The sequence below is a fragment of the Alloyangia pacifica genome, assembly GCF_003111685.1.
In the GTDB taxonomy this organism is placed as follows: domain Bacteria; phylum Pseudomonadota; class Alphaproteobacteria; order Rhodobacterales; family Rhodobacteraceae; genus Salipiger; species Salipiger pacificus_A.
The window spans coordinates 1,447,421-1,560,913 of the sequence record NZ_CP022189.1; the positions used below are offsets into that span (position 1 = coordinate 1,447,421).

101 protein-coding genes (1 of these 101 running past the window's edge) are annotated in these 113,493 nt (G+C 66.0%); 52 read left to right on the forward strand and 49 right to left on the reverse strand.

The genetic code is table 11. From position 1 onward, the window contains the following. Positions 1–69: 69 nt before the first annotated feature. Together CEW88_RS06950 and CEW88_RS06955 are read right to left on the reverse strand one after the other, a co-directional pair. On the reverse strand, positions 70–513 hold the full coding sequence (locus CEW88_RS06950; protein WP_108965377.1) for a GNAT family N-acetyltransferase: 444 nt from the start codon (positions 511–513) through the stop codon (positions 70–72). Beyond that, a complete protein-coding gene (locus tag CEW88_RS06955) occupies positions 510–1,445 on the reverse strand; it encodes a nucleoside hydrolase (RefSeq protein WP_108965378.1) in 936 nt (311 codons plus the stop codon). Before CEW88_RS06955 ends, CEW88_RS06950 begins: the two co-directional genes overlap by 4 nt. A 254-nt stretch (positions 1,446–1,699) precedes the next feature. On the opposite strand from CEW88_RS06955, the gene zwf reads away from it, so the two are divergent. The 4 genes from zwf to CEW88_RS06975 all read left to right on the forward strand — a co-directional run bounded on the left by zwf (position 1,700) and on the right by CEW88_RS06975 (position 6,204). Further along, complete coding sequence (zwf, locus tag CEW88_RS06960) at positions 1,700–3,157, forward strand: glucose-6-phosphate dehydrogenase (protein ID WP_108965380.1); 1,458 nt, start codon at positions 1,700–1,702, stop codon at positions 3,155–3,157. Continuing rightward, positions 3,154–3,831, forward strand: coding sequence for a 6-phosphogluconolactonase (gene pgl, locus CEW88_RS06965; RefSeq protein ID WP_108965382.1), 678 nt, complete (start codon positions 3,154–3,156; stop codon positions 3,829–3,831). Before zwf ends, pgl begins: the two co-directional genes overlap by 4 nt. 39 nt (positions 3,832–3,870) lie before the next feature. Further along, positions 3,871–5,451: a glucose-6-phosphate isomerase gene (gene pgi / locus CEW88_RS06970; RefSeq protein ID WP_108965384.1), complete on the forward strand. Its 1,581-nt coding sequence runs from the start codon at positions 3,871–3,873 to the stop codon at positions 5,449–5,451. A gap of 111 nt (positions 5,452–5,562) precedes the next feature. Beyond that, positions 5,563–6,204: a PRC-barrel domain-containing protein gene (locus CEW88_RS06975; RefSeq protein WP_108965386.1), complete on the forward strand. Its 642-nt coding sequence runs from the start codon at positions 5,563–5,565 to the stop codon at positions 6,202–6,204. Positions 6,205–6,258: 54 nt separating this feature from the next. On the opposite strand, the gene CEW88_RS06980 is transcribed toward CEW88_RS06975, so the two are convergent. Beyond that, positions 6,259–6,681: a cupin domain-containing protein gene (locus tag CEW88_RS06980; RefSeq protein ID WP_108965388.1), complete on the reverse strand. Its 423-nt coding sequence runs from the start codon at positions 6,679–6,681 to the stop codon at positions 6,259–6,261. Between the two features lie 104 nt (positions 6,682–6,785). Here CEW88_RS06980 and CEW88_RS06985 point away from each other — a divergent pair, with 104 nt between their 5' ends. Next, the gene (locus tag CEW88_RS06985) at positions 6,786–7,406 is read left to right on the forward strand and encodes a holin-associated N-acetylmuramidase (RefSeq protein ID WP_108965390.1); all 621 of its coding nucleotides are present in this window, start codon (positions 6,786–6,788) and stop codon (positions 7,404–7,406) included. After that, positions 7,397–7,912, forward strand: coding sequence for a holin family protein (locus CEW88_RS06990; RefSeq protein WP_108965392.1), 516 nt, complete (start codon positions 7,397–7,399; stop codon positions 7,910–7,912). Before CEW88_RS06985 ends, CEW88_RS06990 begins: the two co-directional genes overlap by 10 nt. A gap of 110 nt (positions 7,913–8,022) precedes the next feature. Here the strand turns inward: CEW88_RS06990 and CEW88_RS06995 are convergent, their stop codons facing one another. Continuing rightward, positions 8,023–8,592: a YcbK family protein gene (locus CEW88_RS06995; protein WP_108965394.1), complete on the reverse strand. Its 570-nt coding sequence runs from the start codon at positions 8,590–8,592 to the stop codon at positions 8,023–8,025. A 336-nt stretch (positions 8,593–8,928) separates the two neighbouring features. On the opposite strand from CEW88_RS06995, the gene CEW88_RS07000 reads away from it, so the two are divergent. The 4 genes from CEW88_RS07000 to CEW88_RS07015 are packed head-to-tail and all read left to right on the forward strand — an operon-like array spanning position 8,929 to position 13,256. Beyond that, positions 8,929–10,602, forward strand: coding sequence for a L,D-transpeptidase family protein (locus tag CEW88_RS07000; protein WP_108965397.1), 1,674 nt, complete (start codon positions 8,929–8,931; stop codon positions 10,600–10,602). Between the two features lie 30 nt (positions 10,603–10,632). Further along, positions 10,633–11,745 carry a UDP-3-O-(3-hydroxymyristoyl)glucosamine N-acyltransferase gene (locus CEW88_RS07005; RefSeq protein WP_108965399.1) on the forward strand — a complete coding sequence of 371 codons (1,113 nt, stop codon included), beginning with the start codon at positions 10,633–10,635 and terminating at the stop codon, positions 11,743–11,745. Between the two features lie 45 nt (positions 11,746–11,790). Beyond that, positions 11,791–12,051 (forward strand): acyl carrier protein, encoded by a 261-nt coding sequence (locus tag CEW88_RS07010; RefSeq protein WP_108965401.1) that lies wholly within the window; start codon positions 11,791–11,793, stop codon positions 12,049–12,051. Beyond that, positions 12,048–13,256 (forward strand): beta-ketoacyl-[acyl-carrier-protein] synthase family protein, encoded by a 1,209-nt coding sequence (locus CEW88_RS07015; protein ID WP_108965403.1) that lies wholly within the window; start codon positions 12,048–12,050, stop codon positions 13,254–13,256. The genes CEW88_RS07010 and CEW88_RS07015 overlap by 4 nt, the downstream gene beginning before the upstream one ends. 110 nt (positions 13,257–13,366) lie before the next feature. Here the strand turns inward: CEW88_RS07015 and gap are convergent, their stop codons facing one another. Further along, on the reverse strand, positions 13,367–14,368 hold the full coding sequence (gene gap / locus CEW88_RS07020; RefSeq protein ID WP_108965405.1) for a type I glyceraldehyde-3-phosphate dehydrogenase: 1,002 nt from the start codon (positions 14,366–14,368) through the stop codon (positions 13,367–13,369). 244 nt (positions 14,369–14,612) lie between these two features. Between gap and CEW88_RS07025 the strand changes: the two genes are divergently transcribed. Further along, the gene (locus tag CEW88_RS07025; protein WP_108967608.1) at positions 14,613–15,581 is read left to right on the forward strand and encodes a DUF808 domain-containing protein; all 969 of its coding nucleotides are present in this window, start codon (positions 14,613–14,615) and stop codon (positions 15,579–15,581) included. Positions 15,582–15,718: 137 nt separating this feature from the next. Here the strand turns inward: CEW88_RS07025 and tkt are convergent, their stop codons facing one another. After that, positions 15,719–17,737, reverse strand: coding sequence for a transketolase (gene tkt, locus CEW88_RS07030; RefSeq protein WP_108965407.1), 2,019 nt, complete (start codon positions 17,735–17,737; stop codon positions 15,719–15,721). A 318-nt stretch (positions 17,738–18,055) separates the two neighbouring features. Here tkt and CEW88_RS07035 point away from each other — a divergent pair, with 318 nt between their 5' ends. Next, entirely contained in the window at positions 18,056–18,565 is a 510-nt protein-coding gene (locus CEW88_RS07035; protein WP_108965409.1) for a hypothetical protein, read from the forward strand. After that, positions 18,565–18,987 carry a cell division protein ZapA gene (locus CEW88_RS07040; RefSeq protein ID WP_108965410.1) on the forward strand — a complete coding sequence of 141 codons (423 nt, stop codon included), beginning with the start codon at positions 18,565–18,567 and terminating at the stop codon, positions 18,985–18,987. Before CEW88_RS07035 ends, CEW88_RS07040 begins: the two co-directional genes overlap by 1 nt. Positions 18,988–19,173: 186 nt before the next feature. On the opposite strand, the gene eno is transcribed toward CEW88_RS07040, so the two are convergent. Further along, positions 19,174–20,451: a phosphopyruvate hydratase gene (gene eno / locus CEW88_RS07045; RefSeq protein ID WP_108965412.1), complete on the reverse strand. Its 1,278-nt coding sequence runs from the start codon at positions 20,449–20,451 to the stop codon at positions 19,174–19,176. 249 nt (positions 20,452–20,700) lie between these two features. Between eno and CEW88_RS07050 the strand changes: the two genes are divergently transcribed. Continuing rightward, positions 20,701–21,888, forward strand: coding sequence for a mechanosensitive ion channel family protein (locus CEW88_RS07050; RefSeq protein ID WP_108965414.1), 1,188 nt, complete (start codon positions 20,701–20,703; stop codon positions 21,886–21,888). Positions 21,889–21,904: 16 nt separating this feature from the next. Here CEW88_RS07050 and CEW88_RS07055 read toward each other — a convergent pair whose 3' ends face one another. From CEW88_RS07055 to CEW88_RS07105, 11 genes are all read right to left on the reverse strand, one after another. Continuing rightward, positions 21,905–22,795: a DMT family transporter gene (locus CEW88_RS07055; protein ID WP_108965416.1), complete on the reverse strand. Its 891-nt coding sequence runs from the start codon at positions 22,793–22,795 to the stop codon at positions 21,905–21,907. Positions 22,796–22,810: 15 nt separating this feature from the next. After that, complete coding sequence (locus tag CEW88_RS07060) at positions 22,811–24,445, reverse strand: alpha-D-glucose phosphate-specific phosphoglucomutase (RefSeq protein ID WP_108965417.1); 1,635 nt, start codon at positions 24,443–24,445, stop codon at positions 22,811–22,813. Then, positions 24,442–26,310: a 4-alpha-glucanotransferase gene (gene malQ, locus CEW88_RS07065; protein ID WP_108965419.1), complete on the reverse strand. Its 1,869-nt coding sequence runs from the start codon at positions 26,308–26,310 to the stop codon at positions 24,442–24,444. Before malQ ends, CEW88_RS07060 begins: the two co-directional genes overlap by 4 nt. Continuing rightward, positions 26,310–28,364: a glycogen debranching protein GlgX gene (gene glgX, locus CEW88_RS07070; RefSeq protein WP_108965420.1), complete on the reverse strand. Its 2,055-nt coding sequence runs from the start codon at positions 28,362–28,364 to the stop codon at positions 26,310–26,312. Before glgX ends, malQ begins: the two co-directional genes overlap by 1 nt. 7 nt (positions 28,365–28,371) lie before the next feature. Further along, complete coding sequence (gene glgA, locus CEW88_RS07075) at positions 28,372–29,793, reverse strand: glycogen synthase GlgA (RefSeq protein WP_108965422.1); 1,422 nt, start codon at positions 29,791–29,793, stop codon at positions 28,372–28,374. After that, entirely contained in the window at positions 29,790–31,016 is a 1,227-nt protein-coding gene (glgC, locus tag CEW88_RS07080) for a glucose-1-phosphate adenylyltransferase (RefSeq protein WP_254694460.1), read from the reverse strand. Before glgC ends, glgA begins: the two co-directional genes overlap by 4 nt. Positions 31,017–31,114: 98 nt before the next feature. Beyond that, complete coding sequence (gene glgB / locus CEW88_RS07085) at positions 31,115–33,313, reverse strand: 1,4-alpha-glucan branching protein GlgB (RefSeq protein ID WP_108965426.1); 2,199 nt, start codon at positions 33,311–33,313, stop codon at positions 31,115–31,117. A 72-nt stretch (positions 33,314–33,385) separates the two neighbouring features. Continuing rightward, positions 33,386–35,761 (reverse strand): glycogen/starch/alpha-glucan phosphorylase, encoded by a 2,376-nt coding sequence (locus CEW88_RS07090; protein WP_108965428.1) that lies wholly within the window; start codon positions 35,759–35,761, stop codon positions 33,386–33,388. Positions 35,762–35,881: 120 nt separating this feature from the next. Next, positions 35,882–36,841: an ROK family protein gene (locus CEW88_RS07095; protein ID WP_108965430.1), complete on the reverse strand. Its 960-nt coding sequence runs from the start codon at positions 36,839–36,841 to the stop codon at positions 35,882–35,884. Between the two features lie 6 nt (positions 36,842–36,847). Next, positions 36,848–38,170 carry a GH1 family beta-glucosidase gene (locus CEW88_RS07100; protein WP_108965432.1) on the reverse strand — a complete coding sequence of 441 codons (1,323 nt, stop codon included), beginning with the start codon at positions 38,168–38,170 and terminating at the stop codon, positions 36,848–36,850. Positions 38,171–38,227: 57 nt separating this feature from the next. Then, positions 38,228–39,262, reverse strand: a complete 1,035-nt coding sequence (locus tag CEW88_RS07105; protein ID WP_108965434.1) for a LacI family DNA-binding transcriptional regulator — start codon at positions 39,260–39,262, stop codon at positions 38,228–38,230. Between the two features lie 272 nt (positions 39,263–39,534). Here CEW88_RS07105 and CEW88_RS07110 point away from each other — a divergent pair, with 272 nt between their 5' ends. The 6 genes from CEW88_RS07110 (at position 39,535) to uvrA (ending at position 48,998) form a co-directional block, all read left to right on the forward strand. Continuing rightward, positions 39,535–40,908, forward strand: a complete 1,374-nt coding sequence (locus tag CEW88_RS07110; RefSeq protein ID WP_108965436.1) for an ABC transporter substrate-binding protein — start codon at positions 39,535–39,537, stop codon at positions 40,906–40,908. An 83-nt stretch (positions 40,909–40,991) separates the two neighbouring features. After that, positions 40,992–41,990, forward strand: a complete 999-nt coding sequence (locus tag CEW88_RS07115) for a carbohydrate ABC transporter permease (RefSeq protein ID WP_108965438.1) — start codon at positions 40,992–40,994, stop codon at positions 41,988–41,990. A gap of 12 nt (positions 41,991–42,002) precedes the next feature. Further along, entirely contained in the window at positions 42,003–43,142 is a 1,140-nt protein-coding gene (locus CEW88_RS07120) for a carbohydrate ABC transporter permease (RefSeq protein WP_108965440.1), read from the forward strand. 16 nt (positions 43,143–43,158) lie between these two features. Continuing rightward, a complete protein-coding gene (locus CEW88_RS07125; protein ID WP_108965442.1) occupies positions 43,159–44,802 on the forward strand; it encodes an alpha-glucosidase in 1,644 nt (547 codons plus the stop codon). A gap of 35 nt (positions 44,803–44,837) precedes the next feature. Further along, positions 44,838–45,929 (forward strand): ABC transporter ATP-binding protein, encoded by a 1,092-nt coding sequence (locus tag CEW88_RS07130; RefSeq protein WP_108965444.1) that lies wholly within the window; start codon positions 44,838–44,840, stop codon positions 45,927–45,929. Between the two features lie 186 nt (positions 45,930–46,115). After that, the gene (gene uvrA / locus CEW88_RS07135) at positions 46,116–48,998 is read left to right on the forward strand and encodes an excinuclease ABC subunit UvrA (RefSeq protein WP_108965446.1); all 2,883 of its coding nucleotides are present in this window, start codon (positions 46,116–46,118) and stop codon (positions 48,996–48,998) included. 137 nt (positions 48,999–49,135) lie between these two features. Here the strand turns inward: uvrA and CEW88_RS07140 are convergent, their stop codons facing one another. Together CEW88_RS07140 and CEW88_RS07145 are read right to left on the reverse strand one after the other, a co-directional pair. Then, positions 49,136–49,507, reverse strand: coding sequence for an excinuclease ABC subunit A (locus tag CEW88_RS07140; protein WP_108965448.1), 372 nt, complete (start codon positions 49,505–49,507; stop codon positions 49,136–49,138). A gap of 103 nt (positions 49,508–49,610) precedes the next feature. Continuing rightward, on the reverse strand, positions 49,611–50,396 hold the full coding sequence (locus CEW88_RS07145; protein WP_108965450.1) for an enoyl-CoA hydratase: 786 nt from the start codon (positions 50,394–50,396) through the stop codon (positions 49,611–49,613). 69 nt (positions 50,397–50,465) lie between these two features. Here CEW88_RS07145 and CEW88_RS07150 point away from each other — a divergent pair, with 69 nt between their 5' ends. Continuing rightward, positions 50,466–50,888, forward strand: coding sequence for a PaaI family thioesterase (locus CEW88_RS07150; RefSeq protein WP_108965452.1), 423 nt, complete (start codon positions 50,466–50,468; stop codon positions 50,886–50,888). 6 nt (positions 50,889–50,894) lie between these two features. On the opposite strand, the gene CEW88_RS07155 is transcribed toward CEW88_RS07150, so the two are convergent. Beyond that, a complete protein-coding gene (locus tag CEW88_RS07155) occupies positions 50,895–51,947 on the reverse strand; it encodes an Ldh family oxidoreductase (RefSeq protein ID WP_108965454.1) in 1,053 nt (350 codons plus the stop codon). 256 nt (positions 51,948–52,203) lie between these two features. Here CEW88_RS07155 and CEW88_RS07160 point away from each other — a divergent pair, with 256 nt between their 5' ends. The 4 genes from CEW88_RS07160 (at position 52,204) to CEW88_RS07175 (ending at position 56,724) form a co-directional block, all read left to right on the forward strand. Next, positions 52,204–52,734, forward strand: a complete 531-nt coding sequence (locus tag CEW88_RS07160) for a CoxG family protein (protein WP_108965455.1) — start codon at positions 52,204–52,206, stop codon at positions 52,732–52,734. Positions 52,735–52,792: 58 nt separating this feature from the next. Beyond that, complete coding sequence (locus CEW88_RS07165) at positions 52,793–53,278, forward strand: (2Fe-2S)-binding protein (RefSeq protein ID WP_108965457.1); 486 nt, start codon at positions 52,793–52,795, stop codon at positions 53,276–53,278. A gap of 183 nt (positions 53,279–53,461) precedes the next feature. Then, positions 53,462–55,822 carry a xanthine dehydrogenase family protein molybdopterin-binding subunit gene (locus tag CEW88_RS07170; protein ID WP_108965459.1) on the forward strand — a complete coding sequence of 787 codons (2,361 nt, stop codon included), beginning with the start codon at positions 53,462–53,464 and terminating at the stop codon, positions 55,820–55,822. Between the two features lie 116 nt (positions 55,823–55,938). Beyond that, positions 55,939–56,724 carry an FAD binding domain-containing protein gene (locus tag CEW88_RS07175; protein ID WP_108965461.1) on the forward strand — a complete coding sequence of 262 codons (786 nt, stop codon included), beginning with the start codon at positions 55,939–55,941 and terminating at the stop codon, positions 56,722–56,724. 76 nt (positions 56,725–56,800) lie between these two features. On the opposite strand, the gene CEW88_RS07180 is transcribed toward CEW88_RS07175, so the two are convergent. The 12 genes from CEW88_RS07180 to CEW88_RS07235 all read right to left on the reverse strand — a co-directional run bounded on the left by CEW88_RS07180 (position 56,801) and on the right by CEW88_RS07235 (position 70,943). Then, positions 56,801–58,246: a cobyric acid synthase gene (locus CEW88_RS07180; protein WP_108965464.1), complete on the reverse strand. Its 1,446-nt coding sequence runs from the start codon at positions 58,244–58,246 to the stop codon at positions 56,801–56,803. Between the two features lie 111 nt (positions 58,247–58,357). Then, positions 58,358–58,975, reverse strand: a complete 618-nt coding sequence (locus CEW88_RS07185; protein WP_108965466.1) for a YitT family protein — start codon at positions 58,973–58,975, stop codon at positions 58,358–58,360. A gap of 150 nt (positions 58,976–59,125) precedes the next feature. Further along, positions 59,126–60,343 (reverse strand): NADP-dependent isocitrate dehydrogenase, encoded by a 1,218-nt coding sequence (locus CEW88_RS07190; RefSeq protein WP_108965468.1) that lies wholly within the window; start codon positions 60,341–60,343, stop codon positions 59,126–59,128. Positions 60,344–60,712: 369 nt separating this feature from the next. Then, a complete protein-coding gene (locus CEW88_RS07195; RefSeq protein ID WP_108965470.1) occupies positions 60,713–61,954 on the reverse strand; it encodes a multidrug effflux MFS transporter in 1,242 nt (413 codons plus the stop codon). Between the two features lie 208 nt (positions 61,955–62,162). Continuing rightward, positions 62,163–62,795, reverse strand: a complete 633-nt coding sequence (locus CEW88_RS07200; protein ID WP_108965472.1) for a DsbA family oxidoreductase — start codon at positions 62,793–62,795, stop codon at positions 62,163–62,165. Between the two features lie 213 nt (positions 62,796–63,008). Continuing rightward, positions 63,009–63,881 carry a 3-hydroxyisobutyrate dehydrogenase gene (gene mmsB / locus CEW88_RS07205; protein WP_108965474.1) on the reverse strand — a complete coding sequence of 291 codons (873 nt, stop codon included), beginning with the start codon at positions 63,879–63,881 and terminating at the stop codon, positions 63,009–63,011. A 41-nt stretch (positions 63,882–63,922) separates the two neighbouring features. Next, on the reverse strand, positions 63,923–64,954 hold the full coding sequence (locus tag CEW88_RS07210; protein ID WP_108965476.1) for an enoyl-CoA hydratase/isomerase family protein: 1,032 nt from the start codon (positions 64,952–64,954) through the stop codon (positions 63,923–63,925). Continuing rightward, positions 64,951–66,093, reverse strand: a complete 1,143-nt coding sequence (locus CEW88_RS07215; protein ID WP_108965478.1) for an acyl-CoA dehydrogenase family protein — start codon at positions 66,091–66,093, stop codon at positions 64,951–64,953. Before CEW88_RS07215 ends, CEW88_RS07210 begins: the two co-directional genes overlap by 4 nt. Positions 66,094–66,271: 178 nt before the next feature. Beyond that, complete coding sequence (locus CEW88_RS07220; RefSeq protein ID WP_108965480.1) at positions 66,272–67,429, reverse strand: glycosyltransferase; 1,158 nt, start codon at positions 67,427–67,429, stop codon at positions 66,272–66,274. A gap of 88 nt (positions 67,430–67,517) precedes the next feature. Continuing rightward, positions 67,518–68,960, reverse strand: a complete 1,443-nt coding sequence (locus CEW88_RS07225; RefSeq protein WP_108965482.1) for a TRAP transporter large permease — start codon at positions 68,958–68,960, stop codon at positions 67,518–67,520. A gap of 1 nt (position 68,961) precedes the next feature. Continuing rightward, a complete protein-coding gene (locus tag CEW88_RS07230; RefSeq protein ID WP_108965484.1) occupies positions 68,962–69,750 on the reverse strand; it encodes a TRAP transporter small permease subunit in 789 nt (262 codons plus the stop codon). 143 nt (positions 69,751–69,893) lie between these two features. Continuing rightward, on the reverse strand, positions 69,894–70,943 hold the full coding sequence (locus CEW88_RS07235; RefSeq protein WP_193989018.1) for a TRAP transporter substrate-binding protein: 1,050 nt from the start codon (positions 70,941–70,943) through the stop codon (positions 69,894–69,896). A gap of 316 nt (positions 70,944–71,259) precedes the next feature. Between CEW88_RS07235 and purM the strand changes: the two genes are divergently transcribed. Both purM and purN read left to right on the forward strand, forming a co-directional pair. Next, positions 71,260–72,306, forward strand: coding sequence for a phosphoribosylformylglycinamidine cyclo-ligase (gene purM, locus CEW88_RS07240; RefSeq protein ID WP_108965486.1), 1,047 nt, complete (start codon positions 71,260–71,262; stop codon positions 72,304–72,306). Continuing rightward, a complete protein-coding gene (gene purN / locus CEW88_RS07245; protein ID WP_108965488.1) occupies positions 72,303–72,893 on the forward strand; it encodes a phosphoribosylglycinamide formyltransferase in 591 nt (196 codons plus the stop codon). The genes purM and purN overlap by 4 nt, the downstream gene beginning before the upstream one ends. Here purN and CEW88_RS07250 read toward each other — a convergent pair. Continuing rightward, positions 72,890–73,075 (reverse strand): hypothetical protein, encoded by a 186-nt coding sequence (locus CEW88_RS07250; RefSeq protein ID WP_108965490.1) that lies wholly within the window; start codon positions 73,073–73,075, stop codon positions 72,890–72,892. The two genes, purN and CEW88_RS07250, sit on opposite strands and share 4 nt — an antisense overlap. Before the next feature lie 286 nt (positions 73,076–73,361). Here CEW88_RS07250 and rnd point away from each other — a divergent pair, with 286 nt between their 5' ends. Beyond that, complete coding sequence (gene rnd / locus CEW88_RS07255; RefSeq protein WP_108965492.1) at positions 73,362–74,519, forward strand: ribonuclease D; 1,158 nt, start codon at positions 73,362–73,364, stop codon at positions 74,517–74,519. A 111-nt stretch (positions 74,520–74,630) separates the two neighbouring features. Here rnd and CEW88_RS07260 read toward each other — a convergent pair whose 3' ends face one another. After that, the gene (locus CEW88_RS07260) at positions 74,631–75,104 is read right to left on the reverse strand and encodes a hypothetical protein (RefSeq protein WP_159099569.1); all 474 of its coding nucleotides are present in this window, start codon (positions 75,102–75,104) and stop codon (positions 74,631–74,633) included. Positions 75,105–75,275: 171 nt separating this feature from the next. On the opposite strand from CEW88_RS07260, the gene CEW88_RS07265 reads away from it, so the two are divergent. The 13 genes from CEW88_RS07265 (at position 75,276) to lpxB (ending at position 87,148) form a co-directional block, all read left to right on the forward strand. Beyond that, complete coding sequence (locus CEW88_RS07265) at positions 75,276–75,686, forward strand: SufE family protein (RefSeq protein ID WP_108965496.1); 411 nt, start codon at positions 75,276–75,278, stop codon at positions 75,684–75,686. Between the two features lie 101 nt (positions 75,687–75,787). Then, on the forward strand, positions 75,788–76,351 hold the full coding sequence (gene frr, locus CEW88_RS07270; RefSeq protein WP_108965498.1) for a ribosome recycling factor: 564 nt from the start codon (positions 75,788–75,790) through the stop codon (positions 76,349–76,351). Positions 76,352–76,379: 28 nt separating this feature from the next. Then, entirely contained in the window at positions 76,380–77,105 is a 726-nt protein-coding gene (locus CEW88_RS07275) for an isoprenyl transferase (RefSeq protein ID WP_108965500.1), read from the forward strand. After that, on the forward strand, positions 77,102–77,893 hold the full coding sequence (locus CEW88_RS07280) for a phosphatidate cytidylyltransferase (protein WP_108965502.1): 792 nt from the start codon (positions 77,102–77,104) through the stop codon (positions 77,891–77,893). Before CEW88_RS07275 ends, CEW88_RS07280 begins: the two co-directional genes overlap by 4 nt. Positions 77,894–77,903: 10 nt before the next feature. After that, positions 77,904–79,073, forward strand: a complete 1,170-nt coding sequence (gene dxr / locus CEW88_RS07285) for a 1-deoxy-D-xylulose-5-phosphate reductoisomerase (protein WP_108965504.1) — start codon at positions 77,904–77,906, stop codon at positions 79,071–79,073. A 71-nt stretch (positions 79,074–79,144) separates the two neighbouring features. Beyond that, positions 79,145–80,491: an RIP metalloprotease RseP gene (rseP, locus tag CEW88_RS07290; protein WP_108965506.1), complete on the forward strand. Its 1,347-nt coding sequence runs from the start codon at positions 79,145–79,147 to the stop codon at positions 80,489–80,491. Between the two features lie 150 nt (positions 80,492–80,641). Then, positions 80,642–80,767, forward strand: coding sequence for a hypothetical protein (locus tag CEW88_RS25100; RefSeq protein ID WP_255455560.1), 126 nt, complete (start codon positions 80,642–80,644; stop codon positions 80,765–80,767). A gap of 84 nt (positions 80,768–80,851) precedes the next feature. Further along, positions 80,852–83,218 (forward strand): outer membrane protein assembly factor BamA, encoded by a 2,367-nt coding sequence (gene bamA, locus CEW88_RS07295; protein WP_193989019.1) that lies wholly within the window; start codon positions 80,852–80,854, stop codon positions 83,216–83,218. A 16-nt stretch (positions 83,219–83,234) separates the two neighbouring features. Then, on the forward strand, positions 83,235–83,837 hold the full coding sequence (locus CEW88_RS07300) for an OmpH family outer membrane protein (RefSeq protein WP_235939751.1): 603 nt from the start codon (positions 83,235–83,237) through the stop codon (positions 83,835–83,837). A gap of 119 nt (positions 83,838–83,956) precedes the next feature. After that, the gene (gene fabZ, locus CEW88_RS07305) at positions 83,957–84,418 is read left to right on the forward strand and encodes a 3-hydroxyacyl-ACP dehydratase FabZ (RefSeq protein ID WP_108965510.1); all 462 of its coding nucleotides are present in this window, start codon (positions 83,957–83,959) and stop codon (positions 84,416–84,418) included. Then, positions 84,415–85,203 (forward strand): acyl-ACP--UDP-N-acetylglucosamine O-acyltransferase, encoded by a 789-nt coding sequence (gene lpxA, locus CEW88_RS07310; protein WP_108965512.1) that lies wholly within the window; start codon positions 84,415–84,417, stop codon positions 85,201–85,203. Before fabZ ends, lpxA begins: the two co-directional genes overlap by 4 nt. Positions 85,204–85,208: 5 nt before the next feature. Beyond that, the gene (locus CEW88_RS07315) at positions 85,209–85,994 is read left to right on the forward strand and encodes an LpxI family protein (RefSeq protein WP_108965514.1); all 786 of its coding nucleotides are present in this window, start codon (positions 85,209–85,211) and stop codon (positions 85,992–85,994) included. Further along, positions 85,991–87,148: a lipid-A-disaccharide synthase gene (lpxB, locus tag CEW88_RS07320; RefSeq protein ID WP_108965516.1), complete on the forward strand. Its 1,158-nt coding sequence runs from the start codon at positions 85,991–85,993 to the stop codon at positions 87,146–87,148. Before CEW88_RS07315 ends, lpxB begins: the two co-directional genes overlap by 4 nt. Before the next feature lie 87 nt (positions 87,149–87,235). Here the strand turns inward: lpxB and CEW88_RS07325 are convergent, their stop codons facing one another. Continuing rightward, positions 87,236–87,889, reverse strand: a complete 654-nt coding sequence (locus tag CEW88_RS07325) for an invasion associated locus B family protein (RefSeq protein ID WP_108965518.1) — start codon at positions 87,887–87,889, stop codon at positions 87,236–87,238. A gap of 408 nt (positions 87,890–88,297) precedes the next feature. On the opposite strand from CEW88_RS07325, the gene CEW88_RS07330 reads away from it, so the two are divergent. Together CEW88_RS07330 and CEW88_RS07335 are read left to right on the forward strand one after the other, a co-directional pair. Next, the gene (locus tag CEW88_RS07330; protein ID WP_108965520.1) at positions 88,298–89,863 is read left to right on the forward strand and encodes a helicase HerA-like domain-containing protein; all 1,566 of its coding nucleotides are present in this window, start codon (positions 88,298–88,300) and stop codon (positions 89,861–89,863) included. A gap of 11 nt (positions 89,864–89,874) precedes the next feature. Continuing rightward, positions 89,875–90,312, forward strand: coding sequence for a potassium channel family protein (locus CEW88_RS07335; RefSeq protein WP_108965522.1), 438 nt, complete (start codon positions 89,875–89,877; stop codon positions 90,310–90,312). 123 nt (positions 90,313–90,435) lie between these two features. Here CEW88_RS07335 and CEW88_RS07340 read toward each other — a convergent pair whose 3' ends face one another. Together CEW88_RS07340 and CEW88_RS07345 are read right to left on the reverse strand one after the other, a co-directional pair. Then, entirely contained in the window at positions 90,436–90,552 is a 117-nt protein-coding gene (locus CEW88_RS07340) for an entericidin EcnA/B family protein (protein ID WP_095882411.1), read from the reverse strand. A gap of 57 nt (positions 90,553–90,609) precedes the next feature. Continuing rightward, entirely contained in the window at positions 90,610–92,433 is a 1,824-nt protein-coding gene (locus tag CEW88_RS07345; RefSeq protein ID WP_108965524.1) for an extracellular solute-binding protein, read from the reverse strand. Between the two features lie 548 nt (positions 92,434–92,981). Here CEW88_RS07345 and CEW88_RS07350 point away from each other — a divergent pair. The 3 genes from CEW88_RS07350 (at position 92,982) to CEW88_RS07360 (ending at position 96,534) form a co-directional block, all read left to right on the forward strand. Further along, positions 92,982–93,755 (forward strand): 3-hydroxybutyrate dehydrogenase, encoded by a 774-nt coding sequence (locus CEW88_RS07350; protein ID WP_108965526.1) that lies wholly within the window; start codon positions 92,982–92,984, stop codon positions 93,753–93,755. Between the two features lie 101 nt (positions 93,756–93,856). Then, a complete protein-coding gene (locus CEW88_RS07355) occupies positions 93,857–95,092 on the forward strand; it encodes a putative DNA modification/repair radical SAM protein (protein ID WP_108965528.1) in 1,236 nt (411 codons plus the stop codon). Beyond that, the gene (locus CEW88_RS07360; protein ID WP_108965530.1) at positions 95,092–96,534 is read left to right on the forward strand and encodes a UdgX family uracil-DNA binding protein; all 1,443 of its coding nucleotides are present in this window, start codon (positions 95,092–95,094) and stop codon (positions 96,532–96,534) included. The genes CEW88_RS07355 and CEW88_RS07360 overlap by 1 nt, the downstream gene beginning before the upstream one ends. A gap of 1 nt (position 96,535) precedes the next feature. Here CEW88_RS07360 and CEW88_RS07365 read toward each other — a convergent pair whose 3' ends face one another. The 3 genes from CEW88_RS07365 to CEW88_RS07375 form a co-directional block, all read right to left on the reverse strand. After that, positions 96,536–97,231: a DUF502 domain-containing protein gene (locus tag CEW88_RS07365; protein WP_108965531.1), complete on the reverse strand. Its 696-nt coding sequence runs from the start codon at positions 97,229–97,231 to the stop codon at positions 96,536–96,538. Positions 97,232–97,323: 92 nt separating this feature from the next. Then, complete coding sequence (locus tag CEW88_RS07370; RefSeq protein ID WP_108965533.1) at positions 97,324–98,241, reverse strand: pseudouridine-5'-phosphate glycosidase; 918 nt, start codon at positions 98,239–98,241, stop codon at positions 97,324–97,326. Then, positions 98,238–99,131, reverse strand: coding sequence for a PfkB family carbohydrate kinase (locus CEW88_RS07375; RefSeq protein WP_108965535.1), 894 nt, complete (start codon positions 99,129–99,131; stop codon positions 98,238–98,240). The genes CEW88_RS07370 and CEW88_RS07375 overlap by 4 nt, the downstream gene beginning before the upstream one ends. A gap of 530 nt (positions 99,132–99,661) precedes the next feature. Here CEW88_RS07375 and CEW88_RS07380 point away from each other — a divergent pair. The 3 genes from CEW88_RS07380 to aroQ all read left to right on the forward strand — a co-directional run bounded on the left by CEW88_RS07380 (position 99,662) and on the right by aroQ (position 101,097). Then, positions 99,662–99,994: a hypothetical protein gene (locus CEW88_RS07380; RefSeq protein WP_108965537.1), complete on the forward strand. Its 333-nt coding sequence runs from the start codon at positions 99,662–99,664 to the stop codon at positions 99,992–99,994. Further along, positions 99,991–100,593, forward strand: coding sequence for a DedA family protein (locus CEW88_RS07385; protein WP_108965539.1), 603 nt, complete (start codon positions 99,991–99,993; stop codon positions 100,591–100,593). The genes CEW88_RS07380 and CEW88_RS07385 overlap by 4 nt, the downstream gene beginning before the upstream one ends. Before the next feature lie 66 nt (positions 100,594–100,659). After that, positions 100,660–101,097: a type II 3-dehydroquinate dehydratase gene (gene aroQ / locus CEW88_RS07390; RefSeq protein WP_108965541.1), complete on the forward strand. Its 438-nt coding sequence runs from the start codon at positions 100,660–100,662 to the stop codon at positions 101,095–101,097. Positions 101,098–101,898: 801 nt separating this feature from the next. Here aroQ and tsf read toward each other — a convergent pair. Next, positions 101,899–102,774, reverse strand: a complete 876-nt coding sequence (gene tsf / locus CEW88_RS07395; RefSeq protein ID WP_108965543.1) for a translation elongation factor Ts — start codon at positions 102,772–102,774, stop codon at positions 101,899–101,901. A gap of 177 nt (positions 102,775–102,951) precedes the next feature. Beyond that, positions 102,952–103,722 carry a 30S ribosomal protein S2 gene (gene rpsB, locus CEW88_RS07400; protein ID WP_108965545.1) on the reverse strand — a complete coding sequence of 257 codons (771 nt, stop codon included), beginning with the start codon at positions 103,720–103,722 and terminating at the stop codon, positions 102,952–102,954. Positions 103,723–104,135: 413 nt separating this feature from the next. Here rpsB and CEW88_RS07410 point away from each other — a divergent pair, with 413 nt between their 5' ends. From CEW88_RS07410 to CEW88_RS07420, 3 genes are read left to right on the forward strand one after another with little or no spacing between them, the layout of a single operon-like run. Further along, positions 104,136–104,573, forward strand: a complete 438-nt coding sequence (locus CEW88_RS07410; RefSeq protein ID WP_108965550.1) for a MarR family winged helix-turn-helix transcriptional regulator — start codon at positions 104,136–104,138, stop codon at positions 104,571–104,573. Further along, positions 104,570–106,213, forward strand: a complete 1,644-nt coding sequence (locus tag CEW88_RS07415) for an MFS transporter (RefSeq protein ID WP_108965552.1) — start codon at positions 104,570–104,572, stop codon at positions 106,211–106,213. The genes CEW88_RS07410 and CEW88_RS07415 overlap by 4 nt, the downstream gene beginning before the upstream one ends. An 18-nt stretch (positions 106,214–106,231) precedes the next feature. Then, positions 106,232–107,269 carry an HlyD family secretion protein gene (locus CEW88_RS07420; protein ID WP_108965554.1) on the forward strand — a complete coding sequence of 346 codons (1,038 nt, stop codon included), beginning with the start codon at positions 106,232–106,234 and terminating at the stop codon, positions 107,267–107,269. Between the two features lie 132 nt (positions 107,270–107,401). On the opposite strand, the gene phoB is transcribed toward CEW88_RS07420, so the two are convergent. The 6 genes from phoB to CEW88_RS07450 all read right to left on the reverse strand — a co-directional run. Further along, complete coding sequence (gene phoB, locus CEW88_RS07425; RefSeq protein ID WP_108965556.1) at positions 107,402–108,091, reverse strand: phosphate regulon transcriptional regulator PhoB; 690 nt, start codon at positions 108,089–108,091, stop codon at positions 107,402–107,404. Between the two features lie 3 nt (positions 108,092–108,094). Then, on the reverse strand, positions 108,095–108,832 hold the full coding sequence (gene phoU / locus CEW88_RS07430) for a phosphate signaling complex protein PhoU (RefSeq protein WP_108965558.1): 738 nt from the start codon (positions 108,830–108,832) through the stop codon (positions 108,095–108,097). 3 nt (positions 108,833–108,835) lie between these two features. Beyond that, the gene (gene pstB / locus CEW88_RS07435) at positions 108,836–109,633 is read right to left on the reverse strand and encodes a phosphate ABC transporter ATP-binding protein PstB (protein WP_095883750.1); all 798 of its coding nucleotides are present in this window, start codon (positions 109,631–109,633) and stop codon (positions 108,836–108,838) included. A gap of 18 nt (positions 109,634–109,651) precedes the next feature. Next, entirely contained in the window at positions 109,652–111,004 is a 1,353-nt protein-coding gene (pstA, locus tag CEW88_RS07440) for a phosphate ABC transporter permease PstA (protein ID WP_108965561.1), read from the reverse strand. Beyond that, on the reverse strand, positions 111,004–112,467 hold the full coding sequence (gene pstC, locus CEW88_RS07445) for a phosphate ABC transporter permease subunit PstC (protein WP_108965562.1): 1,464 nt from the start codon (positions 112,465–112,467) through the stop codon (positions 111,004–111,006). Before pstC ends, pstA begins: the two co-directional genes overlap by 1 nt. A gap of 91 nt (positions 112,468–112,558) precedes the next feature. Next, positions 112,559–113,493, reverse strand: the 3' portion of a protein-coding gene (locus CEW88_RS07450; RefSeq protein ID WP_108965564.1) for a substrate-binding domain-containing protein. The gene runs 106 nt beyond the window's last position; the window shows 935 of its 1,041 coding nt (coding positions 107–1,041); the start codon falls outside the window, past its right edge; it ends in the stop codon at positions 112,559–112,561.

Consider the following 113,493-nt stretch of genomic DNA (forward strand, 5'->3'; position numbering starts at 1 on the left):
CCAGATAGGCAGAGCTGGCGCTCCGCGAAAGGGGGCTTGCGAGAGAGAGCGGCGGTTCGGGCGCGGCTCTCAGAGCGCGCAGCGCATCAGCGCGGCGCCGCGGTCCTGCAGGCGGGCCCGGCGGCAGAAGCGCTGCAGGTGTTCGTCCTCGCGGTCGACCTCCATCTGGAGGGCGGTGATGCCGCCCTGCCGCAGCGCCTGGGTGAGCTGGAACAGCGCCTCGCTGCCCATGCCGCGGCTGCGCACCGCGGGGCGGATGTAGAGCTGGTCGATCGTGCCGGTCATGCCGCCGCTTTCCACCGACCAGCCAAAGCTGACCACCACGTATCCGACCGGCGCCTTGCGCGGGCCGATGAGCCAGGCGGCGCCCTGCGGCGCGCCCTCGAGCAGCGGTGTCAGCGCTGCGGTGATCCGGGCCTCGTCAGGCTCGGTGCCGCGCTCTGCCTGGAAGCTGGCGACCATGGGCAGCAGCCGTTCGAGATCGTCGGAACCGGCGAGGTGCAGGGATTTCATAGCTTGGCCAGCCTTTCGGTGAGCAGGGTGAAGAAGGCGTCGGCATCCAGATCGCCGATGAAGGTGGCGTTGGGCGCGCGGCCCGAAACCCCCCACCAGTCGGCCACCGTCATGCCGAGGGTCAGCTCGGAAACGGTCTCGATTTCGACGTTGATGTGCCGACCCGAAAAGATCTCGGGAGCCAGAAGATAGGCGGTGACGCAGGGATCGTGCAGCGGCGCGCCTTCGGAGCCGTATTTCTCCAGATCGAAGCGCTCGAAGAAGTCGGTCATCTCGGCCACGGCCATGCCCACCGGCGTGCCGAGCGCGCGGATCGCGTCGTTGCGCGGCTTGGTCACCAGCGCCTTGTGAGTCACGTCGAGCGGCATGACCACCAGCGGGACGCCCGAGCCGAAGACCTCGGCGGCGGCCTCGGGATCGACGTAGATGTTGAACTCTGCGGCGGGGGTGTAGTTGCCGACCTCGAAATAGGCACCGCCCATCAGGACGATTTCCTGCACGCGGTCGACGATGTCGGGGGCGCGGCGGAAGGCGGTGGCAATATTGGTGAGCGGGCCGAGCGGGCAGAGCGTGACCGTGCCCGAGGGCTCGGCGCGCAGCGTGTCAATGAGGAAGTCGACCGCGTGGCGCTCCTGCAGCGGCATCACCGGCCCGGGCAGTTCCGGGCCATCGAGACCGGTCTTGCCGTGCACGTGCTCGGCGGTCACCAGCTTGCGTTCCAGCGGGACGTCGCAGCCGGCGAAGACGGGGATGTCGGTGCGGCCGGCCAGTTCGCAGACCATGCGGGCATTGCGCGAGGTCAGGGGCAGCGGCACGTTGCCCGCAACGGCGGTGATCCCCAGCACCTCGAGTTCGGGTGAGGCAAGGGCCAGAAGGATGGCGACCGCGTCATCCTGCCCGGGGTCCGTGTCGATGATGATGCGTCGTGCCATGGCCCGCCCCGATTTTTTTCCCGCGCCCAAGGCGTGGTCTTGTTGCTGTCGTTTTGTTCTGCCCTTGCGTCGCACGGGCGACCCGCCGGTTCAAGCGATCCGTCGGCCTTCGGCAAATGGTTACCGGTGCGCTTTATCTTTCCCCCTGGCATTGCCGCGCTGCCGCAGGATGTTAGACTCGCGCGCAGCAATGCGGTAGGCAGGGCTCGGTTAGCGCTAACCGACGTAATATGAGAATCGGAGACAGGCCCTAGATGGTTTCCCGCGTCATTCCCGTCGATCCTTTCGACCTGGTCATTTTCGGAGGCACCGGCGATCTTGCGCGCCGCAAGATCCTGCCCGGCCTTTATCGCCGCTACTGCTCGGGGCAGATGCCTGAGGGCTCGCGGGTGATCGGCGCCGCGCGCTCCGAGATCTCGGTGGATGAATACCGCGACATGGTGCGCGAGGCGATCCTCGAGTTCGGCAAGGCCAAATGCGATGATACGTCGCTCGGTGAGTTCCTCGAACTGCTGGGCTATGTCGCCGTGGACGCCCGCGGCGAAAGCGGCTGGTCCGAGTTGAAAGAGGCTCTGCGCGACGACGATGGGGTTGTGCGGGCCTTCTACTTCTCGGTCGGGCCGAGCCTCTTCGGCGATCTTGCCGAACAACTGCGCAGCCACGGGCTGACCAATCCCGACGCGCGGATCGTCGTCGAGAAGCCCTTTGGCCACAATCTCGAATCTGCCCGCGCGCTCAACGCCGAGCTGGCCCGGCACTTCGACGAAAAACAGATCTACCGGATCGACCACTACCTCGGGAAGGAGACTGTGCAGAACCTGATGGCGGTGCGCTTCGGCAATATGCTGTTCGAGCCGCTGTGGAATGCGCAATACGTCGACCACATCCAGATCACGGTGGCCGAAACCGTCGGCGTCGGCGGGCGCGGCAGCTACTACGACAAGTCCGGCGCGATGCGGGACATGGTGCAGAACCACCTGATGCAGCTGCTCTGCCTCATCGCCATGGAGCCGCCGGCGCGCTTCGAGCCCGACGCGGTCCGCGACGAGAAGCTCAAGGTGATCCGCGCGCTCGACCCGGTTGATCCCGACAGCATCGTGCGCGGCCAGTACACCTCGGACGGCGAGGTGAACTCCTACCGCGAGGACGTCGAAAACCAGGCATCGCGGACCGAGAGCTTCATCGCGATGAAATGCTACATTTCCAACTGGCGATGGGCAAATACCCCGTTTTATCTACGCACGGGTAAAAGGCTCTCGGCGCAGGCCTCCGAGATCGCCGTGGTGTTCAAGGACGCGCCGCATTCGATCTTCGGCATGGACGCCGGGCGGCACCGCAACATGCTGTCGATCCGCCTGCAGCCGAACGAGGGCATGACGCTGGGCGTCACCATCAAAGAGCCGGGGCCGGGCGGCATGCGTCTTGTCGACGTGCCGCTCGACATGTCCTTTGCCGATGCGCTGGGGCCGGATGCCGCAGATGCGCCCGACGCCTACGAGCGGCTGATCATGGACGTGATCCGCGGCAACCAGACGCTGTTCATGCGCGGCGACGAGGTGGAGGCCGCCTGGGCCTGGACCGATCCGCTGATCGAGGGCTGGGAACGCCGCGGCGATCATCCCAAGCCCTATGATGCAGGGAGCACCGGGCCGGACGATGCCGCTTTCCTGATCAACAGGGACGGCCGCCGCTGGCGGGGGATCAAGACATGAGCTACGAGTTCCGCGACTATCCCGACCGCGAGATGCTGGCGATCGACCTTGCCAACATGATCGCCGGAGAGCTGCGCGCGCAGCTCGACCATTCCAAGCGCGTGTCTCTCGCGGTGCCCGGTGGCACATCGCCCGGGCCGATCTTCGACAGCCTCAGCGCGACTTCGCTCGACTGGAACCGGGTCGACGTGCTGCTTGGCGACGAGCGCTGGGTGCCCGAGACTTCGGACCGGTCGAACACCCGCCTGCTGCGCGAGCGTCTGCTGACCGGCAAGGCTGCGGCGGCACGGCTGCTGCCGCTCTACGCCGAGGCCGAGACCCCCGAGGAGAAGCTTGAGGAACTGGCCGAGGCGATACGGGCCTCGCTGCCGCTCGGCGTGGTTCTGCTGGGCATGGGCGCCGATCTGCACACCGCCTCGATCTTCCCCGGCGCCGACCGGCTTGCCGAGGCCCTGTCGCCGGATGCGCCGATCCTCTTGCCGATGCGCGCGCCCGGTGCGCCCGAGCCGCGGATCACCCTGACCGCGCCGGTTCTGGGCGGGGCCCTGAACAAGCACGTGCTCATCTTCGGGGCAGAAAAGCGGGCTGCGCTGGAAAAGGCCAAGGGTCTGCCGCCCGAGGAGGCGCCGATCAATGCGGTGCTCGATCAGGCGGTGGTGCACTGGGCCGAGTGACGCTATCAGACGGAACGGATCAACAGGGGACGTACCTCCATGTGGGATGACCTGAAACGCCTCGCGGCCGCACGTGAAGGCCGGCGCATCGACGCGCTCTTCGCCGAGGATGCCGCGCGGGCAGAGACTTTCTCGGTCGAGGCCGAGAGGATGCTCTTCGACTACTCCAAGACGCAGGTCGACGCCGAGGTGCTGGAGGCGCTTCTGGCCGTGGCGCGCGGCGCCGACGTCGAGGCGCGGCGCGAGGCCATGTTCGGCGGCGCCAAGATCAACGAGACCGAGGGCAGGGCGGTGCTGCACACCGCGCTGCGCAACCTTGCCGGAACGCCGGTCGAGGTGGACGGCGCCGACGTGATGCCCGAGGTGCTGGACACGCTCTCGCGCATGGAGGCGCTGGCCGCCGAGGTGCGCGGCTCGAAGATCACCGACGTGGTCAACATCGGAATCGGCGGCTCGGATCTTGGCCCCAAGATGGGCACCATCGCGCTTGCGCCCTATCACGACGGCCCGCGTTGCCACTTCGTTTCCAACGTCGATGGCGCGGATATCGCCGATGCGCTGAAGCTCTGCGATCCCGAGACGACACTCTTCGTCATCGCCTCCAAGACGTTCACCACCATCGAGACCATGACCAACGCGCGCACCGCCTGGGACTGGCTCGAAGCGAAGGGCGTGAGCACCGAGGGCAAGTTCGTCGCGCTCTCGTCCAATGCCGAGAAGGCGGGCGAGTGGGGCATCCCGGCGAGCCGCGTCTTCGGCTTCGAGGATTGGGTTGGCGGGCGCTATTCCATGTGGGGGCCGATCGGCCTGTCGATGATGATCGCCATCGGCCCGGAGAACTTCCGCGCGTTCCTCGAGGGCGGGCAGGCGATGGACACGCATTTCCGCTCGGCCCCGCTGGAGGCGAACATGCCGGTTCTGCTGGCCCTCGTCGGCATGTGGCACAATCAGGTGCTGGGCTACGCCACCCGCGCCGTGCTGCCCTACGAGAACCGGCTCGCCCGGCTGCCCGCCTACCTGCAGCAGCTCGAGATGGAGAGCAACGGCAAGTCGGTGGCGATGGACGGCGAGACCCTCGGCTTCGACAGTGGCCCGGTGGTCTGGGGCGAGCCCGGGACCAATGGCCAGCACGCCTTCTACCAGCTCATCCACCAGGGCACGCGGGTGATCCCCTGCGAGTTCATGGTCGGCGCGCGCAGCCACGAGCCCAAGCTGCGCCACCACCATGAGCTACTGCTGGCCAATTGCTTTGCCCAGTCCGAGGCGCTGATGCGCGGACGCGATCTGGACGAGGCGCGCGGCAAGGTTGCCGGCAAGTTCGAGGGCGCCGAGCTGGAGCGCCAGGCCAAGCACAGGGTTTTCCCGGGCAATCGCCCCTCGACCACGTTGGTGTATCCGATGCTCGATCCGCGCACGCTCGGGATGATCGTGGCGCTCTACGAACACCGTGTCTTTGTCGAGGGGGTGATCCTCAACATCAACTCCTACGACCAGTGGGGCGTGGAGCTCGGCAAGGAGCTGGCGACCGCGCTTGGGCCGATTGTCTCGGGCAAGGAAAGCGCCGAGGGCAAGGATGGCTCGACCCGGCGACTGGTCGCATTCGCGCAGCGCGATATGTAAAAAAGTTCCACGATATCAATGCAATTAAAATCGGGGCGCGGTCGGAACACGACCGCGCCCCGCGTGTTGAGAGGGCAGACAAGACGACGACTTCCCTAAGGAGGAGCTACCATGAAACGTCTCACCACTACCGCCGCCCTCATCGCCCTCGTTGCCGGTTCGGCTGCCTACGCGCAGGAAACCAGCATGGACGCTGCCAAGGACAACGCGGACGCAGCCGTGCAGAATGCTGAGCAGGCAATGGAGAACACCGGCGACGCGGTTGCTCAGGAAACCAACGAAGCCGTGGCCGAAGGCGAGCAGGCACTTGACGCAGCTGGCGACAAGATGGCCGAAGCTGGCGCCGAGATGAAGCAGGAAGCCGGCGAGATGGCTACTTCGGCCGAAAACATGTTCAACGGCTCGCCCGACGGGCTGATCCGTACCCGCGACATCACCGGCGGTGCCGTCTATGCGGTCGACGCGGATGGCGACATGTCGGACTGGGATGAAGGCATGACTTACGACACCGTCTCGGAAGACTGGGACAACGTCGGCGAGATCGAAGACATCGTGCTGAACTCCGACGGTTCGTTCCGCGGCATCGTGGCCGAGGTTGGCGGCTTCCTCGACATCGGTGACAAGCACGTGCTGCTCGAGATCGACAACGCCAAGTTCGTTCCGATCGATGACGGCGAGTACTCGGTCGTGACCAACATGACCAAGGACCAACTGATGGAACTTGAAGACATCGACGAAGGCCCGATGAACTAAGGTTCTTTTCCAGCATCCATGCGGCCGGGGCGTCTTGCCCCGGCCGTTTTGCGTTCAGGGTATGTCGAAGCCCGACGCGGCCAGTTCGAACCCCTCGAAGCGAAAGCCGGGCGAGACGGTGCAGCCGACCAGCGTCCAGTCGCCGAGGCTGCGCGCCGCCTGCCAATGCCCCTCGGGCACAATGAGCTGAGGCCGCGCGCCCGCGCCAAGGTCCGGCCCGAGCACGTGAACTTCCTTGGGGCCTGCCTCGGTCTGTGCCATCGAGAGCTCCAGCGGCGCCCCGGCGTAGAAATGCCAGATCTCCACCGCGTCGACCCGGTGCCAGTGGCTGCGCTCGTCGCCCCTCAGCAGGAAATAGATGCAGGTGCCGGCCGGCCGCGTTCCATCGTCGGCTCTGGCGATCCAGGTTTGCCGATAGTGCCCGCCCTCGGGGTGGGGGGCGAGCCCGAGCAGCCCAATGATGCCTTCCGCTGTCATGTTCCCCTGCACAACCCCTCCGAACGCTCTGATGAAACTCCGTTTACCCCTTGTGGCAGACCATGGGGCCTCCGGGAACCCATCGGTGAAGCAGGAGGCCGACGATGACCGAAACCCCAGAGCTGCGCCGCATTGCGCAGGAAATTGTCGCGCGCGAAGGCGGCTATGTTGATGATCCGGATGATCCGGGCGGCGCCACGAACCACGGCGTCACGCTCGGCACCCTGCGGCGGCTTGGGAGGGACCTCGACGGAGATGGCGATGTCGACAGGGCGGACCTGCGGCGGCTCGGCGAAAGCGAGGCCGCGACCATCTTCCTGCGCGACTATTTTCACGCGCCGCGCATCGACGCGCTGCCAGAGGTTCTGCAACCCTCGGTCTTCGACATGTACGTCAATGCCGGAGCCGGCGCGGTGAAGCTGCTGCAACGCCTGCTGAACGAGATGGGGGAGGCGCTTGAGGAAGACGGTGTCATTGGCCCGCAAACCGTCGCGGCGGCCCGCCGGGCCGTGGCTGCGGCACCGGACCATATCGCCGATGCCTACGGGATCGCGCGTCGGAACTACTACTTCGCGCTGGCGGACCGCCGCCCGGCGAGCCGCAAGTTCGCCCGCAGCCGCGCGGGCGGCAAGGGGGGCTGGATCCGCCGCGCCGAGACCTTCATCTCGCCGCGGTTCCGCCTGACCGACGATCAGTTTCGCGCCCGGGTGGCGGCATGGGGCTGATCGACCGGATTCTCGCCGCGCTCGCCGGCACCGGCGGCAGCGTGATCCGCGAGACCGCCGAGGTGTTCCGGGAAAACGCCGAGGCCGCCTCGGCGCGCGACGTGGGGCTGCGCGCCGCCGCGCTCGAGCAGTTCGCCCGCGAATTCGGGCGCCCGGCCACCTCCCGTTTCGACCGGCTGGTGGACGGGCTCAACCGTCTGCCGCGCCCGGCCATGGCCTTCGGCGCGCTGGGTCTTCTCGGCAGTGCCATGACCAGCCCCGAGTGGTTTGCCGCGCGCATGCAGGGGCTGGCGTTGGTACCCGAGCCGCTGTGGTGGCTTTTGGGCGCGGTTGTCAGCTTCTACTTCGGCGCCCGCCACCAGACAAAGGGACAGGCTTTTCAGCGCGAGATCGCGACCAGCCTCGCGCGGGCCGCGCGCCCTTCGCCCGAGCCGCGAGACTTGGCGCCCGCCGAGGAAAATGCCGCCCTCGACGAATGGCGTGCCTTGCGCTCGGGTGCCGCGTAAGCCATTGCCGCGAGGCGGAAATGCCTTGGTAGAGCCGCCTCCGGACCCTCCGGAAAGACAAAGGGCGCCCCATGGGCGCCCCTGTCACACAAAAGAACCGAAAGAGCCGCTCAGCTGCCCCAGCTGCGCACCGGGCCGCAATCCATGTGCACGAAGTTCGAGCTGGAGTAGCGGCCGACGCCGCCCGCGTTGCACGAGGCCGCGGCGCGTGCCATCTGGTTGACCGAGCGCGAGTTGAGCCTCAGGTCGGCTGCTTCGCCCTTGAGGTGACGCGAGTTCTTGGCAACCCCCGAGGACCGGGCCCGGAGCATCGCGTTGGTTTTCGGGCAGCGGTAGCCCGAGATCAGCATGTAGGGTTCGCTCACGTCCATGAGGTTGTGGGCTGCCGTCATGATGTCGATGGTGCGTGCGTCGATGTTTTTCACATCGTTGCTGCGCCAGTCGCGCATAAAGTAGGAAATTTCCTTGAGCGCGTCGGGGATGTACTCCCCTTCGATCCAGTAGATCATGTTGAGCGTCTCGCCAGTGCGGGCGGAGTACATCCGCAGGCGGCGCACGTCGCCCGCGCCGCGCAGGAAACCTGCCGCGCTTGCGTAAGTGGGTGCTGCCGTGACGAGAGTTGCCGCGAACGCGCCAAGAAGGCCACGCCGCGAGATGCCGCTAGCTGTTTTGTCTGTCATGTGAAGCGCCTGTCCCGTTTAGTCGCTGTGCCTGTTTGTTCCGCCTCGTTGGGCGGACCTACCATCTTTCCCCCAGATGTGCGGCTTTTATGGCACAGGAAAATTTATCGATGAAGGATATTTTGCTACCCCTAGTGGGTTCCGCGGCAAAATCGGCGAAATTTTGCGCAGACGCCGAGAAGCAACCTTCCGGCCAGAGGGAACCTCGGCGCCGACTGTGCATTGGCGTATCAGCGGTGGAAAACTCGCCGATCACGCGCGATTGTGTGTGGACAAGCCCCACCGCCGCACCGGAAAATCGCCGATAGGCATGAATGCAGAATATTACGGGTCGACATGGGTAAATTGCGGAATCTCCGGCGTGGTAGCGGTCTTGTGGGCCTTGTTCTGGCAGGGGCGCTGATCGCGCTGCCGGCGGGGCGCGCCGGCGCTCAGGAACTGTCGCAGGGGCTCTCGGAGCAGGTTGCCCAGGACGTCACCCAAGGTCTTTCCATGACCGCCTACCGCCAGGCGGTGGCCGAGAATCTCTCGGGCAACGAGGGGCTTGCGGCGTTCTACCGGATGCGGGATTTCGCCCCGATCTGGACCGGCCCGGACGACACCGCGGCACTGCGGCGGGCGGCGCTGATCGAGGCGTTCGGCACGGCCTCTGTGCACGGGCTTCCCACGCAGCGCTACGATCTCGACGGTCTGATCCGCAAGATGCGCCATGTCGAGGGCGAGCGCGCCCGCGGCGAGCTCGAGGTCGAGCTCAGCCGCGCCTTCCTGCAATACGCCCACGATCTGCAGAGTGGCATCCTCAACCCGCATGACGCCGACAGCGGCATCAAGCGCGAGGCGCCGCGGCGCGACCCGAAGATCCTGCTCGAGGTGCTGGCGGCAAGCGACCCGCACCAGGTGCTGCAACACCTTGCGCCGTCCTCGGATGAATACGCCCGTCTGCTGCGCGCCAAGCTGAAGCTCGAGAAGATCGTCTCCCGCGGCGGCTGGGGCCCGACCGTGCGCACCGCCAAGCTCGAGCTGGGCCAGCGGGGTGGCGATGTGATTGTGCTGCGCGACCGGCTGATCGCCATGGGCTATCTCGAACCGACGCTCTCGGCCGAATATGACGACACGCTGCGCAGCGCGGTGATGCGCTTCCAAGAGAGTCACGGGCTGGCGGTGGACGGCGTTGCCGGGTCGAGCACGCTCAGCCAGCTCAACATCTCTGCCGAGGACCGGCTGAAATCGGTTCTCGTGGCGATGGAGCGCGAGCGCTGGCTGAACCTGCCTGAGGGGCTCGGCAAGCGGCATATCATGGTCAACCTTACCGATTTCCATGCCGAGATCGTTGATGACGGCAAGGTCACCTTCGAGACGCGCTCGGTGGTCGGCTCGCCCGAGGATGACCGGCGCACGCCGGAATTCTCGGACAAGATGGAATTCATGGTGATCAACCCGTCGTGGTACGTGCCGCGCTCGATCGTGGTCAAAGAATATCTGCCGCTGCTGCGCAACAACCCCGGTGCCGCGGGCCATCTAGAGATCACCGACCGTCAGGGTCGGCCGGTGAACCGAGCCAACGGGTTCTCGCAATACACCGCGTCGAGCTTCCCCTTCGCCATGCGCCAGCCGCCGGGGCCGCGCAACGCGCTGGGGACGGTGAAATTCATGTTCCCCAACAAGTACAATATCTACTTGCATGACACGCCGTCGAAATCCCTGTTCGACCGCAACCAGCGCACCTTCTCGCACGGCTGCGTCCGCCTGAGCGACCCGCATGACTTCGCCTATGCGCTGCTGGCGCCGCAGACCTCGGATCCGGTGAGGTTCTTCCAGTCGAAGCTCGGGACCGGGCGCGAGACACGGGTGAACCTCGACCAGCCGGTGCCGGTGCACCTGATCTACCGGACCGCCTTCACCACGGTGAAGGGAGAGATGGAATATCGCGCCGATGTCTACGGCCGAGATGCGCGGATCTGGGATGCGCTGAGTGCCGCAGGGGTGGTACTGGCGGGCGGGCCGAGTTAAATCCTCGGGGAGAGCATCCCGGAGGACCCAATGTCCCTAGACAGCACCGTACACACCCACAGCATTGCCCAGATCGCCGCCGCGCTTGGTCTGCCGGCCGAGGGCGACCTCGAAATCCGCATCACCTCGGTGGCCGAACCGGCGCAGGCTGGCGAGGACCAGTTGGCGCTGGCGATGAAACCCGAGTTTGCCGCCCAGATTGGCGACGGCCAGGCGCGCGCCGCCATGCTCTGGGAAGGCGCTGACTGGCAGGCCATGGGGCTCAAGGCGGCGATTCTCGCGCCGCGCCCGCGCCACGCGCTCTCGGGGCTTTCGGCGATGCTCGACCGTGGCAATGGCTATGGCGAGGGCATCCATCCGACCGCGCTTGTCGATCCGAGCGCCGAGCTTGGCGAGGGCGTGTCCGTCGGTCCCTACACGGTGATCGGCGCGCGGGTGAAGATCGGTGCGCGCTCGGTGATCGGGCCGCAGGTCTTCATCGGCGAAGACGCCACCCTCGGCGAGGACGCGGTGATCCACTCGGGCGTGCGCATCGGCGCGCGCTGCACCATCGGCAAACGCTTCTTCGGCCAGTTCAACTGCGCCATCGGCGGCGACGGCTTCAGCTACGTGACCCCCGAGGTCTCGGGCGTGGAGAAGGCCCGCGCCAGCCTTGGCGAGGAAGGCACCCAGCAGGCACAGCAATGGGCGCGCATCCACTCGCTCGGCGCGGTCACCATCGGTGATGACTGCGAGGTCGGCGCCAATGCCACCGTCGACCGCGGCTCGGTGCGCGACACCCGCATCGGCAATGGCACCAAGATCGATAACCTCGTGATGATCGGCCACAACGTGGTGGTCGGAGACAACACGTTGATCTGCGGCTGCTGCGGCATCGCCGGCTCGACCAAGATCGGCAGCAACGTCGTGCTCGCCGGGCAGACGGGTGTGTCGGACAATATCTTCATCGGCGACAACGTGATCACCGGCGGCGGCACCAAGGTGCTGTCGAACATCCCCGCAGGCCGCGTAATGCTTGGCTACCCGGCGATGAAAATGGAAACACACGTCGAGACTTACAAGGGGCTGCGCAGATTGCCACGGCTCTTCAAGGATGTCGCCGAACTCAAGAAATCTGTTTCCAAGCTCATGGGGAATGAGTAAGCCGACGCTGACACTGACGCTGCGACGACAAAGGGAGCGCCGCACATGACTGTGAAAGACAAGGTCATCGAGATCATCGCCGAGCAGGCCGTGCTCGAACCTTCGGACGTGACGATGGACAGCACGCTCGAGGATCTGGGGATCGACAGCCTTGGTCTCGTCGAGAGCATCTTCGCCATCGAGGAAGCTTTCGATATCTCGGTTCCGTTCAACGCCAACGAGCCCGAACAGAGCGATTTCGACATCTCCTCGGTGGCGAGCATCGTCGCCGGGATCGAAAAGCTGGTGGCCGAGCAGGCGGCGTGAAACGGGTCGTCATTACCGGGGCAGGCACCATCAACGCGTTGGGGCGCGGGGTGCCTGCAACCTTCGAAGCCATGCGCGAGGGGCGCTGCGGCATCGGGGAACTGGACTTCCGGGACGTCGAACGCCTGGCCATCCGCATCGGCGGGCAGGTCAAGGGCTACGAGCCGGAAGACACCTTCAACCGCCAGCAGCTTGCGCTCTACGACCGCTTCACGCAGTTCGCACTGATCGCGGCGCGCGAGGCCATCGCGCAGTCGGGGCTGGAATTCCACGGCGACATGGCGGACCGTTCGGGCGTGGTGCTGGGCACCTCGGGCGGCGGTCTGACCACGCAGGACGAGAACTACCGCTCGGTCTACGAGGAGGGCAAGAACCGCGTTCACCCCTTTGTCGTGCCCAAGTTGATGAACAACGCCGCCGCCAGCCATGTCAGCATGGAGTTCAACCTGCGCGGCCCAACCTTCACCGTCGCCACCGCCTGCGCCAGTTCGAACCACGCGATGGGGCTTGCCTTCCAGATGGTCCGCTCGGGCGCCTGCCCGGCGATGATCACCGGGGGATCCGAGTCGATGCTCTGCTTCGGCGGGGTGAAGGCCTGGGAAGGGCTGCGGGTCATGTCCAAGGATGCCTGCCGCCCGTTCTCGGCCAACCGAAATGGCATGGTGCAGGGCGAGGGCGCGGGGGTCTACGTCTTCGAGGAGTATGACCACGCGAAAGCGCGCGGCGCCGACATCCTCGCCGAGGTGGTCGGCTTCGCGATGACCTCGGACGCGGCCGATATCGTCATGCCCAGCAAGCAGGGCGCGGCCCGGGCGATCTCGGGCGCGCTGCGCGACGGCAGGATCGATCGCGACGAGGTGGGCTACATCAACGCCCATGGCACTGGCACCGCCGCCAACGACAAGACCGAATGCGCCGCCGTGGCCGATACCATGGGGCCGCAGGCCGATCGCCTGATGATCTCCTCGACCAAGTCGATGCATGGCCATTGCATCGGCGGCACCGGCGCCGTCGAGCTTTTGGCCTGCATCATGGCGCTGCGTGACGGGGTGATCGCGCCCACCATCAATCACGAGGAATTCGACGCCGAATGCGCGCTCGACGTGGTGCCCAACGAGGCGCGCGAGGCGGATGTTTCGGTGGTGCTGTCGAACGCGTTTGCCTTTGGCGGGCTGAACGCGGTGCTGGCGCTGCGCAAGGTCTAGGGGCGTTGCCCGAAAGTACGAGCTGACGTGCAAAAGGGCGGCCAGATCGGCCGCCCTTCGTTATTTTCGCTGGTCCCGAAAGTTCCGCGCGCGGGATCGGCTTTCGCGGATCAGTGCAGGGTGCGCCCCAGGACCGCGGCGACATCCGCCATGCGGGCCGAAAAACCCCATTCGTTGTCGTACCAGGCCAGCACCCGGACGGTGCGGCCGATGACTTTGGTCTGGTCCGGTGCGAAAATCGAGCTGTGCGTCGTGTGGTTGAAATCGATCGAGACCTTGGGCTCGGGATCATAGGCCAGAACCGATCCCATACGGCCGCCTGCGGCCTCGCGGATGATCTCGTTGACGTCGGCGACGGTCACGTCCTTGCCGGCCTGGAAGGTCAGGTCCACGGCCGAAACGTTCGGCGTCGGCACCCGGATGGACGAGCCGTCGAGCTTGCCCTTGAGGTTCGGTAGCACCTCGCCGAGCGCCTTGGCGGCCCCGGTGGAGGTGGGGATCATCGCCATGGCGGCGGCACGGGCGCGATAGAGGTCCTTGTGGCGGCGGTCCAGCGTCGGCTGATCGCCGGTGTAGGAGTGGATCGTGGTCATGATCCCGCTCTCGATGCCGATCGCCTCGTCGAGCACCTTGGCCAGCGGCGCCAGCGCATTGGTGGTGCACGAGCCGTTGGAGATCATCGTGTGACCCTTCTCCAGATCGCGGTGGTTCACACCGTAGACGATGGTCTTCTGCACGTTCTTGGCCGGGGCCGAGATCAGCACCGACTTGGCGCCCTGATGAATGTGCTGCACGGCCTTCTCGCCGTCGTTGAAGTTGCCGGTGCATTCCAGAACGACGTCGCAGCCGGTCCAGTCCAGCTCTTTCATGTCGTAGGTCGACATGACCTCCATCGGGCCACGGCCGATGTCCATTGTGGTGCCGTTGACCCGCACCTCGGCGCCGAAGCGGCCATGCACGCTGTCATAGCGCAGCAGGTGGGCGGCGGTCTCGAGCGGGCCGGTGGCGTTGATCTTCACCACCTGCACGTCGTTGCGCGCGCTCTCGGCGATATGGGCGAGGGTGCAGCGGCCAATGCGGCCGAATCCATTGATGCCGACGGTCACGGTCATGGAGCGGTCTCCTGGTCAGGAAAGGGGAGGAAGTGGGATAACTTTCTTACTCGTATACAGAGGTGTGCCGTCGCAGCAACGCGAAAAATAGAGGAATTGCAGTATGTTAGCGATAAAATACGCTGCGGGCGCTAACATGGCGAACTGGTAGCGCATAAGCTTAGGCAGTGCCCTCGCGGCAGCTGCGCGCTTGCACTATGGCGGCACCGGATTACCTTTGGTCGCAAACAGCACGGAGCAGAACATGAGCGGACTTCTCGCGCTTCTCGACGACGTGGCGGGAATCGCCAAGATCGCGGCGGCCTCGGTCGATGACATCTCGGCCAGCGCCGCAAAGGCCGGCTCCAAGGCCGCGGGCGTGGTGATCGACGACGCCGCGGTGACACCGAAATACGTGGCCGGCTTCGAGCCGAAGCGCGAACTGCCGATCATCTGGCGCATCGCCCGCAGCTCGGTGTTCAACAAGGTGGTGATCCTGCTTCCGCTGGCCCTGCTGTTGTCGAGTTTCGCGCCCTGGCTGCTGCCGCCGCTGCTGATCGCCGGCGGCTCCTTCCTGTGCTTCGAGGGAGCCGAAAAGGTTCTGCACGTCCTGAAGCCCGGACATGAGAAGACCAATCCGGAAAAGCAGGTCGAGAAGGGCGACCCGGTGCACCTCGAAGAGCAAAAGGTGAAGGGGGCGATCAAGACAGACTTCATTCTCTCGGCCGAGATCATGACCATCTCTCTTTCGGCCATCGAGGTCACCGAGGTCTGGATCAAGGCGATCGCGCTCGGGCTGGTCGGCGTCGGCATCACCGCATTGGTCTATGGCGCGGTGGCGCTGATCGTGAAGATGGACGACATCGGCCTCTGGCTCACCCGCGTCGGTCGTCTTGGCGCCACACGGGCGCTCGGGCGCGGCATCGTCAAGGGGATGCCGATTGTCATGTGGCTGCTGTCGACGGTCGGCACCGTGGCGATGCTCTGGGTCGGCGGCTCGATCCTTGTGCATTCGCTGGCGCAGATGGGCTGGCACATGCCCGAGGAGACGATCCACCACCTCGCCGAAAGCGCGGCACATCTGGTCCCCGAAAACCTGCAACCGGCGGCGCTGTGGATCGTCACGGCGGCCTGCGACGCGGTGCTCGGCGTGATCTGGGGGATGATCCTCGTGCCGATCATCACCAAGCTGGTTCTGCCGCTCTTCGGCAGCAGCAAAAAGGCGGCGCACTGAGCGCCGCCCCGGTCACCTAGGTCAGTCAACGAAAAAGGGCGCCCCGCGAGAGGCGCCCTTTTTATGTCTTGTCTTTACGAATACGCCGGGGGTGAGCCAGAGGGGCGAGGGGGCAGCGCCCCCTCGCGGCGTCTGGATCAGAGCAGAGCCTTGGCCTGTCCGACGACGTTCTCCGCAGTGATTCCGAACTTCTCGTAAAGAACCTCTGCCGGGGCCGAGGCGCCGAAGCTGTCCATGCCGACAAACGCCTGTTTCGCTTCGCGGCCGCGTTCGCCGAGCAGCCAGCGGTCCCAGCCGCCGAGGCGGGTTGCCGCCTCGATGCCGACGCGGACCGGGCCGGCCGGCAGAACGCGCTTGCGGTAAGCCTCGTCCTGCTGTGCGAAGAGCTCCATGCAGGGCATGGAGACGACGCGGGTGCCAATGCCCTCGGCCTGCAGCGCGTCGCGCGCGGCGAGCGCGATCTCGACCTCCGAGCCGGTGGCGATCAGGATCACCTGGCGCTTACCCTCTGCCTCGGCGAGCACATAGGCGCCTTTCGAGGTCAGGTTGTTCGTCTTGTGCTCGCGGCGCACGGTCGGCAGGTTCTGACGGGTCAGCGACAGCACCGAGGGCGTGCCTTTCTGCGTCAGCGCCACTTCCCAGGCTTCCGCGGTCTCGACGGTGTCCGCGGGGCGGAACACCAGCGTGTTCGGGGTCGCGCGGCTGATCGCCAGATGCTCGACCGGCTGGTGCGTCGGGCCGTCCTCGCCGAGGCCGATGGAATCGTGGGTCATCACGAAGACCGTCGGGATCTGCATCAACGCGGCGAGGCGCATCGCCGGGCGCGCGTAATCGGTGAAGGCCATGAAAGTGCCGCCATAGGGGCGCAGCCCGCCGTGCAGCGCCATGCCGTTCATCGCCGCGGCCATGCCGTGCTCGCGGATGCCCCAGTAGACGTAGCGGCCTTTGCGGCTATCCACATCGAAGACACCGAGGTCACCGGTCTTGGTGTTGTTCGAGCCGGTGAGGTCGGCCGAGCCGCCCACGGTCTCGGGCATGATCGGGTTGACCACCTCGAGCACCATCTCCGAACTCTTGCGGGTGGCGACCTTCGGGCCTTCTTCCGAGACCTGCTTCTTCAGCGCGCGGATCACCGCCGAGAGCTTCTTCGGCGCGTCGCCGTCCTGCTGGCGGGTGAATTCCTTCTGCCGGCTGTCCGACAGGGCGGCAAAGCGCTCTTCCCACTCGACGCGGTCGGCTGCGCCGCGGCTGCCGACCTCTTCCCACCAGCTCTTCACCTCGGCGGGCACTTCGAACGGGCCATAGGCCCAGCCCCAGTTCTCTTTCGCCGCGGTGTTCTGCTCGGCGTTGGTCAGCGCGCCGTGACCCTTGGAGGTGTCCTGCGCCGCGTGGCCAAGCGCGATATGCGTCTTGCAGGCGATCATCGTCGGCTGGGCGCTCTTCTTTGCTGCGGTGATGGCCGCGTCGATCGCCTCGGGATCATGGCCGTCGATCTCGATGACTTCCCAGCCAGCCGAGCGGAAGCGGCCAACTTGGTCGGTCTTGTCCGACAGTTCGACCTTGCCGTCGATGGTGATGCCGTTGTTGTCCCAGAAGACCACGAGCTTGCCGAGGCTGTAGCGGCCGGCGAGGGTGATCGCCTCCTGGCTCACGCCCTCCATCAGGCAGCCGTCGCCGGCGATGACATAGGTGTGGTGGTCCACGACCTTCTTGCCGAAGCGGGCACGCAGGATCTCTTCGCCCATGGCGAAGCCGACGGCGGTGGCGATGCCCTGGCCGAGTGGACCGGTGGTGGTCTCGATGGCATCGGCGTGGAAGTTCTCGGGGTGGCCGGCGGTGCGGGCGCCCCACTGGCGGAAGTTTTTCACCTCATCGAGGGTGATCTGTTCGTCACCCGCGAGATAGAGCAGCGAGTAAAGCAGCATCGAGCCATGGCCAGCCGAGAGGATGAACCGGTCGCGGTCCGCCCAGGTCGGGTTCTTGGCGTCGAACTTCAGGTGCTTGGAGTAAAGCACTGTGGCCACGTCGGCCATGCCGATGGGCATGCCGGAGTGGCCGGAATTTGCAGCGGTGACCGCGTCCAGCGTCAGCGCGCGGATGGCGCAGGCGCGGGTCCAGTGGTCGGGGTTCTTGGCTTTGAGTGCAGAAATGTCCACGGGGCTTTGTCCTCTTGCCGGAAGCCTGTCATCGGGCTCAATAGCAGCGCTACGGATAAGTTCAAGCGCAGTGGCCGGAACTTGTCATGCGCAGGATGAAGCACGCGCCCTAAGGCCTTGGAACATATGGCGCGCATTTTCCGGGCCCGCTTGTTATCCTTTCCCCGAACGGGGGCGCATTGATTCGCCTTTCCAAACTCTTTGGTATAGGTCGGCAACACCCGGATGCGCGCCGCCACGGGCGATGCCGCAAGCACGGTCCGAAAGGCACGCGGAACAGATGACACTCGGAAAGAGGCAAGGAATAAGGGACGCAGGATGAGCCAGATCGACGAGTTGCACTCCAGGATCACGCGCGCGCTCGACCGTATCTCGACGGGAGTCGAGGCGCTGGGGCCGGCGCGGTCGGCCGCGGAGGGCGGCGCGGAAAGCGAGATTGCCACCGCTCTGGAAGAGGAGCGCATGGCCAACTCCCAGCTCGAGGAGCGGGTGCGGCAACTGCACGCGCAGCTGGAAAATCCGCCGGAAGGCGCTGCAGGAGCCGAGGCCCTGGCGGCACAGCTCGCCGAGCAGCAGGAGGCCCTTGCGGCGCTCGACGGCGAGTTGCAGCGGCTGCGCCAGGCCAATGACATGCTGATGCGGTCACAGGCCGAGATGCGCGCCGCGCTCGAGGCGGGCATCGGCGAGCCGCATCTGGTCAACCAGGCCATGCTGGCCGAACTCGACTCGCTGCGCGCCGCGCGCGGTGTCGAGGAAGCCGAGGCGCGGGCGCTGCTGGCGGGGCTGACCCCGGTGCTGGCCGCCGCGACCAATCCGGAGGAGCTGTGATGTCGCAGATCGAAGTCGAGATCCCGATCGGCGGTCGCCTCTTCGAGGTCGCCTGCCAGGAGGGCGAAGAGCAATATCTTCAGGCCGCCGCGCGCATGCTGGACACCGAGGCGCAGGTGCTGGTCGGTCAGATCGGCCGCATGCCCGAGGCGCGTATGCTGCTGATGGCCGGGCTGATGCTGGCAGACAAGACCGCCGGCCTCGAGGATCGCCTGCGCGAGACCGAGGACCGGCTGCGCGAAGCCGAAGAGCGCATGGGCGCCATGGCCGCCGAGGTGCGCGCCCTGCGCGATGCCCCGCCGCCTGAAGCCGAGCGCGTCGAGGTGCCGGTGATCCCGCGCAGCCTGACCGAGGCCATGGCCGAGCTTGCCGCCCGCGCCGAGGCGCTGGCAGAGGCGGTCGAGGAAAAGAGCGCGTCCTGACCCGGTCTTCCGAGAGCAGGTGATTTCGAGGAATCCGCGCAGCGGACGGGGCGAGCCCCCTCCGAGCCTGGTGCTCCCGGTGACGCCGGGACGGGGCGTATTGCAAAGACCAGAAGCGCAGGGCGGCGGCCTATAGAAAAAGGGCGGGGAAATTCCCCGCCCTTCGCCATTCTTGGTGGTCCGAGATCAGCGCTTGAGGATCGAGCGGCCGGCGTATTCCGCCGCTTCGCCCAGCATTTCCTCGATGCGGATCAGTTGGTTGTACTTGGCGAGCCGGTCTGAGCGGGCCAGCGAGCCGGTCTTGATCTGGCCGCAGTTGGTGGCGACAGCGAGGTCGGCGATGGTGGCATCCTCGGTCTCGCCCGAGCGGTGCGACATCACGTTGGTGTAACGCGCGCGGTGAGCCATATCGACGGCCTTCAGCGTCTCGGACAGGGTGCCGATCTGGTTGACCTTGACCAGCATGGAGTTGGCCACGCCCTGATCGATGCCCATGGCAAGGCGCTCGGGGTTGGTGACGAAGAGATCGTCGCCGACCAGCTGAACCGATGCGCCGAGTTTCTCGGTCAGCAGCTTCCAGCCTTCCCAGTCATCCTCGGCGCAGCCGTCCTCGATCGAGATGATCGGGTAGTCTTCGCAGAGCTTGGCAAGGTAGTCGACGTTCTGGGCGGAGCTGAGCGAGAGGCCTTCGCCCTTCATCTCATACTTGCCGTCCTTGAAGTATTCGGTCGAGGCGCAGTCGAGCGCGAGGTAGATGTCCTCTCCGGGCTTGTAGCCGGCCTTCTCGATGGATTTCAGGATGAAGTCGAGCGCGTCCTTGGTCGAGGCCAGCTCGGGCGCAAAGCCGCCCTCGTCGCCGAGACCGGTCGACATGCCCGCCGCCGAGAGTTCCTTCTTCAGCGTGTGGAAGATCTCGGAGCCCATGCGCACGGCTTCGCCGATGCTGGTCGCCGAGACCGGCATGATCATGAATTCCTGAATGTCGATCGGGTTGTCGGCATGCTCGCCGCCGTTGATGATGTTCATCATCGGCACCGGCAGGACGCGCGCCGAGGTGCCGCCGACGTAGCGATAGAGCGGCTGGCCGGTGAACTCTGCCGCCGCCTTGGCCACGGCGAGCGACACGCCGAGGATGGCGTTGGCGCCGAGCCGGCCCTTGTTGTCGGTGCCGTCGAGCTCGATCATCGCCATGTCGATGGCCAGCTGCTCGGTGGCGTCAAAGCCGACGATGGTTTCGGCGATCTCGCCGTTGACTGCGGCCACCGCCTCGAGCACGCCCTTGCCCATGTAGCGCGCCTTGTCGCCGTCGCGCTTTTCCACGGCCTCGTGCACGCCGGTCGAGGCGCCCGAGGGCACCGCGGCGCGGCCCATGGTGCCGTCTTCCAGCGTGACGTCGACTTCGACGGTGGGGTTGCCCCGGCTGTCGAGGATCTCGCGGGCGTGAATGTCGATGATGATGCTCATGGGTCCCTCGCAAAGGAATGGGTTCGCGACGAGCTATAACAGGGGTTCGGCAGATGTAAACAATGACGGTAACGCTAACATAGCCTATTCCCATGGGGTTGCGCTAACAACTCCATGGGCTTGCAGGATTGTTTTTTGCCCCTGGGGAAATGGCCTCTAGGTTTTTGCTGCAGACGCATAGGCAATGATCAGCAGGAAAGGCCGCGAGAGGGGTGCCGAGGGGAGGACGGTGCCGCGCGGACGTGATGCATGGAAGACGAACTCAGCCAGATCGGCCAGCAGGTGGCCGACATCTCCGAGCTCGACCAGCTCGAACAGCAGGTGGCGGACTTTTCGGAGACGGTCGAGGCGATCATCCCTGTGTTGCCGGGTTGGGTGATGCCCACGGCGGTGCTCGGGGTGGCCTTCATGGTCGGGGTGCTGGCGTTCCGGCTGGTCTTCGGCCTGCTGACCCGGATGGTGGAGAAGCGCGAACTCTTCTGGCGCAGCCTCGTGTCGCGCACCCGCCGTCCGCTGCGCATGGGTCTGGTGGTGTTCTTCCTGGCCATAGGCGTGGCGGTGGCGCCGCTCGATGCGACGTGGCGCGACCTCGCGCAGCACGCGCTGCTGATCGCCTTCATCGTGCTGGTGGCCTGGGTGGTGCACACCGCGCTGCACATCTGGACGACGGTGCGGCTTAGGAAATTCTCGCTCGATGCCGAGGACAATTTCCTGGCGCGCAAGCACGTCACGCAGAGCCGCATCCTCGTGCGTCTTACCGGCTGGCTGATCCTCATCGTCACCATCTCGGCGATCCTGATGACCTTTCCGGGGGTCCGCCAGTGGGGCGTGTCGCTTCTGGCCTCGGCGGGGGCGGCGGGCATCGTGGTGGGCTTTGCCTTCCAGCCGGTGCTGAAGAACCTGATCGCCGGCATCCAGCTTGCCATCACCCAGCCGATCCGCATCGACGACGCGGTTATCGTCGAGGGCGAATGGGGCTGGATCGAGGAGATCACCGGCACCTATGTGGTGATCAAGATCTGGGACTGGCGGCGGCTGATCGTGCCGCTGAGCTACTTCATCGAACAGCCCTTCCAGAACTGGACGCGGGACGGATCGTCGCTGATCGGCGGGGTGCTGCTCTATCTCGACCATTGCGCCGACATCGGCCGGATCCGCGAGAAGATGACCGAGATCTGCCGCGAGAGCGAACTTTGGGACGGCAACGTGTGCCATCTGCAGGTGAACGACTTCCGCGAGCGTGTGATGGAGATCCGCATCCTCGCCTCGGCGCGCAACGCGCCGCGCACCTATGACCTGCGCTGCGAGATTCGCGAGAAGCTGATCACCTGGATCCAGCGCGAGATGCCCGAGGCGCTGCCGCGGACCCGCGAGACCGTCTCGGTGGACGCGGCCAACAGCGTCAGGGCGCCTGGGATCGAGGTCGTGGGGGGATGAGGCGAAAGCCGGGGGCTCAGAGCCCCCGGGTGACGTCCCGCTGCCGCGCGCGGGCCAGCCGGTGCTCGCGCACGAAGGTGTAGAGCCCGGCGGCGAGGATGAGCGCGGCGCCGGCGAAGGTCCAGCCGTCGGGGCGCTCGCCGAAGATCAGCATGCCAAGGCTCGCGGTAAAGATCAGCCGGGTGTAGCGGAAGGGCGAGACCGCCGCGACCTCGGCCATGCGCATGGCGTTGGTCACCGCGAGATAGCCGGCCGCGGTGACGGCCACAGCGGCCAGCATCGGCGCCACGGCGGGCAGGGTGAAGACCGGGGCGCGGCCCGAGACGATCAGCAGCACGAGGCCTACGGGCGCGATCGACACCATGCCCCAGGCCGAGACGACGATCGAAGGCAGCGCGGCGGGCAACGTGCGGGTCACCAGATCCCGCGCGGCAAGGCCAATCACACCCACGACGGCGAAGATCTCCCAGCCGGTAAATTCCGCGCCGAAGGGGCGGATCACCATGAGCATGCCGACAAGACCGACACCTATCGCCGTCCAGCGGCGCCAGCCGACCGTCTCGCCAAGGAACAGCGCCGCGCCCAGTGTCACCGCCAGCGGCGCGGTCTGCATGATCGCCGCCATCACCGAAAGCGGGATGTAGGTCAGCCCGACGATCATCCCGAGCCCGCCGACCATTTCGAAGAGGTTGCGCAAAAGCACGCGCGGATGCAGCGCATCGGCGCGGCGCAGCGGCAGCTTCTTGAGCCGGGCGAGGATCAGGAAGACGCAGCAGCCGCCAAGCCCGATGGCCATCATGACCTGACCGGAGGGCGCCTGCAGCGTCGACAGCTTGATGAAGGCGTCGCTGAGAGCCAGCAACGCCATGCCAAGCACCATCAGGGCGATGGCGCGGAGGGTGTCCATGGTCTTGTCTTCCGATCAGGTGATGACGTCGGGCGCGTCGCGTCCGGTGCGTGTCTTGATGCCCGCGATGGCCTCGGCGGCGGCGATCACCGGCGCCAGGGCGACCTGCGGATCGAGCGCGAATTTCGCCGGGTCCGTCTCGACCTTCTCGAGGTAGACGCGCAGGGTCGCCCCCTCGGTCCCGGTCCCCGAGAGGCGCAGCACAAGCCGTGAGCCGCCCTCGAAGCCGATCTGCAGGCCCTGCTTCTCAGCGCGGGAGCCGTCGACCGGATCGTCGTAGGCGAATTCCTCGGCGGAGGTGACCTTCATTCCCGCGACCTCGTTGCCCGGCAGCACGCCAAGCTGTTCGCGCACGTGATCCATCAGCCCGTTCGCCGCATCGCTGTCGACGCCCTCGTAGTCGTGGCGGGAGTAGTAGTTGCGACCGTACTCCTGCCAGTGCGCCTCCATCAGTTCGGCGACCGAGCAGTGCTTCTTGGCCAGCACATTAAGCCAGAAGAGCACCGCCCAGAGCCCGTCCTTCTCGCGCACGTGGTCCGAGCCGGTGCCGGCGCTTTCCTCGCCGCAGAGCGTGGCGCGGCCGGCGTCGAGCAGGTTGCCGAAGAACTTCCAACCGGTGGGCGTGGCGTAGCAATCGATGCCGAGCCTCTCGGCGACCCGGTCCACCGCGCCCGAGGTCGGCATGGAGCGTGCGACGCCCTTTAGACCATCGGCATAGGCCGGAACCAGCGTGGCGTTGGCGGCCAGAACCGCGAGGCTGTCCGAGGGGGTGACGTAGCAGTGTTTGCCGACGATCATGTTGCGGTCGCCGTCGCCATCCGAGGCGGCGCCGAAATCGGGCGCATGATCGCCCATCATCTCGTCCATGAGGGTTTTGGCCCAGATCGGGTTGGGATCCGGGTGACCCTTGCCGAAGTCGGGCAGCGGGATGGCGTTGATCACCGTGCCTGGGCCGGCGCCGAGCTCTTCTTCAAGGATCATCCGGGCGTAGGGGCCGGTGACCGCGTGCATCGCATCGAAGCGCATGGTGAAGCCGGAGCGGAACAGCGCGTGGATCGCGTCGAAGTCGAAGATCTCCTTCATCAGCTCGGCATAATCTGCGACGGGATCGACGATCTCGATCTCCATATCGCCGAGCATGACGCTGCCGGTGCCAGCAAGGCCGACGTCCTGGCTGTCGAGGATGTGGAATTCGTTGATGGTCTTCGTCGCCTCGAAGATCTTGTCGGTGATGCTCTCGGGCGCGGGGCCGCCGTTGCCGGCGTTGTACTTCACGCCAAAGTCGCCCTCGGGGCCGCCGGGGTTGTGGCTGGCCGACAGGATGATCCCGCCGTCAGCGCCGCGTTTGCGGATCAAGTTCGAGGCCGCCGGGGTCGAAAGCAGCGCGCGCTCGCCGACGATCACCTTCTTGGCGCCGCTGGCCGCGGCCATGCGCAGCACGACCTGCGCCGCCTGCGAATTGAAGTGCCGCCCGTCACCGCCGAGCACGAGGGTTTTCCCCTCGACCCCGCCGATGCCGTCCCAGATGCTTTGAATGAAATTCTCGAGATAGTGGTGGCTCTGGAAGACGGGTGTCTTCTTGCGCAGGCCGGACGTGCCCGGCTTCTGCCCCTCGATCGGCTCGGTGGGTACGGTACGGATATGCGTCATGAATGTCTCCTTCTCCCGGATGCTTCCATGATCCGGGCGGCATTGGCAAGAACGGGTGTATTTGCAATCTCTTGCGGACCGAAAGGCAGGCGCTGCCGCCAGTTGGGATGCTCCCGGACGGTGCCCGGGAGGTTGGGCTGCACGTCGCTGTCCAGCAGGTCCTCGACCTGGACGGCGACCAGCCGGGAGCGGGTGGCGGCGAGAACGTGGAACATCGCCTCGGGCGCCTCGGGGGAAAGATCGCCGCGGAACTGCCCGCTGAGCCAGTCGAAGCCCGCGATCTCGCGCCCGCGCCAGTCGCGCATGCCCTGCGCGTGCTCGGGCGGAGTGAGGCCGATGCGCTCACGGATGTCGATTTCGCGACCGGCGCGCCAGCCCTTCCAGGTGGGCAGATCGTGGGTGGTGAAACTGGCGATGACTGCCTCGTCGTAATCCTCGGGGCGCTTGAACTCGGGGGGATCGCCACGGTGTTCAAAGCAGGCGAGGCGACAGCCCACCAGGCCGCTTTCGTCCATCGCGTGGTGCAGCCCGTCGGGGATGACGCCAAGGTCTTCGCCGATGATCACCCCGCCGCAGCGCGCCGCTTCGATGCGCGCGACGGCGAACATTGCCTCGCGGGGCATCTGCACGTAGGCGCCGGGCAGCCCGTCCGCGTCGGGCACCCAATAGGCGCGCTCGAAGCCGATGATATGGTCGATGCGCAGCATACCGCAGAAGCGGAGCTGCTGGCGGAGGGTGAGGGCGAGGGCTTCGAAGCCGGTCTCCTCCAGCACCACCGGGTTGAACGGTGCCAGACACCAGTTCTGCCCTTGTGGCGCAAAGGCATCGGGCGGCGCGCCGAGGCTGGCGCCGGTGGCAAAGCTGGCGCGGTCGGTCCATGTCTCGGCGCCATGCGGGTGGGTGCCGACGGCAAGGTCAAGGTAGAGCCCATGGGTCATGCCCGCGGCCTGCGCGCGGCGCTGCGCTGTGGTAACGGCGCCCTCGGCCGCATATTGCAGCCAGGCATGGAATCGGACCCGCTCGGCCAGCTCGCGCGCGGCCCGCGCGACCTCGGGGCTGGCCGGATCCTGATACGGCGCCTCCCAGGCATCCCAATAGGCGCCCAGCTTTTCCGACAGCGCCTGGTGCAGGGCAAAGCGTTGCAGTTCCGCCCCCTCGTGCCGCAGCCAGGCGTCGAAACCGGGGCCGGGCGGGGCGTTGTGGAACTCTGCCTCGAGCGCGGCGAGCCGGGCCGGCGTCTCGGTGGCGAAATCCACCAGAGGGCCGGGCGTGGCGGCCGTGTCGGTGGGCAGGTAAAGCGGCGAGAGCCGGCGGCGGTGCGACGGCGTGTAGGGGCTGAAGCCGCCGGCATCGGCCACGTGAAAACCTGCGTGAATGGGGTTGATGCCGAGGAACCCCGCGCCCTGCGCGGCGGCGCCCTCGGCCACCACCGCGAGATCGTCGAAGCTGCCGATGCCGCCCTGCGCCGCGGGGCGCAGGCAGGCCAGAGGCACCATCAGCCCCCAATCGCGTTCGGGCAGCGGTAGGCGCGGCGGCGCGCTGAGCAGCCAGCAGATCTCGCCGCGGGATTCGAGCCGGTGCCGCCCCAACGGCAGGGCGGGCAGGCGGCCTTCGCCCTCGATCCCGCGGCCATCCTCGAGTGTGATCTGCCAGGCCCCGGGCACACCCAGAGAGGGCGGCTCGCCGTGGCTGCAGACGTGCCACTTGGGCAGGTCGCGCACGTTCAGCGGCGCGTCGCCGTCCAAACCCATGGCCGCGAGCAGCGCCGCCTTGGTCTCGATCGGGGTGCTGTGCCACGCGCCGTAGAGGTCGCGGTATTCGCCGAGGATCCCGGCCTGTTCCGCGCGGGCGTCGAGCTCGCTCATCATGCCTCCTCTGCAAGCAAGAGCACCGAGTTCGCGGCGAGCGTCACGGTGCCGCCGAGACGCTGCGGGGCTGCCTCGGGGTCGGTGGTATCGATGTGGCGCACCCAGGAAAAGCCCTCGCCTGGGTGCGGCAGGGTTAGTTCCACCGCCTCGCCGGCGTTGAGAGCGATATAGATCGCTTCCTCGCGCTGCTTGTAGAGCGGCGTGCCCGAGGCCATGCGGAACTCGGCGCAGAGCACCTTGAGATGGCCATTGGTCCAGTCGGCGCGGGTCATCTCCTGCCCGTCGGGACGCCACCAGAAGAGGTCCGGTACGCCGTCGATCCGTCGCGGGCGCGAGTGCAGGTAGCGGCGCTGGCGCAGGATCGGGTGGGCCTTGCGAAAGGCGATGAGCTTGCGCGTGAAGGCGTGGAAGGCGTCGTCGCGATGGTCCCAGTCTATCCAGCCGGTCTCATTATCCTGTGCATAGGCGTTGTTGTTGCCGCCCTGCGAATTGCCGATCTCGTCGCCAGCGAGAATCATCGGCGTTCCCTGGCTGAGCAGCAGGGTCGCCATGAGGTTGCGGCGGCGCAGGGCGCGGGCGGCGGTGATCTCGACATCGTCGGTCGGGCCTTCGACGCCCATATTGTCCGAGTGGTTCTCGCCGTGGCCGTCGCGGTTGTCCTCGCCGTTCGCCTCGTTGTGGCGGCGGGTGTAGGAGACCACGTCCATCAGGGTGAAGCCGTCATGGGCGGTGAGCAGGTTGACCGAGGCGGTGGCATTGCGCCCCGAATGGTCGAAGAGCCCGGCCGAGCCGGTGATCCGGTCGGCCATCACCGGCACATGTCCCAGATCGCCGCGCCAGAAGCGGCGCACGCCGTCGCGGTACTGGTCGTTCCATTCGCTGAACGGCGGCGGGTAGCCGCCGAGTTGGTAGCCGCCCGGGCCGATGTCCCAGGGCTCGGCGATCAGCTTTTTGGCGGCCAGAACCGGGTCCTGGCGCAGCGCCTTGAAGAAGGCGGAGTTGCGATCGAACCCCTCCGGCGTGCGGCCCAGCGTCGAGCACAGATCGAAACGAAACCCGTCGACGCCCATGGTGGTGGCCCAGTAGCGCAGGCTGTCCATCACCATGCGCAGCACCATCGGATGGTCTAGGTTGAGCGTATTGCCGGTCCCGGTATCGTTGATGTAGGTCCGCTTGTCCTCGGGGAGCCGGTAGTAGCTGGCATTGTCGAGCCCGCGGAAGCTGAGCGTCGGCCCGTGTTCATCGCCCTCGCAGCTATGGTTGTAGACGACGTCGAGGATGACTTCGATCCCGGCGGCGTGGAGCCGGGCGACCATATGCTGGAACTCCCAGAGCGCGTCCTGCGTGAGGTAGCGCGGATCGGGGGCGAAGAAGCCGAGCGTCTGGTAGCCCCAATAGTTCTTCAGCCCCTTGTCGACGAGAAACCTGTCGTTGAGGAAGCTCTGCACCGGCAAGAGCTCGATGGCGGTGATCCCGAGGTCGGTCAGATAGTCGAGCACCGGGTCCGAGGCGATGCCGAGAAAGCTGCCCGGGTGCTCGGCGCCGGGAAAGCGCTGCGTGAGACCCTTCACGTGGGCCTCGTAGATGACGCTCTTGGCAAGCCGGGTCTCGGGGGGCTTGGTGTCGCCCCAGTCGAAGCTGGTGTCCACCACCACGCCCTTGGGCATGAAGGGCGCGCTGTCGGTGGTATTGCGCGTCTGCGTGCCCCCGTAGAGCGCGTCGTTCCACAGCGGGTGGCCGGTGATGCGGCGGGCGTAGGGGTCGAGCAGCAGCTTGTGGGGATTGAAACGGTGCCCCTGCCGTGGCTGGAACGGTCCCTCGACGCGCAAGCCATAGTGCTGGCCCGGGGTGAGCCCGGGCACCCGCCCGTGCCAGACGTCGCCATCGCGCTCGGGCAGGGGGAGCCGGTGAGTTTCCGTGCCATCCTCGTCGAAGAGACAGAGCATGACGGCCTCGGCATGGGCCGAGAAAACCGCGAAATTCACGCCATCGCCATCAAATGTCGCGCCGAGCGGGCTGGCGGACCCCGCGAGGATGACCGGCTCGCTCATCTATGCCTCATAAAGACTTGGCCTTGACCATGTCTTGGTAGAGCGCCGCGTATTTCGCTGCCGAATGGGTCCAGCTTACGGGCGAGGCCATCGCGTTGGTCATCATGCGTGTCCAGGTTTCCTTGTCCTGGTACAGAGTTATAAGCCGCATCATCGCTTGGGCCAGAGCCTGGGCGGTTACCGGGTGGAATTGCAGGCCGGTTGCACAGCCTGCTGCCAATCCAGCAGGCGATGCATTGATCACCGTGTCCGCCAGACCTCCGGTGAGCGCCACCAGGGGCAGGGTTCCGTAGCGCAGGCCGTAAAGCTGGGTCAGCCCACAGGGCTCGAAGCGCGAGGGCACGAGAATCGCATCGCCCCCCGCCATCAGCCGATGCGCGAATTCCTCGTCGTAGCCGATGCGCACCGCAACGCCGGGGTGCTTCTGCGCCTTGCGCTGGAAGGCCTCTTCCAACCCCGGGTTGCCCGACCCGAGGAGCGCCAGCTGGCCACCGCGATCGAGCAGCGCGGGCAGGGCCTGCAGCAGGATATCGAGCCCCTTCTGCTCGGTCATCCGCGAGATCACCACGCAAAGCGGACCGGGCCAGTCGTCCGGCAGGTCCAGCTCCTTGCGCAGCGCGGCCTTGTGCTCGGCCTTCTCGGCGATGGTCTTGTAGGGCGGCGTCCAGAGCGCCTCGTCGATGCCATTGAGGATGCCGACCATATCCTCCTGCCGCTCGCGCAGCACGCCCTCGAGCCCCATGCCGAAGTCCTTGGTCATCAGCTCGGCAGCATAGGTGGGCGAGACGGTCGAGAGCTTGTCGGCATAGACAAGCCCCGCCTTCAGCGCCGAGACGCTGTCCCAGAACTCGTAGCCGCGCTGGTGAAAGCCGGTGCGCGGCAGGCCCAGCGTGCCGATGCGCGACGCCGGCGCCATGCCCTGAAAGGCGATGTTGTGGATGGTCATCAAAGTCGAGACCCGGCCCGCGGCGCCCAGCTCGCGCAGGTAGAGCGGCACGAAGCCCGCCTGCCAGTCGTGGCAGTGCAGGATCTGTGGCCGCCAGCCCTCGATCCCGTCGGCGCCGATCATCGCGGCCACCGAAGAGAGCGCGGCGAAGCGCTCGGGGTTGTCGCGCCAGTCATGGCCGTGCGCGTCCATGTAGGGCCCGCCGTCCCGGTCAAAGAGATGCGGCGCCTCGAGCACGTAGAGCAGCTGATCCCCAAGCGGCGCTTTCAGCACGCGCGCAGGCCCACCGAAGAGATCGTCGTAGTCCGCTGCCACTTCCTGCGTTGGCAGCTTGGCGATGACTTGCCGGTAGCCCGGCAGCAGCACCCGCATGTCGACCCCGTGCACCGACAGCGCGCCGGGCAGGGCGCCGACCACGTCGGCAAGCCCCCCGGTCTTGATCAGCGGCACACATTCCGAGGCGACAGACAGGACTTTTGTCATTTGGCGGCTTCCCTCCGGTCGAGCATTCCTTGCGTGATCAGCGTCACGCCGCCTGGCGTGACACGGAACCACTTTGCGTCTTCCTCCGGATCCTCGCCGACCACAAGCCCCTCGGGAATATGCACGCCGCGATTGACCACGGTGTTGGTCAGCCGGACATGACGCGAGACGTGGACATTGGGCAGAAGTACCACACGTTCGAGTGCCGAATATGAATTCGTGTGCACCTTGGTGAACAGCAGCGACTCGCGAATCTCGGTGCCCGAGATGATGCAGCCGCCGGCAATGAGCGAGCTGACGGCCGATCCGCGGCGGTCTTCCTCGTCGTGGATGAACTTTGCGGGGGGAACCACCTCGGCATAGGTCCAGATCGGCCAGTCGGTATCCCAGAGGTCGAGCTCGGGGTCGAAGTTGGTCAGGTCGATATTGGCGCGCCAGAACGCATCGATGGTGCCGACGTCGCGCCAGTAGGCGGGCTTGCCGGCCTCGCGCACGCAGCTGTCCTCGAAGCGGTGCGCCTGCGCGCCGCCCGCGGCGACGATCTCGGGGATCATGTCGTTGCCGAAGTCGTGGCTCGAGCTTTCCGAGCCCAGGTCCTCCACCAGCTTGCCGCGCAGGTACTTCCAGTCGAAGACGTAGATGCCCATGCTGACCAGCGTCTTTCCGGGATCGTCGGGCAGGCCCGGCGGGTCCTTGGGTTTTTCGAGGAACGAGGTGATCCGGTCGCTCTCGTCCACCGCCATGCAGCCAAAGGCGCTGGCCTCGGACCGGTCCACGGTCAGGCAGCCCACGGTCACCTGAGCGCCGCTCTCGACGTGCTGCTCGAGCATCTCCTCGTAGTCCATCTTGTAGATGTGGTCGCCCGCGAGGATGACGATATAGTCGATGTCGTAGCTGTCGATGATGTCGATGTTCTGGGCCACCGCGTCCACGGTGCCGCGATACCAGGTCTGCTCGTTGTAGCGCTGCGAGGCGGGCAGGATATCGAGGAACTCATTGCGCTCGGCGCGAAAAAAGTTCCAGCCGCGCTGGCAGTGTCGGATGAGGCTGTGCGCCTTGTACTGCGTGGCCAGCGCGATCTTGCGGATGCCGGAATTGAGCGCGTTGGAGAGGGCGAAGTCGATGATCCGGGCCTTGCCGCCGAAATAGACAGCCGGCTTCACGCGAAAATTCGTCAACTCGTGCAGGCGCGAGCCGCGGCCCCCCGCGAGCACGAAGGCCATGCTGCGGCTCGCGAGCCTCTGGGAACGTCGGGACATTCGTCTCCTCCTTTACTTAAATGCGATGTATCGGGCACCGCCGCGACACGGGTATGAATGAGTCAGCTGTCCTCGCGAACGAGGAAGATCGCCGAAAGTGGCGGCAGGAAAAGCTCGGCCGAGGCGGGATAGCCGTGGCTGGGCTCGTCGTCGGCGATGACGCGGCCGAAATTCCCGCGATTGCCTCCGCCGTAGATGCCTGCATCGGTGTTCAGCGCCTCGCGCCAGACACCGGTGTCGGGCAGGCCGATGCGGTACCGCGGCTGCTCGGCAGGCGTGAAATTGCAGATCACCGCCACCTCGGGTTCGTCCGACCGGCCGCGGCGAATCCACGAGAAAACCGAGTTTCCGGTGTCGCCTCCGGCGATCCAGGCAAAGCCCTCTTCCTCGCAGTCCTTGGCGTGCAGGGCAGGTGTCTCGCAATAGAGTCCGTTGAGATCTCGGATCAGGCGCTGGATCCCGGCATGCTGAGGATCGTCGAGACAGGCCCAGTCGATCTCGGCATCGTGGTTCCACTCGTGCGCCTGCGCGAACTCCTGCCCCATGAACAGCAGCTTCTTACCCGGGTGGCCCCACATGAAGCCGTAGTAGGCGCGCAGGTTGGCGAACTTCTCCCACTGGTTGCCCGGCATCTTGCCCAGCATCGAGCCCTTACCGTGTACCACCTCGTCGTGGCTGATCGGCAGGATAAAGTTCTCGGAAAAGGCGTAGACCAGCCCGAAAGTCATCTGGTGGTGGTGGTAGCTGCGGTAGATGGGGTCCTTGCGGATGTAATCGAGCGTGTCGTTCATCCAGCCCATGTTCCACTTGAAGCCGAAGCCAAGCCCGTCCTGATCCACCGGCGACGACACGCCCGGGTAGGCGGTGCTTTCCTCGGCAACGTTCATGATTCCGGGGTGCTGGCCGTAGCACTCGGTGTTCATCCGGCGCAGCATCGCGATCGCCTCGTAGTTCTCGCGGCCGCCGTCCTTGTTGGGCACCCATTGGTCCGCGGGGCGGGAATAATCGCGGTAGAGCATCGAGGCGACCGCATCCACCCGCAGCCCGTCGGCATGGTACTCCTCGAGCCAGTAGAGCGCGTTGGCGGTCAGGTAGTTGGCCACCTCGGCGCGGCCGTAGTTGTAGATCAGCGTGTTCCAGTCGTGGTGGAAGCCCTCCTTGGGGTCGGCGTGCTCGTAGAGCGCGGTGCCGTCGAAGCGCCCAAGGCCATGCGCGTCGGTGGGGAAGTGGCCCGGCACCCAGTCGAGGATCACCCCGATCCCGGCGCGGTGCGCGGCATTCACCAGGTCGCGGAACTCGTGGGGCAAACCGTGGCGGATGGTCGGGGCGAACATGCCGATGGGCTGGTAACCCCAGGAGCCGTCAAACGGGTATTCGCTGATCGGCATCAGTTCGATGTGCGTGAAGCCCATATCGGCGACGTAGTCGACCAGCTCTTCGGCGGCCTCGATGTAGGAGATCGGCCGGCCCCAATCCTTGCGCCGCCACGAAGGAAGGTGGACCTCGTAGATCGAGATCGGCGCGGAGCGGCTCTGCGCCTCGGCCCGGGTCTCGAACCACGCATCGTCCGTCCAGCCGTAGCCCGTGATGTCGCGCACGATCGAGGCATTGGCGGGCGGGTGTTCGGAGCCGAAGCCGATGGGATCGGCCTTGCGCGGCTGCACGGTCCCGTCGGGGCCGACGATCTCGTAGCGGTAGAAGGCCCCGTCGCCGACATTTGGCAGGAAGATTTCCCACACGCCGGTGGCGCCCCGGCGGCGCATGGGATTGCGCAGCCCGTCCCACCAGTTGAAATCGCCCACGACCGAGACGCGCTTGGCATTCGGTGCCCAAACAGCGAAATGGGTGCCCGCCACGCCTTCGTGGGTCATCACATGGGCGCCGAGCGCCTCCCAGAGCCGCTGGTGACTGCCTTCGCCCAGCAGGTACTCGTCGATCTCGCCGAGCACCGGGCCGAAGCGGTAGGGGTCTTCGCGCTCGTAGACCCGCGGCTCGCCGTCCTCGCCGTGGTCTTCGCCGAGGAGAATATAGGCCATGTCACCCGGCACCGGGCCTCGGAAGAAGCCCGGTACGTTGGTCGGCTCGAGCGGGTGGCGCACGCCCCTGACCAGGGCCCACATGCGGTCGGCGCCGGGGTCGTAGGTGGTGACGTATCGTGCGCCGTCCTGCTCGTGCGGACCAAGGACGGCAAAGGGATCGTCGTGATGGCCCCGCAGCAGCCGCAGCAGGGCAGTGTCGAGGGATGTGGACGCGGTGCTCATGACGTGACTGTAGTCGGATCCGCGCATCTGGCAATGATCTCAGGCATCGGGAACCGGTAAGAGTCCTTTCGCTCAGAGAAGACTTGCCGCGCCCCAGATGTCGTTCATGTAGCCGCGGATCGTCCTGTCGGAAGAGAACCAGCCCGAGCGCGCGGTGTTCAGCGCCGCCATCTTCGCCCAGGCCCGGCTGTCCTTGAAGGCCGCATCCACCTCGCGCTGCGCGCGCCAGTAGTCGGTGAAATCCGAGCAGACGAGGAAGTAATCTGCGCCTTCGAGATTGGCGGTGATGCCATGATAGCGGTCGGGCTCGCCGGGCGAGAAACGCCCGTCGCGGATCAGATCGAGCGCGCGCTTGAGGCGCGGATCGGCCTGCACCGCCTGCCAGGCGTGGCCCTCGACCTTGCGGCGCTCCATCACCTCTTCGGCGGTCATGCCGAAGAGGAAGAAGTTCTCGGCTCCGACATGCGCGCGGATCTCGACGTTGGCGCCGTCGAGCGTGCCGACGGTCGGCGCGCCGTTCAGCGCGAACTTCATGTTGCCGGTGCCCGAGGCTTCCTTGCCCGCGGTCGAGATCTGCTCCGAAAGATCCGCAGCGGGGATCATCCGCTCTGCGAGGCTGACGTTGTAGTTCGGCAGGAAGGCGATCTTGAGATAGGGCGCGGTTACCGGATCGGCATTGATCACCGCGGCGGCGTCGTTGATCAGCCGGATGATGTCCTTGGCAAAGAAATAGCCCGGCGCGGCCTTGCCGCCGAAGAGCTTGAGGCGCGGCGTCCAGTCGGCATTGGGGTTGTCGCGGATCTCGGCCCAATAGGCGATGGTCTCGAGGATGTTGAGGTGCTGGCGCTTGTATTCGTGCAACCGCTTGATCTGAACGTCAAAGAGCATTTCGGGGTCGACGTGAAGCCCGTACCCCTCGGCCATCCAGGTCGACAGCTCTGCCTTGTTGTCGCGCTTGACCTTCGCATAGCGGTCGAGCCAGCCGCTGTCCTCGATGAAGGGCTCGAGCTTTTCGAGCTGCTCGAGATCATCGACCCAATCCTCGCCGATCGCCTCGGTGATCAGCCCGGCAAGGCGCGGGTTGCAGCCGAGCAGCCAGCGCCGCGGGGTGACGCCGTTGGTTTCGTTGACGATGCGGTTCGGATGCAGGGTGTGCAGCTCTTCGAAGACGGTGGTCTTCATCAGCTCGGTGTGCAGCGCCGAGACGCCGTTGACGTGATGCGCCATGACAAAGCTGAGCTGGCCCATCTTCACCTGGTGGTCGGCCCGCATGGAGTTCAGCCGCGACGGGTTCTGCTTGGCGTGGGTGCTGTCGATCTGATCGATCAGCTCGATATGGCGCGGCAGGAGCCGACCGAAGAGCGACTCGTCCCAGGTCTCCAGCGCTTCGGGCAGAAGCGTGTGGTTGGTGTAGCTCAGGCAGCCGCGGGCGATCTCCATCGACTCCTCGAAGGACAGGCCGCGCTCGTCATGTAGAACTCGGATCAACTCGGGGCCGGCGATGGCCGGGTGGGTGTCGTTGAGCTGGATCGCCACCTTGGAGGGCAGCTTGCGCAGGTCGCCGAACTGGTTGTTGAAGCGGCGCAGGATGTCGCGCAGGGCGGCGGCGGTCAGAAAGTACTCCTGCTTGAGCCGCAGCTCCTTGCCCTGCTCGGTGGTGTCATCGGGATAGAGCACGCGAGAGATGGTGCGCGCCAGCGCCTCGGGCTGAGCTGCGCCAGCAAAATCGCCGTGGTTGAACCGGTCAAGGTCGAAGGGGTGGATGGCCCGGCCCGACCAGAGCCGCAGCGTGTTGGCCCAGCGGCCCTTCCAGCCGACGACCGGCGTGTCGAAGGCTTCGGCCTCGACCACTTCGCCGGGATACCAGCGCACGGTCTCGCCGCGCTTGTCGACATGGCCGCCGAAGCCGATGCGGTAGCGCACCTCGGGGCGTTCGAATTCCCAGGCGTGACGCTGTTCAAGCCAGAGTTCAGGCTGCTCGACCTGGCGCCCGTCGACAAAGCTCTGGCGAAAGAGCCCGTGTTCGTAGCGAATGCCGTAACCGTGCGCCGGACAGCCGACAGTCGAGAGGCTCTCGAGGAAGCAGGCGGCCAGGCGCCCGAGGCCACCGTTGCCGAGCGCCGCGTCGGGCTCGTCGGCCAGCACCATCGCGTAATCCTTGCCGAATTCCTCGAGCACGGCCTTGGCTTCCTCGACCAGCTCGAGGTTGACGATCCCGTCTTCGAGCAGCCGGCCGATGAGGAATTCCATCGACAGGTAGTAGACCCGCTTTGCCTCCGAGTCGTAGGTCTTGCCGGTTGCCGCGATCCAGGCATCGGTGATCCGGTCGCGCACCGCGTAGCTCAGCGCCATGCGCCAGTCCTCGAGGATCGCGTGCTCGGGATCCTTGCCGAAGGAGTAGCGAAGGTGCTGGAGGATGGACTCGCGCAGGGAGGCGGATTGGCTCATGGGTAAGGCACTCGCTTTTGGAAAAGACGAAGGGTTGCGCCGGTCGACCTAGGGCGTCTGCACGATTGATGAACAGTTTTTGTTACACAAAGGCAACCGCCTTGAAGATTGCGCCGAGATTTACGGCAATTCGCTCAAGTGGCAGGCACAACCTGTGAGCGCCGCATAATCGTCGGTCACAAGGCTCACCGGGAACTGCGTCATGAACTCGGCGAAGCGCCCACGGTCGCAAAACGCCTGCTCGAATGCGCCGGAGGTCAGGTAGGGACCGAAGTGCCGCGCCACGCCGCCAATCAGATAGATGCCGCCGAAGGGCAGGGTGGTGAGTGCCAGGTTGGAACACACCCGGCCCATCATCCTCACGAAGACCTCGATGGCCCGCAAGGCGCGCTCATCCGTGCCGGCTTGCGCGGCCTCCATGATCTGCTGCGCCTCCAGCGGCTCCCCTGCGCCGTCCTCGTCGCAGAGCCAGGCGTAGACGCGCTCGAAGCCGCGGCCCGACAGGATGTGCTCGACGCTCGGCCCCTGGTGCTTGCGCTCGATGTAGCGCAGCAGGCGCATCTCGTCGTCGGTCTGTACCGGGATGGCCACGTGGCCCGCTTCCGACGGCGGCACCAGCGTCCGCTCGCCGAGCCGGAACACCGGGGCGGCGTTCATCCCGGTGCCGATGCCGACAACCAGCCGCGCCGCCTGCGGGCTGGCGGGCAGCCCACGCAGGATCGGGGTGAGGCAGTCCTCGGCGATATGTCCGAGCGCATGGCCCTGCGCCTGGAGATCGTTGAGCACCGAAATGGTCTCGGCGCCTGTGGCCTCGGCAAGCGTCGGGCGATCGATTTCCCAGTCGATGTTGGTCAGGCGCCCCGCGCCGTCGCGCACCGGGCCGGCCACCGCGACGCAGGCGGCGTCGACCGTTGCGCCCTTTTCGGCAAGGTAATGCTTCAGGACAGCACCGATCCCGTCGTTCTCGGCATTGCGGTAGCGCATCACCGATCCTTCGATCAGCCTGCTGCCTTCGCAAAGCGCCACCCGGGTGTTCGTGCCGCCGATATCCGCCAGAACTGCCGTGCCGCCGCTGCTCATGATGCCTTACTCCGTTAGCGCTCTCGCCAGCGCGTGGTAAGAGGCTTTGGGCGTACGTTCAAGGGTGTCGAAGTCCACGTGGACCAGCCCGAAGCGTTTTTCGTAGCCGAGGCTCCATTCGTAATTGTCGAGCAGCGACCAGGCGAAATAGCCCTTCACCGGCGCACCGCCCGCGATGGCCTTGCGGACCTCGGCGAGATGGTCGTCGAGATAGGCGATGCGGTCCTGATCGTCCACGCCGCCGTCCACCAGGGGATCGGGCGCGGCCATGCCGTTCTCGGTGACGTAAAGCGGGATGTCGCCGGTGTATTCCCGCGCCATCCGGGTAAGGAACTGCGACAGGCCCTGCGGGTAGATTTCCCAGTCCATGAAGGTCTTGGGCAAAGGTCCTTCGACCTCTTCCAGCGAAGGCCAGGCCCCCTTGGTGGGAGAGATCACCTTGCGCGTGTAGTAATTCAGCCCGCACCAGTCGAGCTTCTGCGTGATCAGCCCGAAATCATCCTGCCAGTTCGAGGGCATATGCGGCTCGAGGCCATCGAGCACGATCTGCGGGTATTCGCCCTTGAACACGCCGCCGGTGAACCAGCGGTTGTAGATGCCATCGTAGAGTTCGGCGGCATGGCGGGCGTCGGGGGTGTCATTGTCGGGGCTCGACCATTCCATGTTGAAGACCCCGCCGAGGTTCTGCATGCCAAGCCCGCGCATCACCTCGATGGCGCGGCCATGGGCGAGCAGGACGTGGTGCATGGCACGGGCGGTGGCGCGGATGTCGCGCAGGCCGGGCGCGTGGAACCCCATGAAGTGCGACAGCCAGGCGACGCACCAGGGCTCGTTGATCGGCGCGACAGAATACATGCGGTCGCCGATGCGCTTCATCAGCACCTCGGTGAAGTCGCCGAACCAGCTCGCCACGTCCCGGTTGCGCCAACCCCCGAGATCGGCGAGCGGCGAAGGCAGCTCCCAGTGGTAGAGCGTGGCGCAGGGCTTGATGCCGCGCTCGAGCATGGCGTCGGTGAGCCGGTCGTAGAAGTCGAGCCCCTCTTGGTTCACCTGTCCGCGCCCCTCGGGAAGCACCCGCGCCCAGCTCGTGGAAAAGCGGTAGGCATCGAGCCCTGCGGCCTTCACCAGGTCGAGATCCTCCTGGTAGCGGTGGTAATGATCGCAGGCCCGGTCGCCGTTCTCGGCGCGCACGACATTGCCGGGCGTGGCGGCGAAATCATCCCAGTGGGTGCGGCCAGCGCCGCCAAAGGCATGGCCCTCGATCTGGTAGCTGGAGGTGGCGACGCCGAAGAGGAAATCCTCGGGAAAATCCTTGCGGGTGAACTGCATGGCTTGTCCTTGTCGATTCGAGGGAAAGGGGGGCTGAGGCTTGGAGAGGCCCAGTGGTTAGCGGGTGTCTTGCGGCACGGGGCCGGTGGAGCCACCGATGATGAGCTGCGCCTCAAGCAGGCGGGACTGCGCCGGACTCTCTGGATCGGCGATATGCGCCAGCAGCATCGCCGCGGCGATCCGCCCGGCCTCGTAGACCGAGGAACGCGTGGCGGTGAAGATCGGCACATCCGGCCCGTTGCGCAGGAAGCTCAGATCGTCGTCATGGGTGATCACCGAGATGTCGCGGCCCATCTCCAGCCCGGCGGCATGGATGGCGCGGCGGATGCCGATGGCGGCAATGACGGACGAGGTGATCATCGCCGTGGGCCGGTCGGGCAGGGCGAGCATGCGCGCGGCGCTCTCGAAGCCGTAGCTCTCGGTCATCTCGCCAGCGCTCAAGTGGCGGGGATCGACGGCCACGCCTCGCCCGGCCATCGCCTGTTCGAAGCCGACGCGGCGGCGGTAGGCGAAATCCATGAACTCGAGCCCGTTGATCAAGGCGATCCGGCGATGCCCGAGGTCCAGCAGGAAGTCGGTGGCACGCTGGAAGGCATGGGTGTTGTTCATGTCGACCCAGCTGTAGGGCATGTCGAGATCCGTGGCGCGTCCATGCACCACGAAGGGCAGGCCAAGCTGCCGCAGGAAGGGGATCCGCCCGTCCTTCATCGAGGGACCATGCACGATGATCCCGTCGACATTGCCCTTGGCCTTGAGCCGCCGGTAGTTCTCTTCCTCGTCGCGATCGCCGGTCATCGACAGGGTCATGTCGTATCCGGCCTTGACGTATTCATCCGATGCGCCAGCTATGAAATCACCGAACACAGGGTTCATCATCTGGTGCTGGTGCGAGAAGGGGATGACGTGGCCGATGGTCATGGCGCGCCCCGTCGCCAGCCCCTTCGCCCGTGCGTTCGGTGCATAGTTGAGCGCCTGCGCCGCCTCCATGACGCGCTTGCGGGTCTGCTCGTTGACCTCCGGATAGCCGTTGAGCGCGCGACTCACGGTGGTTTGCGAGAGATTAAGATGCGCGGCCAGTTGCTTGAGGTTCATCAGCGGTCTTCCAAAGCGCTTCGGTACCTTCCGACAGTAACGGCAAAACGGGGCGGTCGGGAAGACCCTTTGCAAAACGCCTAGATTAGCTGCAGTGCGGCATGTAATTTCCGATCACCTAGGCCATTGCATGATTGACAACAGGGGGGCAAACGCGTGAGGCTGCTCGTGGCTCAAAGCGCTTTGGGGTGAGGAGTGCCTCCAGCGCGTCCGAATTGACCACATCTCTCGCGGCCCTGGGAGCCGTGACAACACGGGAGGACTTTGACGACATGACCAAGCGAAACACACCCGTTCGCGGCACGCGCGCCATTCTCGGCTCGGTGGCGGCGTTGGCGCTCTGCGCGGGCGCAGCCCAGGCCGAGATGGTGTTCACCCCCGGCGAGGGCGATTTCAACTGGGACAGCCTCGACGCCTTCGCGGCCGAGCATGACCTGTCGGGCCAGACCCTGAGCATCTTCGGCCCCTGGCGCGGCGACGACCAGCAACTGGTCGAGACGGTGCTGGCCTACTTCGAGCAGGCTACCGGTGCCGATGTCAGCTATTCCTCGTCCGAGACCTACGAGCAGCAGATCGTCATCGACACCGAGGCGGGCAGCCCGCCCAACATCGCGATCCTGCCGCAGCCCGGCCTGATCGCCGACCTGGTGAAAAAGGGCTACGTCACCCCGCTTGGCGACGAGACCGCCGACTGGCTGCGCGAGAATTACGCCGCCGGCGACAGCTGGGTGAGCCTCGGCTCCTTCGAGGGCAAGGACGGCAGGCAGCTCTACGCCTTCCCCTACAAGATCGACGTGAAGTCGCTGGTTTTCTACGTCCCCGAGAACTTCGAGGATGCGGGCTACGATGTTCCCGAGACCATGGAGGATCTCAAGGCCCTGACCGAGCAGATCGCCGAGGAGGGCGAGACGCCCTGGTGCATCGGTCTGGGCTCGGGTGGGGCGACCGGCTGGCCGGCTACCGACTGGGTCGAGGATATGATGCTGCGCGTGCAGCCGCCCGAGGTCTATGACCAATGGGTGACCAATGAGGTCAAGTTCGACGATCCCAAGGTGATCGAGGCGATCGAGGAATTCGGCTGGTTCGCCAAGAACGACGCCTTCGTCAATGGCGGCGCCGGCGCAGTGGCCACCACCGACTTCCGCGAAAGCCCGGCGGGTCTCTTCGCCTCGCCGCCGCAATGCTACATGCATCACCAGGCCAGCTTCATCCCGACCTTCTTCCCCGAAGGCACCGAGATGGGCGTGGACGCGGATTTCTTCTACATGCCCGCCTATGCCGAGAAGGACCTCGGCCAGCCGGTGCTGGGTGCGGGCACGCTGGCGTTCATCACCAAGGACAGCGACGCATCGCGCGCCTTCATCGAGTTCCTGCAGACGCCCATCGCGCATGAGATCTGGATGGCGCAGTCGGGCTTCCTGACCCCCTACAAGGAAGCCAACGCAGAGCTCTACGGCAGCCCGCCGCTGAAGAAGATGGGCGAGATCCTTCTGGACGCGACCACCTTCCGTTTCGACGCCTCTGATCTCATGCCCGGCGCCGTCGGCGCAGGCAGCTTCTGGACCGGGATGGTCGATTACGTCGGCGGCAGGTCGGCCGAGGACGTGGCGACCGCGATCCAGAAAAGCTGGGACGCGAACAAGTAACTCGGGGTAAACTCGACGCGGGGCGCCGCCCTTCTAGGGAAGTTGCGGCGCCCCGAACGACTGCAAGCGACGGGGAGGACGTCATGCATCCGGCACTTCAGGCCGTATTGACCATCGTGATCGGGCTCGGCGGCTGCATCGGTTATTTCTGGCTATCGAACCAGCTGATCGACAAGGTTCTCTTCCCCGCCCGCGGCCCCAACATCGGCCGCAACATCCGCCGCGCCGAGATGATCCGGCCCTGGCTTTTTCTCTTTCCCGCGATCTTCGCGCTGGGGCTCTACCTGGCCTATCCCGTGGTGGCGACCTTCTGGCTGTCGCTGACCGACCGCAACCAGGGGGGCGCCTTCGTCGGGCTCGCCAACTACCAGCAGATGCTGCGCGAGGCGAAATTCTGGGAGGCGATCCGCAACAACATGCTCTGGCTGATCGTGGTGCCCGCCGCTTCGACCGGCTTCGGCCTGCTGGCGGCGCAGCTCACCGACCGCATCCGCTGGGGCAATCTCGCCAAATCTCTGATCTTCATGCCGATGGCGATTTCTTTCGTAGGCGCCTCGGTGATCTGGAAGCTGGTCTATGATTTCCGTCCGATCGGGCAGGAGCAGATCGGTATCCTCAACGCGGTCTGGGTCTGGCTCGGCGGCGAGCCGCAGACCTGGCTGACCATCACGCCGTGGAACAATTTCCTGCTGATGGTGGTGCTGGTCTGGATCCAGACGGGCTTTGCCATGGTGATCCTCGGCGCAGCGCTGCGCGGCATCCCCGAGGAGACGGTCGAGGCCGCCATCGTCGACGGTGCGAACCCGTTCCAGATCTTCTTCAATATCAAGGTGCCGCAAATCCGGTCGACCATCGTCGTGGTCTGGACCACGATCACCCTCGTGGTGCTCAAGGTCTTCGACATCGTGCTCGCCATGACCAATGGCCAGTGGCAGACGCAGGTTCTGGCCAACTACATGTATGACAAGCTTTTCCGCGCCTTCGACTGGGGCGTCGGCTCGGCCGCGGCGATGGTGATCATGCTGCTGGTCTCGCCGATCCTGGTGTGGAACGTGATCAACGCGCGCCGCGAGACGCGCTGAGGAGGGCGGAACATGGAAGGCATGGCAGGACAGAAATCGACCCTCACCTGGGCGGTCCACATCTCGGTGGCGCTGCTCGTGGCGCTCTGGCTCTTTCCGACGGTGGGCCTCTTGGTCTCGTCGTTCCGCACCGCCGAGCAGATCAGCAACTCGGGCTGGTGGTCGGCCTTCTCGGCGCAGAAGGGGCAGCTCCCGGCAATCCGGATCTCGGGCGAAGAGCGCGAAGAAGGCGGGCTCTACGTGATCGACGGCAACCTCTTCGGCAGTGCCGAAACCACGCTCTCGGCCTGGGGCACCTCGTCGCGCGAGCCCGAGGCCTACGAGCCGGACGCCGAAGTCGAGCTGCAGGATGGCTGGGCGCTGACAGTGGAGCAATCGGGCGATTTCCGCCTCACAGCGCCGCAGAGCTTCGAGGGCGAGCGCCTGCCACGGGTCTTTGCCACGGCCACGACACCACCCGAGTTCACGCTCGAGAACTACAAGAACGTGCTTTTCGGCACGACCGCGGGGGCAGGGGTCGGGCAGGCGTTTCTCAACACGCTGACCGTGTCGATCCCGGCGACGGTGATCCCGATCCTCGTCGCTGCCTTTGCCGCCTATGCGCTGGCCTGGATGGAATTCCCCGGCCGAGCGCTGCTGATCGCCGCGGTGGTGGCGCTGCTTGTCGTGCCGCTTCAGCTGGCGCTGATCCCGCTGCTGCAGCTGCACAACGCGATCGGCATCGGCAAGGGCTACCTCGGGGTCTGGCTGGCCCACACCGGCTTCGGGCTGCCGCTCGCCATCTACCTCTTGCGCAACTACATGGTCGGCCTGCCCAAGGACATCATCGAGAACGCCCGCGTCGACGGCGCGTCGGACTTCCAGATTTTCACCAAGATCGTGCTGCCGCTGTCTTTCCCGGCGCTGGCGAGCTTTGCCATCTTCCAGTTCCTCTGGACCTGGAACGACCTCTTGGTCGCGCTGGTCTTCCTTGGCACCGACGACGACCGGCTGGTGCTGACGGCGCGGCTGGTCAACCTGATGGGTTCGCGCGGCGGACAATGGGAGATCCTTGCAACCTCGGCCTTCGTGTCGATCGTGGTGCCGCTGGTTGTCTTCTTCGCGATGCAGAAATACCTCGTGCGCGGCCTGCTGGCAGGCTCCGTCAAGTGATCGAAAGACCCAATACATGAGCAAGAACACCCTTCCCGTGCCCTCGACCGAAGACCGCGACTGGTGGCGCGGCGCGGTGATCTACCAAGTCTATCCGCGCAGTTTTCAGGACAGCAACGGCGACGGCGTGGGCGATCTGCTCGGCATCTCGCGCCGGCTGCCGCACATTGCCTCGATGGGGGTCGACGCGGTCTGGATCTCGCCCTTCTTCCGTTCGCCGATGAAGGACTTCGGCTACGACGTCAGCGACTATTGCGACGTCGACCCGATGTTCGGCAGCCTCGCCGATTTCGACGTGCTGATCGAGACCGCCCACAAGCTCGGCCTGAAGGTGCTGATCGACCTCGTCATGTCGCACAGCTCTGACCAGCATCCCTGGTTCCAGGAGAGCCGCAGCTCCAAGGACAACCCGCGCGCCAATTGGTACGTTTGGGCCGACGCCAAGCCCGACGGCACGCCGCCGAACAACTGGCTGTCGATCTTCGGCGGCTCCGCCTGGCAATGGGACACCACGCGCTGCCAGTACTACCTGCACAACTTCCTCACCTCGCAGCCCGACCTCAACTTCCACGAGCCCGAGGTGCAGAAGACGCTGCTCGACGTGGCGGAGTTCTGGCTCGACCGCGGGGTCAACGGCTTCCGGCTCGATACGGTGAACTTCTACGTGCATGACGCCAAGCTGCGCGACAACCCGGCGCTGCCGCCCGAGCGGCGCAACCCGATCACTGCCCCGGCGGTGAACCCCTACACCTGGCAGGAACATCTCTACGACAAGACCCAGCCCGAGAACCTCGAATTCCTCGCCAAGCTGCGCAAGCTCATGGACCGCTACAACGCCGCCGCCGTGGGCGAAATCGGCGAGGACCTGCGGGGCCTCGAGGTGCTGGGCGAATACACCTCGGGCAATGATCACCTGCAGATGTCCTACGCCTTCGAGCTGCTGTCGCAGCGCGCACCGACCGCCGAATACGTCAAGGAGGTGATGGACAAGGTCGCCGAGGTGGCAGGCGGCGGTTGGGCCTGCTGGGCCTTTTCCAACCACGACGTCGAGCGCCATGTCACGCGCTGGGGTATCGGCGCCGCAGGGGCACGGCTCTACACCACGCTGATGATGTGCTTGCGCGGCTCGGCCTGCATCTATCAGGGCGAGGAACTTGCTCTGCCCGAGGCGGTGCTGGCCTTTGAGGATCTGCAGGATCCCTATGGCATCAGGTTCTGGCCAGCCTTCAAGGGCCGCGACGGCTGCCGCACGCCGATGGTCTGGGAGCCCGATGCCCACCACGGCGGCTTTTCCGAGGGCAAGCCCTGGCTGCCGGTGAGCCACGAACACCTGCGGATGACCGTCGAGGACCAGGAGAAGGACCCGGCGGCGATCCTGCATCACTACCGCCGTGCCATCGCCTTCCGCCACGCTCATGCGGCGCTGAGCAAGGGCGAGATCACCGATCTCACGGCCACCGGTAACGTGCTCAGCTTCCGCCGGGTGGCCGAAACTGAAGAGCTGTTCTGCGCCTTCAACATCGGTCCCGATCCGGCGGTGATCGACGCGCCGGCAGGCAAATGGCAGCAGGTCGGTGTCGAGCTCGGCTCGACCGGCACCGCGCCCGATGGCAAGTTCCACCTCGGGCCCTGGCAGCCCGCGCTGGCGTTGCGGATGTGATCGGCAGAAACGAAGGATAAGGGGAGGCGGAGACGATGGCAGACCTGAAACTCACCGATGTTGGCAAGGTGTACGGAGGCACCGTGGAGGTGCTGAAGAACATCGACCTGGATGTCACCGCAGGCGAGCTTGTCGTCTTCGTCGGCCCCTCGGGCTGCGGCAAGTCCACGCTGTTGCGGATGATCGCCGGGCTTGAGCGGATCACCGGCGGCACGCTCGAGATCGACGGCCAGGTGGTCAACGACGTGCCCCCGGCGCAGCGCGGCATCGCCATGGTGTTCCAGAGCTACGCGCTCTATCCGCATATGACCGTGCGCGACAACATGTCCTTCGCCCTGCAGATCGCCAAGAAGAGCAAGGCCGAGATCGCCGAGGCCGTCGAGCGCGCCGCGAAGATGCTGCAGCTCGAACCCTACCTCGACCGCCTGCCCAAGGCGCTCTCGGGTGGTCAGCGCCAGCGCGTCGCCATCGGCCGGGCCATCGTGCGAGATCCCAAGGTGTTTCTCTTCGACGAGCCGCTCTCGAACCTCGACGCGGCGCTGCGCGTGGCGACGCGGATCGAGATCGCCCAGCTCAAGGAGAAGCTGCCCGACCGCACGATGATCTACGTGACCCACGACCAGGTCGAGGCAATGACCCTGGCCGACCGCATCGTCGTCCTTGCCAACAAGGGCATCGCGCAGGTTGGCTCGCCGCTGGAGCTCTACGAGACGCCCAACAGCGAGTTCGTCGCGCAGTTCATCGGCTCGCCGGCGATGAACATGCTGTCTGGCGAAGTCACCGGCACCGGCGCGCAGACCACCGTCAGGCTGCAGACCGGCGGCACCGCGGTCTCGGACGTGGCCACCCGCGAGTCGGACATGGGTCTTCAGGTGAACGTCGGCATCCGCCCCGAGGATTTCACCGAGGCAACGGCCACGCCGGTGTTCACTGGCAAGGTCGCGCTGACCGAGGCGCTCGGCGAGGTGACCCTGCTGCACTTCGAGCCGCAGCCCGGCTGCAAAGAGGCGGTGATCGCCAAGCTTCCCGGCATCCATCAAGGCTTGCGCGGCACCGAGGTCGGGCTGAGCGCCGATCCCGCGAAGGTGCATCTCTTCTCTGAAGGCATCTCGTTGCGCTACCGCTGAGCGGTGCAAGAGCCCTCGACGGCTCTTGCAACCCGCTTCGAAGAGAGACGCTCCCGCCCGGCGCGCGGATGAGGTATCGTGCAAAGGCGCATTCCCGCCCTGCATGTTCTTATTAAGTTCTCATTTACCCATTGCGATCCGGGGCGTTTGGCCTATGTGTAGGAGCGTTCCTTTCCCGAGGGTCTCATGCCAGAGCTGAAGCAGATCGAAGTGCGCGGCGCGCGCGAGCACAATCTCAAGAATATCGACGTCGACATCCCGCGCGACGAGTTGGTGGTGATCACCGGCCTGTCGGGGTCGGGCAAGTCTTCGCTCGCCTTCGACACAATCTACGCCGAGGGCCAGCGGCGGTATGTCGAGTCGCTCTCGGCCTACGCGCGGCAGTTCCTCGACATGATGGAAAAGCCCGATGTCGATCACATCGCCGGCCTCTCGCCGGCGATCTCCATCGAGCAGAAGACCACCTCGAAGAACCCGCGCTCGACGGTCGGCACGGTCACCGAGATCTACGACTACCTGCGCCTTCTCTTCGCCCGCGTCGGCACGCCCTACAGCCCCGCCACCGGCCTGCCCATCGAGGCGCAGCAGGTGCAGGACATGGTCGACCGCGTGATGGCGCTGGAGGAGGGGACGCGCGGCTACCTGCTCGCGCCGATCATCCGCGACCGCAAGGGCGAGTACCGCAAGGAATTCCTCGAGCTGCGCAAGCAGGGCTTCCAGCGGGTGAAGGTCGATGGGCAGTTCTACGAACTCGACGAGCCGCCCACGCTCGACAAGAAGTTCCGCCACGACATCGACGTGGTGGTCGACCGCATCGTCGTGCGCGAAGGGCTCGAGACGCGTCTTGCCGACAGCTTCCGCACTGCGCTCGATCTGGCCTCGGGCATCGCCGTTCTGGAAACCGCGCCGCGCGAAGGCGAGGGGGATCCCGAGCGGATCACCTTCTCGGAAAACTTCTCCTGCCCGGTCAGCGGCTTCACCATCTCCGAGATCGAACCGCGCCTGTTCTCCTTCAACGCCCCCGTGGGCGCCTGCCCGGAGTGCGACGGCCTCGGCGTCGAGCTGTTCTTCGACGAGCAGCTGGTGGTGCCCGATGTGACGCTGAAGGTCGCCGACGGCGCCATCGCGCCCTGGCGCAAGGGCAAATCGCCGTACTTCCTGCAGACCATCGAGTCGATCGCCAAGCACTATGGCTTCAACAAGAACGCCCGCTGGAAGGACCTGCCGCAGAAGGTGCAGGACGTCTTCCTTCATGGCTCTGGCAAGGAAGAAATCCCCTTCCGCTATGACGAGGGCGGCCGCGTCTACCAGGTGACCCGTGCCTTCGAGGGCGTGATCCCCAACATGCAGCGCCGCTACCGCGAAACCGACAGCGCCTGGGTGCGCGAGGAGTTCGAGCGTTACCAGAACAACCGCCCCTGCGGCGCCTGTGGCGGCTACCGCCTGCGGCCCGAAGCGCTGGCGGTAAAGATCGGCTCGGCCAAGAAGGACACGCTGCTGCACGTCGGCCAGGTGGTGCAGATGTCGATCCGCGAGGCGCACGACTGGATCGAGACCGTGCCCGAGGCGCTCTCGGGACAAAAGAACGAGATTGCCCGCGCCATCCTCAAGGAGATCCGCGAACGGCTCGGCTTCCTCAATAACGTCGGCCTCGAATACCTGACCATGTCCCGCGCGGCGGGGACACTCTCGGGCGGCGAGAGCCAGCGGATCCGGCTCGCGAGCCAGATCGGCTCGGGGCTGACCGGTGTTCTCTACGTGCTGGACGAGCCCTCGATCGGGCTGCATCAACGCGACAACGACCGGCTCATCGGCACGCTGAAGTCTCTGCGCGACCAGGGCAACACGGTCATCGTGGTCGAGCATGACGAGGACATGATCCGCCAGGCAGATTACGTCTTCGACATCGGCCCCGGCGCCGGGGTGCACGGCGGGCAGGTGGTCAGCAAGGGCACGCCGCAGATGATCTCGGACGATCCCGCCAGCCTCACCGGCCAGTATCTCGCCGGCACCCGCGAGATCGCGGTCCCGACGGAGCGGCGCAAGGGCAACGGCAAGATGCTCAAGGTGGTCAAGGCGACCGGCAACAACCTCAAGGAGGTGACTGCCGAGTTTCCCTTGGGCAAGTTCGTCTGCGTTACCGGCGTCTCGGGGGGCGGCAAGTCGACGCTGACCATCGAGACGCTCTACAAGAACGCCGCTATGCGGCTCAACGGCGCGCGCGAGACCCCGGCCCCCTGCGAGACGATCAAGGGCTTCGAGTATCTCGACAAGGTCATCGACATCGACCAGCGCCCGATCGGCCGCACGCCGCGTTCGAACCCGGCCACCTACACGGGTGCGTTCACCCCGATCCGCGACTGGTTCGCGGGCCTGCCCGAGGCCAAGGCGCGCGGCTACAAGCCCGGGCGCTTCAGCTTCAACGTCAAGGGCGGGCGCTGTGAGGCCTGCCAGGGCGACGGCGTTATCAAGATCGAGATGCACTTCCTTCCCGACGTCTACGTCGAATGCGAGACCTGCAAGGGCCAGCGCTACAACCGCGAAACGCTGGAGATCAAGTTCAAGGGCAAAAGCATCGCCGATGTGCTTGATATGACAGTGGAAGAGGCGCAGGAGTTCTTCCAGTCGGTGCCCTCGATCCGCGAGAAGATGGACGCGCTCATGCGGGTCGGCCTGAGCTACGTGAAGGTGGGCCAGCAGGCGACCACTCTCTCGGGCGGCGAGGCGCAGCGAGTGAAGCTGTCGAAGGAACTGGCGAAACGCTCGACGGGCCGCACGCTCTACATCCTTGACGAGCCGACCACGGGCCTGCACTTCGAGGATGTGCGCAAACTGCTCGAGGTGCTGCACGAGCTGGTCGAGCAAGGCAACACGGTGGTGGTGATCGAGCACAATCTCGATGTCATCAAGACCGCCGACCATATCATCGACATCGGCCCCGAGGGCGGTGATGGAGGCGGCGAAATCGTGGCCACGGGCACCCCCGAGGAGGTGGCCGAGGTTGGGCGCTCGCACACCGGGCATTACCTCAAGCCGATGCTGCGGACGGGCAGGGTCGCGGCGGAATAGGCGCGCGGAGCGCAGGGCGCGTCGATGCGTCCTTGAAATGAAAAAAGGACCGGTCGCCGTCAGAAGCGCCGGTCCTTTTTACGTCGGTGTGGAAGGATCTAGGGTCGGGTGCGGGGGGCGCGCCCCTCGGCGCCGGCTTACTTCGCCAGTTGGGCGATGCCGCCGATGATGTCGAGCACGGCGCCGGTGTCCGGGTCGACGCGGTAGACGTAGTCGTCGACGTTGTAATAGGTTCGGCGCGGATCGAGCTGGTAGCGGCCCGGATCGCGGATCACGATGTAATTGTCGCGGATCCGCTCGCCGCGGTCATAGCGGTGGATGTGGATCGCGTCGTGGTCGCGGTCGCGATCACCATGGTGCTTGCCAATCTTCTTGTACTGGCCCGGCGGCATGCAGGCCGCGTTCTTCTTGGCAAGACCCGGTGGGCATCCCTTGGGGGCGGCGCTGGCGGCCATGGGGGCGGCGAGGGCGGCAGCCGAAAGGGCCGCGAGGGTGAGGGTACGTAACATGCTGCTCTCCTGTACGTGGTGCGGAGTTATACGCAGAGAACGCGCGCTGCCGCCGCATCGGTTCCGAAAAATCCCGCGCCGCCAGCGGGTTTCCGCCATGTCCTCAGGTGCTCCAGCCGGGCTTGCGCTTTTCCAGGAACGCCGTGATGCCCTCGTCGGTGTCGCGGTCGAGCATGTTCTCGACCATCACCTGGCCGGCCAGCGCATAGGCCGCGTCCAGCGGCAGCTCGGCCTGCGCGTAGAACGCCTCCTTGCCGATCCTCACCGCGTGCGGCAGCTTCGAGGCGACGCTTTCCGCCAGCGCCTGCGTCGCGGCGGCCAGCTCGGCCTCGGGGACAACGCGGTTGACGAGCCCCAGGGTCTGCGCCTCGGCGGCGGGAATGAAACGGCCCGTGGTGAGCAGCTCGAAGGCCTGCTTGCGCGGCAGGTTGCGGCTCAGCGCCACCATGGGCGTCGAGCAAAAGAGCCCGATGTTGACCCCGTTGACGGCGAAGCGCGCATCTTCGGCAGCCACGGCCATGTCGCAGCTCGCGACCAGCTGGCAGCCGGCGGCGGCGGCGATGCCGTGCACCTGCGCGATGACCGGCTGGGGCAGGCGGGTGAGGCCGGTCATCACCCGTTCGCAGCGCTCGAAGAGATCGGCGAAATAGGCGGCCCCCTTGTCCTCTGCCTGCCGTCCGGCCTGCATCTCGCGCAGGTCGTGCCCGGCGCAGAACACCTTGCCCGCGCCCGAGATGACCACCGCGCGGATTGTCTCGTCCTGACAAAGCGCGTCGATCTGCGCCTGCAAAGCCGCCAGCATCGCGTCCGACAGCGGGTTCAGCCGCTCCGGCGCGTTCAGCCGCAGGTGGGCCACCGGCCCGGTGTCGTGACGTTCCAGAATTGCCATCTTGTTCTCCTCCATCCTCGCGGGCAGCCTAGCCAGCGGAGAAGAGGGGCGAAAGAGGCGGGAGGTCGCATGGCGCTGCAGTTCACCATTCCGGAGATGACCGGATTCCTGAGGGAGGTCTTTCCGCAGATCGAGGGCATGTTCGCCATCGACCGCATGGACGAGGAAATGCTCGTGATGCGGCTGATCGTGGACGAGCAGCACTTGCGGCCCGGCGGCACGGTCTCGGGGCCGTCGATGTTCGCGCTGGCGGATGTGGCGGCCTACGTGGCGACCATGGCGCGGATCGGGCGCGAGGCGCTCACGGTGACCACCCATTGCTCGATCGATTTCATGCGCAAGCCCGAGGCCGGGCGGGACCTGCTGGCCGAGGCGCGGGTGCTGAAGCTGGGTCGCAGCCTCAGCGTGACCGACGTGCTGCTCTATTCAGAGCACTCGGACGATCCGGTCGCCCACGCCTCGCTGACCTACGCCATTCCGCCGAGGCGCTGAGGCCTCTCAGCGCGGCTCGGGAAAGGCCAGACCGGCATCGGCGGCGCAGGCGCGGATGCGGGTGAGCACCTCGTCGGGCAAGGCGATGCCGTCGCGGCGCGCCCTGTCGGCCGCGACCGCCGCGCGGTCGCCGGGGATGCGCACCGGGCGCGCCTCGTCGATCGGGCGGCTGGCGCGGCAGGCCTCGCTCAGATGTTCGACCTGTGCCACGAACGCCTCGCGACCGCCAAAGGCCGCGGGGTCCATCACCTGCAGGAAGACATTTGCTCCCCAGCGGGTCGGGGACTCGACTCGGCCATGGCCGGCGAGCGCCTGGGTCAGCATCTCGACCATCAGGCCCATGGCAAAGCCCTTGTGGCCATGATCCGCCCCGCCCACCGGCAGGATCGAGCCCTTTGGGGTCTGGTTGATGACCGTGGGGTCGGTGGTGGCGTGACCGTCTCCGTCCAGCATCCAGGGGTGGGCGAACTCGGTGCAGGAATTGATGTGCTCACGCACCTTCGACAGCGTGGTGATCGAGGCGCAGGTGTCGATGAGCACCGGGTGGTCCTTGCCGGGATAGCCCACCGCCCAAGGGTTTGGGGTGAGCAGCGGCTCGCAGCCGCCGTAGGGGGCGACCCATTGACCCGAGGGATCGGAGGTGGCGATATAGCACACGTAGCCCTTTTCGGCGGCGATCCGGGTCAGCGCCGAGAGGCAGCCGATGTGATGGCTGCGGCGGATCGCCATGGCGGCCATGCCATACTCGGCGGCGCGCGTCATGCAGGTCTGCAGCGCCTGGGTCATGACCCAGTGGCCGGGCAGGTAGTTGCCATCCCAGAGCAGGCAAACCCCTTTGTCGGAGAGCACCTCATGCGTGCCCTCCTTGGTCATCAGGTCCTTGGCCAGCTCGGGCAGGTAGTAGGAGACCATCGAGATGCCATGGGTGGTGACGCCGATCTCGTCCGTCTGGATCAGCAGTTCGGCGACGGTCTCGGCCTTGTCGGGCGGCAGGCCGGCGCCAGCCAGCAGGTCTCGGGCGAGGGCGAAGAGGGCGGTGCGGTCATAGGTCTGGGTCATAGGTGTCTTGTCGTGCGGGTCTGACGCAGCGTCAATCTCCCAATTGCGACCGGCACGATTTTTCTCGCGACTGCGGAGGCATGCCCGGCCTGCGCCGCCTCACACGGGGGTTGCGAAGTTGCGCAATCGGCGCGATCCTCCGCTCGGAACACGCAATGCCGCGACCGGGCATGGAGGGGGACCGGCTGCGCCTTTGGTCTGATGGGCGCGGCGTACCTTCCTGTGGGTCTGGGAGCCGCAAGAGAGGACATAGACCATGCAGATGAGCGATACCCGGGTGATCAAGGCCCCGCGCGAGGTGGTTTGGGCCGCGATCCTGAATCCCGAGGTGCTTAAGGCCTGCGTGCCCGGCTGCACAGAGCTGACCGGCACCCCCGAAGAGGGCTTCGAGGCGACAGTGGTCCAGAAAGTCGGCCCGGTGAAGGCCACCTTCAAGGGGACGGTGACCCTGTCGAATATGACCGAACCCGAGGCGGTGACCCTCACGGGCGAGGGCAAGGGCGGCGCGGCGGGCTTCGCCAAGGGCGGGGCGGACGTGCGCTTTGCCGAGGTCGATGAGGGCACCGAGCTCAGCTACGATGTCGACGCCAAGGTCGGCGGCAAGCTGGCGCAGCTCGGCAGCCGGATCATCGACGGCTTCGCCAAGAAGATGGCCGACCAGTTCTTCACCAACCTGCAGGACGCGGTCGAGGGCCCGAGCGACGCCGAGGCTGCGCCAGAGGCCGAAGGCGCGGCCGGTGAAGAGGGCAAGAAGAAAGGCTGGTTCAAGCGGATGGTCTCGGGCTGACGCCCGTGCCACAGTGCAACCAACCGAAAACCGATCAGTCATCCCAGGGAGGGAACGTATGACCAAGGTAACGATGACGGTGAACGGCAAAGCTGTCAGCAAGGAGGTCAGGGGCAACATGCTCATGACCGAGTTCCTGCGCGACGAGCTGCATCTGACCGGCACCCATGTCGGCTGTGACACCTCGCAATGCGGCGCCTGCAATATCCACGTCAACGGCGAGACCGTGAAGGGCTGCACGATCTTCGCCGCCGAATGCGACGGCGCCGAGGTGGGCACCATCGAGGGGCAGGCCAATGCCGACGGCTCGCTGAATGTGATCCAGCAAGCCTTTCAGGACCACCACGGTCTGCAGTGCGGCTTCTGCACGCCGGGCATGGTGATGTCGGCGGCAACGCTGCTGAGGGATAATCCCAAGCCCACTGAGGCCGAGATCCGGCACTACCTCGAGGGCAACATCTGCCGCTGCACCGGCTACCACAACATCGTCAAGGCGATCATGGCGGCCAGCGGGCAGGACGTGAGCACCATCGCCGCCGAGTGAGCGCGGCGGAGCGGGCCCTGAGGTGGCCCCGCACATCCACGAAGATCTGCGAATGATCCGATGGCGGTTGGGAGGCCGCCCGCGGAACAGGGAGGACCGGCGGCGAGCGAATCCCGCCGGGTGGAGAGTTCGAGGCGGGCCGGGCGCGGCCCATGCCCGCCGGCATATCAGGGAGGAGACCCCATGCCGAAGGATCATGGCATCGGAGCGGCTCAGAAGCGGCGCGAAGACGTGCGCTTCCTGACCGGAGCCGGGAAATATACCGACGACATCAACGTCTACGGGCAGACCTACTGCCACTTCCTGCGCTCGGACGTGGCGCATGGCAAGATCACCAGCCTCGACATCAGCGCCGCCGAGGCGATGCCTGGTGTGGTGCGGATCTTCACCGGCAAGGACTTCGATGGCATCGGCGGGCTGCCCTGCGGCTGGCAGGTGACCGACAAGAACGGCGATCCGATGAAGGAGCCGCCACATCCGGTGCTCGCGCAGGGCAAGGTCCGCCACGTCGGCGATCCGATTTGCGCGGTGATCGCCGAGACCCTCGACCAGGCCCGCGACGCCGCCGAGGCGATCGAGCTGGGAATCGAGGAACTGCCCGCCGTGGTCGACATGCGCGCGGCGCTCGAGAGCGGCTCGGCAAAGGTGCACGACGATCTGGCGGACAACCTCTGCTACGACTGGCAGTTTGGCTCGGATCAGGCGGCGGTGGACGCGGCCTTCGCCGAGGCCGCCCATGTGACGACGCTGGAGCTGGTGAACAACCGCCTCGTGGCCAACCCGATGGAGCCGCGCGTCGCGCTGGCCGAATACGCCCGCGCCAACGACGAGAGCACGCTCTACACCACGTCGCAGAACCCGCATGTGATCCGCCTGCTGATGGGCGCCTTCGTGCTGGGCATCCCCGAGCACAAGCTGCGGGTGGTCGCCCCCGACGTGGGGGGCGGCTTCGGCACCAAGATCTTCCATTATGCCGAGGAGGCCTTTGTTACCTTCGCCGCGCGGCAGATCAACCGGCCGGTCAAATGGACTGCGACCCGCTCCGAGGCCTTCATGTCCGACGCGCATGGCCGCGATCACGTCACCAAGATCGAGCTTGCGCTGGATGCCGAGAACAATTTCACCGGCATCCGCACCGACACGCTGGCCAATATGGGCGCCTACCTGTCGACCTTCGCCAGCTCGGTGCCGACTTGGCTGCACGGCACGCTGATGGCCGGCAACTACAAGACCCCGGCGATCCAGGTCAACGTCAAGGCGGTGTTCACCAACACCGTGCCGGTCGACGCCTATCGCGGCGCGGGCCGCCCCGAGGCGACCTTCCAGCTCGAGCGACTGGTGGACAAGGCGGCGCGCGAACTGGGCGTCGATCCGATCAAGCTTCGCCGGCAGAACTTCATCGACAGCTTCCCCTATGCGACCCCGGTGGCGGTGGAATACGACACCGGCAACTACGTCGCGACCATGGACAAGATGGAAGAGATGATCGACATCCCCGGCTTCGCCGCGCGCCGTGCCGAGAGCGAGGCGAAGGGCAAGCTGCGGGGCCTTGGCGTGAACTGTTACATCGAGGCCTGCGGCATCGCGCCGTCGAACCTCGTGGGCCAACTCGGCGCGCGGGCAGGGCTCTATGACGCGGCGACGGTGCGGGTGAACGCCACCGGCTCGATCTCGGTCATGGTCGGCGCGCACAGCCACGGGCAGGGGCATGAGACCGCCTTCCCGCAGGTGGTCGCCGACATGCTCGGCATCGACGAGAGCATGATCGACATCGTCCATGGCGATACGTCGAAAATTCCCTTTGGCATGGGCACTTACGGCTCGCGCAGCCTTGCGGTCTGCGGGTCGGCCATGGTCCGCGCCACAGAGAAGATCATCAACAAGGCCAAGAAGATCGCGGCTCATCTGATGGAGGCCTCGGAGGGCGACATCGAGCTCAAGGACGGCATGTTCACCGTCGCGGGCACCGACAAGTCGGTGGCCTGGGGCGATGTCACGCTGGCCGCCTACGTGCCACACAACTACCCGCTCACCGAAATCGAGCCCGGGCTGGAAGAGACCGCCTTCTACGATCCGGCGAACTTCACCTATCCTGCCGGCGCCTATGCTTGCGAGGTGGAGGTCGACCCCGAGACCGGCAAGGTCACGATCGAGCGTTTTGCCGCCGCCGATGATTTCGGCAATGTGGTCAACCCGATGATCGTCGAGGGCCAGGTGCATGGCGGTCTCGCGCAGGGGATCGGCCAGGCGCTCCTCGAGAACTGCGTCTACGACGCCGACGGCCAGCTGCTGTCGGCCAGCTACATGGATTACGCCATGCCGCGGGCCGGCGACGTGCCCTTCTACATGGTGGACCACAGCTGCGCGACTCCCTGCACCCACAACCCGCTGGGGGTGAAAGGCTGCGGCGAGGCCGGGGCCATCGGCTCGCCGCCCGCCGTGGTCAATGCGGTGCTCGACGCGCTGAACCATGCGGGGCATGACGTGGCGCATATCGACATGCCCGTTTCACCGCACCGAGTCTGGAAGGCGATGCAGGGATGACCCTTTGCCCCGGCGCAGGTGCTTGCATCTTGCGCTGGGGAGGGCGAGTATTCGACGAAATATGAAGGGGATGAGGGGTGCCGAACCGCCCCGGCCCCTTCCGCAGGAGGACGACGATGTACAGCTTTGACGTTGTAAGACCCAAGAGCGTGGCGGATGCCGTGGCCGCGCTCGGAGAGGAAGAGGCTCAGGCGCTCGGGGGCGGGCAGACGCTGATCCCCTCGCTGAAGCAGCGGCTCGCGGCCCCCTCCGTTCTGGTGAGCCTTGCCGCCATAGACGAGATCAAGGGCGTGTCGCAAGAGGGCGGCACCGTGACGATCGGCGGCGGCACCACCCACGGCACCGTCGCACGCGAGGTGGCCTCGAGCTACCCGGCGCTGGCGGCCATGGCGGGCAATATCGGTGACCCTGCGGTGCGCAATCGCGGCACGGTCGGCGGCAGCCTTGCCAACAACGATCCGGCGGCCTGCTACCCGGCGGCGGTGCTGGCCTCGGGCGCGACGGTCGTGACCAGCAATCGCGAGATCGCGGCGGACGACTTTTTCGACGGGCTGTTCACCACTGCCCTCGAGGAGGGAGAGATCATCACCGCGGTCAGGTTCCCGATCCCCGAGAAGGCTGCCTATATCAAGTTCGAGCAGCCTGCATCGCGCTTTGCACTGGTGGGTGTGTTCGTCGCCAAGTTCGCGGATGGCGTGCGGGTGGCGGTGACCGGCGCCTCGGAAGACGGCGTGTTCCGCTGGACCGAGGCCGAGGCGGCGCTTTCGGGCGACTTCTCTGCCGCGGCGCTCGAGGGGCTTGCGGTGACGGCCGACGGGCTGATGAACGACCTGCACGGCTCGGCGTCCTATCGTGCCCACCTGATCGGCGTGCTCACCAAGCGGGCCGTCGCGCAGGCGTAACCACGCGCGAGGATCACGTCAGGCGCCCTCCGGCAAACCCGGGGGGCGGTTTCTCGGTATAACGGCAGCGCACTGGCTACCGCGCCAGCGCCAGCAGCCCCTCGACGTCAAGATGCGCCTCCATGTGCTCCGCCAGCGCGTCGAGCACGCCGTCCACCTTTGCCTCGTACCGGACATCGCTGCGCGCCACACCAAGACCTTCGAGCCAGGCGCTGCGGAAGGCGTCATCGGCGAAGAGCCCGTGCAGGTAGCTGCCGCTGATCCGCCCGTCCTGCGAGATCGCGCCATCGGGGGATCCGTCGATGATGGCAAAGGGGCGGGTGCAATCAGGACCCTCGGTGCGGCCAATGTGGATCTCGTATCCCTCCAGCGACAGGCCGCTGGCGGCATGACGCGCGCGCACACGGCTGAGGCGTTTGTCGGCGGTCATCACCGTGCTCACCTCGAGAAGGCCAAGGCCCGGATCGCTGCCTGCCGGCCCCTCGATGCCCTCGGGATCCGAGATGCTGCGGCCAAGCATCTGGTAGCCGCCGCAGATCCCCAGCACATGCCCTCCGCGCCGCACATGCGCGGCAAGATCGACGTCCCAGCCCTGCGCCCGCAAGAAGGCGAGATCGCCGCGGGTCGACTTGCTGCCCGGCAGGATCACCAGGTCCGTGTCGCCGGGGATCACCTCGCCCGGGCCGATCATCGACAGGGAAACGCCCGGCTCCTGCGCCAGCGGGTCGAGGTCGTCAAAGTTGGCGATGCGCGAAAGCGCGAGACAGACCACCTTGAGTCCATGGTCTCGCGACCGGCGCGGCAGGTCGAGCGCGTCCTCGGCAGGCAGGAGGTGGGCCTCGCGGAACCATGGCAGCACGCCGTAACCGCGCCATCCCGTCGTCTTTTCGATCAGGGCGTAGCCATCATCGAAAAGACGAGGATCACCGCGGAACTTGTTGATCAGGAAGCCTTTCACCAGCGCCGCATCCTCGGGGTCGACGACCGCCTGCGTGCCCACCACCTGCGCGATCACACCGCCGCGGTCGATGTCGCCGGCCAGCACCACGGGCACGTCCGCGGCCCGGGCAAAGCCCATGTTGGCGATGTCGCGGGCGCGCAGGTTGACCTCAGCGGGGCTTCCTGCGCCTTCGACCAGCACCAGTTCATGCGCGGCCTTCAACCGCTCGAAACTCTCGAGCACGCCCGCCATGAGCCGCTCGCGCAGCCCGCCGTAGTCACGCGCCTGCGTGGTGGCGATGCGCTTGCCCTGCAGGATCACCTGCGCACCCATGTCGGTTTCGGGCTTCAGCAGTACAGGGTTCATGTCGGTCACCGGCTCGATCCCGCAGGCCCGCGCCTGCAGCGCCTGCGCCCGGCCGATCTCGCCGCCATCCGCGGTGACTGCGGCGTTGTTCGACATGTTCTGCGGCTTGAAGGGCGCGACCTTGATCCCGCGGCGCAGCGCGGCGCGGCAGAGCCCCGCGACCAGCATCGACTTGCCGACGTTCGAGCCGGTGCCCTGCACCATCAAAGCGGGCATGGGTGGCCTCCGTCGCAGCGGGAAAGGTCAGTGAAAATCATGGTGCCTGCCGTCCTGTATCGGCACCTGTCATGCCATCGCGCCGGCCCGGGGACCAGCGGCAATGCGAGCTCAGGAGCGGGCGATGTAGCGGTCGCGTCGATGGTTTATCGCGATCAGCGCGTTGAGGATGACGGCCCCCAGCAACGACCAGAGAACCTGCATCGGCGCGAAGAAGAGGAAAGACGACGCGAAGACCAGCAGGTCGAAGCCGAGCTGGGTCCAGCCCGCCTTGATCCCCCGCGTGTCCTGCAACCAGAGCGCCACGATGCCGACCCCGCCCAGCGTCGCGCCGTGACGGAACAGCGAGAGCAGGCCGATCCCGGCGCAAACCCCGAAGAGCGCGGCGGCCAGCGGCGGCGCGACCTCGACGTGCAGGCCAAGCGGGAGCAGGTCCACCATGCTCGACATCAGCGCCACCGAGAAGAAGCTCTTGACTGTGAACCGCCAGCCGAGCTGCTTCACCGCCAGGACGTAGAAGGGCGCGTTCAGGAGGAAGAACAGCAGGCCGAAGCGGATGCCCGTGGGCTCGCCCAAGACCAGTGCGAGGCCGGCGATCTGCCCGGTGAACAGTCCCGAAGCACGTAGGAACTGGATCCCAAGGGCGACCAGCGTGGTGCCGACGAGGATGCCGTGGACGTCTTCCCACAGCGTATGGCGATTAGGAGGGGGGCTGTCGAGTAGGAGCATGGGGCAGAGATGCTGACCTTTATGCGCCAGGTCAAGAGGGCATTCGCTGCAGCGCAGCGTCAGCGGCGCGCTGTGCCCGAAAAAGAGGCGGAAACGAAATGGGCCGATCCCTTAGGACCGGCCCGAAGTTCATGAACTTGCAAACCTGTTTCAGGCCGCGCCAAGCGCCTTGTTGAGGTTTTCGTCGACCTTCTCGAGGAAGCCCATTGTGGTGAGCCACTTCTGATCCGGTCCCACGAGCAGCGCGAGGTCCTTGGTCATCCAGCCCGATTCCACGGTCTGCACGACCACCTTCTCGAGCGTCTCTGCGAAGGTCATCAGCTGCGCGTTGGCATCGAGCTTGGCGCGGTGCTTGAGACCGCCGGTCCAGGCGAAGATCGACGCGATGGAGTTGGTCGAGGTCGCCTGGCCCGCCTGGTGCTGACGGTAGTGGCGGGTGACGGTGCCATGCGCCGCCTCGGCCTCGACGATCTTGCCATCGGGGGTCATCAGCTGCGAGGTCATCAGCCCGAGCGAGCCGAAGCCCTGCGCCACGGTGTCCGACTGCACGTCGCCATCGTAGTTCTTGCAGGCCCAGACGAAGCCGCCGTTCCACTTCATGGCGCAGGCCACCATGTCGTCGATCAGCCGGTGCTCGTACCAGATCTTCTTCTTCTTGAACTCGGCCTCGAACTCCTCTTCGTAGACCTTCTGGAAGAGGTCCTTGAAGCGGCCGTCATAGGCCTTGAGGATGGTGTTCTTGGTCGACAGGTACACCGGCCAACCCATCATCAGCCCGTAGTTGAACGAGGCGCGGGCGAAGTCGATGATCGAGCTGTCGAGGTTGTACATCGCCTGGTAAACGCCGGCGGAGGGGGCCTGGTAGACCTCCTTCTCGATCACCGTGCCATCCTCGCCCACAAATTTCATCGTCAGCGTACCGGCGCCGGGGAAGGTGAAATCGGTGGCCTTGTACTGGTCGCCGAAGGCGTGGCGGCCGATGACGATGGGCCGCGTCCAGCCGGGCACCAGGCGCGGCACGTTGCGGCAGATGATCGGCTGGCGGAACACCACGCCGCCGAGGATGTTGCGGATGGTGCCATTGGGCGAGCGCCACATCTTCTTGAGGCCGAATTCCTCGACCCGCGCCTCGTCCGGGGTGATCGTGGCGCATTTCACCGCGACGCCGATCTCGCGCGTTTTCTCTGCCGCGTCGATGGTGATCTGGTCCTCGGTGCGGTCGCGCTCCTCGATGCCGAGATCGTAGTAGAGCAGATCGACGTCGAGGTAGGGCAGGATAAGTTTCTTCTTGATGAAGTCCCAGATGATCCGGGTCATCTCGTCCCCGTCCATTTCGACGATGGGGTTCTCGACCTTGATCTTCGACATGGGTGTCCCTTTCGCTGGCTGAGTCGGCTGCGCCGCATGTAGCGCGTTTCCCGTGGCGGGGAAAGGTTTGTATGCAACCGTATACCGCGACGTCGCTCAATTCATCGTATTTTCCGCGTGCATATAGCAAGATCGAAAGCCATCGCCTCATATGCAGGCGTCATGAAACAGAAAGCTGAGGATTTCATGACCGCGCTTCTGCTGGCCTTCGTGCTCTGTATCCACTTCGGCGCCGGGCTCTTCGTGGTCTTCGGCCCCGCCACCGTGTCGCAGGGGGCGCCCCCGCGGCCACGCCCGCGATCTGGCGCGCGACATGGCGGTGTTTTGGCTTGCGGCGGGCGTCAGGGCCGCACCCGAGGGGGCGCTGGCTCAGCGGTCCGCGCGTGCCTCGAGCCGCTTGAGCCGCAGCATCAGCAGGAAGGCCAGGCTGACCTCGACGAAGACACCACAGGCCAGCGGCAGCGGGGTGCCGTCGAACATCAACCCCACCGGCACAGCGAGCCCCACGGCAACCACCGTCGAGAGCGCCCCGAGCAGCGAGGAGGCGATACCCGCAATATGTCCTACCGGCTCCATCGCGATGGCATTCACATTGCCCATGGTCATCCCCATCATGAAAAAGACCGAGACCTGCCAGACAAGGAAGACCGCGAAGCCGAGGGGGCCGGTGAGCCCGCTTGCGAAGATCAGCGTCGCGACTGCCGACAGGATGATCTGCATCAGCAGCACCGCGGTCACGATGCGCCGCATCCCCAAGCGCCCCACGAGCTTGGCGTTGATGAAGCTGGCCGAGGCCGAAAGCACCGCCGCCCCGCCAAACCAGAGCGGGAAATAGGCGCCCTGACCGTAGCTTATGTCATAGATCTGCTGCACCGAGGAGATCATCGAGAACATGCAGGCCGCCACCAGCGCCTGCACGCCAATCGACACCTGCACCACCGGGTGCGCCATCAATTCCCTGATCGCAGACCAGAGCGTACCGGCCCGAAACGGACGGCGGCGCTCGCGCGGGAGCGTCTCCGGCAGGCGAACCGACATCCACAGGGCGATGATCGAGGCAAAGACAACGAAGGCGAGAAAGACCCCGCGCCAGCCGGCCACGGCGATGATCAGCGTCCCGATGCTCGGGGCGACGGCGGGAAACAGGGTGAAGACCATCATCACGAAGGACATGATCTGCGCCATGCCCCGCCCGGCGTAGACGTCGCGCACGATGGCCAGCGCCACGACACGCGGCCCGGCCGCCCCGAGACCCTGAAGCATGCGCGCGGCCAGAACCAGCTCCAGCGTGTCCTCCCCGGCGGCAAGCAGGGCCGCGACGATATAGACGGCGATGCCACCAAGGATGACCGGTTTGCGGCCAAACGTGTCGGACAGCGGCCCGGTGAACAGCGTGCCGATCCCCATGCCGAACACGAAACTTGTCACCACCAATTGCGCCCGGTTGAGATCGTCGGGCGTCAGTTCTTCACCGATCTGCGGCAGGGCGGGCAACATCGCGTCGACGGAAAAGGCGATGGTCGCGAACATGGCCGCAAGCAGCGCGATGAATTCAAAGCGGCCGGGGCCCTTGGGTACGCTGGGCGCGGCTGCGGGGTCAGAAGAGGTCATGGTCAGCAAGGTCTCGACAGAAAACCCCCGCGGCCCCGGAGGACGCGAGGGGTGGGGAGGTGAGGGGTGTTTGAGTGTGACCTAGCGGCAAATGCAAGTCTGCGGAACCCGCCGCGTGCCCCGAGCGCCGCACAGCGTAAGCGCGCCTCGCGCACAGGCCCAAACCGGGGGCGTAAACCTGAGCAAGCCGCGCTCGCCCGGAGGCCGGTCATGCCTGGGCGCGGATTTCCTCGATCACCCTCAGCCAAAGCTCGGTCGGCTGAGCGCCAGGTACCGCGTGCTGACCGGCCACAACGAAGGTCGGCACCGCCTGCACGCCCATGCCGCGCGCCGAACTGTCCATTTCCTGGATCTCACGCCGGTCAGCCTCGGACGCCAGCAGCCGCTGAACGACCGAGCCGTCCATGCCGGAACTGTCGGCGACATCCGCCAGAACCTCGGCCTCGCCAATGTCACGCCCTTCGACGAAATAGGCCTGGAAAAGCGAGGAAACCACCGCGGTTTGCACGCCTTCGACTCCCGCCCAATGGATCAGCCGGTGCGCGTCCAGCGTCGAGGGCGTGGTCGCGATCTTGTCGAGGTGGATCTCGAGCCCGGCCTCGGCGGCCCGTTCAGCGATCGGCATGTAGGCCTGCACCGCCCCCTCCTTGCCGCCGAATTTCGCCTCGAGATAGGCGCGGCGATCCATGCCACCGGCGGGCATCTCGGGATTCAGCATGAAGGGCCGCCAGCGGATGGTGAACGGGTGGTCCGGCTGCGCCAACAGCGCGCGGTCCAAAAGCCCCTTTCCAATGTAGCACCAGGGGCAGATCGGGTCAGAGAAGATATCGAGCGTGGTCATCAAAAATCCGTCCTTTGCCGCCTCATAGCAGCCAGGACGCGGCTTGGCGACAGGCACCAGCCAAGAAATGATGCATTTCGCATATCCCCGAAACACCGTGATCTCGCCCGGCCGACCCGCCAGACACGCGCTTCGGCAGCGTCCGCTGGGGCAGATTGCCCCTAGGGAAGCGGCTGCGGCTCGAGGGGGCAGCGCCTCCTCTGGCGCGGCGTCTCAGCCGCGCCCCCGCGCCTCGAACCGCGGCAGCATGGCCGAGAAGTCGCGGCCGCGCCCGTCCTCGCTTTCGACGAAGGCCCGGTAGAGCTCCAGCGCCCGCGCGCCCATGGGCGTGTCGGCATCCGCCGCCTCGGCCGCCTGCTGCGACAGGCCAAGATCCTTGAGCATCAGCTCGGCGGCGAAACCGGGCTTGTAGCCATTGTCCGCGGGCGATTGCGGGCCAACCCCGGGGGCCGGGCAGTAGGCGTTCATCGACCAGCTGTAGCCCGAGGAGGTCGAGACAACGTCGAACATCGCCTCGCGCGACAGCCCCAGCTTGTCGGCCAGTGCAAAGGCTTCGCAAGTGGCGATCATCGTCACCCCGAGGATCATGTTGTTGCAGATCTTCGCCGCCTGGCCGTTGCCCGAGGGGCCGCAGTGGACGGCTTTCTGCCCCATGATGTCAAAGAGCGGCTTGGCGGTGGCAAAGGCCTCCTCCGAGCCGCCGACCATGAAGGTGAGCGTGCCCGCCGCCGCGCCGCCGATGCCGCCCGAGACGGGCGCGTCGAGGGCGCCCAGTCCGGCAGCCTGCGCCTGCTCTGCCACCGCGCGGGCGCTCTCCACGTCCACTGTCGAGCAATCGAGCATCACCGCGCCCGGCGCCATGGCGGGCAGGATTTCCTCCGCCACGCTCCGAAGGATCGCGCCATTGGGCAGCATGGTGATCACCACCTCGGCACCCGAGGCCGCCTCTCCCGCCGATCCCGCCTGAGCTGCGCCCGGCACGGTCACCCCCGCCACGTCGAAGCCGGTCAATGCGTGGCCCGCCGCGATCAGGTTCGCGGCCATGGGCGCGCCCATGTTGCCGAGCCCGATGAAGCCGATTTTCATGTCTCTCTCCTCCAAAAACTCCGGCGCCAGACGCCCAAGGCTCAAAGCGCCAGCTCGTCCTCTCCCAGTGGTGCCAGCAGCGCCGCGACCCGCTCCTGTGGCACGCCATCCAGCGCCAGGCTCCAGTGCGGCGTGCGATCCTTGTCGATCAGCTGCGCCCGCACCCCTTCGAGGAAGTCGCCCTGCTGCATGATGCGGTGCGCGACGCGGTACTCCTGCGCCAGCGCGGCCGTGATGTCCTCGGGCGCCGGGCCGAGCCGGTCCAGCATCGCCAGTGTCGTCGCCATCGAGAGCGGCGAATTGCGCCGAACCTGCTTGAGCGCCGCCTGCGCCAGATCGCTCTCGGACGAGGCCAGCGCCGCCTCGATCGCGGTCAGCTCGCCCGAGGCGTAAAGCGCGTCGATCTCGTCCTGCGCCTGCGCCATCGGGCTGGCCGGGGCAGGGCGCGCGACCTCCTCGAGCGCCGAGATCTCGCCGGTCTCGATCAGCCGCTCCTTGAGCAGCGGCCAGCGCTCCTCGGCCACGAAGACGTCGGCAAAGCCCGCATGGATCGCATCCCCGGGCCCCATGCGCGCGGCGGTCAGTGCCAGATGCGCCCCGAGCCTGCCCGGTGCCCGCGCCAGCAGGAACGAGCCGCCCACGTCCGGCACGAAGCCGATGCCGCATTCGGGCATGGCGACCTGCGCACTCTCGCCGACCACCCGGTGCGAACAATGCCCGCCGAGCCCGACACCGCCGCCCATGACGAATCCATGGAGGAAGGCGACGATGGGCTTGGGATAGGCGGCGAGCTTGGCGTTCATCCGGTATTCGTCGGACCAGAAGCGGCGGCCGAAATCCAGATCGCCGTCGAGCCCGCGCCGATACATCTCGGCGATGTCGCCCCCGGCGCAGAAGGCGCGCTCTCCTGTCGCGTCGAGAATCACCAGCGCCACCTCCGGGTCCTCGGCCCAGGCGTCGAGCGCCCTCTCGGCCTCGAGGCACATCTCCCAGCTGAGCGCGTTCAGCGCCTTTGGACGGGTGAGGGTGATATGGCCGGCGCGGCCGGTCTTGCGGGTCAAAATATCGGTCATCGGCTTCCGATCAGGCTGCGCGCGGTGATCATGCGCATGATTTCATTGGTTCCCTCGAGGATCTGATGCACCCGCAGGTCGCGCACCAGCTTCTCGATCCCGTAATCCGCAAGGTAGCCGTAGCCGCCGTGCAACTGCAGGCACTGGTCGACCACCTTGGAGCCTGCCTCGGTGACGAACTTCTTGGCCATGGCGCAGAACTTGGTGGCGTCGGGCGCGCCGGTGTCGAGCTTCCAGGCCGCTTGGCGCAGGAAGACCCGCGCGGCCTGCAGCTCGATTTCCATATCGGCAAGGCGGAACTGCAGCGCCTGGAACTGGTCGATGCTGGTGCCAAAGGCCTTGCGCTCGGCCATGTAGCCCAGCGTTGCGTCCAGCGCCGCCTGTGCCGCGCCGAGCGAGCAGGCCGAGATATTGAGCCGCCCGCCGTCGAGCCCGGCCATGGCATAGCGGAACCCCTTGCCCTCCTCGCCGAGAAGGTTGCCGAGCGGCACCTCGCAGTCGTCGAACTGCACCTGCCGCGTCGGTTGGCTCTTCCAGCCCATCTTGTCCTCGAGCCCGCCGAAGCTGAGCCCGGGGGTGCCGTCCTCGACGAGCATCGTAGATATGCCCTTGGGCCCGTCCTCGCCGGTGCGGCACATGACCAGATACGCGTCCGAATAGCCGCCGCCCGAGATGAAGGCCTTGGTGCCGGTCAGCCGGTAGCTGTCGTTGCTCTTCTCGGCCCTTGTGCGCAGCGCCGCGGCATCCGAGCCCGAGCCCGGCTCGGTCAGGCAGTAGGAAAGGACCGTCTCCATGGTCAGCGCCCCCGGCAGCACCCGCGCCTTCAGCGCGTCGGAGCCATAGGCGTCGATCATCTTGGCGCACATGTTGTGGATCGACAGGAAGGCCGCCACCGAGGGGCAGGCCATGCTGAGCGCCTCGAAGACCAGCGTCGCGTCGAGCCGGGTCAGCCCCGAGCCGCCGCTTTCCTCTGATACGTAGAGCCCGCCAAAGCCCAGTTCCGCCAGCTTTGGCCACAGATCGCGCGGGATCGTGCCCGCCGCCTCCCAGTCGCGGGCAAAGGGCGCGATATGCTCCTGCCCGAAAGCCCTGGCCATATCGAAGATCGCCTGCTGCTCCTCGCTCGGTGCAAACTCCATGGGGCCTCCCTTTCCCGATGGTACCGGGGCCTCCCAACCCCGGAAATGAACGCTTGTTCAGAACATGGCGGGAATCGTGGCGCGATGCAAGCCGCCCGCCCACGCCACTTTGGCGCATCTTGTCCTGGCTCCGAATATCCCGTGAGAGGGGCGCGCAGCGCTTCGGCACACGCCGCCGTCAGCCGGCCTCGCGCAGCGCCACCACCCGGCGGATCTCGTCCTCGACCTTGCGCAGCAGCACCGCGTTGTCGAATTTCGCCTCGGCGGTCGCCCGGGCGGCACGGGACATGGCGGCACGGTCGGGCAGGTCGAGCACCTTGGCGATGGCCCCGGCAAAGCCGTCTTCGTCCCATTCCGGCACGAGGAAGCCGGTCTCGCCCTCTGTCACCGCCTCGGGGATCCCCGCGTGCAGGGTCGAGACGGTGATGCAGCCCGCGGCAAGCGCCTCTTGGATGGCGGTGGGCAGACCCTCGGTGTTGCCGTTCTTGTCGGTGATCGAATGCTGCAGGAAGGTTTCCGTGGTCAGCAGGTGCGCACGCACGGCGTCATGCGGCAAGGCGCCGGTGAAAGTGACCTGATCCGCGACGCCGAGTTCGGCGGCCAGCGCCTTGCAGGGCCCAAGCAGCGGCCCGTCGCCGATGAACGTCAGATGCGCCTCGCGGCCTTTCGCGGCGGCGGCAAAGGCGCGCAAAGTGATCTGCGGCGCCTTCTTTTCGACCATGCGGCCCACGGCAAGGCAGCTGCCCGGCAGCTTCTCGCCCGGGACGAAGCGCCGCACGTCGACCCCCGAGGGCACGACGTGGGAATTGGGGTGGGTGACACCGTACCTGGCGAGGTTGTCGAGCAGAAACTGCGAGACCGAGAACACGCCATCGAGCCGCGGCATCATCTTGCGGTAACTCTTGACCCTTTGCGGCGAGGTCAGCGCGCGCGAGGCATCGGTGCCACGGAAATAAGTGAAGACCGGCAGGTTCATCTCGTTGGCCAGCTTGGCCACCACCAGCGCCTGGGTGCCGAATTCGGCGAGGATGACTTCGACGCGCTGCTCGTGCAGCCATGCCATCAGCCGGGTGCGGTTGGCGCCGAAGGGCAGGCGGCCGGTGCCCTCGGTCAGCGAGTTCCAGCCCATCGCAACGGGGGCGATCACCTTATCCGAGAGCGACAGCTTGGCTCGGCGCTCGAACAGCGGCTTGTCGTAGGGGTTCTTGCCGTTGAACCGGCCGCAGAGCACCACCGTGTCGCCGCCGAAAATGTGCTCGATGTGGCGGTTGATGAAGGTCTCGCCCGGCACGTGGTAGTCGGAGGTGACGATGCAGGTCTTGAATTGGCGGCTCATGCGGGATCTCCCGGGGTCTTCTCGCCGCGCCTACATGCCTTTGATGGCCCCGCCGCGCAAGGGCGGCGGGGCCGGTGTCAGATGAGGGTCACTCGCCGTAGGCCATTGCCGGAAGCCAGGTGGTCAGCGCCGGGAACTCGAAGACGATGAAGAGACCAAGCAGCTGCAGCAGCACGAAGGGGATGATGCCCTTGTAGATGTGCCCGAGGTTCACGCCCGGCGGGCAGACGCCCTTGAGGTAGAAGAGCGCAAAGCCCACCGGTGGCGTCAGGAACGACGTCTGCAGGGTCACCGCCACGAGGATGGCGAACCAGACCACCTGCGGGTCGCGCACCTGGTCGAAGCCCGGCACCGCCAGCTCCAGCCCCTGGATGATCGGCAGCATCAGCGGCATGATGATGATGGTGATCTCGATCCAGTCGAGCAGGAAGCCGAGGCAGAAGACGATGAACAGGATGAAGGCGATCGTCAGGTAGGGGTTGTCGAAGGCCGAGAGCACCAGGTGCTGCACGATCTCGTCCCCGCCGTAGCGGCGCAGCACGAAGGCGAAGAAATTCGCCGCCAGGAAGATGCCGGTGATGTAGCCGGCGGTGTTGAGCGTCGAGCGGGCCACCTCGCGGAACACTTTCCAGTCGAGCCTGCGGTTGATCAGCGCCAGCACCGTCGCGCCGAGCGCGCCGAGACCGGAGGCTTCGGTCGGGGTGGCGATGCCGACGAAGATCGAGCCAAGCACCAGCAGGATCAGCAGCATCGGGGGCACCACGGCGAGCAGCACCTCCTTCACCTCTTCCATGCCCACCTTGCCGGACTTCTCCGGCGCCGGCATCGAGGCGGGCGAGATAAAGCCGTAGATGACGATGAAGACGATATAGAGCGCGCCGAGGATGAGCCCCGGGAAGAGCGCCCCCATGAACAGATCGCCGAGCGAGATCGCCAGCTGGTCCGACATGATGACCAGCATGATCGACGGCGGGATCAGGATCCCCAGCGTGCCGGCGCTCGCGATTGTCCCCGTCGCGATGGGTTTCGAATAGTTCTGCGCCATCATCGCCGGCAGGGCCATCACACCGAGCAGCGTCACCGAGGCGCCGATCACGCCGGTCGAGGCCGCGAGGATGATGCCGATCAGCAGCACGGTGAGCGAGAGCCCCCCGCGCAGCGAGCCGAAGAGCTTCTGCATGGCGTGCATCATCCGCTGCGCCACGCCCGACTGGTCGAGCATAAGGCCCATGTAGATGAACATCGGCAGCGCCACGAGCACCGGGTTGTTGACGATGTTGCCGAACAACCGCCCGGAAAGCGCCAGCAGGCGGTTGTACTCGAGCCCGATGCGGTCGAACTCGATGACGTCCTTGAACTCGGCACGGAACGGGTCGAGCAGGATCTGCGACAGGATGACGAAGATCAGGCTCACGCCGACCAGCGCCATGGCGACGGGAATGCCGCGGAACAGCATCCAGATGAAGGTCAGGAACATCGCCGCGACGGCAATCTCGTTCAGCGTCAGGTATTGGCCGAGGAAGTGCAGCATCTCAGCGCTCCTTACGCGCGAGCAGACGCGCCACAACAATCACGATCACCGTGGCAACAAGCGCCAGGGCGATGGTCTTCTTCATTTCCCACGGACCGAACTCGAGATCGTCGAAGATCGCCGCGCGGGTCGCGGTGCGAATGCTGTCCACCTCGGGATCGGTCGCCATCAGCCAGCCGACGCAGGCGTACCAGATGATGAGCTGGATGCCGAAGACGGTGGAGGGCAGCGCGAAGAGAAGCTGTTTCCACAGCGCCGGACGCGTCAGCTGCGACAGATGCCGCACGTAGGCCGACCAGATCGCCACCATGATGACAATGAAGCTGAGGTTCATCAGCGTCTTGAGGATCCACAGGTTGTGCAGGCCGTTGGGGCTCGACGAGCCCTCGTCGGCGGCGATCGAGGTCAGCGCGTAATCGAGCGTCACGTCCCAGCACAGCAACACGAAGGGAAAGAACAGCCAGACCAGCGCGATGATGTCGATGATCAGGCGCTTCTTCTTGGCGAAGTTGTCGTAGAAAATGTCGACCCGCACGTGGCTGCCGGTGGTCACCGCATACGCGATGCCGATCAGCACGGCGACGCCGTAGAGCCACCATTGCAGGTCGTCGAGCCAGGCCTGGTTGTGGCCCATCTGGCGCAGCACCACCTGGGCGCAGATGGCGACCATGAGAATGGGAAAGAGCCAGGCGACGAGATTGGACAGGTGCACGATGATCCTGTCGCCCCGGTTCTGGTCCTTGCGTCCGATCTCTCCGGGGTCGGAGATGGCGACCTTGAATTCCTCCACGGGCCTTGTCCTTTGTATTGCCTGCCTTGTGGGACGTGCGTCGCGTTCGGAAGCCCATAGCGACGCGAAAACGGCGCGCCCCCGAAGGTTCTGGCGCGCCGCAGGGGGCCGGGCCCGAAGGCCCGGCGATCACGAGCCCTGTCTCAGTTCCAGGGACGCGGCAGGTAGATGTTGTTGAACCAGGTCTTGTAGCCCTCGCGGAACTCGCTGAGGTCGGCCCAGGCCTTGGCGAACATCTCGTCCTCGGCCTTCAGCTCTTCCACCACCTCGAGCCAGGCGGCTTCGAATTCCTTCAGCTGCTCGGGGGTCCAGTTCTTGATCGTCACGCCATGCTGCTCGACGTTCTCGACCATGGCCGGGAAGTTCTTGGCCTCGCCTTCGGCGAAGTTGTCGGTGAGGTTGGCCATGCAGGCGATCTCGATCTGCTTCTGGCTCTTCTCGTCGAGGTCTTCCCAGCGATCCTTGTTGATCAGCAGCTCGAACATGGTGGCGGGCTGGTGCCAGCCGGGGAAGTAGTTGTACTTGGCGATGTTGTAGAAGCCGAGGTTGGCATCGACGATCGGCATCGAGAATTCGGTCGCGTCGATCGCGCCGCGCTCCAGCGCCGGGAAGATGTCGCCCGCACCGAGCAGCGAGGTCGAGACACCAAGCTTCTGCATCACCTCGGCCCCAAGGCCGAAGAAGCGCATGTTCAGACCCTTGAGGTCGTCGAGCGAGTTGATCTCTTTCTTGAACCAACCCGAGGTCTCGGGCGCGTAGGAGCCGCAGAGCACCACGTGGACGTTGTATCCATTGGTGTCATACATCTCCTGGAAAAGATCCATGCCATCGTCATAGAGCATCCAGGCCAGCATCTCGCCCGGCTCGGGGCCGAAGGGCACGGCCGCGAAGAGGCCGGCGGCCGGCATCTTGCCCTGCCAGTAGCCCGAGGTCGAATAGGCGGCGTCCACCGAGCCGTTCGAGACGGCGTCGAGCATTTCCAGCGACGGCACCAGCTCGCCCGGATCGAAGTGTTCGAATTCCACGTCTTCAGAGATCGCGTTGATCTTCTCGACGAAGTTGACGGCAGCGGTGCCGAGGATCGGCAGGTTCTTAGAATAGCCCGAGGTCATCTCGAGCAGTTCCTGCGCCGAGGCGGCACCCGCGAATGCGAAAGCGGCGGCCGAAACGGCCGTGAAGGTCTTGTTGATCATGGTACTCCTCCCTGTGTCGGCACCCCCTCCCAAGGGCACCGCCGGCACTTTAGGCCTGTCCGAAACGCTATCGGAGCCTCACGGCGCTGTGAATACCCAGTTCTGCGTAGAGGTCGCGCAAGAATATTGCTGACGCTACGGCACTTAGGGAAGATTGCTGCAGAGCAGACCGCCTTCTTGCCGCACCCGCCAAGCCGCTGGCGCAGGGGCGAATTTGCGGTTCTCGCCGCTTCCCCAGCCAAACCCCCGGTTTGGGCGCTTTTCATCGCTGTCCGCCTGCGCTATTCCCGCGCGAAACGGGGTCTCGGAGGTTGGCATGACCGAAGGTAAGAACGGCATCACCTATGCGGATGCAGGCGTGGATATCGATGCGGGCAACGCGCTGGTGGAGCGGATCAAACCGGCTGCCAAGCGGACCAACCGCAGCGGGACGATGTCGGGGCTGGGCGGCTTCGGCGCGCTCTTCGACCTCAAGGGCGCGGGCTACGAGGATCCCATCCTCGTCGCGGCGACCGACGGTGTGGGCACCAAGCTGCGCATCGCGATCGACACCGGCCACGTCGACGGCGTGGGCATCGACCTTGTCGCCATGTGCGTCAACGATCTGGTGTGCCAGGGCGCCGAGCCGCTGTTCTTCCTCGATTATTTCGCAACCGGCAAGCTCGACACCGACAGCGCCGCGCGGGTGATCGAGGGCATCGCCGAGGGCTGCGTGCGCTCGGGCTGCGCGCTCATCGGCGGCGAGACCGCCGAGATGCCGGGCATGTATCCGGCGGGCGACTTCGACCTCGCGGGCTTTGCCGTCGGTGCCATGGAGCGCGGCAGCGACCTGCCCAAGGACGTGGCCGCAGGCGACGTGCTTCTCGGCCTCGCCTCGGACGGGGTGCACTCGAATGGCTATTCTCTGGTCCGTAAGCTGGTCGAGGTCTCGGGCCTTGGCTGGGACGCCGACTGCCCCTGGTCCGAAGGCTCGCTGGGCGAAGTGCTGCTGACGCCGACGCGTCTTTACGTGAAGCAGGCACTGGCGGCGGTCCGCGCCGGCGGCGTGCACGCGCTGGCCCATATCACCGGCGGCGGCCTGACCGAGAACCTGCCGCGCGTACTGCCCGAGGGCTGCGGCGCGACCATCGACCTGACCTCCTGGGCGCTTCCGCCGGTCTTCAAGTGGATGGCCGAGGTGGGTGGCATCGAGGAGCGTGAGATGCTCAAGACCTTCAACTGCGGCATCGGCATGATCCTGTCGGTCTCGGCGGATCGCGCCGAGGCGCTGAAGGCGCTGCTCGAGGCGGAAGGCGAGACCGTCTATACCCTCGGCACCGTGACCGAAGGGCAGGGCGTGACCTACGAGGGCGCGCTGAAGTGAAACGCGTCGCGATCTTCATCTCGGGCGGCGGCTCCAACATGGTGACGCTGGCCGAGAGCATGACCGGAGATCACCCGGCCCGCCCGGTTCTGGTACTGTCGAACAACGCAGATGCCGGCGGACTTAAGAAAGCCGAGGCGATGGGCATCCCAACCGCCGTCGTCGATCACCGCCCGTTCAAGGGCGACCGCCCGGGTTTCGAGGCGGCGCTGCAGGCGGAGCTCGAGAAGGCACAGCCCGACATCCTCTGCCTTGCGGGGTTCATGCGCGTGCTGACCGCGGGCTTCGTCGAGCCTTGGAAGGGGCGGATGCTGAACATCCACCCCTCGCTGCTGCCGAAGTATCGCGGGCTGCACACTCATGCGCGGGCGCTCGAAGCGGGTGATGCCGAGCACGGCTGCACCGTGCATGAGGTCACGCCCGAGCTGGACGACGGCCCGCTGCTGGGCCAGGCGCGGGTGCCGGTGCTGGCGGGCGACACGCCCGACACGCTGGCTGCGCGTGTCCTCGAGATGGAGCACAAGCTTTACCCGGCGGTGTTGCGGCGCTTCGCTGCGGACGACAAGACGCCGGTGCTGCTGCCCTAATGCGAGCGCTGGTGGCTGGCCGAATTGCCGTGCCAGTCGAGCGTCGCCGCGCCCCGTTCGGGCGCAGTGAGCGCGGGCAGGCCGAGCAGAACGACTAACGCGAGCGCAGCGATTATGGCACCGAATCCGCCGCTGATCGCGGGGCGACGGGTGCAGCTGTAGGCAAGGTCGAGCGACGTCATGGGAGGGCTCCTTGGGGGTATGCCGAAGGGGGCGGGTTGAAGTCTTCTGGGCTGTCCTCAAGATAGGTGCTGCGCGTCCTTTGCGAAAACGAATGATTGTCGGGTGGATCATCACGAAGCGTGATGGATTTACCCCCAAAGGGGGCAGCTCGGTGACCGGCTTGCAACCCGGCCAATGCGAAAATGCGGCTCGCGCCCGCTTTCCGGCGCTGCCGCTTTGAACTTCACGCGCCGAAGGTGTAGGAGGCGCGATAACCAAGAGAAACAAGAACGGCCCGGTGCACGAATGAAGACATTGACCAAGACCGAAGAGCTCGCGGAATTCTGCGCCGAAGCCGCCAGCGCGCCCTATGTGACCGTGGACACCGAGTTCCTGCGCGAGCGCACCTATTATTCCAAGCTCTGCCTGATCCAGCTGGCGATCCCCGGCAAGGGCGAGGAGAACGCGGTTCTGGTCGATCCTCTGGTTGACGGGCTGTCGCTCGAGCCGCTGATGGAGCTCTTCCGCAACACCGCCGTGGTCAAGGTCTTCCACGCCGCGCGTCAGGATCTCGAGATCTTCTACGTCGATCATGGCGTCATTCCCGAGCCGCTCTTCGACACGCAGGTCGCCGCCATGGTCTGCGGCTTCGGCGAGCAGGTCGGCTACGAGACGCTGGTCAAGCGCATCGCCAAGCAGCAACTCGACAAGAGCTCGCGGTTCACCGACTGGTCGCGCCGCCCTCTGACCGAGGCGCAGAAGAAATACGCTGTGGCGGATGTCACCCATCTGCGGGTGATCTACGAGTTCCTCGCCGCCAAGCTCGAGGAAACCGGTCGCGCGCATTGGGTCGGCGAGGAGCTGGCCACGCTGACCGATCCCGAAACCTATATCACCCGCCCCGACGAGGCCTGGCTCCGCGTGCGCACCCGCTCGTCGAGCCCGCGGTTCCTTGCCATCGTGCGGGCGTTGGCGGCCTTCCGCGAGGACTATGCGCAGTCGCGCAACATTCCTCGCAACCGGGTGTTCAAGGATGACGCGCTGGCCGAGCTGGCCTCGACCAAGCCGGTCACCATGGAAGACCTCGGCCGCTCGCGCCTGCTGCTGCGCGAGGCCCGCAAGGGACCGATCGCCGACGGCATCCTTGCCGCGGTCAAGGCAGGGCAGGAGGCCCCCAAGGACGACCTGCCCAAGGTCGACGACAGCCGCGACCAGCTGCAAGTCAACCCGGCACTGGCCGACCTGCTGCGGGTGCTGCTCAAGGCCAAGACCGAAAGCTCGGGCGTCGCCTCGAAGCTTATCGCCCCGGCGGCAGAGCTCGACGCGATCGCAGCGGGTCAGCGCGACGTGAAGGCGCTCAGCGGCTGGCGCCGCGAGGTGTTTGGCGAAGACGCGCTGCGGCTCTGCGACGGCAAGATCGCCCTCGCCGCAAAGGGCAAGGCGGTCGAGGTCATCGAGATCTGAGACGCCTTCGGGGAATGAAAAAGCGCGCCGCAGACCTGCGGCGCGCTTTTTGTTTCCGGTGCGACATGTCGCTTCGAAGAGAGATGCCCATCCCTCCGAGGGAATTTTGCGTCAGCGGCTGACGCTCTGCGCGTTGCGCAGACCCTGGACGCGCAGCGCGCGGTAGGGGGCCAGCTCCTTGTCGCTCATCCATTTCGCCACCGTGACCGTGCGCGCGGCCTCGCTGGCCCCGGCGTCGCCGCGGACCTGCAGCGCCAGCAGCCGGAAGGCGAGGGTGCCGGTGTCCTCGGAGCCCTCGACCGGCACCAGACGCACGTCGAACGGGCCGGGGAAATCGGCGAGACCCGTCACCCGCACGATGAAGCCGCCCGGGCGGCGCTCCAGAAGCAGGTCGGTGATCATGCCGACCGGCGTGCCCTTGTAGGCGTCTTCCTTGCTCGAGAAGAAGCTCGCGGCGGCAGAACGCTGCGGGATCAAAGGGTTGCTCGCGCCGGTTTCGGTGCTCACGGGCGCGCCCTCGTCCTGACCGACGCAGCCGCCGAGCAGGAGTGCCGAGATCATAAGAGCCGATACGGGTTTGAACATGGGTCGCGAAGCCTCTGCCTGTGGTGCTTTTCGGGTTAGCGTATCGGGCCAACATTGAAAAGCATGCATTGCCGGGTCTGGACCTTTGCGGTCTGCCCGCCTACTTCTCGGCACCGATCACAGCCGCGCCTGGTGCTTTCGAGCCGCGCGGCGCGGCAAGCAGGAGCACAGATGGCACAGGCAGGGTTCGAGGAGCTGGTCGAGGATTTCGAATTCCTAGAGGATTGGGAAGACCGCTACCGCACGGTGATCGAGCTGGGCAAGGCGATGGCCCCGCTGCCCGAGGCGCTGAAGGTCCCCGCCACCAAGGTCGAGGGATGCGCCTCGCAAGTCTGGCTGCACCTCACCTGGGAAGGTGGTCGGCTGCAGTTCGAGGGCGAGAGCGATGCGATGATCGTGCGCGGTCTCATCGCGGTGCTGCACCGGCTCTACGACGGGCTCACGCCCGGCGAGGTCGCGGCGATCGATGCCCGCGCCGAGCTCGGGCGGCTTGGCCTCAACGAGCATCTTTCCGCGCAGCGCTCCAACGGCTTGCGCGCGATGGTAGAGCGGATCCAGCAGCAGGCTGCCGCTGCGGTCTGAGCCCTTAGGGGCGGCCACCCGGACCGCAAAGCGCTATACATCCGTCCGCCTCTGGCTTAGAACGCCTTTTAACCGGAATGACTTGAACGGGCAGAACCAACATGTCTGAAGAATTCGAACTCGACACCGCCGATCTCCAGCGCCGCATGGATGGCGCCATGGCCAATCTGCGCACCGAATTTGCCTCGCTGCGGACCGGGCGCGCCTCGGCCTCGATGCTCGAGCCGGTGCAGGTCGATGCCTATGGCTCGATGACTCCGATCAACCAGGTCGGCACCGTCAACGTGCCCGAGCCGCGCATGGTCACCATCAACGTCTGGGACAAGGGTCTCGTCGGCAAGGTGGAAAAGGCGATCCGCGAGAGCGGCCTCGGCATCAACCCGCAGCTCAACGGCACGATCATCATGCTGCCGATCCCCGAGCTGAACGAGGAGCGCCGCCGCGATCTGACCAAGGTTGCGGGCCAATACGCCGAGCATGCCCGCGTTTCCATCCGCAACGTGCGCCGCGATGGCATGGACCAGATCAAGAAGGCAAAGGCCGACGGACTGTCCGAGGACGACCAGAAGCTCTGGGAATCCGAGGTTCAGGACATGACCGACACCTATATCAAGAAGGTCGACGCCGCGCTGGAGACCAAGCAGGAAGAGATCATGCAGGTCTGAGGCGGAAACGCCCAAGCGAGGAGGGCCTATGCCCAAACCGATCCGAGACGGCAGCGGCCCGCGTCACGTGGCCATCATCATGGACGGCAATGGCCGGTGGGCGACCCAGCGGGGCCGCCCACGGCTGTTCGGCCACCATGCCGGTGCCAAGAGGGTCCGCGAGATCGTCCAGGCCTGCCCCGATGTCGGGGTCAAGTACCTGACGATCTTCGCCTTCTCGACCGAGAACTGGAAGCGCACCCAGACCGAGGTGGCGGGGCTCATGAGCCTCTTCCGTCGCTATATCCAAAAAGAGGCGCGCGCGCTTCACGCCGAGAACGTTCAGGTCCGCTTCATCGGCGACCGGGTGAAGCTCGATAAGAAGCTGGTGACCCTGATGGACGAGCTCGAGGCGCTGACCTCGGGATGTACCGGGGTCAACCTGACCATCGCCATCAACTACGGCGGCCGCGACGAGGTCGCCCGGGCGACCAAGCGGCTGGCACAGGATGTGGCCGCGGGCAAGCTCAGCCCCGAGGACGTCAACGAAGAGACCTTGCCAAAATATCTTGATACCTGCGTGCTGCCCGACCCCGACCTGGTGATCCGCACCTCGGGAGAGGCGCGCATCTCGAACTTCCTGCTCTGGCAGTCCGCTTATGCGGAATACGAGTTTGTCGATACGCTCTGGCCGGATTTCTGTGCCTCGGAGTTCTCGTCCCTGATCGGCGGCTACGGGCTGCGCGAGCGGCGCTACGGCGGGGTGAAGGCATGAGCTCGGCACGCTGGAGCGACCTCGCGCCGCGCATGGGCTCGGCGGCGGTGCTGATCGTCGTTGCGCTGATCTGCGTCTGGCTGGGCGGGATTTGGTGGCGGCTTGCCATCTCGCTGGCCTGCGGCGGCATGGTCTGGGAACTGGTCAACATGGTCGACACCAACCGCCGGAAGTCGGCCAAGGTGCTTGCGCTTGTCGCCGGCGTCTGCGCTCTGGCGTCGGTCTACCTGCCCCCGGCCTTCGCGCTGCCGCTGCTGCTGCTGCCCTCGATGGTCGGCCTTGGCCAGATGGAGCGGGGCGGGGTGACCTATGCGGTCTTCACCGCGATGATCATGCTCGCAGGCTACGGCATCATGTCGCTGCGCTCGGACTTCGGGCTCACCTGGATGCTGTGGATGGTGACCGTGGTCGTGGTGACCGACGTTGCTGGCTATTTCGCCGGCCGCGCCATCGGGGGCCCCAAGCTCTGGCCGCGCGTCAGCCCCAAGAAAACATGGTCCGGCTCTGCCGCGGGCTGGATCGGCGCGGGCATCGTCGGCGCGGTCTTCGCCGCGCTGTCGCGCGAGGCGGGCTTCGGGCTCGTGGGCGTCTCGATCGCCATCTCCATGGCCAGCCAGATCGGCGATATCGCCGAGAGCGCCATCAAGCGCCGCGCCGGGGTGAAGGACAGCTCGAGCCTGCTGCCGGGCCACGGCGGCCTGCTTGACCGTTTCGACGGCATGCTGGGCGCCGCGCTCTTCCTGCTGATCGCGGGGCAGATCGTCGATTTCCCGCCCGGGGTCGAATGAGACACGAGAAATGAGACGCATTTCCATTTTCGGCGCGACGGGATCGATTGGTCAGAACACGCTCGACCTTATCGCCCGTGATCCCGAAAGCTATCACGTCGTCGCGCTCACCGGTGGCAAGAACGTCGCGCAACTTGCCAAGGACGCACGTAAATTCGGCGCTGAGCTTGCGGTAACCGCGGATCCCGCGCTGCTGCCCGAGCTGCGCGCGCGGCTGGCCGGATCGTCGGTCGAGGCAGCAGCGGGCCCCGAGGCCATTGTCGAAGCCGCCTCACGCCAGGCCGATTGGGTCATGTCGGCGATCGTCGGCGCAGCGGGTCTGGCGCCGGGGCTGCGGGCGCTCGAAAAAGGCGCGACACTGGCGCTGGCGAACAAGGAAAGCATGGTCTGCGCCGGGCCGCTGGTGCTGCACACCGCGCGGGCCCATGGCGGGCGCGTGCTGCCGGTGGACAGCGAGCATTCGGCGGTCTTTCAGGCGCTGATCGGCGAGGAGATGAGCCGCGTTGAGCGGGTGATCATCACCGCCTCGGGTGGCGCCTTCCGCGACTGGCCGGTGGAGAAGCTGGCCGAGGCGAGCCCCGAGCAAGCGGCGACCCATCCCAACTGGGACATGGGCCAGCGGATCACGATCGATTCCGCCTCTATGTTTAACAAGGCCCTGGAAGTCATCGAAACCAAGGAGTTTTTCGGGCTGGAACCCGAGAAGATCGAGGTCGTCGTCCATCCCGAGAGCATGATCCACGCGCTGGTCGGCTTCTGCGACGGGGCGCTGATGGCCCATCTCGGGCCGCCGGACATGCGCCATGCCATCGGCTTTGCGCTGCACCATCCGCAGCGCGCCGCGCTGCCGGTGGAGCGGCTCGATCTGGTGAAGCTCTCACAGCTGACCTTCCGCCCGGCCTGCGAGACGCGCTGGCCGGCGCTTCGGCTGGCGCGCGAGGTCATGGCGGCGGGCGGGCTCTCGGGCGCGGTGTTCAACGCCGCCAAGGAGCAGGCGCTCGACGATTTCATCGGCAAGCGCATCGGCTTTCAGGACATGGCGGGGATCGTCGAGCGGACGCTGGAGCATCTTTCGGCGGAGAGCGCAGTCACAAGCGCCGAGATCACCCTTGATAACGTCCTCGCCGCTGACCATCTCGCACGCAGGACCGCGCGCGAGCTGATGCTGCAGCACCACTGAAGCTGACCACCGCGCGCCGGCAAGACGGCCCGCCACGGGACAAGAAAAAACGAGTTGAAAGGGCAGGGCCTTTGGAGATCACCCAGCTGATTCCGCAATTCGGGGGCGTTATCTGGACGCTTCTGGCATTCGTCATCGCGCTGTCGGTGATCGTCGCGATCCACGAGTACGGGCATTACATCGTCGGCCGCTGGTCGGGGATCCATGCCGATGTCTTTTCGCTTGGCTTCGGCCCGGTGCTGATGAGCCGTGTCGACAAGCATGGCACCCGCTGGCAGATCGCCGCGCTGCCCTTCGGCGGCTACGTGAAGTTCAAAGGAGACGACACCGCCGCGAGCGGCACCGCCGACACCGCAGCCCTTGAGGCGATGACCGAAGAGGAGCGCCGCCAGACCATGACCGGCGCGCCGCTCTGGGCCCGCGCCGCCACCGTTGCCGCCGGACCGGTGTTCAACTTCGTGCTGACGATCGTCCTGTTCACCGGCATCTTCATGATGCAGGGACAGGTCTCCGAGCCGCTTACCGTCGGCGAGCTGCGCCCCATGCCGAGCGTGCAGGAGCTGCAGGAGGGTGACGTGCTGCTGGAGATCGAGGGCATGCCGACGCCCTCCTTCGACGACGCCGACGGCTTCGACAGCTTCCTCAAGAACCTGCCGCTGCAGAACTCGCTCACCTACACGGTCGAGCGCGATGGCGGCCGGCAAGAGGTGAGTGGCCCCTATGTCTACCCGGCGCTGGTCTCGCAGGTCGTGCCGCGCTCTGCCGCCATCGAGGCGGGCATGGAGCAGGGCGACGTGATCATGGCGATCGACGGCGTGCCGATCTTTGCCTTCGACCAGCTCAAACAGCGCGTGGAAAGCTCGGATGGCGCGACGCTGGGGCTCGAGGTCTGGCGCGATGGTGAGATCCTCGATCTTGCACTCACCCCGAAGCGCACCGACGAGCCGCTGCCCGACGGCGGCTATCACACCGTCTACCGCATCGGCATCGTCGGCGGCATCTTCTTCGAGCCAGCGACAGAGACCGTTGGTCCGGTCGACGCGGTGAAGGGCGCGGTGAGCCGCACCTACAGCATCGCCGCCGGCTCGCTCTCGGGCCTGTGGCACATGATCGCCGGCAATATCTCCTCGTGCAATCTGTCGGGACCGATCGGCATCGCCGAGACCTCGGGCGCCATGGCCTCGCAGGGGGGGCAGAGCTTCTTGACCTTCATCGCGGTGCTCTCGACCGCCGTGGGGCTGCTGAACCTCTTTCCGGTGCCGGTGCTCGACGGCGGGCATCTGGTGTTCTTCGCCTACGAGGCGGTCACCGGCAAGCCGCCCTCGGAGCGGGCGCTGCGCGCGCTGATGTCCGCCGGGCTGGTGTTGATCCTCGGCATGATGGTCTTTGCTCTGACCAACGATATCTTCTGCCCCTGATCTTTCCGGCCCCGGTGCCGGGGCCGCGAAGACGGACCCAAAGACTGTCGAAGGCCGGGCTGGGGCAATCCTCGACCCGGCCTTTTTGCCCTAAATCCGCCATGATGGCCCGCTATCGAGTGATCCGGGTATAGTTAACCGGGGGACGAAATGCAGACCTTCCAAAACGGCTATCGCGGGCTCGGCGTGCTGCTGGCGATCAACTGGGATCGGTTGTTCTTCGTCGCGGTGATCCTTGTCGCGTTGTATTTTGGCGCCTTCCTGGGAACTCTTTGACCAGTCGCAGTTTCGTCTTTTGACAAGAAGACCTCCACCCGCTACTCACAATAAAAAAATACTTTGGCGGAGTGGACAGCGAGCATGAGCATCGAGCAGAAGTCGGGCAGGCCCCGCGGCAAAAGTTACGCGCATCGCGCAGGCGTTTCGGCGCTTGCCCTATCGCTTGCGGCGGCGATGGCCTTCACCGCGCTGACCGAGGCAGTGCAGGCGCAATCCTACGCATTCAGCAATGTCCGGATCGAAGGCAACGAGCGCATCGAATCCGGCACCATCCTCAGCTACGCGGGCATCGCCCGGGGCGAGACGGTGAGCGCGGGCGAGTTGAACTCGGCCTATCAGCGCATCGTGGACTCCGGTCTTTTCGAGACCGTCGAGATCACGCCGCAGGGCAACACGCTGGTGATCGAGGTCACCGAGTTCCCGACGGTCAACCAGATCGCCTTCGAGGGCAACCGCCGGCTCAAGGACGAGGATCTGGCCTCCATCGTCAAGACCCAGTCGCGCCGCGTCTACAGCCCGCGCCAGGCCGAGCAGGACGCCCAGCAGATCGCCAACGCCTACTTGCAGCAGGGCCGCATCGCGGCGCAGGTGACGCCGAAGCTGATCCGCCGTTCGAACAACCGCGTCGACCTCGTCTTCGAGATCTTCGAAGGCGGCGTGACCGAGATCGAGCGCATCGGCTTCGTCGGCAACCAGGCTTTCTCGGACGGGCGCCTGCGCCGGGTGATCCAGACCAAACAGGCCGGCCTGCTGCGCGCGGTGATCCGCAGCGACACCTACATCGAGGACCGCGTGGCCTTCGACCGCCAACTGCTGCAGGACTTCTACGCCTCGCGCGGCTACGTGGATTTCCGCGTCACCGGGATCAACTCGGAACTCTCTGAGGAACGTGACAGCTACTTCCTGACCTTCAACGTCGAGGAAGGGCAGAAGTTCAACTTCGGCCGCATCGGCGTGGCGAGCGAGCTGCCCGAGGTCGACGTGGCCAGCTTCCGCAATGCGATCAGCCTGCGGTCGGGCAAAGCCTATTCGCCCGCCGAGGTGGACAAGGAAATCATCCGGCTCGAGCGTCTCGCCACCAAGCAGGGGCTGAACTTCGTCCGCATCGATCCCCAGGTCACCCGCAACGACCGCGCGCAGACGCTGGACGTCACCTTCAACCTGACCCGCGGCCCGCGCATCTTCGTCGAGCGCATCGACATCGAGGGCAACACCACCACGCTCGACCAGGTGGTCCGGCGCGAGTTCGACACCGCCGAGGGTGATCCCTTCAACCCCCGCGCCATCCGCGAGGCGGCTGAACGCATTCGTGCGCTCGGCTATTTCTCGGATGCGCAGGTCGACGCCCGCGAAGGCTCGACGCCGCAGCAGGTCATTGTCGACGTGAACGTCACCGAGAAGCCCACCGGGTCGATCGGCTTCGGCGGTTCTTACTCGACGACCGACGGCCTCGGCGCCTCGATCTCCTTTGCCGAGCAGAACTTCCTCGGCCGGGGCCAGCGCCTGTCCTTCGGGATCAACACCGCGTCGACGAACCAGAGCTACACGTTCAACTTCGTCGAGCCCTACTTCCTGGGCCGCGATGTCTCCTTCGGCCTCGCGCTCAGCTATCGCGAGACGTCTTATGACAGCGCCGATTACGACACGGCGACAGGCCTCTTCCGCCCCAGCCTGACCTTCCCGATCTCGGACAACGGCCGTCTGGGCCTGCGCTACACCTACCGCTACACCGACATCATCGACTACGATGAAGATCAGGTCGGCAACGTCGTGATCTCGGAAGCCGAGGAAGACGCCCGCAACGATCACATGCTGGGCTACACCTTCAGCTACGACACCCGGCGCGAGGGTCTCGACCCCGACCGCGGCTACCTGTTGGAATTCGGGCAGGACTTCGGCGGCCTCGGCAGCGACACCAACTTCGTGCAGACCGACCTGCGCGCCGTGGCGCAGACGCTGGTCTGGAACGAGGAAATCACCCTGCGCGCCACCTTCCAGGCCGGGGCGATCAATTACATCGATGGCGACAGCCGCGTGACCGACCGCTACATGATGACCGAGAACATCATGCGCGGGTATGAATACGCCGGTATCGGCCCGCGCGAAGTCAACGACGACGAGGACATCGATTCCCCCCTGGGCGGCAACTACTACGCCGCGCTGCGCTTCGACGCCGAGTTCCCGCTCGGCCTGCCCGAGGAATACGGCATCAGCGGCGGCGTCTTCTACGACATCGGCTCGGTCTGGGGCCTGTCCGACGACACAATCGCGAAGGCCGGGGACAACGAGATCCTCTACAGCGATTTCACCGCCCGCCAGTCGATCGGCTTCTCGGTGTTCTGGGACTCGGTGCTCGGGCCTCTCCGCCTGAACTTCTCGACCCCGGTGGCGAAGGAAAAATATGACAACGAGCAGAACTTCAGCCTCTCGGTGTCGAGCACCTTCTGAGCTTGGGGCGCGCAGCTTGCTGCGCGCCGCCGCCCTCGGGCTCGGCCTTGCCGCGACGCCTGCGCTGGCGCAGGACGCCATGCGTCCGGGCATCGTGCAGAGCGAGATCCTTACAGTCGAGATCGACCGGCTCTACGCGGAAAGCGATTTCGGCAAAGAGGTCTCGAAGCTGCTCGAGGAGACCGGCACGGCCATCGCCGCCGAGAACCGTCGCATCGAGGCCGAGCTCACCGCCGAGGAAAAGTCGCTCACCGAGAAGCGCCGGACGATGGACGCCACTGCTTTCCGCAAGCTGGCCGACGCCTTCGACACAAAGGTGCAGGAGCTGCGCGACGCGCAGGACAGCAAGGCGCGCACCCTCGGAAATCTCTCGGAGGAACGTCGGCGCGCGTTCATCTCGCAAGCCGAGCCGGTTCTGGCCGACCTCATGCGCGATGCCGGCGCGAGTGTGATCCTCGACCAGCGCACGGTGTTCCTGTCGACCAATGCCATCGACATCACCGAAACAGCCATCTCGCGGATGAACGAGGTGCTGCCAAAACCCGATCCGCTGCCCGATCTGACCAGCACCCCGAACGCGCAGGTTCCTGTTTCACCGGACACCCCGCCCAAGCCCTGATCATGCGGCTCGCTGTTTCAGCCTGTTGCATCGCGTGACGTCGCCGCGCGCGCGCCGCTTGCCCCGAGCCGCCGGGATTGCTAGGGGAGAGGCGACTTTTTCCTTTTGAAAGGCCGACGATGACCGAGACGCTTCTCAGCGCTGACATCCAGCTGATCCAGCGCATCCTGCCGCATCGCTACCCGTTCCTGCTCGTTGACAAGGTCGTGGAGATCGACGGCACCAGCTCGGCCGTGGGCATCAAGAACGTCACGATGAACGAACCGCACTTCCAGGGCCACTTCCCGGGCCTGCCGATCATGCCCGGCGTGACCATCGTCGAAGCCATGGCCCAGACGACCGCGGTCATGGTTGGGGCGGCGCTTGATCTCGCCGACAAGGACCTCAAGGTCTATTTCATGGGCATCGACAAGTGCAAGTTCCGCCGCAAGGTGGTGCCGGGCGACGTGGTCAAGATGAAGGTCCGCACCCTGCGCGGCAAGCCGGGCGGCAAGGTCTGGAAGTTCGAAGGCGTGGCGGAGGTCGACGGCGAACTGGCCTGCGAGGCGGAGTTCACCGCGATGATGGACCTGCCGGCGTGACCCAGAGCGTGATCCACCCCAGCGCCTATGTCGAGCCGGGCGCGCAGATCGGCGAGGGCTGCAAGATCGGCCCGTTCTGCCATGTCGGGCCCGAGGTGGTGCTGGCGGCGAACGTCGAGCTGAAGAGCCACGTGGTGGTCACCGGCCGTACCGAGATCGGCGAAGACACCGTGATCTTTCCCTTTGCGGTGATCGGCGAGATCCCGCAGGACCTGAAGTTCCGCGGCGAGAAAACCAAGCTGGTCATCGGCAAGCGCAACCGCATCCGCGAGCATGTGACGATGAACTCGGGCACCGAGGGGGGTGGCGGCGTCACCCGCGTTGGCGACGACGGGCTGTTCATGGCCGGCTGCCACGTGGCGCATGACGCGCAGGTGGGTGACCGGGTGATCCTGGTGAACAACTCGGCGCTGGCCGGCCATTGCGTGATCGAGGACGACGTGATCGTCGGCGGGCTGTCGGGGGTGCACCAATGGGTGCGCATCGGGCGCGGTGCGATCATCGGCGCCGTGACCATGGTGACCAACGACGTGATCCCCTACGGGCTGGTGCAGGCGCCGCGCGGCAAGCTCGACGGGCTCAACCTTGTCGGCCTCAAGCGCCGCGGCGTGAGCCGGTCGGACATCACCGCGCTGCGCGCCGCCTTCCAGATGCTGGCGCAGGGCGAGGGCGCCTTTGCCGAACGCGCCAAGCGCCTCGGTGACGAGACCCAGAGCGAATATGTCCGCGAGATCGTCGACTTCATCCTCGGCGACAGCGACCGTCACTTCCTGACGCCGGGCTGATCCACGTGCTGGCTCTGATCGCAGGGCAGGGTGATCTGCCTCGGGCAGTGATCGAAGCCCTGCCCGAACCGGCGCTGGTCTGCGGCATGGAAAGCTCGCCGCCCGACCGGGTGGCGGCGGATCACCTGTTCCGGATCGAGAAGCTTGGCTCCTTCCTGCGCTGGCTCAAGGTGCAGGGGGTGACCCGTGTATGCCTGTGCGGCGCGGTCGGCCGGCCCGAGATCAAAGCATCGCGCCTCGACCTGCCGACGCTGCTCTTGCTGCCGAAGATCCTGCGCGCTCTGAAGCGCGGCGACGATGGCGCGCTGCGCATCGTCATCGGGTTGCTCGAGGACGCCGGGCTTGAGGTCGTGGGCGCGCATGAGGCCGCCCCGGCGCTGCTTCCGGCGCCCGGTGTGCTGACGCAGGCGCAGCCCGGCACCGAGGCAGCAGAGATGGCCACGCTCGCCGATGCGGTGAGCCACCGCCAGGGGCTCGAGGATCTGGGCCAATGCTGCGTCATCTCGGGCGATCAGGTGGTCGCGCAGGAAGACGCGCGTGGCACCGATGCCATGCTGGGCGCGCTGCCGCCGGTGCCGGGCGGCGTTTTCTACAAGGCGCCGAAGCCGGGGCAGGAGCGCCGCGCCGACCTGCCGGTGATCGGCCCCAACACCGCCGTCGGCGCGATCCGCGCCGGGCTTTCGGGCATCGTCATCGAGGCGCAGGGCGTCATGGTGCTCGACCGCGCGGCGGTCATCGAAATGCTGGATGCCGCAGGGCTCTTCCTGTGGGTACGGGAGCGGGACGCATGAAGGTCTTCATCATCGCGGGCGAGCCCTCGGGCGACAAGCTGGGCGGCGCGCTCATGCAGGGGCTGAAGGCGCAGGTTCCCGAGGTCTCCTTCGAGGGGATCGGCGGCGAGCGCATGCTCGAGGAAGGGCTGCAGAGCCTCTTTCCCATGGACGAGATCTCGATCATGGGCATCACCGAGATCCTGCGCAACTACGGCGCGCTCAAGGCCCGCATCCGCCAGACCGCCGAGGCGGTGGTGGCCGCCAAGCCCGACGTGCTGATCACCGTCGACCTGCCGGAATTCTCGCTTCGCGTGGCCAAGCTGGTCAAAGAGAAATCCGAGATCCGCACCGTGCACTACGTGGCCCCCACGGTCTGGGCCTGGCGCCCCGGCCGCGCGGCGAAGATGGCGCGGCACATCGATCAGGTGCTGGCGCTGCTTCCTTTCGAGCCCCCCTACATGCAGGCCGCGGGCATGCGCTGCGATTTCGTGGGTCACCCCGTGGTCACCGACCCGCAGGCAAGCCAGCCCGAGGCGGCCGAGTTCCGCCTCCGCCACGGCATCGGCGATGCGCCGCTCTGCCTGATCCTGCCCGGCTCGCGCCGCTCCGAAGTCTCGCGCCTCGGCGCGGTGTTCGGCGAGGCTCTGGCGCACCTCAAGCGGCAACGGCCCGATCTGCAATACGTGCTGCCCATGGCCGCACCGGTCGCCGACCTCGTGAAGGAGACGGTGAAGGGCTGGCCGGTCGATCCGATCCTGCTCGATCCGCGCGACGAGGGCGAGGCAGGGAAGGCCGAGAAACGCGCCGCCTTCGCCGCCGCCGACGTGGCACTGGCCGCGTCGGGCACGGTGGCGCTTGAGTTGGCCGCCGCCGGCACGCCCATGGTCATCGCCTATGACATGGGCTGGCTCTCGCGGCAGATCATCGGCCGGCTGATGCTGGTGGATTCGGTGAACCTGGTGAACCTTGTGACCGACAGCCGCACCGTGCCCGAGTTTATCGGAGACGCCTGCCGCCCCGGGCCCATTGCCGACGCGGTCCTCCGCGTGCTCGACGCGCCGCAGGAGCAGACGCGGGCGATGCACCAGACCATGGAGCTTCTCGGAAAAGGCGGCGACGCGCCGGGAATGCGCGCCGCCGAGGCGGTGCTCGCCGGGCTGCGCGAGGGCTGATCCCGCCGCCGCGCAACCCGCGCTGCAGACATGAAAAAGCCCCGGCGCCTTGCGGCCCGGGGCTTTTCGTTTTCCGCACCGCAGCGCTTACTGGCGCAGCGCGCTGGTCTCTTCGTAGCCCGCGGTGAAGCCCGAGAGAGACATGTCGAGCGTCACCTTCTGATCCGGCGCCAGCGCCGGGACGATGGTGATCTGCGCGCCCTTGCCCGCCTTGAAGCGGTTCACGTCTTCCTCGGTGAAGCCGACGCGGGCGTAGCAGCCCACGGGGGTGCAGAAGGAGAAGTCGTAGCGCTTGGCTTGGCCGCCGTCGACCGAGATGGTCAGCTTCTGGGTCAACAGTGTCTCCAGCGGCACGACGAAGGTGCCCCCGGCCGCGACCTGGCCGCCGTTGGCAACCCGGAACAGGCTCACCTCGGCGACATTGTTGCCGTCGCTGTCCTGCAGCAACTGGTACATCTGGCAGGGATCCTCGGCATCGCTGCCCTCGGGCGCGCGGAGGCACTGAAGTTCCCAGGAGCCATGCGTGGCCTTGACGTAGGTCTCGGGTTGCTGCCCGGGCGCGCCGGGTGTCTCGGCGTTCGCGTCCTCGCCCAGCGAGAGACCGCCGGCGGCGACGGTGCCTTCGGCCTGGTCTGCTGCGGGAGCGTCGTTTGTTTGGGCGGCGTCCTGCGCATAGGCCGGCATGGCTGCCAGGGCCGCAGCGAGCGGCAGCAGGCGCAGGATGTGGAGAGGTCTGATCATGGGTCCCCCTGAAACGGTCATTCTTGCCTCATTGCCCGCTTAGCATGCACACCAAGCGGTGTCAGTCCGGAAATGGGAAGCATCACGGGAACGGCAATAAAGCGCGGAAACCATTCATCAAAAAGAGAAAAGGGACCCTGCGGTCCCCTTTCCCTTGCTCCCTGTCGGACCGGCCGACTTTGTCATTGCCGAGACGCTACGAAACTCTTTCCCAACGGTCAACAGGCTTTGCAACGGCAGGGCTTCACTTTTGCACAAAAGGCCGCGCCCGTTGCAAGGGCGCGGCAAGTCAGACAGGGAGGAAGTTCGCCCAGGGCAGGAGAGGACATGTTGCCCCGGACGAATTTCATACTGGCGCCAAAGAGTTAAGATTGTATGCTCGGGTCCGGACGGCAGCGGAGGCAGGCCATGACGGATGATGTTTTTGTAGGCGGTGGCGGCGAAGCCTATTCGGAAAAACAGTATCTTGGGCTGAAGTATGGCAACCGCCACGGGCTGATCGCCGGCGCCACGGGCACCGGCAAGACGGTCACATTGCAGATCCTCGCCGAGGGGTTTTCGGCGGCGGGGGTGCCGGTTTTCCTGTCGGACGTGAAGGGTGATCTCTCGGGGCTCGCGCGGGCTGGCTCGGAGACCGCCAGCCTGCATGCACCCTTCATGGAGCGCAACGCCAAGATCGGCTTCGACACGTTCACCTATACCGGCTTCCCGGTGGTCTTCTGGGATCTCTTCGGCGCCAAGGGCCACCCGGTGCGCACCACCGTGGCCGAGATGGGCCCGCTGCTGCTGGCCCGGCTCTTGGAGTTGACCGAGGCGCAGGAGGGAATTCTCAACATCGCCTTCCGGCTGTCGGACGAGCAGGGGCTGCCGCTGCTCGACCTCAAGGACCTTCAAGCGCTGTTGGTCTGGGTCGGGCAGAACGCCAAGGAGCTGAGCCTGCGCTACGGCAATATTTCCACCGCCTCCGTGGGGGCGATCCAACGGCGGCTTCTGGTGCTCGAGAACCAGGGCGGGGCGCGCTTCTTCGGTGAGCCGGCGCTGGAGCTGTCGGACCTGATGACCTGCGCGCCGGACGGTCGCGGCCATGTGAACATCCTCGCCGCCGACGCGCTGATGGGGGCGCCGCGGCTCTATGCGACCTTCCTGCTGTGGCTGCTGTCGGAGCTTTTCGAGGAGTTGCCAGAGGTCGGCGATCCCGAGAAGCCCAAGCTGGTGTTCTTCTTTGACGAGGCGCATCTCCTGTTCGACGACGCGCCCAAGGCGCTGGTCGACAAGGTCGAACAGGTGGCGCGGCTGGTGAGGTCCAAAGGCGTTGGCGTCTACTTCGTGACGCAGAACCCCGACGACATCCCCGAGGACATCCTCGGCCAGCTCGGAAACCGGGTGCAGCATGCGCTGCGCGCCTTCACCGCGCGCGACCGCAAGGCGCTGAAACAGGCCTCCGAGACCTACCGCGAGAACCCGGCCTTCGACACGGAGACCGCGATCCGCGAGGTCGGAACAGGCGAGGCGGTGACATCCTTCCTGCAAAAGAAGGGCGTGCCGGGCATGGTGCAGCGCACATTGGTGCGCCCGCCGGGCTCGCGGCTCGGCCCGATCACCGACGCAGAGCGGACCGAGGTCATGGATGCCTCGCCTCTGAAGGGCAAATACGACGCCCCGGTCGACCGCGAGTCCGCCCACGAGATCCTGCAGGCCCGCGCCGCCGCCGCAGCAACTGCCGCAGAAGAGGCCGACAGGGCCGTGGACACGGTCGAGACCGAGATCCGAGACTACAACCGCGCCCGCAGGTACGACCCTACGCCCCGCGCTCAGCCCCGCAAGAGCAGCGCTCCCACCTCGCGCAGCACGCGCTACAGCGCGCCGGACAGCCTCGGCGAGGCGCTGGGGCAGGCGGTGCTGAAGGAACTCTCGGGCACCACCGGCAAGCGTCTGGTGAGGGGCATTCTCGGCAGCCTCTTCAAGGCGCGCTGAGGCCGCCGCGCATGGGCATCGGCACGCAAATCCTGATGGGGAGCGGGCTGCTCTTCCTCTGCGCCGGGGTCCAACTCTGGATCATCGCGCGCGTCGCGCCGGCACTGCTCTCGGCGATCGCGCGGATCGAGGACAAGACCGGGCCCCTGCGGCTTTTCGGGCTGATCTGCATCGCCTTCGGTGCCATGGTGCTCGCCCATACGCTGCAGATCTGGCTCTGGGCCGCGAGCTTTCGCTACCTCGGGGCCTTCGAGACGCTGCCCGAGGCCTTCTACTTCGCCGTGGTGAGCTACACGACCTTGGGATACGGAGACATCACGCTGGGCGAAGGATTGCGGATCTACGGCAGCTTTGCCGCGATCACGGGACTTCTGACCTTTGGGGTGAGCACCGCCTTCCTGCTGGCGGTGCTGACGCGGATCCGCCCGATGCTGGGCGACGAGCGCTGAGCTGACCTGCCGGCACAGGGCGCTGACCCGGGGGCCGTTCCAGGGCGATGCCCCCGGGCCCCCAGGATATTTGCTCCGAGTAAAATGCGCCCGCCGCGCGCGGCAGCGGGGCCGGGCGGCTGGTCAGAACCAGCTGTCGACGGTGCGCGAAGCGCGCGAAACGTCCTGGCCGAAGCCATCGACGGTGCCGCAGGCGGCAAGCGGGGCGGCCAGGAGGGCGAGAAGGAAGAGGCGTTTCATACTGTCTGCTCGTCGTTTGTTGGTCTTGTCGGTCGTCTTGGTCTGGCGGGGCAGACCTCAGTTCTGCTCTTCCCACCACCAGGCGTTGGGCTGCCAGTCGATCCAGTCTCCGTAGACCGGAGTCGGCTCGGCGTAGGTCAGCTCTTTGGCGTGGGCGATCCAGCTCTGATTCCACTCGTATGTGGGGATGACATATCGGCCAGCGGTGAGCACCCGGTCAAGCGCATGGGTGGCGGCGAGAAACTCTTCGCGGCTGGTGGCGGTCAACAAGTCCTCGATCAGCGCGTCCACCGCCGGGCTCTTGATGCCCATCAGGTTGCGCGAGCCTTCCTGGTCGGCGGCCGCGCTGCCCCAGTAGAGCCGCTGTTCGTTGCCCGGCGAGAGCGAGATGCCACGGCGGAACCAGGTCATGTCGAAATCGAAAGAGGCGCTGCGCGCGTTGAATTGGGCGGAGTCGACCGTGTCGACGCGCACCTTGATGCCGAGGCGCTGCAGCGCCTGCACGTAGATGTCGATCATCGAGCCGGCCTCGGTCTCGCCCTGCGGCAGCACGATGTCGAACTGGAAGGGCTGGCCCTGCGGGTCCATCATCACCCCGTCCTGCACCGTGTAGCCGGCCTCCTGCATAAGATCCATCGCCTTGCGCAGCCCGGCGCGGTTGCGGGCCGAGCCGTCGCCCTGCGGCAGCTCGTAGCCTTCGAGCGTGCCGGGAACCAGGCTTTCGGCGAAAGGCTCCAGCAGGTCCTTGACCCGGCCGGACGCCGGGCCGTGGTCCATCGCCAGCTCGGAGTTGGAGAAATACGAGGTGATGCGCGGCTGTCGCCCGCCGGTCAGCGTTTCGTTGATGTATTCGAAGTTAAACAGCTGGATCATCGCTTCGCGCACGCGCCAGTCGTCGAAACCGGGCCGTCGGGTGTTCATCACGAAGCCGGTCATCCCCGAGGGGCGGCCATGCGGTACAACGGATTTGACCACCTCGCCGGCCTGCACGGCGGGAAAATCGTACTGGGTCTCCCACTTTTCCGAATTGAGCTCGCGGTTGGAGTTCAGCAGCCCCGCCTTGAAGGCCTCGAACATGGCGGTGCCATCGCCGAAGAACTCCATGCGCACCTCATCGAGGTTGGCCTGACCCTTCATGAAGGGCACGTCCTTGCCCCAGTAATCGGGGTTGCGCTTGAGCGAGACGTAGCGGCCCGCCTCGAAGCTGTCGATGACATAGGGCGCGGTGGTTATGGGCACCACGTCGAGGCCGGAGGCGGAAAAATCCTTGCCCTCCCACTGCGCCTTCTTGAGGATCGGACGCATGCCGACGATCAGCGCCAGCTCGCGGTCCTGCACGTTGAAGGTGAAGCGCAGGCTGTGCTCACCGGTCTTTTCGATGCTCTCGATGCGGCTATAGGTGCCCTGGTAGCGCGGGTGGCCTTCGGTGCCGAGGGTGTTGAAGCTCCAGATCACGTCCTCGACGGTGACCGGTGTGCCATCGGAGAATTTCGCCTCGGGGCGCAGGGTAAATTCGACCCAGTCGCGCTCGGGCGAGGTCTCGACGGTTTCGCAGATCAGGCAGTAAAGAGTGAAGGGCTCGTCCCAGCTGCGCCCCATGAGCGATTCATAGGCCAGAAAGCGCAGCTGCCAGGGCACCGAGCCCTTGAGGATATGCGGGTTGAGGCTGTCAAAACTGCCGACTTCGCCGGTGACGATGCGGCCGCCCTTGGGCGCCTCCGGGTTCACGTAGGGCAGATGATCGAAATCCGCGGGCAGGGCGGGCTCGCCGTACATGGCGATGCCATGCATGGGCTCCGCGCTTGCGGCGAATCCCGAAAATAGGGCCAGCGCGGTGAGCGCGGGCCGGATGGGAGAAAATCTGAAATGAATGGCGGCCATTGTCGAAATCGTCCTGCTCTGCCCTTGTTTTCTTGGTTTTCGACCCTATCGGGGCTTTTACGTCTTTTCAAACTTTTAGGTTGGACTCCGGCAGCAAAGCGCGTATAAAGAGGTCACTGCTCGATAGGTTTCTTGCCTGTATGAAACCTGCCTCAATGACTGAACGCCGGCCTCGTGCCGGCGTTTTTTTTGGTTTTTTCGCGCTCTTCCGGAAAGACCCTGCCATCCGGCGACGTCAAATTCCACGAATCCGCCCTGCCGAGTTTGGCGAACGCGTGGCCGCTGTGCGTCGGCATCGCTGTTGAAGATTTGGACGTATGCGCCGGTGTGCGACGGTGCGCCGAGCCTTACAGGGCAGGGCCCGGCTTGCCTAGGGGGGCAGGCCGGGTTCCCGCCTACGAATCCGTGATGACGTTGCGAACACGGGCTTGCAGCTTCGCGCGGGATGACCGAGCAATGCGGAGGAGCGGAACCGGGAGGCATGTCCATCCCGTTCCCCATGCAGGCGGCGAGCCATGTCGGTGCCGCAAGACACGAGGAGTTTTCGCATGTCACTCAAGGGCAAGACGGCAGTCGTCACCGGATCGAACTCGGGCATCGGGCTCGGCGTCGCACGCGAACTGGCGCGGGCCGGGGCATCGGTGGTGCTGAACTCGTTCACCGACCGGGACGAGGATCACCAGTTGGCCGCGGACATGGCCAAGGAGTTCGGCGTCGAGGTGCGCTACATCAAGGCCGACATGTCCAAGGGCGACGAGTGCCGGGCGCTGATCGACCAAGCCGGGGCCTGCGACATCCTGGTGAACAACGCCGGGATCCAGCACGTCTCGCCGATCGACGAGTTCCCGATCGAGAAGTGGGATGCGATCATCGCGATCAATCTGAACTCGGCCTTCCACACCACCGCCGCAGCGCTGCCGATGATGCGCAAGGCGGGCTGGGGCCGGGTGATCAATGTTGCCTCGGCGCACGGGCTGACCGCTTCGCCGTTCAAGGCGGCCTATGTGGCGGCCAAGCATGGCATCGTCGGCATGACCAAGACCGTCGCGCTGGAGACGGCGCGCGAAGACATCACCTGCAACGCGATCTGTCCGGGCTACGTGAAGACCCCGCTGGTCGAGGCGCAGATCCCCGACACAGCTGCTAAGTACGACATGACCGAGGAGGAGGTGATCGAGAAGGTCATCCTCGAGCGCCAGCCGTCGAAGGAATTCGCCACCACCGAGCAGATCGGCGGCACGGCGGTGTTCCTCTGCTCCGATTTTGCGGCGCAGATCACCGGCACGACGATCTCTGTCGACGGTGGCTGGACCGCGCTCTGATCGGGCGCTGAGATTGCGGGCGGGGACACTTCGGCGTGAGCCGCGCGTTCCCGCCGAAACGCGCCATTGATCGCGCGCCCATGTGAACATATCATGAACGCATGGCAAGAATGACCCTCGATCAGAAGCTCGCGATTCTTTCCGACGCGGCGAAATACGATGCGTCCTGCGCCTCGAGCGGGGGGCAGAAGCGCGACTCCCGCGACGGCAAGGGGATCGGTTCGACCACCGGCTCTGGGATCTGCCACGCCTATGCTCCGGACGGCCGCTGCATCAGCCTTCTCAAGATACTGATGACCAACTTCTGCATCTACGACTGCGCCTATTGCGTGAACCGGGTGAGCAGCAACGTGACCCGCGCGCGGTTCACCCCCGAAGAGGTCGTGACGCTGACGCTGGAGTTCTACCGCCGCAACTACATCGAGGGGCTGTTCCTGTCGTCGGGCATCATCCGCAGCCCGGACGAGACCATGTCGGACATGGTGCGCATTGCACGGATGCTGCGGACCGAGCACCATTTTCGCGGCTATATCCACCTCAAGACCATCCCCGACGCCGCGCCCGAACTGATCGAAGAGGCGGGGCTCTACGCCGATCGGCTGTCGATCAACGTCGAGCTGCCCACCGACCGCGCGGTCAAGGATTATGCCCCCGAGAAGGATCCGGCACAGATCCGCCGCGCCATGGCCGATGTGCGGTTGAAGCGCGAGGCGGGCAAGGAGCGCAGCTTCAGCGGCAAGCGCCCGCCGCGCTTTGCCCCCGCCGGGCAGTCGACGCAGATGATCGTCGGCGCCGATGGGGCGGACGACACGACGATCCTGCGAACCTCGACCCGGCTTTATTCCGGCTACAAGCTGCGCCGCGTCTACTATTCGGCCTTTTCACCGATCCCCGATGCCTCCGCCGCGCTGCCGCTGATCAAGCCGCCGCTGATGCGCGAGCACCGGCTTTATCAGGCCGACTGGCTGCTGCGCTTCTATGGTTTCGACGTCGAGGAAATCGCCTCTGCTACGCGGGGTGGGCACCTTGACCTCGAGGTCGACCCCAAGCTCGCCTGGGCGCTGGCAAACCGGCATCTCTTTCCGCTCGACGTGAACTTGGCCGAGCGCGAGATGCTGCTGCGGGTGCCGGGGCTCGGGACCAAGACCGTCGCGCGGATCCTGACCACCCGGCGTCATCGCACGCTGCGCTATGACGATCTGCGGCGGATGGGCGCGAACCTCAAACAGGCCAAACCCTTCATCACGCTACTCGACTGGCGCCCGCGTGCGCTGAGCGATGCCGCCGATCTGCGCGCCCGCTTCGCGCCGCCGCCTGAACAGCTCTCGCTCTTCTGATGCGCCGCGTCGCATTGCCCGAGATCGGCACCTTCGAGGCCTGGCGGGATGAGGCGCGGGCGCTTCTGGGGGCAGGGGTGCGGCCCGAGGATCTGCTCTGGCAGCGCGGGCAGGGCGCGGAGGACCTCTTTGCCACCGACCTGCCAATGGTTGCCGGCGGGCCGGTCACCGTGCCGCGCGGCTTTGTCGAGCTGGCACGGCTGGCCGTCTGCCACAGCGACCCCGAACGCTTTGCCCGGCTCTATGCACTGCTCTGGTCGCTCCGGGACGACAGGCGTCTGCTCGAAGACCGGGGCGATCCGCGCGTCGCAAAGCTCACCCGCATGGCCAAGGACGTCAGCCGCGACCGGCACAAGATGACCGCCTTCGTCCGCTTCCGCGAGCTGGAGGTGCCCGGCGCGAACCGTCGCAGGTTCGCCGCCTGGTTCGAGCCGACCCACCACATCGTCGAGCTGACCGCGCCATTCTTCGTCAAGCGTTTCGGAGATATGGACTGGGCGATCTTTACCCCGGACCTGTCGGCGCATTTCGAGGGGGGCGCGCTTCGGTTCGCGCCGGGAGCGCCCAGACCCGAGCTGCCGCAGGACGCGACCGAGGAGCTCTGGCGCACCTATTTCCGCAATATCTTCAACCCGGCAAGGCTGAAACCCAAGGCGATGCAGGCCGAGATGCCGAAGAAATACTGGCACAACATGCCCGAGACGCAGCTCATCCCCGAGCTGATCGCCACCGCCGAGGCCCGCGCGCGGCAGATGGCCGAGGCGGCACCGACGCTTGCCCCCGTCCGTGCCGGAAAGATCAGCGCGCGCCTGCGTGTGCCCACCACCGAGGTAACAGAGGAAGTCGGCGATCTGCACGCGGCCCTCTTAGCCTGCCGGCGCTGTGCGCTGTGGCAGGACGCGACACAGCCGGTGCCGGGCGAAGGGCCCCCGGATGCGCCACTAATGATCGTCGGCGAACAGCCCGGAGATCGCGAGGATCTGGAAGGGCGCCCCTTTGTCGGCCCGGCCGGCCAGCTCTTCGACAGCATCGCACAGCGTGCCGGACTTGACCGGCGCAGGGCCTATGTCACCAATGCGGTCAAGCACTTCAAGTTCACCCCGCGCGGCAAGCGGCGGCTTCACCAGGCGCCGAACAGCGGCGAGATCCAGCAATGCCGCTGGTGGCTCGATCTCGAGCGGAGCCGGGTGAAGCCGAAGCTGATCTTCGCCTTGGGCGCGACGGCAGTGGAGAGCCTGACCGGAGACCGACGAGCCCTGATGGCCCGGCGCGGCGGTCTCGAACGCACCGAGGATGGCACGCCGGTGCTGGTCACGCTGCATCCGTCCTATCTTTTGCGCGTGCCCGCCGCAGAGCGCGCGGCGGCGGAGGCGCTTTTCGAGGCTGACCTGAGACTTGCGGTGCGGGAACTGGCTGCCCTGGCGGAGCAGCCGGACCACTGAGTCAGCTGGCGCGGCGCACCGGCTCGACCTTCGGCTTTTCGCCCGGCTTTTCCGGCGGATAGACCAGCCCGGCCGAGATCACCAGCTTGGCGGCATCCTCGATGCTCATCTCCAGTTCCACCACATCCTCGGCGGGGAAGTAGAGCAAGAAGCCCGAGGTCGGGTTGGGCGTGGTCGGCACGAAGACCGACACCAGGTCTCCCATCGCGTCGGCGCGGGCGAGGATCTCGCCCTTGGCCCGGGTCGAGATGAAGCCGATGGCCCAGATACCCTTGCGCGGGTACTGCACGAGGCAGGCCTTTTCGAAGTTGCTCTCGGTCTGGGCAAAAACCGTTTCGGCGATCTGTTTGATCCCAGAATAGATCGAGCGCACCACAGGGGTGCGGTCCACCAGCGTTTCGGCAAAGCGGATCATCGAACGGCCGATCAGCCCCTTGGCGACCCAGCCGACGAGGATGGTGAAGACAAGAAAGAAGATCACACCCACGCCGCGCAGGTTGATCCCGATGTATTCCTCGGGATTGAAGCGCTGCGGCACCAGCGGCAGCACGAAGCCGTCGACCCAGCCGAACAGGGTCCAGATCAGCCAGATGGTCAGACCGACCGGGGCGATCACCACCAGCCCGGTCAGGAAGCTCGCCCTGAGGCTCGCGAAGATGCCGGGGCGGCGGGGCTTGTCGTCGAAGGGCGTGTTCATTCTTGTTCCGGAGACAGAGGTGTTCCGAAACAAACTAGGGGCTCGCGCGCCGCTTCACAATGGGCGCGCGAGACTGTGATCCGCGCTGTGGTTTACGCGGCGGACAGGGCGCTCATTTCCGCCGCGATGGCCGCGCCGAGACGGGCGTTGTTCAGCACCAGCTCGATGTTGCTTTCCAGCGAGCGACCCTCGGTCAGCTCGAAGATGCGCTGGAGAAGATACGGCGTGACCGCCTTGCCGTGGATGCCATGCGCGGTCGCGTCTTCCATGGCCCGGGCGATGATCGGCATCATCGTCTCGCGCGGGATCTCGGCGCTTTCGGGGATCGGGTTGGCCACGAGCTGGCCGCCGGGCAGGCCGAGGGCGCCGCGCATCCGGTGCGCCTCGGCGATCTGCTTTGCGGTGTCGAGCCGCAGCGGCGCGGCGATCCCGGCCTCGCGCGACCAGAAGGCCGGCAGTTGGTCCTGCCCGAAGGCGATCACCGGAACGCCAAGGGTTTCGAGCACCTCCATGGTCTTCGACAGGTCAAGGATGGCCTTCGCGCCGGCGGCGATCACGGTCACCTGGGTCTGCGCCAGCTCCTGCAGGTCGGCAGAGATGTCGAAGCTCTGCTCGGCGCCGCGGTGCACGCCGCCGATGCCGCCGGTGGCAAAGACCTCGATGCCCGCCAGCCGCGCCGCGATCATCGTCGCCGCCACGGTGGTCGCGCCGGTGCCGCCTCGCGCCATGCACACGGCCATGTCGGCGCGCGAGAGCTTTGCCGCGTGCTTGGTCTGCGCCAGCGCCTCGAGCTGCGCGTCGTCGAGACCGACGCAGAGCTTGCCGCCTAGCACCGCGATGGTCGCCGGGGTGGCACCGCCCTCGCGGATCGTCTGCTCGACCTTGCGCGCCATCTCGAGGTTCTGCGGCCAAGGCATGCCATGGGTGATAATGGTCGATTCCAGCGCCACCACGGGCGCGCCCTTGGCAAGCGCGTCGGCGACAGGGGCGGAAAGATGCACGAGGGTCATGAAGTCACGTCTCCGGATACGTAGGTTGCGGCGGCCGCCAGCGCTTCGTCCAGCGCGGTGGCACGGTCGGCGCCGCGCAGTTCGGCGGCGATATGCGCCGCCATGAAAGTGTCGCCCGCGCCGGTCACCCGGGTGACCAGCACCTCGGGCGGGCATTCCGAGATCACCCCCTCGGAGGAGGCATCGGACGCGGGCTGGCCGCCATTGGTCACCAGCGCCCGCGAGGCACCGCGGGCAACGAGCGCCGCCGCGGCCTCGGCGGAGTCGCTGAAACTCTGCATGCAGAGCAGCCCGGCTTCCTCGAGGTTCACATAGAGAACCCCGCGGCCCGCGCGCAGGAAAGGGGTCAGACGTTCGGCCTTGCCGGGGCTCGCCGGCGCGATGCGCAGGTCCGCGGCGGCAAAGGCGGGCAGGCGGAGGATCTCTTCCAGCAGGCCCAGCGTCAGGTTGCCGTCGAGCGCCACCGGACCGGCCCAGGGCGCCTCTGCGCTGCCGAGCGGGCCGTCGATCAGCGGCGACAGGATACGCGCACCGCATTGCTCGAGCGAATGGGCGTCGGCAATCGCCGCAATCAACCCGTTCGCGCCTTCAACCGCCATATACATGTCGGTCGGCAAGTCCTCGGAACGATAGAGATATTCTGTGATGCAGCCGAGCCGCTCGCAGGCGTCCACCAGCTCGTGACCATTGGGATCCTGCCCGACGGCGCTCAGCAGGCCCGGGGTCAGCCCGAAGCGGGTGAGAGTCATCGCGATGTTCATCGCCACGCCTCCCGGCAGGCGAATGATGCGCCCGGGCACGTCGGAGCCCTGGCGCATGTGACTGGCAGAGCGGCCGATCACATCCCAGAGGACGGAGCCGATGCAGAGGATATCCGGAGTGCTGCTCATGCTGTCCTTGTGACCGAGCCTCCGGGCCGGGGCAAGAGGATTGATGCAGCGCCGCCCGGTGGTTACGCCATCGGCGAAAATGCGCAAAGCAACGGTGCGGCAAGGAAGAGAGGCAAGGACCAAGCGAAGATGCAGGCTGGGCCATGTCCTGCAACGCACGGCCACGCCAGACGTGTGGCGGATCGAAGAAAGCGCGGCCGCGGACCTGTCCCAAGGGCAGATTTTCCCGAAGACACAGTGGCTTTCGCTCGATACTTGGACGCGCGTCCGGATCGCTCCCGCGCCAATGACTCCGCCGGCGTCGAGCTGGCCGATGTCATGCGAAACGGCAGTTTCGGCGAGGACAACGCCTCAGCGCACCCGAGTTGGAAGATCGAAGAACGCGCCGACGGGATGGCGTTGGGTGGCAAACCAACGGCGAACACGTATATCGTATAATCATGATTATGTGCAATAAATGCATTCGCGGATCAGCGAAGTCTTGTTGATATCTCTTTGACGGCGCGTCGAATTCTTCGCATCCTGCGCACATGATGCATCCAAGCAAAACCGTCCGCCGCGTCCTGATTGCCGTCATCGCCCTCGCGCTTGTCGCCGCGACGGTTGTTGGCGTCCGCACCGTGCAGCACGCGCTCTACTGGGCCGATCCCGCGCATCGCAACGTGACGCCCGAGGCCTGGATGACCCTCGGCTACCTCGAGCGTTCACACCATCTGCCAAGCCACAGCCTTGGCCCGGCGCTTGGCCTCGCGCCGCAGCCCGGCGTGCCGCGCAGCCTCGAGGAAATCGCCGAGCAGCGTGGCGAGCCTGTCTCGTCGCTGCTCACTGAAGTCACCGCGCTCATCAAGGCGCAGAAGAAATGAGCCTCACCGAAAGCGGTTTCAGCGACAGCGTGCTTGCCTTGCTGCCGGAACTCGGACTGCCGATCCTTGCCGGCACGGTCATGCTCGCTTCGCTGGGCGTACCGATGCTCCCGGGCTCCTTGATGGTGCTTGTCGCCGGAACCCTTGCCGCGGCCGGAGAACTTCCGGTGCTTGCCACGATGACAACAGTACTCTGCGCCGCGCTCCTCGGCGACCAACTCGGCTTCTTGCTCGGGCGGCTCTTCGGGCCTCAGCTTGCCCGGCGCGAGGATCCGACCCTCCGGCGCGCTCTGTCCTTGCTGGAAACCCGTGGTCCCATGGCTGTGTTCCTGACACGCTGGCTGATTGCACCGCTCGGGCCGGCGATGAATGTGGTGGCCGGTGCTGGCGGGCTGGTCTGGCCGCGCTTCCTTCTTGCCGATCTCGCCGGCGAAATTGTCTGGACATTGGGCTACATGGCGCTCGGCGCCAGCTTCGCGCCCTTCATCCCGCAGATTGCCGAGTTGTCGAGCGACATCACGCTTCTTCTCGCCGCGCTCGCCGTTGCCTTTGCCGCGGGCGTTCTGCTGCGCCGCCATCGGCCCCATGGGCCTCGATGAGCGGGCTTTCTGGACAAGACGCTCGCGCCTGAGCTATCTGGTCGGGAACGATCTGGAGACTTTCCAATGCATTCGCTGCTCATCCTCAATGGCCCCAACCTCAACCTGCTCGGCCTACGCCAGCCCGAGGTCTATGGCCGCACCACCATCGCAGACGTCGAGGCGATGTGCCGCTCCCATGCCGAAGCGCTCGGCGTGGCGCTTGATTTCGCGCAGAGCAACCACGAAGGCGCGCTGATCGATGCGATCCACGCCGCCCGCGGTACCAAGGACGGCATCATCCTCAATGCCGGCGCCTACACCCACACCTCGCTGGCGCTGATGGACGCCATCAGCTCCGCCGAGGTGCCGACCATCGAGCTGCACCTGTCGAATGTGCATGCGCGCGAGGAGTTTCGCCATGTGAGCTACATCGCCAAGGTTGCGCTCGGCGTGATCTGCGGCTTCGGGCCGCGCGGCTACACGCTCGCGATGGATGCGCTGGTGTCTCACCTCGAACGCTAAGCGGATCAGCCGGGACATGCGATTGTCCCGGCCCTGCCCCGATGCGACCAGTGCCTCGCCCGGCATGGGTGGCAAGAAAAAGGCGAGACAGGACATTGCACCGGCTCCGGAGCTCCTGCGGACGATCATCCTTGACGTTTGCGCCGCGAAAAAGACACAGATGCGCCCAGGAAATCGGCGCAATCTGTCAGGAAGGCGACATTTATTGATGAAATGTTCATCCTCGTTATATACCATGCGTCAAGTTAACTTCGTGGCAACGCCGAATCGAAAGGCGCCGCTTTCATCGATCAGTGTGTTCACGATCGCCGCAAATTCGGCTTTTCTTATCTCGGCATTTCGGAAACCCGAATATGTGGCGTAAATCCCTCCGGATTTCGATGTAATTCGTACATCCTCCCGTTCGGCCCCTTCCCCTTGAACAATGGACGTTGCACACTCGGGTCGTTCCGTGAGTGGTGGCTTTGGCCATGGAACTCGAGACTGTCACTCCTCGCGATTTCGAGGCTCTGCCAGTTTCCCGGTTTTCACCGGAGCCGACTCGCCTCCGGACAATTTTGGTCCGGGTGCGTCTTGGCACTCCTGCTTCGGCACCCCTGCCTCATCCCCATTTGTTTTGGGGTGTCGGGGAAAACAGGTAGCGGAGCCGTCCCCCGGGGCGGCTCCGTGACCGTTTTGGCCCTTCGCAAGTCTCCGCGCCAGGCGCGCAACACGCGCGCCGCGCCGTCACGTTCCACCCCTCCCGAAAAGAAAAAGGGGCGCCCGAAGGCGCCCCTTTCAAGAACGGGATGCGGAGGGCGATCAGCCCTGGGCGGCCTTGGCCACCTCTGCCGCGAAATCCTCTTCCACCTTCTCGATGCCTTCACCCACCTGCAGGCGAATGAAGCCGGTGATGGTGGCGCCGGCTTCCTTGGCGGCCTGCTCGACGGTCAGGTCGGGGTTCACCACGAAGGGCTGACCCAGCAGGGTGATTTCCGCGAGGAACTTGTTCATGCGGCCGACGATCATCTTCTCGATCACGGCGTCGGGCTTGCCAGACTCGCGTGCGATGTCGATCTGAACCTGGCGCTCTTTCTCGACGATCGCCGGGTCCAGCTCGGCTTCGTTCAGCGAGGCCGGGTTCGAGGCGGCGATGTGCATCGCGACCTGACGACCGAAGTCTTCGCTGCCGCCGGTCATGGCAACCAGCACGCCGATCTGGCCGAGACCCGCTGCGGCGGCGTTGTGCACATAGGTCGAGACGACTTCGCCTTCGATCTTGGCCATCCGGCGCAGGGTCATGTTTTCGCCGATAGTGGCGATCTTGTCGGTGATGACGTCCGACACCTTCTTGCCCTCGATGGTCGCGTCGTTCAGCGCTTCCACGCTGTCCACGGCCAGGGCGGCGCCGGCGATGTCGTTCACCATGGCCTGGAACTCGGCGTTCTTGGCAACGAAGTCGGTTTCGGCGTTCACCTCGACGGCAACACCCACGCCACCTTCGACGCGCACGGCGACGAGGCCTTCAGCGGCGGTGCGGCCCGACTTCTTGGCGGCTTTCGCAAGGCCCTTGGTGCGCAGCCAGTCGATCGCGGCGTCCATGTCGCCATCGGTCTCGGTCAGCGCCTTCTTGGCATCCATCATGCCTGCGCCGGTCATCTCGCGCAGTTCTTTCACCTGTGCAGCAGTGATCGCCATGTCGGCTCTCCTCATCTCAAATGCGGTGGGGCGGCCCTGCCCCGGGCCACCCGCTCCTGTCATGACTTCGTGACGCTTTCGCGACAGTGCACATCTGGGCGCCGATGCGCCGGTGCAGTCCCTGTCGCAACAGCGACGTCTGCGCCCGCCCCGCAGGGCGCGGCGGGCGCGATCGGCTTACTTGCCGGCGTTTGCTTCGGCGAGCAGCTCTTCGGCCGGCGCGTCTTCGAGGGCGCCAAGGTCGACGCCTGCGGCTTCCATCTGGCCAGTCATGCCGTCCAGGGCTGCGCGGGCGACGAGGTCGCAGTAGAGCGAGATGGCGCGGGCCGCGTCATCGTTGCCGGGGATGATGTAGTCGACGCCGTCGGGCGAGCAGTTGGTGTCGACGATGGCGACGACCGGGATGCCCAGCTTGTTGGCTTCGGCCACGGCCAGCGCTTCTTTCTTCACGTCGATGACGAAGAGCATGTCGGGCAGGCCGCCCATTTCGCGGATGCCGCCGAGCGAAGCCTGAAGCTTCGTCTGGTCACGCTCCATGCCAAGGCGCTCTTTCTTGGTGAGGCCTTCTGCACCGGCTTCCATGCGCTCGTCGATGGTCTTCAGGCGCTGGATCGACTGCGAAACGGTCTGCCAGTTGGTGAGCGTGCCGCCCAGCCAGCGGTGGTTCATGTAAAACTGTGCGCACTTCTCGGCCGCTTCCGCGATCGGCTGCTGCGCCTGGCGCTTGGTGCCGACGAAGAGCACCGAACCGCCCTTGGCGACGGTCTCACGGATCGCGTTCAGAGCCGCGTCCAGCATCGGGACGGTCTGGGTGAGGTCCATGATGTGGATGCCGTTGCGCGCACCGTAGATGAACTCGCCCATGCGGGGGTTCCAGCGCTGCGTCTGGTGGCCGAAGTGCACGCCTGCTTCAAGTAGCTGGCGCATGGTGAACTCGGGAAGAGCCATGTCCGTTTTCCTTTCCGGTTTCATAAATCCTCAGCGGGGGCTCATCCTGTTGGACAACCGGTGGACGCTCGGGGATGTCTCCCCCGAAGTGCCCGACCCCGCCTGCGGCGTTCTCGTGGGCGCGCCTATATGCCTAATTGGGGTCGGGCGCAAGCCCGACCGGCTGCATTTCATGCAAGACCTGCAAGCCATGGGCCCATCCGGGCTACCGCTCGGCTGAAAAGGAGCCTGCCCTGCCTCCTCTATATGAAGAGCGCCGTGCTTGCGAGGCGCAATGGGAGTGGCCTGCGCGCCTGGCCCTGCCCGGCCCCGGCTGTGCATGTGCGCATAGCCCCCCGTGCATCCGTCCGCCTTGCGAGAGATACTTACCATGTTAAGTACTTTGCAAGTTAAGCAACCCGAGTCCTTCTCCCATGTCCGATCCGCAGACCCAGACCCGTCTTCTCGAAGCGATGCTCGAAGCGATGCGCGAGCTGCGCACCCATTATGATGCCAGCGCGCAGGAGGTCGGCCTGACCCTCTCGCGGGCCCGCGTGGTGAGCGAACTGGCCCGGCGCGAAGGCGCGACGCAGGCCGAGCTGGCCTGCGCGCTGCGCATCGAGGCGCCGGCCCTCAAACGCCAGATCGATGCTCTCGAGGCCGCAGGCTTCATCGAGCGACGCGCCCTCGATGGCGACGCCCGCAAGCGGGCGCTGCACCTCACCGACAAGGCCCGATCGAGCCGGATCACCTGTTTCCTGGAGCGCGTACGCGACGATCTGATGGAAGGCATCTCGGCCGACGACCAGGACGCCACCCGCCGCACCCTCGAACGGATCGCGCTCAACGCAACGAAGCTGTCCTCGCAATGACCGACACCTCCGCACAAACGACCCTTGCCGAACCGCCGAAGCCCGAGTCCCCACCGCCGGCACCGGGCATGCCGCTGGTACGCGCCCTGCCCTATGTGGTGGCCTCGGTGATGCTGGGGATCACCCAAGGGCTCGGCCAGGGCTTCATCTCGGCCAACATGCCGCAGATCGCCGGCGACCTCGGGATCACCACGGCCCAGGCCAGCTGGTTGATGGCGGCCTACATGATCCCCCGCGCCTCGCTGACCATCCTGCTGATCAAGCTGCGCACCCAGTACGGGCTGCGGCGGTTTGCCGAGATCGGCATCGCCACCTATGTCCTCGTCGCCTTCGCCTCGGTCTGGGTCGTTGACCTGCGCTCGGCGGTGGTGCTGCAGTTCCTCTCGGGCGTCGCCGCGGCGCCGCTCTCGACACTGGCCTTTCTCTACATCCTCGAGCCGCTGGCGCAGCAGTGGAAGCTGCGGCTCGGTCTGCCCGTTGCGTTGGTGCTGCTCACCTCCGGCGCCTCGCTGGCGCGCATCGTCTCGCCGGTGCTTATCGGCGATGGCGGACTAGCAGGCATCCATATGACCACCCTAGGGCTGTCGATGATCTGCCTGATGCTGGTCTACCTCCTGCCGCTGACCCCGGCACCGCGGGCCAAGGTGATCCAGCGCGCCGACCTGCTCAGCTTCGGGCTGATCGCTTTCGGACTCGGCGGGCTGGTGACTGGCTTCATCCTCGGGCCGATCCACTGGTGGACCGACCTGCACTGGCTGGGCTTGCTGCTTGCCGCCTCGCTGGCTGCGCTGACCGCAGCTGTGGTGATCGAGCTGCACCGCGAGGCGCCGCTGATCGACATCCGCTGGCTGCTCAGCCCGGCGATGCTGCACCTCGCCTTTACGCTCTTCCTGTTCCGGCTGCTGCTCTCCGAGCAGAGCAGCGGCGCGCCGGGCATGTTCCAGGCGCTGGGACTGGGCAATGCGCAGATGACCGGGCTCTTTACGGTGATCTGCCTGGCTACAGTCTTCGGCGCGCTGGCGTGCATCGGCTGGATGGCGCCGGGGCGCGAGCCCGCCTATCACGCCGTGGCGCTGGCGCTGATCGCGCTCGGGGCCTTTATGGATGGCGGCTCCACGCTGCAGACCCGGCCCGAGCAGATGATGCTGAGCCAGGCGCTGATTGCCTTCGCCTCGATGCTGTTCATGGCCCCCGCGATGATGAAGGGGCTGATCGCCGCGCTCAGCAAGGGTCCGAATTACCTGCTGTCCTTCGTCATCGTCTTCTTGGTGACGCAGAGCGCCGGAGGCATCCTCGGCTCGGGGCTGTTCCGAACGGTGATAAACGTGCGGCAGGCCTTTCACCTGCAGGTCCTGCGCGAGGAGCTGACCGGCACCGACCCGCTCACCACCCAGACCATTGCCGCCAATATTCAGCAGCTCGCGCCGCAGATCTCCGACAGCGCGCAGCTCAAGGCGCAGGCCGTGGCGCAGCTGGCCTCGACCGCTGCGCAGCAGGCCACCGTCATGGCCTACAACGACGCCTATGTCCTCACCGGCCTTGTCGCGCTTCTCTCCCTCTGCGCGTTGGGGCTTCACCTCTTCCGCGACTGGCTGACGGCGCGCCTGCGCCGCTCCGATCCAGCGCTGCAAACCTCCTGATCCTCCCGAGCTAGACACATGAAGAAACTCCTCTCCCTCCCGACCCTCATCGCCACCGCCATCGGCGCCGCCGGCGTGCTGCTGCTGCTCTTCGCCTGGCACCTCCCGCCGTTTTCCGCGGCACATCCCTCGACCGAGAACGCCTATCTGCGCGGCAAGGTCACCCAGCTCGCGCCGCAGCTCTCGGGCTATCTGTCAGAGGTCGCGGTGGGCGACTTCCAGCAGGTCCACCAGGGCGATCTCGTCGCCCGCATCGACCCTGCGATCTACCGTCAGAAGCTGTCGCAGGCGCAGGCCAGCCTTGAGGCCGCGCGCGCCGCGGTGGACGTGGCCGAGCAGAGCGTGAACTCCGCCGTCGCCACCGAACATGCCTCCGAGGCCGCGCTGGCCTCGGCGCAATCGACCCTGCAGACCGCCGGGACCGACGCAGCGCGAATGACCAAGCTGCGCGACCGCGGCGTTACCTCGCAGTCGAGCGCCGACCAGACCGACCTCGCCCTGCGCCAGGCCCAGGCGGCGGTGCGCCAGGCCGAGGCGCAGCTGCAGGTAAGCCGCGAGGCCACCGCCACTGCCCGGCTGCAGATCGCCGCGCGCAAGGCCGAGGTGACCAGTGCCGAGGCAGCGGTGGAACTGGCGAAGATCGACCTTGATCACACCGAGGTGCGCGCGCCTGCCGACGGGCGGCTCGGGCAGGTTTCGGCGCACGTGGGGCAATATGTGACCGCCGGTACCACGCTGGTGAGCCACGTGGGCACAGAGCTTTGGATCATCGCCAACCTCAAGGAAACGGCGCTGGCGGGCATCCGTAGCGACCAACCGGTGCGTTTTACCGTCGACGCCTTGGGAGGGCGCGCCTTCCAAGGCCACGTGCAGGGCTTCTCGCCCGCCGCGGCCTCGGAGTTCAGCCTGCTGGCAGGATCGAACGCCACCGGCAACTTCACCAAGATCGCGCAGCGGCTGCCGGTGCGGATCTCGATCGACCCGGGACAGGATGCGGCGGCGCTGCGGCCGGGATACTCGGTGGAGGTCGAAGTTGAGACCGGAGACGCGGGCTGAAGCGCAGGCTCGCCGGGGGCTCTGTCCCCCAAACGCCTATGGCGGTCTCCCCTGAGATACCTTTGCCCGCAAGAAATTCATGCGCTGGAAAGAGGAAGGGCGGCCAGTCGGGCCGCCCTTTTCTTTTCGGGGTCAGCCGAGCGCGTAGCCAGCGCCGCGGACGGTGCGCAGCGGGTCCTCGCCGCCATGAGCGCCGAGCGCCTTTCGCAGCCGGCCGATGTGGACGTCGACGGTGCGCGTGTCGACGTAGATGTCGCGCCCCCAGACCCGGTCGAGCAGCTGCTCGCGCGACCAGACGCGCCCGGGTTTTTCCATGAAGGTCGACAGCAGGCGGAACTCGGTCGGGCCGAGCTTCAGCTCCTGTCCGCCGCGGGTGACGCGGTGGGTCTCGGAATCGAGCACGATGTCCTCGAACTCGAGCCGCAGGCCCGCCGCCGAGGGACGCGCCCGGCGCAGCTGTGCCTTCACCCGCGCCATCAGTTCGCGCAGGCTGTAGGGCTTGACCACGTAGTCATCGGCGCCGGTGTCGAGTCCACGGATGCGGTCCACCTCCTCGGAGCGGGCCGAGAGCATGATCACCGGCAGGCCCCGCGTGTCGGACCGGGTCTTGATCTGCCGGCAGACCTCGATGCCTGAGAGGTTCGGCAGCATCCAGTCGAGCACGACGACATCGGGGTTTTCCTCTTCGAGCAGCACCAGCGCCTCCTCGCCATTGCCGGCGGCGGCCACGCGGAAGCCCTCGGCCTCGAGGTTGTAACGCAGCACTTCGCGCTGCGCCGGCTCGTCCTCGACCACCAGTACGGTCGGTTGATCTGCTGCCATGACCTACCCCAGGTCCGCGCCGGAGCTGAGCGCCGGGTCGGTAGACGTGCGGTCTTCCTTGATCCGGTCCTCCTTGGGCATCGTGCCGGTGGCAAGGAAGATCACCTGTTCGGCGATGGCGGTGACGTGGTCTCCCATCCGCTCGACGTTCTTGGCGATGAAATGCAGATGCATGCACGAGGTGATGTTGCGCGGGTCCTCGAGCATGAAGGTCAGGAACTCGCGGAACAGCGTGTTGTACATCTGGTCGACGTCGCGGTCGCGCTCGATCACGTCCCGGGCCAGCGCCTCGTCGCGGCGGATATAGGCATCGAGCGCGTCCTTGAGCATGTGCTCCACGTCGCGCGACATCCGTCGCAGCGCGGTGGCCGAGCCGTCGATCTGCGCCAGCTGCGAGAGCACGGCGGTGCGCTTGGCCATGTTTTTCGACAGGTCGCCGATGCGCTCGAGGTTCGAGGCCATGCGCATGACCGAGAGCACCACGCGCAGGTCGCGCGCGGTCGGCGCGCGCAGGGCGATCACCCGGGCGGCCTCCTCGTTGAGCAGTTCCTCGAGGGCGTCGATCGCCTTGTCCCCGGCGCGCACCTTGTCGGCCAGTTCCTCGTCGCGGGTCTCGAGCGAGAGCGCGGCGTCGTGGATCGCCACCTCGACCAGCCCGCCCATCTTGAGGATCTGCGCCTGAATGGCCTCGAGATCGCGGTCGAAGGCCGAGGCGATGTGTTTCTTCAGCTCGTCGCTCATGACTTATCCGATCCGTCCGGTGATGTAGGACTCCGTGCGCGGGTCCACGGGGTTGGTGAAGATCTGGCTGGTGTCGCCATATTCCACAAGGTTGCCGAGGTGGAAGAAGGCGGTCTTCTGGCTGACGCGCGCCGCCTGCTGCATCGAGTGCGTGACGATCACCACCGAGTAGTTCTCGCGCAGCTCGTCGATCAGCTCTTCCACCTGAGAGGTCGCGATGGGGTCGAGCGCCGAGCAGGGCTCGTCCATCAGCAGCACCTCGGGCTCGGTGGCGACGGCGCGGGCGATGCACAGGCGCTGCTGCTGTCCGCCCGAGAGACCGGTGCCCGGGGCGTCGAGGCGGTCTTTCACCTCGTTCCAGATGGCCCCGCGGCGCAGCGCCTTCTCGACGATCTCGTCGAGCTCGGCCTTGTTGCGGGCCAGTCCGTGGATGCGCGGGCCATAGGCGACGTTGTCGTAGATCGATTTCGGGAACGGGTTCGGCTTCTGGAACACCATGCCCACCTTGGCGCGCAGCTGCACCGGATCGACGCGCTTGTCGTAGATATCCTCGCCGTCGAGCTCGATGAGCCCTTCGACGCGGCAGATGTCGATGGTGTCGTTCATCCGGTTCAGCGTGCGCAGAAAGGTGGACTTGCCGCAGCCCGACGGGCCGATGAAGGCGGTCACCGTCTTGTCGAGGATCTCGACGTTGACGTCCTTGATGGCGTGGGTGTCGCCGTAATAGACCTGCACGTCACGGGCGGAGATCTTGCTTGCGTTGGTGTCCACTTCGGTCTTCCTCAATGGCGAGTCGTACATCTTGAGTATCCTTATACCTTACCAGCGGCGCTCGAACTTGCGGCGCAACACGATGGCAACGAGGTTCATCGCGAGCAGGAACACCAGCAGCACGATGATCCCGCCCCAGGCGCGTTCGTAATAGGCCGGGTCGGCCCGCTTGGCCCATTCGTAGATCTGCGCGGGCATGGCCGAGTTCGGCGACAGGAAGCCCGAAAAGACGCCTTCGGGATAGTTGGTGGCGATATAGCCGACCATGCCGATCAGCAGCAGCGGCGCGGTTTCGCCGAGCGCCTGCGCCAGACCGATGATGGTGCCCGTCAGGATGCCGGGCATGGCCAGCGGCAGCACGTGGTGGAAGGTCGCCTGCATCTTCGACGCGCCAACGCCGAGCGCCGCATCGCGGATCGACGGTGGCACCGCCTTGAGCGCGGCGCGGGTCGAGATGACGATGGTCGGCAGGGTCATCAGCGTCAGCGTGAGACCGCCCACCAGCGGTGCCGACTGCGGCAGATGCGCGAACTGGATGAAAGCGGCAAGGCCGAGAATACCGAAGACGATCGAAGGCACCGCCGCGAGGTTGGAGATGTTCACCTCGATGAAGTCGGTGAAGCGGTTCGTGGGGGCGAATTCCTCGAGGTAGATCGAGGCGGCGACGCCGATCGGCAGCGCCAGCAGCAGCACGGTGATCATCATGAAGAGCGAGCCCAGCATCGACACGCCCAGACCGGCCTGCTCGGCGCGGCTTTCGGAGGCGTCGGCGCCGGTGATGAACTCCCAGTTGAAGCTCTTGTGAATGGTCCCCTCTGCGCGCAGCACGTCCACCAGGTCGAGGTGCGCGGCGTCGATGTTCTTGTCCTGCGCAATGCTCTCGCGGCTGACGCGGCCCTTGAGGTATCCGTCAACCCGGCTCGAGGCGAGGATCTGGAAATCCACCGTCTCGCCGACGCGGTCGGGATGGGCCAGCACCCAGTCACGCACCTTGGCGGCGGCCGAGGCCGAGATCATCTCCTTGACGTCCTTGGCTTCCTCGAACTCGGTCTCGGCGCCGCTGTCGACAATGACCTTCCACAGCGAGTTCTGGATGAGCGGGCTGTAGCCGAAGGTCGAGACCTTGGCCATCTCGGCCGGATCGCGGTTGCCGGTCTTGTCGAGCTTGGCTTCCTCAAGATAGACCGGCACCTCGATGAAGGTCTGCTGGAACGCGCCGACACCGTTGGCAAGGATCGAGGCCAGCAGAACCACGAGGAAGAAGACGCCCGCACCGATGGCCGCGAGGCCGTACATGCGGAAGCGCTTTTCGGAGGCATTGCGCTTCTTGGTGCGCGCGTCGACGGTCAGCAAGCCGTGCTTGGCGGGTGCCTTGCCGCCGGAATAGGTCGCGTCGGTCATCAGTCGTACTGCTCCCGGTATTTGCGCACGATATAAAGCGCGAAGACATTGAGCCCGAGGGTCATGACGAAGAGGGTCATGCCGAGGGCGAAGGCCACCAGAGCCTCGGGCGAGGCGAAGTCCGCGTCACCGGTCAGCTGGCTGACGATCTTGGCGGTCACGGTGGTCATGGCATCGAACGGGTTGAGCGAGAGCCTTGCGGCGGCCCCTGCCCCCAAGACCACGATCATCGTCTCGCCGATGGCGCGCGAGGCGGCGAGCAGGATGGCCCCGACGATGCCCGGCAGCGCGGCGGGCAGGATCACCTGCTTGATGGTCTCGGACTTGGTCGCGCCGAGCCCGTAAGACCCGTCGCGCAGCGATTGCGGCACGGCGTTGATGATATCATCGGACAGCGAGCTGACGAAGGGGATCAGCATGATGCCCATCACCAGCCCCGCAGTCATCACCGCGGTGCCCGCCTGCATCCAGCCCAGCCCGTCGCGGCCGAAGACCGACAGCAGCAGCGGGCCGACGGTCAGCAGCGCGAAAAGGCCGTAGACGATGGTCGGGATGCCGGCCAGCAGCTCGAGCGCGGGCTTGGCGACCGAGCGGAACTTCGGCCCGGCGTATTCCGACAGGTAGACCGCGGCGAAAAGCCCGATCGGCACCGAGACCAGCAGCGCGATGAGCGAGATGTAGAGCGTGCCCCAGAGCAGCGGCCAGATGCCGAGCTGCGAGCCGCCGCCAAAGCTCGGCGACCACGTGAAGGAGCCGAAGAACTCGGACGCCGGGTAGATGCGGAAGAATTCGATGGTGTTGAAGACCAGCGACAGCACGATGCCGATGGTGGTCAGGATGGCGAGCGAGGCGGCGCCGACGAGGATGGCTCGAATGCCGCGCTCGACGGAATTGCGGGCGCGGAAATCGGGCTTGGTCTGCGCCAGCGCGAGCGCGCCGCCGAGCAGTGCAAGGCCGAGCACCACGATCGCGCGCAGCAGATTGCCGGTCGCATTGGTCGCGCGGTAGCTCTGCGCCGCGGCCAGGACCTCGGGGGTGATCTCGGTGCCCACGGCGACCCCGGCGGATCCCAACGTGCCGCGGACGTCGGAACCGGTCACCGAAAGCTCGGAGGCCTCGCCCGCGCTCAGCAGCCCCTGCCCGACCGCAAGGTCGAGACCGTCGGCCACGCGCCGCACGTCGGACATCACGAGCCCGAGGGTCGATCCCTCGGGGATCGCGGTCTCGGGCAGCAGGCTGGTGGCCTTGGTGTTCACGATGAAGGGTTGCGCGATCAGCCAGACGATCAGCACGAGAAAGGCCGGCACCATCACCTTCATGGCGACGTTCCAGCCGTAGTAGCTCGGAAGCGAATGCAGTGCGCGACGATCGTCTCCGGCGCCGGAAATGGCGCGCGCGCGCCCCGCGACATAGCCCGCGACGGCCAGCGCGAGAACGATCAGGATCAGCCAAAGAACAGGCATCGGGCCCCCAGGTTGGTTCGGTGATCACTCACCAAAAAGGAAAACGGAGGGCAGCGCGAAGCCGCCCTCCGGAAATCGGACCTGCGTCCGATTACATGCTTTCGCCCATGGTCACTTCGTCAGCAACTTTGGCTTGGGTGTCGGCCAGCTCGGGGTCGGACACGAGGCCGTAATTGGCCAGCGGGCCATCGGGGCCGGCGATCTCGTCGGCGACGAAGAATTCTGCGAATTCCTTCAGGCCGGGGATGACGCCGATGTGGGCCTTCTTGATGTAGAAGTACAGCGGACGCGACACCGGGTAGTCGCCCGAGGCGATGGTCTCGGTCGAGGGCTCGATGCCGGACATGGTCGCGACCTTGAGCTTGTCGGTGTTGTTTTCGTAGAACGCCAGGCCGAAGACGCCGACGCCGTTCGAGTTGCTGTCGATACGCGCGAGGGTCTCGGTGTAGTCGCCGTCGATGTCGACCGACTTGCCGTCGGTGCGGACCGAGATGCAGGCGCCTTCGGCGTCATCTTCGGACATGCCCGACGCGATCATGGCTTCCAGCGCGCCAGTGGCTTCGCAGCCCGCCGCCAGCACCTTCTCTTCGAAGACTTCACGGGTGCCGTGCTTGGTGCCCGGGATGAAGGCCGCGATCTCGACGTCCGGCAGATCGGCGTTGAACTCGGACCATTTGGTGTAGGGGTTGTCGACCAGTTCGCCGTCCTTCAGCACTTTCGGTGCCAGCGCGTTGTACCAATCGGCCGGCTCGAAAGCGGTGAACTCGGGGCCGGTCTTTTGCGAGGCGAAGACGATGCCGTCGTAGCCGATGCGGACTTCGATGATGTCGGTCACGCCGGCGTCGGCGCAGGCCTTGACCTCTTTGTCCTTGATCGCGCGCGAGGCGTTCGCGATGTCGATGGTGTTCTCGCCGACACCTTCGCAGAAGCGCTTCAGGCCAGCCGAGGAGCCGCCCGATTCCACGACGGGGGTCGGGAAGTCGAAGTTCTCGCCGAAGGCTTCGGCGACGATCGAGGCGTAGGGCA

Bases quoted from the DNA above. Each gene is read 5' to 3' on its own strand.
- CEW88_RS06950 (WP_108965377.1), bottom strand. From the start codon at position 513: ATGAAATCCCTGCACCTCGCCGGTTCCGACGATCTCGAACGGCTGCTG.
- CEW88_RS06955 (WP_108965378.1), bottom strand. From the start codon at position 1,445: ATGGCACGACGCATCATCATCGACACGGACCCCGGGCAGGATGACGCG.
- zwf (WP_108965380.1), top strand. From the start codon at position 1,700: ATGGTTTCCCGCGTCATTCCCGTCGATCCTTTCGACCTGGTCATTTTC.
- pgl (WP_108965382.1), top strand. From the start codon at position 3,154: ATGAGCTACGAGTTCCGCGACTATCCCGACCGCGAGATGCTGGCGATC.
- pgi (WP_108965384.1), top strand. From the start codon at position 3,871: ATGTGGGATGACCTGAAACGCCTCGCGGCCGCACGTGAAGGCCGGCGC.
- CEW88_RS06975 (WP_108965386.1), top strand. From the start codon at position 5,563: ATGAAACGTCTCACCACTACCGCCGCCCTCATCGCCCTCGTTGCCGGT.
- CEW88_RS06980 (WP_108965388.1), bottom strand. From the start codon at position 6,681: ATGACAGCGGAAGGCATCATTGGGCTGCTCGGGCTCGCCCCCCACCCC.
- CEW88_RS06985 (WP_108965390.1), top strand. From the start codon at position 6,786: ATGACCGAAACCCCAGAGCTGCGCCGCATTGCGCAGGAAATTGTCGCG.
- CEW88_RS06990 (WP_108965392.1), top strand. From the start codon at position 7,397: ATGGGGCTGATCGACCGGATTCTCGCCGCGCTCGCCGGCACCGGCGGC.
- CEW88_RS06995 (WP_108965394.1), bottom strand. From the start codon at position 8,592: ATGACAGACAAAACAGCTAGCGGCATCTCGCGGCGTGGCCTTCTTGGC.
- CEW88_RS07000 (WP_108965397.1), top strand. From the start codon at position 8,929: ATGGGTAAATTGCGGAATCTCCGGCGTGGTAGCGGTCTTGTGGGCCTT.
- CEW88_RS07005 (WP_108965399.1), top strand. From the start codon at position 10,633: ATGTCCCTAGACAGCACCGTACACACCCACAGCATTGCCCAGATCGCC.
- CEW88_RS07010 (WP_108965401.1), top strand. From the start codon at position 11,791: ATGACTGTGAAAGACAAGGTCATCGAGATCATCGCCGAGCAGGCCGTG.
- gap (WP_108965405.1), bottom strand. From the start codon at position 14,368: ATGACCGTGACCGTCGGCATCAATGGATTCGGCCGCATTGGCCGCTGC.
- CEW88_RS07025 (WP_108967608.1), top strand. From the start codon at position 14,613: ATGAGCGGACTTCTCGCGCTTCTCGACGACGTGGCGGGAATCGCCAAG.
- CEW88_RS07035 (WP_108965409.1), top strand. From the start codon at position 18,056: ATGAGCCAGATCGACGAGTTGCACTCCAGGATCACGCGCGCGCTCGAC.
- CEW88_RS07040 (WP_108965410.1), top strand. From the start codon at position 18,565: ATGTCGCAGATCGAAGTCGAGATCCCGATCGGCGGTCGCCTCTTCGAG.
- eno (WP_108965412.1), bottom strand. From the start codon at position 20,451: ATGAGCATCATCATCGACATTCACGCCCGCGAGATCCTCGACAGCCGG.
- CEW88_RS07050 (WP_108965414.1), top strand. From the start codon at position 20,701: ATGGAAGACGAACTCAGCCAGATCGGCCAGCAGGTGGCCGACATCTCC.
- CEW88_RS07055 (WP_108965416.1), bottom strand. From the start codon at position 22,795: ATGGACACCCTCCGCGCCATCGCCCTGATGGTGCTTGGCATGGCGTTG.
- CEW88_RS07060 (WP_108965417.1), bottom strand. From the start codon at position 24,445: ATGACGCATATCCGTACCGTACCCACCGAGCCGATCGAGGGGCAGAAG.
- malQ (WP_108965419.1), bottom strand. From the start codon at position 26,310: ATGAGCGAGCTCGACGCCCGCGCGGAACAGGCCGGGATCCTCGGCGAA.
- glgX (WP_108965420.1), bottom strand. From the start codon at position 28,364: ATGAGCGAGCCGGTCATCCTCGCGGGGTCCGCCAGCCCGCTCGGCGCG.
- glgA (WP_108965422.1), bottom strand. From the start codon at position 29,793: ATGACAAAAGTCCTGTCTGTCGCCTCGGAATGTGTGCCGCTGATCAAG.
- glgC (WP_254694460.1), bottom strand. From the start codon at position 31,016: ATGGCCTTCGTGCTCGCGGGGGGCCGCGGCTCGCGCCTGCACGAGTTG.
- glgB (WP_108965426.1), bottom strand. From the start codon at position 33,313: ATGAGCACCGCGTCCACATCCCTCGACACTGCCCTGCTGCGGCTGCTG.
- CEW88_RS07090 (WP_108965428.1), bottom strand. From the start codon at position 35,761: ATGAGCCAATCCGCCTCCCTGCGCGAGTCCATCCTCCAGCACCTTCGC.
- CEW88_RS07095 (WP_108965430.1), bottom strand. From the start codon at position 36,841: ATGAGCAGCGGCGGCACGGCAGTTCTGGCGGATATCGGCGGCACGAAC.
- CEW88_RS07100 (WP_108965432.1), bottom strand. From the start codon at position 38,170: ATGCAGTTCACCCGCAAGGATTTTCCCGAGGATTTCCTCTTCGGCGTC.
- CEW88_RS07105 (WP_108965434.1), bottom strand. From the start codon at position 39,262: ATGAACCTCAAGCAACTGGCCGCGCATCTTAATCTCTCGCAAACCACC.
- CEW88_RS07110 (WP_108965436.1), top strand. From the start codon at position 39,535: ATGACCAAGCGAAACACACCCGTTCGCGGCACGCGCGCCATTCTCGGC.
- CEW88_RS07115 (WP_108965438.1), top strand. From the start codon at position 40,992: ATGCATCCGGCACTTCAGGCCGTATTGACCATCGTGATCGGGCTCGGC.
- CEW88_RS07120 (WP_108965440.1), top strand. From the start codon at position 42,003: ATGGAAGGCATGGCAGGACAGAAATCGACCCTCACCTGGGCGGTCCAC.
- CEW88_RS07125 (WP_108965442.1), top strand. From the start codon at position 43,159: ATGAGCAAGAACACCCTTCCCGTGCCCTCGACCGAAGACCGCGACTGG.
- CEW88_RS07130 (WP_108965444.1), top strand. From the start codon at position 44,838: ATGGCAGACCTGAAACTCACCGATGTTGGCAAGGTGTACGGAGGCACC.
- uvrA (WP_108965446.1), top strand. From the start codon at position 46,116: ATGCCAGAGCTGAAGCAGATCGAAGTGCGCGGCGCGCGCGAGCACAAT.
- CEW88_RS07140 (WP_108965448.1), bottom strand. From the start codon at position 49,507: ATGTTACGTACCCTCACCCTCGCGGCCCTTTCGGCTGCCGCCCTCGCC.
- CEW88_RS07145 (WP_108965450.1), bottom strand. From the start codon at position 50,396: ATGGCAATTCTGGAACGTCACGACACCGGGCCGGTGGCCCACCTGCGG.
- CEW88_RS07150 (WP_108965452.1), top strand. From the start codon at position 50,466: ATGGCGCTGCAGTTCACCATTCCGGAGATGACCGGATTCCTGAGGGAG.
- CEW88_RS07155 (WP_108965454.1), bottom strand. From the start codon at position 51,947: ATGACCCAGACCTATGACCGCACCGCCCTCTTCGCCCTCGCCCGAGAC.
- CEW88_RS07160 (WP_108965455.1), top strand. From the start codon at position 52,204: ATGCAGATGAGCGATACCCGGGTGATCAAGGCCCCGCGCGAGGTGGTT.
- CEW88_RS07165 (WP_108965457.1), top strand. From the start codon at position 52,793: ATGACCAAGGTAACGATGACGGTGAACGGCAAAGCTGTCAGCAAGGAG.
- CEW88_RS07170 (WP_108965459.1), top strand. From the start codon at position 53,462: ATGCCGAAGGATCATGGCATCGGAGCGGCTCAGAAGCGGCGCGAAGAC.
- CEW88_RS07175 (WP_108965461.1), top strand. From the start codon at position 55,939: ATGTACAGCTTTGACGTTGTAAGACCCAAGAGCGTGGCGGATGCCGTG.
- CEW88_RS07180 (WP_108965464.1), bottom strand. From the start codon at position 58,246: ATGCCCGCTTTGATGGTGCAGGGCACCGGCTCGAACGTCGGCAAGTCG.
- CEW88_RS07185 (WP_108965466.1), bottom strand. From the start codon at position 58,975: ATGCTCCTACTCGACAGCCCCCCTCCTAATCGCCATACGCTGTGGGAA.
- CEW88_RS07190 (WP_108965468.1), bottom strand. From the start codon at position 60,343: ATGTCGAAGATCAAGGTCGAGAACCCCATCGTCGAAATGGACGGGGAC.
- CEW88_RS07195 (WP_108965470.1), bottom strand. From the start codon at position 61,954: ATGACCTCTTCTGACCCCGCAGCCGCGCCCAGCGTACCCAAGGGCCCC.
- CEW88_RS07200 (WP_108965472.1), bottom strand. From the start codon at position 62,795: ATGACCACGCTCGATATCTTCTCTGACCCGATCTGCCCCTGGTGCTAC.
- mmsB (WP_108965474.1), bottom strand. From the start codon at position 63,881: ATGAAAATCGGCTTCATCGGGCTCGGCAACATGGGCGCGCCCATGGCC.
- CEW88_RS07210 (WP_108965476.1), bottom strand. From the start codon at position 64,954: ATGACCGATATTTTGACCCGCAAGACCGGCCGCGCCGGCCATATCACC.
- CEW88_RS07215 (WP_108965478.1), bottom strand. From the start codon at position 66,093: ATGGAGTTTGCACCGAGCGAGGAGCAGCAGGCGATCTTCGATATGGCC.
- CEW88_RS07220 (WP_108965480.1), bottom strand. From the start codon at position 67,429: ATGAGCCGCCAATTCAAGACCTGCATCGTCACCTCCGACTACCACGTG.
- CEW88_RS07225 (WP_108965482.1), bottom strand. From the start codon at position 68,960: ATGCTGCACTTCCTCGGCCAATACCTGACGCTGAACGAGATTGCCGTC.
- CEW88_RS07235 (WP_193989018.1), bottom strand. From the start codon at position 70,943: ATGATCAACAAGACCTTCACGGCCGTTTCGGCCGCCGCTTTCGCATTC.
- purM (WP_108965486.1), top strand. From the start codon at position 71,260: ATGACCGAAGGTAAGAACGGCATCACCTATGCGGATGCAGGCGTGGAT.
- CEW88_RS07250 (WP_108965490.1), bottom strand. From the start codon at position 73,075: ATGACGTCGCTCGACCTTGCCTACAGCTGCACCCGTCGCCCCGCGATC.
- rnd (WP_108965492.1), top strand. From the start codon at position 73,362: ATGAAGACATTGACCAAGACCGAAGAGCTCGCGGAATTCTGCGCCGAA.
- CEW88_RS07260 (WP_159099569.1), bottom strand. From the start codon at position 75,104: ATGTTCAAACCCGTATCGGCTCTTATGATCTCGGCACTCCTGCTCGGC.
- CEW88_RS07265 (WP_108965496.1), top strand. From the start codon at position 75,276: ATGGCACAGGCAGGGTTCGAGGAGCTGGTCGAGGATTTCGAATTCCTA.
- frr (WP_108965498.1), top strand. From the start codon at position 75,788: ATGTCTGAAGAATTCGAACTCGACACCGCCGATCTCCAGCGCCGCATG.
- CEW88_RS07275 (WP_108965500.1), top strand. From the start codon at position 76,380: ATGCCCAAACCGATCCGAGACGGCAGCGGCCCGCGTCACGTGGCCATC.
- CEW88_RS07280 (WP_108965502.1), top strand. From the start codon at position 77,102: ATGAGCTCGGCACGCTGGAGCGACCTCGCGCCGCGCATGGGCTCGGCG.
- dxr (WP_108965504.1), top strand. From the start codon at position 77,904: ATGAGACGCATTTCCATTTTCGGCGCGACGGGATCGATTGGTCAGAAC.
- CEW88_RS25100 (WP_255455560.1), top strand. From the start codon at position 80,642: ATGCAGACCTTCCAAAACGGCTATCGCGGGCTCGGCGTGCTGCTGGCG.
- bamA (WP_193989019.1), top strand. From the start codon at position 80,852: ATGAGCATCGAGCAGAAGTCGGGCAGGCCCCGCGGCAAAAGTTACGCG.
- fabZ (WP_108965510.1), top strand. From the start codon at position 83,957: ATGACCGAGACGCTTCTCAGCGCTGACATCCAGCTGATCCAGCGCATC.
- lpxB (WP_108965516.1), top strand. From the start codon at position 85,991: ATGAAGGTCTTCATCATCGCGGGCGAGCCCTCGGGCGACAAGCTGGGC.
- CEW88_RS07325 (WP_108965518.1), bottom strand. From the start codon at position 87,889: ATGATCAGACCTCTCCACATCCTGCGCCTGCTGCCGCTCGCTGCGGCC.
- CEW88_RS07330 (WP_108965520.1), top strand. From the start codon at position 88,298: ATGACGGATGATGTTTTTGTAGGCGGTGGCGGCGAAGCCTATTCGGAA.
- CEW88_RS07335 (WP_108965522.1), top strand. From the start codon at position 89,875: ATGGGCATCGGCACGCAAATCCTGATGGGGAGCGGGCTGCTCTTCCTC.
- CEW88_RS07340 (WP_095882411.1), bottom strand. From the start codon at position 90,552: ATGAAACGCCTCTTCCTTCTCGCCCTCCTGGCCGCCCCGCTTGCCGCC.
- CEW88_RS07345 (WP_108965524.1), bottom strand. From the start codon at position 92,433: ATGGCCGCCATTCATTTCAGATTTTCTCCCATCCGGCCCGCGCTCACC.
- CEW88_RS07350 (WP_108965526.1), top strand. From the start codon at position 92,982: ATGTCACTCAAGGGCAAGACGGCAGTCGTCACCGGATCGAACTCGGGC.
- CEW88_RS07355 (WP_108965528.1), top strand. From the start codon at position 93,857: ATGGCAAGAATGACCCTCGATCAGAAGCTCGCGATTCTTTCCGACGCG.
- CEW88_RS07360 (WP_108965530.1), top strand. From the start codon at position 95,092: ATGCGCCGCGTCGCATTGCCCGAGATCGGCACCTTCGAGGCCTGGCGG.
- CEW88_RS07365 (WP_108965531.1), bottom strand. From the start codon at position 97,231: ATGAACACGCCCTTCGACGACAAGCCCCGCCGCCCCGGCATCTTCGCG.
- CEW88_RS07370 (WP_108965533.1), bottom strand. From the start codon at position 98,241: ATGACCCTCGTGCATCTTTCCGCCCCTGTCGCCGACGCGCTTGCCAAG.
- CEW88_RS07375 (WP_108965535.1), bottom strand. From the start codon at position 99,131: ATGAGCAGCACTCCGGATATCCTCTGCATCGGCTCCGTCCTCTGGGAT.
- CEW88_RS07380 (WP_108965537.1), top strand. From the start codon at position 99,662: ATGATGCATCCAAGCAAAACCGTCCGCCGCGTCCTGATTGCCGTCATC.
- CEW88_RS07385 (WP_108965539.1), top strand. From the start codon at position 99,991: ATGAGCCTCACCGAAAGCGGTTTCAGCGACAGCGTGCTTGCCTTGCTG.
- aroQ (WP_108965541.1), top strand. From the start codon at position 100,660: ATGCATTCGCTGCTCATCCTCAATGGCCCCAACCTCAACCTGCTCGGC.
- tsf (WP_108965543.1), bottom strand. From the start codon at position 102,774: ATGGCGATCACTGCTGCACAGGTGAAAGAACTGCGCGAGATGACCGGC.
- rpsB (WP_108965545.1), bottom strand. From the start codon at position 103,722: ATGGCTCTTCCCGAGTTCACCATGCGCCAGCTACTTGAAGCAGGCGTG.
- CEW88_RS07410 (WP_108965550.1), top strand. From the start codon at position 104,136: ATGTCCGATCCGCAGACCCAGACCCGTCTTCTCGAAGCGATGCTCGAA.
- CEW88_RS07415 (WP_108965552.1), top strand. From the start codon at position 104,570: ATGACCGACACCTCCGCACAAACGACCCTTGCCGAACCGCCGAAGCCC.
- CEW88_RS07420 (WP_108965554.1), top strand. From the start codon at position 106,232: ATGAAGAAACTCCTCTCCCTCCCGACCCTCATCGCCACCGCCATCGGC.
- phoB (WP_108965556.1), bottom strand. From the start codon at position 108,091: ATGGCAGCAGATCAACCGACCGTACTGGTGGTCGAGGACGAGCCGGCG.
- phoU (WP_108965558.1), bottom strand. From the start codon at position 108,832: ATGAGCGACGAGCTGAAGAAACACATCGCCTCGGCCTTCGACCGCGAT.
- pstB (WP_095883750.1), bottom strand. From the start codon at position 109,633: ATGTACGACTCGCCATTGAGGAAGACCGAAGTGGACACCAACGCAAGC.
- pstA (WP_108965561.1), bottom strand. From the start codon at position 111,004: ATGACCGACGCGACCTATTCCGGCGGCAAGGCACCCGCCAAGCACGGC.
- pstC (WP_108965562.1), bottom strand. From the start codon at position 112,467: ATGCCTGTTCTTTGGCTGATCCTGATCGTTCTCGCGCTGGCCGTCGCG.